This is a genomic window from Myxococcales bacterium, from assembly GCA_016717005.1.
Classification (GTDB): Bacteria; Myxococcota_A; Polyangia; order Haliangiales; family Haliangiaceae; genus UBA2376.
Window position 1 is genome coordinate 980,416 of record JADJUF010000001.1, and the last position, 115,343, is coordinate 1,095,758.

At 75.1% G+C, this 115,343-nt stretch carries 94 protein-coding genes and 1 pseudogene (2 of these 95 only partly in view); 55 read left to right on the forward strand and 40 right to left on the reverse strand.

The window, feature by feature from the left end:
• On the forward strand, positions 1–878 hold the 3' portion of the coding sequence (locus IPL61_04145; protein MBK9030522.1) for a hypothetical protein. The gene continues 4 nt to the left of window position 1, outside the view; only the last 878 of its 882 coding nucleotides appear in the window; its start codon lies off the left edge, out of view; it ends in the stop codon at positions 876–878.
• Positions 875–2,398, forward strand: coding sequence for a hypothetical protein (locus tag IPL61_04150; GenBank protein MBK9030523.1), 1,524 nt, complete (start codon positions 875–877; stop codon positions 2,396–2,398). Before IPL61_04145 ends, IPL61_04150 begins: the two co-directional genes overlap by 4 nt.
• On the opposite strand, the gene IPL61_04155 is transcribed toward IPL61_04150, so the two are convergent.
• Positions 2,280–4,400: a sulfatase-like hydrolase/transferase gene (locus IPL61_04155; GenBank protein MBK9030524.1), complete on the reverse strand. Its 2,121-nt coding sequence runs from the start codon at positions 4,398–4,400 to the stop codon at positions 2,280–2,282. The two genes, IPL61_04150 and IPL61_04155, sit on opposite strands and share 119 nt — an antisense overlap.
• A gap of 65 nt (positions 4,401–4,465) precedes the next feature.
• On the opposite strand from IPL61_04155, the gene IPL61_04160 reads away from it, so the two are divergent.
• The gene (locus IPL61_04160) at positions 4,466–5,218 is read left to right on the forward strand and encodes a hypothetical protein (GenBank protein MBK9030525.1); all 753 of its coding nucleotides are present in this window, start codon (positions 4,466–4,468) and stop codon (positions 5,216–5,218) included.
• A gap of 33 nt (positions 5,219–5,251) precedes the next feature.
• Here the strand turns inward: IPL61_04160 and IPL61_04165 are convergent.
• Together IPL61_04165 and IPL61_04170 are read right to left on the reverse strand one after the other, a co-directional pair.
• A pseudogene (locus IPL61_04165) lies at positions 5,252–5,796 on the reverse strand (response regulator transcription factor).
• A gap of 9 nt (positions 5,797–5,805) precedes the next feature.
• Positions 5,806–7,116: a HAMP domain-containing histidine kinase gene (locus IPL61_04170; protein MBK9030526.1), complete on the reverse strand. Its 1,311-nt coding sequence runs from the start codon at positions 7,114–7,116 to the stop codon at positions 5,806–5,808.
• 94 nt (positions 7,117–7,210) lie between these two features.
• Here IPL61_04170 and IPL61_04175 point away from each other — a divergent pair, with 94 nt between their 5' ends.
• Positions 7,211–8,386, forward strand: a complete 1,176-nt coding sequence (locus tag IPL61_04175) for a hypothetical protein (protein ID MBK9030527.1) — start codon at positions 7,211–7,213, stop codon at positions 8,384–8,386.
• Between the two features lie 35 nt (positions 8,387–8,421).
• On the opposite strand, the gene IPL61_04180 is transcribed toward IPL61_04175, so the two are convergent.
• Entirely contained in the window at positions 8,422–8,769 is a 348-nt protein-coding gene (locus IPL61_04180) for a hypothetical protein (protein MBK9030528.1), read from the reverse strand.
• Positions 8,770–9,014: 245 nt separating this feature from the next.
• Between IPL61_04180 and IPL61_04185 the strand changes: the two genes are divergently transcribed.
• Positions 9,015–10,532: a GGDEF domain-containing protein gene (locus tag IPL61_04185; GenBank protein ID MBK9030529.1), complete on the forward strand. Its 1,518-nt coding sequence runs from the start codon at positions 9,015–9,017 to the stop codon at positions 10,530–10,532.
• 167 nt (positions 10,533–10,699) lie between these two features.
• Here IPL61_04185 and IPL61_04190 read toward each other — a convergent pair whose 3' ends face one another.
• Complete coding sequence (locus IPL61_04190) at positions 10,700–12,190, reverse strand: carboxypeptidase M32 (GenBank protein MBK9030530.1); 1,491 nt, start codon at positions 12,188–12,190, stop codon at positions 10,700–10,702.
• Positions 12,191–12,283: 93 nt separating this feature from the next.
• Between IPL61_04190 and IPL61_04195 the strand changes: the two genes are divergently transcribed.
• The 8 genes from IPL61_04195 to IPL61_04230 all read left to right on the forward strand — a co-directional run bounded on the left by IPL61_04195 (position 12,284) and on the right by IPL61_04230 (position 18,699).
• Positions 12,284–13,132 (forward strand): YihY/virulence factor BrkB family protein, encoded by an 849-nt coding sequence (locus tag IPL61_04195; GenBank protein MBK9030531.1) that lies wholly within the window; start codon positions 12,284–12,286, stop codon positions 13,130–13,132.
• A gap of 64 nt (positions 13,133–13,196) precedes the next feature.
• Entirely contained in the window at positions 13,197–13,778 is a 582-nt protein-coding gene (locus IPL61_04200) for a hypothetical protein (GenBank protein MBK9030532.1), read from the forward strand.
• Between the two features lie 150 nt (positions 13,779–13,928).
• Positions 13,929–14,240 (forward strand): co-chaperone GroES, encoded by a 312-nt coding sequence (locus tag IPL61_04205; GenBank protein MBK9030533.1) that lies wholly within the window; start codon positions 13,929–13,931, stop codon positions 14,238–14,240.
• Between the two features lie 535 nt (positions 14,241–14,775).
• Positions 14,776–15,552, forward strand: a complete 777-nt coding sequence (locus IPL61_04210; GenBank protein ID MBK9030534.1) for a CDP-alcohol phosphatidyltransferase family protein — start codon at positions 14,776–14,778, stop codon at positions 15,550–15,552.
• On the forward strand, positions 15,549–16,355 hold the full coding sequence (locus tag IPL61_04215) for a phosphocholine cytidylyltransferase family protein (protein MBK9030535.1): 807 nt from the start codon (positions 15,549–15,551) through the stop codon (positions 16,353–16,355). Before IPL61_04210 ends, IPL61_04215 begins: the two co-directional genes overlap by 4 nt.
• Entirely contained in the window at positions 16,352–16,978 is a 627-nt protein-coding gene (locus tag IPL61_04220) for a hypothetical protein (GenBank protein MBK9030536.1), read from the forward strand. The genes IPL61_04215 and IPL61_04220 overlap by 4 nt, the downstream gene beginning before the upstream one ends.
• Positions 16,975–17,895 carry a hypothetical protein gene (locus tag IPL61_04225; GenBank protein ID MBK9030537.1) on the forward strand — a complete coding sequence of 307 codons (921 nt, stop codon included), beginning with the start codon at positions 16,975–16,977 and terminating at the stop codon, positions 17,893–17,895. Before IPL61_04220 ends, IPL61_04225 begins: the two co-directional genes overlap by 4 nt.
• 54 nt (positions 17,896–17,949) lie before the next feature.
• On the forward strand, positions 17,950–18,699 hold the full coding sequence (locus tag IPL61_04230; GenBank protein ID MBK9030538.1) for a response regulator: 750 nt from the start codon (positions 17,950–17,952) through the stop codon (positions 18,697–18,699).
• Between the two features lie 16 nt (positions 18,700–18,715).
• Here IPL61_04230 and IPL61_04235 read toward each other — a convergent pair whose 3' ends face one another.
• A complete protein-coding gene (locus IPL61_04235) occupies positions 18,716–20,164 on the reverse strand; it encodes a sigma 54-dependent Fis family transcriptional regulator (protein MBK9030539.1) in 1,449 nt (482 codons plus the stop codon).
• 68 nt (positions 20,165–20,232) lie between these two features.
• Here IPL61_04235 and IPL61_04240 point away from each other — a divergent pair, with 68 nt between their 5' ends.
• The 3 genes from IPL61_04240 to IPL61_04250 all read left to right on the forward strand — a co-directional run bounded on the left by IPL61_04240 (position 20,233) and on the right by IPL61_04250 (position 24,699).
• Positions 20,233–23,127, forward strand: a complete 2,895-nt coding sequence (locus IPL61_04240) for a sigma 54-interacting transcriptional regulator (protein MBK9030540.1) — start codon at positions 20,233–20,235, stop codon at positions 23,125–23,127.
• 191 nt (positions 23,128–23,318) lie between these two features.
• Positions 23,319–24,278 carry an RluA family pseudouridine synthase gene (locus IPL61_04245; GenBank protein ID MBK9030541.1) on the forward strand — a complete coding sequence of 320 codons (960 nt, stop codon included), beginning with the start codon at positions 23,319–23,321 and terminating at the stop codon, positions 24,276–24,278.
• 46 nt (positions 24,279–24,324) lie between these two features.
• Positions 24,325–24,699 carry a hypothetical protein gene (locus tag IPL61_04250; GenBank protein MBK9030542.1) on the forward strand — a complete coding sequence of 125 codons (375 nt, stop codon included), beginning with the start codon at positions 24,325–24,327 and terminating at the stop codon, positions 24,697–24,699.
• Here IPL61_04250 and sppA read toward each other — a convergent pair.
• Complete coding sequence (sppA, locus tag IPL61_04255) at positions 24,673–27,219, reverse strand: signal peptide peptidase SppA (protein ID MBK9030543.1); 2,547 nt, start codon at positions 27,217–27,219, stop codon at positions 24,673–24,675. The genes IPL61_04250 and sppA overlap by 27 nt on opposite strands.
• Positions 27,220–27,255: 36 nt before the next feature.
• On the opposite strand from sppA, the gene IPL61_04260 reads away from it, so the two are divergent.
• From IPL61_04260 to IPL61_04280, 5 genes are all read left to right on the forward strand, one after another.
• A complete protein-coding gene (locus tag IPL61_04260) occupies positions 27,256–27,723 on the forward strand; it encodes a cyclic nucleotide-binding domain-containing protein (GenBank protein ID MBK9030544.1) in 468 nt (155 codons plus the stop codon).
• A gap of 66 nt (positions 27,724–27,789) precedes the next feature.
• Positions 27,790–28,524, forward strand: coding sequence for a methyltransferase domain-containing protein (locus IPL61_04265; protein ID MBK9030545.1), 735 nt, complete (start codon positions 27,790–27,792; stop codon positions 28,522–28,524).
• Positions 28,521–29,813 (forward strand): cation:proton antiporter, encoded by a 1,293-nt coding sequence (locus tag IPL61_04270; protein MBK9030546.1) that lies wholly within the window; start codon positions 28,521–28,523, stop codon positions 29,811–29,813. The genes IPL61_04265 and IPL61_04270 overlap by 4 nt, the downstream gene beginning before the upstream one ends.
• On the forward strand, positions 29,810–30,295 hold the full coding sequence (locus IPL61_04275) for a hypothetical protein (protein ID MBK9030547.1): 486 nt from the start codon (positions 29,810–29,812) through the stop codon (positions 30,293–30,295). Before IPL61_04270 ends, IPL61_04275 begins: the two co-directional genes overlap by 4 nt.
• A 71-nt stretch (positions 30,296–30,366) precedes the next feature.
• Positions 30,367–31,290 carry a hypothetical protein gene (locus tag IPL61_04280; GenBank protein MBK9030548.1) on the forward strand — a complete coding sequence of 308 codons (924 nt, stop codon included), beginning with the start codon at positions 30,367–30,369 and terminating at the stop codon, positions 31,288–31,290.
• Between the two features lie 491 nt (positions 31,291–31,781).
• Here IPL61_04280 and IPL61_04285 read toward each other — a convergent pair whose 3' ends face one another.
• On the reverse strand, positions 31,782–32,297 hold the full coding sequence (locus tag IPL61_04285; GenBank protein MBK9030549.1) for a DUF192 domain-containing protein: 516 nt from the start codon (positions 32,295–32,297) through the stop codon (positions 31,782–31,784).
• An 11-nt stretch (positions 32,298–32,308) separates the two neighbouring features.
• Complete coding sequence (locus tag IPL61_04290; protein MBK9030550.1) at positions 32,309–32,731, reverse strand: hypothetical protein; 423 nt, start codon at positions 32,729–32,731, stop codon at positions 32,309–32,311.
• Positions 32,732–32,859: 128 nt separating this feature from the next.
• Between IPL61_04290 and IPL61_04295 the strand changes: the two genes are divergently transcribed.
• Together IPL61_04295 and hemB are read left to right on the forward strand one after the other, a co-directional pair.
• Positions 32,860–33,597 (forward strand): uroporphyrinogen-III synthase, encoded by a 738-nt coding sequence (locus IPL61_04295; GenBank protein MBK9030551.1) that lies wholly within the window; start codon positions 32,860–32,862, stop codon positions 33,595–33,597.
• The gene (gene hemB, locus IPL61_04300; GenBank protein ID MBK9030552.1) at positions 33,584–34,561 is read left to right on the forward strand and encodes a porphobilinogen synthase; all 978 of its coding nucleotides are present in this window, start codon (positions 33,584–33,586) and stop codon (positions 34,559–34,561) included. The genes IPL61_04295 and hemB overlap by 14 nt, the downstream gene beginning before the upstream one ends.
• A 13-nt stretch (positions 34,562–34,574) precedes the next feature.
• On the opposite strand, the gene IPL61_04305 is transcribed toward hemB, so the two are convergent.
• The 4 genes from IPL61_04305 to IPL61_04320 all read right to left on the reverse strand — a co-directional run bounded on the left by IPL61_04305 (position 34,575) and on the right by IPL61_04320 (position 38,507).
• Positions 34,575–35,402, reverse strand: coding sequence for a phosphatase PAP2 family protein (locus IPL61_04305; protein ID MBK9030553.1), 828 nt, complete (start codon positions 35,400–35,402; stop codon positions 34,575–34,577).
• Between the two features lie 148 nt (positions 35,403–35,550).
• Positions 35,551–36,360, reverse strand: coding sequence for a phosphatase PAP2 family protein (locus IPL61_04310; protein MBK9030554.1), 810 nt, complete (start codon positions 36,358–36,360; stop codon positions 35,551–35,553).
• A 60-nt stretch (positions 36,361–36,420) separates the two neighbouring features.
• Entirely contained in the window at positions 36,421–37,821 is a 1,401-nt protein-coding gene (locus IPL61_04315) for a sigma-54-dependent Fis family transcriptional regulator (GenBank protein ID MBK9030555.1), read from the reverse strand.
• Entirely contained in the window at positions 37,818–38,507 is a 690-nt protein-coding gene (locus tag IPL61_04320) for a sensor histidine kinase (GenBank protein ID MBK9030556.1), read from the reverse strand. The genes IPL61_04315 and IPL61_04320 overlap by 4 nt, the downstream gene beginning before the upstream one ends.
• 869 nt (positions 38,508–39,376) lie before the next feature.
• On the opposite strand from IPL61_04320, the gene IPL61_04325 reads away from it, so the two are divergent.
• The 4 genes from IPL61_04325 (at position 39,377) to IPL61_04340 (ending at position 46,750) form a co-directional block, all read left to right on the forward strand.
• A complete protein-coding gene (locus tag IPL61_04325; protein MBK9030557.1) occupies positions 39,377–40,777 on the forward strand; it encodes a TolC family protein in 1,401 nt (466 codons plus the stop codon).
• A gap of 11 nt (positions 40,778–40,788) precedes the next feature.
• Positions 40,789–41,874: an efflux RND transporter periplasmic adaptor subunit gene (locus IPL61_04330; protein ID MBK9030558.1), complete on the forward strand. Its 1,086-nt coding sequence runs from the start codon at positions 40,789–40,791 to the stop codon at positions 41,872–41,874.
• Positions 41,875–41,895: 21 nt separating this feature from the next.
• Positions 41,896–45,081: an efflux RND transporter permease subunit gene (locus tag IPL61_04335; GenBank protein ID MBK9030559.1), complete on the forward strand. Its 3,186-nt coding sequence runs from the start codon at positions 41,896–41,898 to the stop codon at positions 45,079–45,081.
• Positions 45,082–45,190: 109 nt separating this feature from the next.
• Positions 45,191–46,750, forward strand: a complete 1,560-nt coding sequence (locus IPL61_04340; protein MBK9030560.1) for a serine/threonine protein kinase — start codon at positions 45,191–45,193, stop codon at positions 46,748–46,750.
• A 297-nt stretch (positions 46,751–47,047) separates the two neighbouring features.
• On the opposite strand, the gene IPL61_04345 is transcribed toward IPL61_04340, so the two are convergent.
• From IPL61_04345 to IPL61_04355, 3 genes are all read right to left on the reverse strand, one after another.
• Positions 47,048–48,094: a hypothetical protein gene (locus tag IPL61_04345; protein MBK9030561.1), complete on the reverse strand. Its 1,047-nt coding sequence runs from the start codon at positions 48,092–48,094 to the stop codon at positions 47,048–47,050.
• A gap of 35 nt (positions 48,095–48,129) precedes the next feature.
• A complete protein-coding gene (locus tag IPL61_04350) occupies positions 48,130–48,936 on the reverse strand; it encodes a hypothetical protein (GenBank protein MBK9030562.1) in 807 nt (268 codons plus the stop codon).
• A gap of 268 nt (positions 48,937–49,204) precedes the next feature.
• Complete coding sequence (locus IPL61_04355) at positions 49,205–49,753, reverse strand: NAD(P)H-dependent oxidoreductase (GenBank protein ID MBK9030563.1); 549 nt, start codon at positions 49,751–49,753, stop codon at positions 49,205–49,207.
• Between the two features lie 77 nt (positions 49,754–49,830).
• Here IPL61_04355 and msrA point away from each other — a divergent pair, with 77 nt between their 5' ends.
• The 3 genes from msrA to IPL61_04370 all read left to right on the forward strand — a co-directional run bounded on the left by msrA (position 49,831) and on the right by IPL61_04370 (position 52,727).
• Positions 49,831–50,484: a peptide-methionine (S)-S-oxide reductase MsrA gene (gene msrA, locus IPL61_04360; protein ID MBK9030564.1), complete on the forward strand. Its 654-nt coding sequence runs from the start codon at positions 49,831–49,833 to the stop codon at positions 50,482–50,484.
• Between the two features lie 49 nt (positions 50,485–50,533).
• Positions 50,534–52,246, forward strand: a complete 1,713-nt coding sequence (locus IPL61_04365; GenBank protein ID MBK9030565.1) for a hypothetical protein — start codon at positions 50,534–50,536, stop codon at positions 52,244–52,246.
• Between the two features lie 289 nt (positions 52,247–52,535).
• Positions 52,536–52,727: a DUF4177 domain-containing protein gene (locus IPL61_04370; protein ID MBK9030566.1), complete on the forward strand. Its 192-nt coding sequence runs from the start codon at positions 52,536–52,538 to the stop codon at positions 52,725–52,727.
• On the opposite strand, the gene IPL61_04375 is transcribed toward IPL61_04370, so the two are convergent.
• The 3 genes from IPL61_04375 to IPL61_04385 are packed head-to-tail and all read right to left on the reverse strand — an operon-like array spanning position 52,717 to position 54,283.
• A complete protein-coding gene (locus tag IPL61_04375) occupies positions 52,717–53,163 on the reverse strand; it encodes a hypothetical protein (protein MBK9030567.1) in 447 nt (148 codons plus the stop codon). The two genes, IPL61_04370 and IPL61_04375, sit on opposite strands and share 11 nt — an antisense overlap.
• Positions 53,160–53,729, reverse strand: a complete 570-nt coding sequence (locus IPL61_04380; GenBank protein MBK9030568.1) for a hypothetical protein — start codon at positions 53,727–53,729, stop codon at positions 53,160–53,162. Before IPL61_04380 ends, IPL61_04375 begins: the two co-directional genes overlap by 4 nt.
• Positions 53,726–54,283 (reverse strand): MotA/TolQ/ExbB proton channel family protein, encoded by a 558-nt coding sequence (locus tag IPL61_04385; GenBank protein MBK9030569.1) that lies wholly within the window; start codon positions 54,281–54,283, stop codon positions 53,726–53,728. The genes IPL61_04380 and IPL61_04385 overlap by 4 nt, the downstream gene beginning before the upstream one ends.
• A 106-nt stretch (positions 54,284–54,389) precedes the next feature.
• Here IPL61_04385 and IPL61_04390 point away from each other — a divergent pair, with 106 nt between their 5' ends.
• Positions 54,390–55,916, forward strand: coding sequence for an NAD(P)/FAD-dependent oxidoreductase (locus IPL61_04390; GenBank protein ID MBK9030570.1), 1,527 nt, complete (start codon positions 54,390–54,392; stop codon positions 55,914–55,916).
• A gap of 320 nt (positions 55,917–56,236) precedes the next feature.
• Here the strand turns inward: IPL61_04390 and IPL61_04395 are convergent, their stop codons facing one another.
• A complete protein-coding gene (locus tag IPL61_04395) occupies positions 56,237–59,008 on the reverse strand; it encodes a carboxypeptidase regulatory-like domain-containing protein (GenBank protein ID MBK9030571.1) in 2,772 nt (923 codons plus the stop codon).
• Positions 59,009–59,231: 223 nt separating this feature from the next.
• On the opposite strand from IPL61_04395, the gene IPL61_04400 reads away from it, so the two are divergent.
• From IPL61_04400 to IPL61_04420, 5 genes are read left to right on the forward strand one after another with little or no spacing between them, the layout of a single operon-like run.
• Entirely contained in the window at positions 59,232–59,696 is a 465-nt protein-coding gene (locus IPL61_04400) for a MarR family transcriptional regulator (GenBank protein ID MBK9030572.1), read from the forward strand.
• On the forward strand, positions 59,693–60,946 hold the full coding sequence (locus IPL61_04405) for a TolC family protein (GenBank protein ID MBK9030573.1): 1,254 nt from the start codon (positions 59,693–59,695) through the stop codon (positions 60,944–60,946). The genes IPL61_04400 and IPL61_04405 overlap by 4 nt, the downstream gene beginning before the upstream one ends.
• A complete protein-coding gene (locus tag IPL61_04410; protein ID MBK9030574.1) occupies positions 60,943–62,124 on the forward strand; it encodes an FtsX-like permease family protein in 1,182 nt (393 codons plus the stop codon). The genes IPL61_04405 and IPL61_04410 overlap by 4 nt, the downstream gene beginning before the upstream one ends.
• The gene (locus tag IPL61_04415) at positions 62,121–62,819 is read left to right on the forward strand and encodes an ABC transporter ATP-binding protein (protein MBK9030575.1); all 699 of its coding nucleotides are present in this window, start codon (positions 62,121–62,123) and stop codon (positions 62,817–62,819) included. Before IPL61_04410 ends, IPL61_04415 begins: the two co-directional genes overlap by 4 nt.
• On the forward strand, positions 62,816–63,913 hold the full coding sequence (locus IPL61_04420) for an efflux RND transporter periplasmic adaptor subunit (GenBank protein ID MBK9030576.1): 1,098 nt from the start codon (positions 62,816–62,818) through the stop codon (positions 63,911–63,913). Before IPL61_04415 ends, IPL61_04420 begins: the two co-directional genes overlap by 4 nt.
• Positions 63,914–63,937: 24 nt before the next feature.
• Here IPL61_04420 and pruA read toward each other — a convergent pair whose 3' ends face one another.
• Positions 63,938–65,563: an L-glutamate gamma-semialdehyde dehydrogenase gene (gene pruA / locus IPL61_04425; GenBank protein ID MBK9030577.1), complete on the reverse strand. Its 1,626-nt coding sequence runs from the start codon at positions 65,561–65,563 to the stop codon at positions 63,938–63,940.
• A gap of 39 nt (positions 65,564–65,602) precedes the next feature.
• Complete coding sequence (gene speA / locus IPL61_04430; GenBank protein MBK9030578.1) at positions 65,603–67,522, reverse strand: biosynthetic arginine decarboxylase; 1,920 nt, start codon at positions 67,520–67,522, stop codon at positions 65,603–65,605.
• A 179-nt stretch (positions 67,523–67,701) separates the two neighbouring features.
• Here speA and IPL61_04435 point away from each other — a divergent pair, with 179 nt between their 5' ends.
• Positions 67,702–68,292: a hypothetical protein gene (locus IPL61_04435; GenBank protein ID MBK9030579.1), complete on the forward strand. Its 591-nt coding sequence runs from the start codon at positions 67,702–67,704 to the stop codon at positions 68,290–68,292.
• A 297-nt stretch (positions 68,293–68,589) separates the two neighbouring features.
• Positions 68,590–70,062, forward strand: coding sequence for a DUF21 domain-containing protein (locus IPL61_04440; GenBank protein MBK9030580.1), 1,473 nt, complete (start codon positions 68,590–68,592; stop codon positions 70,060–70,062).
• Between the two features lie 57 nt (positions 70,063–70,119).
• Here IPL61_04440 and IPL61_04445 read toward each other — a convergent pair whose 3' ends face one another.
• From IPL61_04445 to IPL61_04465, 5 genes are all read right to left on the reverse strand, one after another.
• Positions 70,120–72,495, reverse strand: a complete 2,376-nt coding sequence (locus IPL61_04445) for an ATP-binding domain-containing protein (protein ID MBK9030581.1) — start codon at positions 72,493–72,495, stop codon at positions 70,120–70,122.
• A 272-nt stretch (positions 72,496–72,767) separates the two neighbouring features.
• Positions 72,768–74,408, reverse strand: coding sequence for a hypothetical protein (locus IPL61_04450; protein MBK9030582.1), 1,641 nt, complete (start codon positions 74,406–74,408; stop codon positions 72,768–72,770).
• A 171-nt stretch (positions 74,409–74,579) separates the two neighbouring features.
• Positions 74,580–75,731 carry a homogentisate 1,2-dioxygenase gene (locus tag IPL61_04455; protein MBK9030583.1) on the reverse strand — a complete coding sequence of 384 codons (1,152 nt, stop codon included), beginning with the start codon at positions 75,729–75,731 and terminating at the stop codon, positions 74,580–74,582.
• Positions 75,732–76,271: 540 nt separating this feature from the next.
• Positions 76,272–77,357 carry an ArsA family ATPase gene (locus IPL61_04460; GenBank protein ID MBK9030584.1) on the reverse strand — a complete coding sequence of 362 codons (1,086 nt, stop codon included), beginning with the start codon at positions 77,355–77,357 and terminating at the stop codon, positions 76,272–76,274.
• Positions 77,358–77,468: 111 nt separating this feature from the next.
• Positions 77,469–78,386: a P-loop NTPase gene (locus IPL61_04465; GenBank protein ID MBK9030585.1), complete on the reverse strand. Its 918-nt coding sequence runs from the start codon at positions 78,384–78,386 to the stop codon at positions 77,469–77,471.
• A gap of 74 nt (positions 78,387–78,460) precedes the next feature.
• Between IPL61_04465 and IPL61_04470 the strand changes: the two genes are divergently transcribed.
• From IPL61_04470 to IPL61_04485, 4 genes are read left to right on the forward strand one after another with little or no spacing between them, the layout of a single operon-like run.
• Positions 78,461–80,026, forward strand: coding sequence for an NAD(P)/FAD-dependent oxidoreductase (locus IPL61_04470; GenBank protein MBK9030586.1), 1,566 nt, complete (start codon positions 78,461–78,463; stop codon positions 80,024–80,026).
• Complete coding sequence (locus IPL61_04475; GenBank protein ID MBK9030587.1) at positions 80,023–80,691, forward strand: hypothetical protein; 669 nt, start codon at positions 80,023–80,025, stop codon at positions 80,689–80,691. The genes IPL61_04470 and IPL61_04475 overlap by 4 nt, the downstream gene beginning before the upstream one ends.
• 10 nt (positions 80,692–80,701) lie before the next feature.
• Entirely contained in the window at positions 80,702–81,679 is a 978-nt protein-coding gene (locus IPL61_04480; protein ID MBK9030588.1) for a prenyltransferase, read from the forward strand.
• A 14-nt stretch (positions 81,680–81,693) separates the two neighbouring features.
• Positions 81,694–82,170, forward strand: a complete 477-nt coding sequence (locus IPL61_04485) for a pyridoxamine 5'-phosphate oxidase family protein (GenBank protein MBK9030589.1) — start codon at positions 81,694–81,696, stop codon at positions 82,168–82,170.
• Between the two features lie 21 nt (positions 82,171–82,191).
• On the opposite strand, the gene IPL61_04490 is transcribed toward IPL61_04485, so the two are convergent.
• Both IPL61_04490 and IPL61_04495 read right to left on the reverse strand, forming a co-directional pair.
• Positions 82,192–82,821 carry a hypothetical protein gene (locus IPL61_04490; GenBank protein ID MBK9030590.1) on the reverse strand — a complete coding sequence of 210 codons (630 nt, stop codon included), beginning with the start codon at positions 82,819–82,821 and terminating at the stop codon, positions 82,192–82,194.
• Positions 82,822–82,904: 83 nt separating this feature from the next.
• The gene (locus tag IPL61_04495; GenBank protein MBK9030591.1) at positions 82,905–84,659 is read right to left on the reverse strand and encodes an amidohydrolase family protein; all 1,755 of its coding nucleotides are present in this window, start codon (positions 84,657–84,659) and stop codon (positions 82,905–82,907) included.
• Between the two features lie 146 nt (positions 84,660–84,805).
• On the opposite strand from IPL61_04495, the gene IPL61_04500 reads away from it, so the two are divergent.
• Positions 84,806–86,995 (forward strand): phosphatidylserine/phosphatidylglycerophosphate/cardiolipin synthase family protein, encoded by a 2,190-nt coding sequence (locus IPL61_04500; protein MBK9030592.1) that lies wholly within the window; start codon positions 84,806–84,808, stop codon positions 86,993–86,995.
• 138 nt (positions 86,996–87,133) lie between these two features.
• Here the strand turns inward: IPL61_04500 and IPL61_04505 are convergent, their stop codons facing one another.
• From IPL61_04505 to IPL61_04525, 5 genes are all read right to left on the reverse strand, one after another.
• Positions 87,134–87,559 carry a hypothetical protein gene (locus IPL61_04505; protein ID MBK9030593.1) on the reverse strand — a complete coding sequence of 142 codons (426 nt, stop codon included), beginning with the start codon at positions 87,557–87,559 and terminating at the stop codon, positions 87,134–87,136.
• 446 nt (positions 87,560–88,005) lie between these two features.
• Positions 88,006–88,548 carry an erythromycin esterase family protein gene (locus IPL61_04510; GenBank protein ID MBK9030594.1) on the reverse strand — a complete coding sequence of 181 codons (543 nt, stop codon included), beginning with the start codon at positions 88,546–88,548 and terminating at the stop codon, positions 88,006–88,008.
• Positions 88,549–88,652: 104 nt separating this feature from the next.
• Positions 88,653–90,347 carry an erythromycin esterase family protein gene (locus tag IPL61_04515; protein ID MBK9030595.1) on the reverse strand — a complete coding sequence of 565 codons (1,695 nt, stop codon included), beginning with the start codon at positions 90,345–90,347 and terminating at the stop codon, positions 88,653–88,655.
• Between the two features lie 119 nt (positions 90,348–90,466).
• Positions 90,467–91,363 carry a GGDEF domain-containing protein gene (locus IPL61_04520; protein MBK9030596.1) on the reverse strand — a complete coding sequence of 299 codons (897 nt, stop codon included), beginning with the start codon at positions 91,361–91,363 and terminating at the stop codon, positions 90,467–90,469.
• 63 nt (positions 91,364–91,426) lie between these two features.
• Complete coding sequence (locus IPL61_04525; GenBank protein ID MBK9030597.1) at positions 91,427–92,842, reverse strand: VOC family protein; 1,416 nt, start codon at positions 92,840–92,842, stop codon at positions 91,427–91,429.
• A gap of 145 nt (positions 92,843–92,987) precedes the next feature.
• Between IPL61_04525 and IPL61_04530 the strand changes: the two genes are divergently transcribed.
• Together IPL61_04530 and IPL61_04535 are read left to right on the forward strand one after the other, a co-directional pair.
• On the forward strand, positions 92,988–93,506 hold the full coding sequence (locus IPL61_04530) for a PCRF domain-containing protein (GenBank protein ID MBK9030598.1): 519 nt from the start codon (positions 92,988–92,990) through the stop codon (positions 93,504–93,506).
• Positions 93,507–93,534: 28 nt separating this feature from the next.
• Positions 93,535–94,167: a metallophosphoesterase family protein gene (locus tag IPL61_04535; protein ID MBK9030599.1), complete on the forward strand. Its 633-nt coding sequence runs from the start codon at positions 93,535–93,537 to the stop codon at positions 94,165–94,167.
• 4 nt (positions 94,168–94,171) lie between these two features.
• Here the strand turns inward: IPL61_04535 and IPL61_04540 are convergent, their stop codons facing one another.
• Positions 94,172–95,452, reverse strand: coding sequence for an FAD-binding protein (locus tag IPL61_04540; protein MBK9030600.1), 1,281 nt, complete (start codon positions 95,450–95,452; stop codon positions 94,172–94,174).
• Positions 95,453–95,593: 141 nt separating this feature from the next.
• On the opposite strand from IPL61_04540, the gene IPL61_04545 reads away from it, so the two are divergent.
• On the forward strand, positions 95,594–96,373 hold the full coding sequence (locus IPL61_04545; GenBank protein MBK9030601.1) for a hypothetical protein: 780 nt from the start codon (positions 95,594–95,596) through the stop codon (positions 96,371–96,373).
• Between the two features lie 97 nt (positions 96,374–96,470).
• Positions 96,471–97,358 carry a peptidoglycan DD-metalloendopeptidase family protein gene (locus IPL61_04550; GenBank protein MBK9030602.1) on the forward strand — a complete coding sequence of 296 codons (888 nt, stop codon included), beginning with the start codon at positions 96,471–96,473 and terminating at the stop codon, positions 97,356–97,358.
• Between the two features lie 12 nt (positions 97,359–97,370).
• On the opposite strand, the gene IPL61_04555 is transcribed toward IPL61_04550, so the two are convergent.
• Together IPL61_04555 and IPL61_04560 are read right to left on the reverse strand one after the other, a co-directional pair.
• Positions 97,371–98,069, reverse strand: a complete 699-nt coding sequence (locus tag IPL61_04555) for a hypothetical protein (GenBank protein MBK9030603.1) — start codon at positions 98,067–98,069, stop codon at positions 97,371–97,373.
• Entirely contained in the window at positions 98,066–99,259 is a 1,194-nt protein-coding gene (locus tag IPL61_04560; protein MBK9030604.1) for a PEGA domain-containing protein, read from the reverse strand. The genes IPL61_04555 and IPL61_04560 overlap by 4 nt, the downstream gene beginning before the upstream one ends.
• Before the next feature lie 898 nt (positions 99,260–100,157).
• Between IPL61_04560 and IPL61_04565 the strand changes: the two genes are divergently transcribed.
• On the forward strand, positions 100,158–101,468 hold the full coding sequence (locus tag IPL61_04565) for a sigma 54-interacting transcriptional regulator (protein ID MBK9030605.1): 1,311 nt from the start codon (positions 100,158–100,160) through the stop codon (positions 101,466–101,468).
• A 313-nt stretch (positions 101,469–101,781) separates the two neighbouring features.
• Here the strand turns inward: IPL61_04565 and maiA are convergent, their stop codons facing one another.
• Positions 101,782–102,444 (reverse strand): maleylacetoacetate isomerase, encoded by a 663-nt coding sequence (maiA, locus tag IPL61_04570; protein MBK9030606.1) that lies wholly within the window; start codon positions 102,442–102,444, stop codon positions 101,782–101,784.
• Positions 102,441–103,430 (reverse strand): fumarylacetoacetate hydrolase family protein, encoded by a 990-nt coding sequence (locus IPL61_04575; GenBank protein ID MBK9030607.1) that lies wholly within the window; start codon positions 103,428–103,430, stop codon positions 102,441–102,443. Before IPL61_04575 ends, maiA begins: the two co-directional genes overlap by 4 nt.
• Positions 103,431–103,556: 126 nt before the next feature.
• Here IPL61_04575 and IPL61_04580 point away from each other — a divergent pair, with 126 nt between their 5' ends.
• Entirely contained in the window at positions 103,557–104,420 is an 864-nt protein-coding gene (locus IPL61_04580) for a hypothetical protein (protein MBK9030608.1), read from the forward strand.
• A 13-nt stretch (positions 104,421–104,433) separates the two neighbouring features.
• On the opposite strand, the gene IPL61_04585 is transcribed toward IPL61_04580, so the two are convergent.
• Positions 104,434–104,841, reverse strand: a complete 408-nt coding sequence (locus IPL61_04585) for a CBS domain-containing protein (GenBank protein MBK9030609.1) — start codon at positions 104,839–104,841, stop codon at positions 104,434–104,436.
• A gap of 153 nt (positions 104,842–104,994) precedes the next feature.
• On the opposite strand from IPL61_04585, the gene amrB reads away from it, so the two are divergent.
• From amrB to IPL61_04615, 6 genes are all read left to right on the forward strand, one after another.
• Entirely contained in the window at positions 104,995–105,789 is a 795-nt protein-coding gene (gene amrB / locus IPL61_04590) for an AmmeMemoRadiSam system protein B (GenBank protein ID MBK9030610.1), read from the forward strand.
• A complete protein-coding gene (gene amrA / locus IPL61_04595) occupies positions 105,786–106,355 on the forward strand; it encodes an AmmeMemoRadiSam system protein A (GenBank protein MBK9030611.1) in 570 nt (189 codons plus the stop codon). Before amrB ends, amrA begins: the two co-directional genes overlap by 4 nt.
• Positions 106,352–107,419, forward strand: coding sequence for an AmmeMemoRadiSam system radical SAM enzyme (gene amrS, locus IPL61_04600; protein ID MBK9030612.1), 1,068 nt, complete (start codon positions 106,352–106,354; stop codon positions 107,417–107,419). The genes amrA and amrS overlap by 4 nt, the downstream gene beginning before the upstream one ends.
• 73 nt (positions 107,420–107,492) lie before the next feature.
• On the forward strand, positions 107,493–110,303 hold the full coding sequence (locus IPL61_04605) for a hypothetical protein (protein MBK9030613.1): 2,811 nt from the start codon (positions 107,493–107,495) through the stop codon (positions 110,301–110,303).
• Positions 110,300–112,450 carry a HEAT repeat domain-containing protein gene (locus tag IPL61_04610; GenBank protein ID MBK9030614.1) on the forward strand — a complete coding sequence of 717 codons (2,151 nt, stop codon included), beginning with the start codon at positions 110,300–110,302 and terminating at the stop codon, positions 112,448–112,450. Before IPL61_04605 ends, IPL61_04610 begins: the two co-directional genes overlap by 4 nt.
• An 80-nt stretch (positions 112,451–112,530) precedes the next feature.
• Positions 112,531–115,343, forward strand: the 5' portion of a protein-coding gene (locus IPL61_04615) for a HEAT repeat domain-containing protein (protein MBK9030615.1). It continues 1,591 nt past the right edge of the window; 2,813 of the gene's 4,404 nt are visible here — the first part of the coding sequence; it begins with the start codon at positions 112,531–112,533; its stop codon lies off the right edge, out of view.

The following is a 115,343-nucleotide window of genomic DNA, read 5'->3' on the forward strand; positions in this document are numbered from 1 at the left end:
CCCGACGCGCCGCCGTCGCCGTGACCGTGGTCGCCGCGTTCGGCCTGGGCGTGGCGCTGGCGGTCTCGGGCGACGATGACGCCGGCGTGACGGTCGCGGCGCCGCCCCTGGCCGCTGCGGCCGCGGCCGGCCAGGCCTGGACGCTGACCACCCCGGCCGGGCCGGTGCACGTGTGGGCGCCGGCCGGCTACCACGCCGACGGCGCCGCGGTGATCCTGTACGTCCACGGCTACGGCACCGACGTCGACGGCGCGTGGCGCGACCACCGGCTGCCCGAGCAGTTCGCGCTGTCGGCCGCGAACGCGGTGTTCATCGCGCCCGAGGCGCCGGCCGGCGCGAGGCAGGCGGTGCGCTGGCCCGCGCTCGACGAGCTGCTGGTCGAGGTGTTCGCGGCGATCGAGCTGCCGCGGCCGACCGGCGAGGTCATCGCGATCGGCCACAGCGGCGCCTACCGGACGCTGCTGGCCTGGACCGAGTACCCGCCGCTCGACTGGATCGTCTCGCTCGACGCCACCTACGGCGAGGTCGACGCCTGGCGCGCCTGGATGGCCGCGTCGCCGCGCCACCACCTGCTGTTCGTCGGCGACGACACCGTGCGCTGGACCGAGGGCCTCGCGGCCGCGCTGGCGGCGGACCTGCCCGGCGAGGTCGTCACGCTCGACCGCGAGGACGATCTCGCTGACGAGCCGGCGCCGCCGTGGCGCGCCGCCCGGGCGATCTACCTGCGCTCGCGAGCCGGGCACATGCCGCTGGTGACCGCGGGCGTGGCGATCCCGACGCTGGTCCGCCTGGCGCCGGTCGAGCTCCTGGCCGACGGGCCGTGGCGCGCGCCGCTGGGCCTGCCGCCGCTCGCGCCCGACGGCGGGGCCGCGCCGTGACCGCGCCGGGGGCGACCTGGCGCGATCGCCTGCGCCGGCTCGACTGGCGCGATCGTGGGCTGCGCGCGATCGTCGGCCTGGCGTGCGTGCTGGCGCTGACGCCGCTGGCGACCTTGCGGTTCGACGCGGTCAAGGCGATCACCACGCACGACGCCGCCCCGGGCGCGGCGCCGCGCCTGCCGCGGGCCGCGGGCGTCGGGGTGACGCCGACGCCGCAGCTGCGCGTGGTCCTGATCGACGGCGCCGGGGCCAGCACCGCGCGCACGATGCCGGCCTGGGACGCGCTGTGCGCCCGCGGCCTCGATCTCCAGATCGACGTCGGGTTCCCGACGGTGTCGCTGCCGGTCGAGCTGGCGCTATGGACCGGCCGCACCCAGCAGCAGACCGGCGTCCTGTACCACGCGACCGGCACGCCGGTGCCACCGCCGGCCGACGGCATCCCGGCCGCGGTGCCTGGCTCGATCGCGATCGCCGAGAGCCACCCGTACATCGTCCACTCGCTCGGGTTCGCGCGCACGCTGCCGCCGACGCCGAGCAAGGAGCTGCCGCCGGGGTGGGCCACGCAGTGGGTGACCGAGGCCCGGGCCGCGGTCGCGGGCCCGGCCCGGCTGGTGTTCGTGCACGTGCTGCGGGTCGACACCACCGGCCACAAGCGCGGCAAGGTCTCGGCGGCGTGGCGCGAGGCCGCGGCCGGCGCCGACGCGATCCTGGGCGAGCTGATCGCCGCGGCCCCCGCGGCGCGCTGGCTGGTCCTGGCCGATCACGATCACATCGCGACCGGCGGCCACGGCGGCGAGGACCGGGCGATCCGGATCGTGCGCGGGTGCCTGGCCGGGCCCGACATCGCGGTCGGCCGCGGCGGACCGATCAGCGTCGTCGACGTGGCCCGGGCGATCGCCGACTCGGTCGGCGTGGCGCTGCCCGCGGACTCCGCGGCGCGCCCGCTGCACGCGGCGCTGGCGGCGCCGGTCTCCGACGCCGACGTCCTGCCGCCGCTGCCGCGGGGACGCGTGGCGCTCGCGCTCGTGGTCGTGCTGCTCGGGATCGCCGCCACCGCCTGGGGCGCCCGCGGGCGACTCCTGGCCGCGCCGTGGTGGTGGCCGGCCGCGCTGATCGCGCTGATGGTCCTGGCGACGACGCCGTCGCTGTCGACGCCGATGATCTACAAGCGCGAGGGCCTGATCATGCGCGACGCCTTCGCGCCCGCGCTGATCGTGCTGGTCCTGTTGATGGCGGTCGAGGTCCACCGCGACTGGCGGCGCGCGCTGGTCGCGCAGCTGGCGCTGCCGGTCGCCGCGGCGCTGGCCCTGTGGATCGTCACCGGCGCGACCGGGCTGTGGTTCGGCGAGCCGGTCTGCCCGGTGGTGCCGCGCTGGACCGGGTGGCTGCCGCCGGTGACGCTCATCGCGGCGACGGGGCTGGCGGTGGCCGGGCTTGTCGTTCTCGCCAGCGCCGTCCTGCCTGGGTCCGGTCCATCGGCACGGTCGGGAACCAGCCGTAGCGACCGCGCAGGTCCGTGACCCGATCGGGCTCGCGCGCCGCGAGGTCGGTGCGCTCGCCGGGATCGGCGGCCAGGTCGTACAGCTCGGTCAGGTTGTCGCGCGGGCGCACCAGCAGCTTCCACGGCCACGCGACCACGGCCCACTGATCCTGCTCGTTCATCACCAGCGTGCGGGTGCGCGCGACCAGCGCCGCCGGCGCGCCGAGGATGTCGTCGGTGAGGTCGACGCCGTCGGGCGCGGGCAGGCCCCCGGCGCCGAGCAGCCCCAGCACCGTGGCCGGCAGATCGACCAGCGACACCGGCGCCGCCAGCGTCGCCGGCGCGACGCCGGGCGCGCGCACCAGCACCGGCACGTGCGTGAGCGCGTGGTAGACGACCAGGCCGTGGCGATCGGGCAGGCGCGGATCGTCGCCCAGGCTCTCGCCGTGATCGGCGAAGACCACGACGATCGTGTCGTCGGCGTGGCCGCGCCGGGCCAGCTCGTCGAGCAGCCGGCCGACCTCGGCGTCGATGTTGCCGAGCAGCGCCCGGTAGCGACGGTCGGTCGGCGTCGTGGCGCCCTGGACCTGCGCCAGCAGCGCCTCGGGGATCGTGATCTGCGCGTGCTCGTGGATGTCGAAGTAGTGCGCCCACAGCGCGAACCGGTGCGGGCCGACCCCGTCGAGGAACGCCAGCGCGCGATCGGTGGTGGCGCCGGCGGTGATGCGGTCGCCGACGTCGCGGTGGCTGCCGTCGGTCACGACCCGGTCGACCGAGGCCCAGCCCCGGGTCAGCAGGGTCTCGCCGGCGTAGCGCAGCACCTCGCGCGGCAGGATCGCGTGGGTGGTGCGGCCGCTCGCGATCAGCGCCTCGCCCAGCGTGGTCGCGATGGCCTGGAACGGGTTCCAGCGGCCGGTCGCGACCGTGGCCATCGACACGTCGGTGCCGGCGGCGGGCGCCAGCGCGTTGGCGAACGCCACCGACTCGGCCCGCAGGCGATCGAGCCGGGGCACGGTCGGATCGCCGGGCGTCAGGTGATCGGCGCGCAGCGCGTCGATCGACACGATCAGCAGGTTGGCGTCGCGCAGCCGCGCCCGCGCGGCCACCACCTCGGGCCGCGCGCGCCAGGCGTCGAGCGACGCGTCGCGGGCGACGTCGACCACCGGCGCCGGCGGCGGCACCGCGTCGACGCCGTCGCAGTCCTCGTCGCGGCCGTTGCCGGGGAGGTCGGCGGCGCCGACGTGGCGGGTCGGATCGCGGTCGTCGCAGTCGCCGCCGCCGAGGATCGCCGACGAGCCGTCGCCGTCGAGATCGATCAGCGCCCGGGCGCCGCGCGCCAGGTGCCGGAGCTGATCGCCCCGGGTCGCGACCCGGGCCCGATCCGTGGCGCTGCGCAGGCCGCCCCACCCGACCGCGACCGCGGCGATCGCGACCGCGGCCAGGGTCACCAGCCGCGCGCGCAGGCGCCACGGCGGCTGACCGCCGGCCAGGCGCACCGCGGTCGCCAGGCACGCGATCGCCGCGAACACCAGCGCGAGGTGCAGCGTCGGATAGCCCGATCGGAACAGCGCGCGGTTGCCGCCCTCGATGACGACCGCGCCGAGCGCGAGGGCCCCGACCACCAGCGCGCGCCCGCCGCGGCCCCGGGCGAGCAGCCGGCGGGCCACGACGATCGCGACCGTCAGCGCGGCCCAGCCGAGGATCGGCAGCGCGATCGGCGCCCACCGCGCGCCCGGCAGCGTCGCCGCGAACGCGCCCTGGAACAGCGAGTCGCCGACCGGGATCGTGATCGCCAGGCTCGGCGCCGCCTCGACCGCGGCGCGGGCCAGCCCGACCGCGCGGGTCCGCTCGGCCACGCTCGCCGCCGCCGCGCTGGCGGCGCCGGTGATCGCGCCGGCCACGATCGCCAGCACCAGCGCGGCCGCCGCCAGCGCCGGCCGGGTCACCGCGCCCAGGCCCACGACCTCGAGCACGGCCAGCGCGGCGCCTGCGACCATGCCGGCCGCGATCGGGTCAGCCAACCACGAGCGCGCGCGCGACATCGGCCGAATCATGCCACCGGCGCCGACGGCTTGCGCCGGTGGCGGGGGTCATTGCACCCTGCGGCGTGCGCCGCGTGCTCGCCTTGTGCGCCGGGGTTGGCCTCGCCCGGATCGACGGCGCGGCCGCGGACGACGTGGTCCGCGCCGCCGGCGGGCGCGGCGAGTACACGCACACCACCACCCTCGACGGCGGCGCCGCGCTGGCGTGGTGGCGCGAGCCGCTGGGCGCGGCGCTGGCGATCGACGGCGCGCTCGGGGTGGTGATCGCGACCACCGCCGACGGCACCGCGGCCTCGCTCGCCAACCCGCGCGCGCGCGCCAGCTACCAGCTCAGCACGACGACCGCGCTCGATCTCGAGCTGACCCTGCCCGCCGCCAGCCGACGCGGCGCCGGCGGCGCGGTGGCGCAGGCGATGGCCGAGGCCCACCGGATCGATCCGACGCCGTGGCTGGCCGGCGCGACCACCCTCGCGGCCGGGCTGCACCGGCGCTGGCGCCGCCCGCTGGGCGAGGTCAGCCTCGACGCGCACCTGGCGTGGACCACCCGCGGCGACGACCCCGACCTGCCGCTGATCCACGTCGACGCCGCCGGCGCGGTCGCGCTGGCCGAGCGGATCGGCCTGACCGCGGCGTTCCGCACGACCGGCTACGGCCTCGTCGACGACCGCGTCGAGGACTTCGTGCACACGCTGGCGCTCGGCGCGCGCTACCGCGACTGCCGGATCGAGGTCGACCTGGCGGTGGTGGTGCCGGTCGACGCGGCCGATCGCGCGATCGACGCGCTCATGGCGACCGCCGCGGTCGCCTGGCGGCTGTGACCGCCGGCGCGCCGACGTCCAACCCGCTGGACCTCAGCGGTTCGGCGGGTACTTCTGGAGCTTGCGCTGGAGCGACCGGCGGTGGATGCCGAGCCGGCGCGCCGCCTCGGAGATGTTGCCGCCGCAGTCCGACAGCACCCGGTTGATGTGCTCCCACTCGGCGCGGGCCAGGCTGGGCGCGCGGTAGTCGAGTCGGGCGGCTCGAGCGGCGGCGCCTGGCCGCGGGCGAACGCGGCCAGGATCTCGTCGGCGTCGGCCGGCTTGGCCAGGTAGTAGGTGGCGCCCAGCCGGACCGCGTCGATCGCCGTCGCGATGCTGCCGTAGCCGGTCAGGACCACGATCTTGGTCTGCGGGTCGATCTCGAGCAGCGCCTTGACGAGCTCGAGGCCGCTGTGACCAGGCATCTTGAGATCGACCACGGCGAGCTCGGGCGACTCACCGCGCGCGACCGCGACCGCGCTGTCGAAGTCGTGGGCGGTGGTGACCTCGAAGCCACGCTCGATGAACGCGCGGGCGGTGCGGGTGCGAAAGACCTCGTCGTCGTCGCACAGGAGCATGGAGGGCTTGGTGTCCGACATCAGGGATCGTTAGATACCACCTGCCGGGGGGGTCGTGGCTACCGAGCTGGGCCGGCGGCTGCGGGCCCGGGCCGCCGCGTCGACCGGCATGGTCACGGTGATCCGGGTGCCGGCGCCCACGTGCGAGTCGATGACCAGGGCGCCGCCGATGCTCTCGAACACCGCCCGGGCCAGGAACAGCCCCAGGCCCATGCCCCGCCCGGGCTGCTTGGTGGTGAAGAACGGCTCGCCGATCCGGGCCAGGACCTCGGCGCTCATCCCGCGGCCGCGATCGATGACGTCGAACGCGAGGACGCCGGCGCGGCAGGTCGTGGTCACGACGACCTCACCGTCGGGGGGCGACGCGTCCTGGGCGTTGGTCACCAGCGATCGCAGGGCCTGGGTGACCGCCCGCGCCGGCAGGTTGACGAGCGTCGCGGCGACCTCGGCCGGCATCGCGTGGCGGACCGACGGCTCGGCGCGGGCGCCGGTCAGGGCCTCCGCGAGCACCGCGTCGACCCGGATCGAGGTCAGGCCCTCGCCGGCGGCCCCGGCGCCGCCGGCCATCTGATCGAGGATGGCGCGGCACCGCCCGACCTGCTCGCGGATGAGGCGCGCGTCGTCGGCCAGGGCGGTGTTCTCGTGGCCGGCCAGGTGGCGCTCGAGCTCCTTGGCCACGAGCGCGACCGTCCCGAGCGGCGTCGCCAGCTCGTGGGCGGCGCCGGCGGCCATGGTCGCGAGCGCCGCCAGCCGCTCCTGGCGCGCGGTCAGGTTGCGGGCCTCGGCCAGCTCGCGATCGCGCGCGGCCAGCGCGTCGGTCACCCGCAAGAGGAAGTGGACGATGAACGCCGAGGCCACGCCCAGCGCGACCCAGACGCCGATCGCGCGGGTGCGATCGGTCGCCGCCAGCGGCCGGTGATCGACCAGCAACAGCCCGAAGCCGACGAACGACAGCGCCACCAGCGCCCAGGTCCAGGCGGCCTCGAGGATCACCGTCGCCAGCGCGATCTGCACCAGGTAGAGGAAGCCGAACGGGTTGTCGGCGCCGCCGGTCAGGTGTAGCAGGCCGGTGAGCACGGCGACGTCGAGCGCCATCACCGCCGCCAGCACCCGATCGTCGGCGCGGCCGAGGCGCCGGACCGACGCCGACAGCGCCAGGTTCGAGACCAGGCCGATCGCGACCAGGCCCCACAGGAGCGTCAAGGGCAGATCGACGCCGAGCGCGACGTCGGCGAAGCCCACCGTCGCCGCCTGCCCGACGATCTGGGCCCACCGCAGCGAGATGAGCCAGGTCGCGTTGACCGCGCTGGCCTCGGGGATCGAGTTCGTGCGACGGGCCACGGCGCGACCATACCTCCAGGGCGGGCCTGAGTGATCGCGCGCACGCGGTCAGCGCCCGGGCCGACCGGCCGGCGCCCGGTGGTATCTTCGTCGGATGCTGCGGTTGTCCGGCCTGGCCTTGATCCTCGCGCTGACCGCGCCGGCGGCGGTCGCCGACGTGCTGGTCGGGGACGTCGTCGCCACGCGCGCGGCCTGGTCCGCCGACGATCGCGCGATCGTCACGACCGCGACCGTCCGCACCGCCGCGGGCGACGTCGAGGTCGAGCAGCTCGGCGGCCACGCCGACGGCTACACGATGGTGGTGTTCGACGGCGAGCCGGCGCTGGCGGTCGGCATGCGCGCGGAGATCACCGCCCGCGCGATCGCGACCACGACCGCGCCGCGCTACGTCGCCGATCGCGTCGTCGACCGCGACGCCCGCGGGCGCGCGCCGTTCGTGCGGACCACGACCAACAAGAGCGGCAAGCCGCTGCGCTGGGCCAAGGGCTGCGTCGAGGTCGCCTACGGCGTCGAGGGCACGACCGCGATCCCCGGCGACGGTGAGCGCGCGGTCATCGAGGCGACGCTGGCCACCTGGAACCAGGGCGTCGCGGGCTGCTCGTACCAGCACCTGGTCAGCCTGGGGCCGGTCGAGCGCGAGGTCTCGGGCCGCGACTTCGTCTCGGTCGTGAAGTTCCGCGACACCGAGTGGTGCCGCCCCGCCGTCGACGGCAAGCCGCGCAAGTGCCACAGCAACCGCGCCGCCGGGATCACCACCGCGGTGTTCGTCGACGATCCCGGCGACGCCCGCGACGGCGAGCTGGTCGACGCCGACATCGAGCTCAACGGCGTCGACTTCGCGCTCGCGGTCGACGGCCAGAGCCTCGGCGCCGCCGACTGCCAGGCCGACCTCGCCAACACCCTGACCCACGAGCTCGGCCACCTGCTCGGCCTCGAGCACACCTGCCTGACCGCGGCCGACGCGCCCCACGTCGACGGCGCCGGCCAGCCCGTGCCGCTGTGCACCGGGACCCTGACGCCAGCGATCGTCGACGCGACGATGTACCCGTTCCAGGACTGCGGCGAGACGTCGAAGGCGACGCTGTCGCCCGACGAGCTCACCGCCGTGTGCACGATCTACCCGACCGCCGAGGATCCCGGCGTGTGCGCGGCGCCGGATCCGCTGGCCACCGGGTGCTGCTCGACCGGGGCGCCGACCGGCCCGAGCCTGGCCCTGGGCGTCGCGGTCGCGGCGCTCCTCCGCCGCCGCCGATCAGCGCTGCGACGCTAGCTCGGCCGCCGACCGGCGCGGCGCCGCTCCGCCGATCAACGCTTCGACGCGAGCTCGGCCGCCAACCGGCGGGCCTCGTCGTCGGTGCCCGCCAGGCGGATCGCGCCCGGCAGCACCAGCGTGACCGCGCCGCCGCGCCGCTCGATGACGATCGACAGGCCGCCGAACTGGACCACCGTCGGGATCACCGCCGCCGCCGGCGGCGCCAGATCATCGAGGTCATCGGGCTCGGCCCGCGCGTCGAGGAACGGCGGGTGCAGCGCCGGCGCGCTGCCCTGGGCCATGCGCGGGGGCGGCGTCGACGGGGCCGGACCGCCGCCGACGACATCGACGATCCGTTCACGTTCGCCGCGGCGGAAACGGTAGCGAGGACCATCAGACATCGAGACCAGCGTACGGTCATCCGCGCGCCAAGACCATCCCCCGCAAACGGCTAAGAGAGTCCCCCACGAGCGCACCCGCACGCCGCGCGGCGGTTCGTGATCCAGGTCGCAGGGCGCCGCCGCCGCCGCGTCGCAATGCGGCGTCACCGCGCGCGCCAGGTTCGCTGGGTCGCACACCTGCGCACCTCGAGGTCCGCTGGTCGCTGCCCCGCGGGAGGCGTACGATCGGCCCAGGAGTCGGGGCGATGGCGAACCCACAGGACCGAACAAGCGGGCTGGACGAAGCCGAGCTTCGCGGGCCCGGGGGGTGCGCCGAGCTCGACCAGATCGCGCAGGCGACGGCCGACGCGCTCGCGGTCCCGATCGCGCTGGTCAGCGTCCTCGACGATGACCACGAGATCTGGAAGGGCGCCCACGGCCTGCCGCCCGCCCTCGCCGACCGGCGCGTGGCCGCGGCGATCAGCTCGACGACGCGCGAGGTGCTGACGACCGGCAAGCCGATGCTGCTGCAGGACGCGCGCCGGCGCCATCGCGTCGATCACGCCGAGCTGGCGATCGTGGCCTACGCCGGCGTCCCCGTGGTCACGGCCGAGGGCGAGTGCGTCGCGGTCCTGGCCGCGATCGATCACCGCCCGCGCGCGTGGCACGATCGCGACGTCCGGGTCCTGCGCGGGCTCGCGCACGCCGCCGCCGCGGTGGCCGAGCAGCGCCGCTTGACCCGCCAGTGCGACGCCCTGCGCGCCGAGCTGGCGCGCCGCAAGCTCGCGACCGACCTCCTGCTCGGGATCGCGGCCGCGGCCACGACCCAGCCCAGCGCGGACGCGCTCGAGGACACGCCGGCGACCCTGGGCCGCCACGTCGGCTGGCCGTGCGTCGAGCTGCTCACGCTCGAGGACGAGGAGCTGCGGTCGGTCGGCTGGTACGCCGCCGACGACCGCTACCACCCGCTGCGGCAGGCGCCGCGCCGCCGCCTCGGCGACGACGGGCTCGCGATCGCGGCGCTGCGATCGCGCCTGCCGGTCACCGACCACGACCTCGATCGGCTGGGCAACACCGCGCACGGTCGGCGCGCGGCCGAGCTCGGGCTGCGCACGGCGTTCGCGACGCCGGTCCTGCTCCAGCACGCGCCGATCGGCGTGCTCGAGCTGTTCACGCCCGAGCCGCGGCCGGTCATGACCGACCTGCTCGATCTGCTGCCCCGGGCCGCGCTCCTGATCGGCCAGCTCATGGACCGGCGGCTGGCGGCGCGGGCCCACGATCGACGCACCGCCGAGCTCGAGACGATCGCGATGCACGACGATCTGACCGGCCTGCTGAACCGGCGCGGCTACTACGCGCTGGCCGAGAGCGCGCTGGCCATCGCCCGGCGGCGGCGCGAGCCCGCGACCGTCTTGTTCCTCGACGTCGACGGGCTCAAGCGCATCAACGACCGCGACGGCCACGCCGCGGGCGACGAGCTGCTCCGCCAGGTGGCGGCCGTCCTGCGCGCCGCGTTCGAGAGCGAGGTGATCGCGCGGATCGGCGGCGACGAGTTCGTGGTGTTCTCGAACGAGGCCGACGCCGACGCGCTGACCGCCCGCCTGGACGTCGCGCTGGCCGCGGCCAACGCCGCGCGCGGCGCCGGCCCGCCGCTGGCCTGGAGCCTCGGCACCGCCACGTTCAACCCCGAGCAGCCGCGCTCGCTCGACGGGCTCATGACCGACGCCGACGCGCGCATGTACGCGGTCAAGGCGCGCCACCGGCGGGCCGAGGCGCGGCGCTGAGTTTCCAGGGAGGCCTGTCGCCAGGTCGCCAGGCCTCCCCTCGTCGGGGGCGAGCCCCGACGAGCCTCCCCTCCAAGACGACCCACGACGCGAGACGCCCGGCGCGCGAACCGGTGCGCGACCAAGAGCCTGACAAGCGCTGAGCCGCCCCGACGCCGCCCGCCCGATCAGGACAGGTACCGCGCCGCCAGGTGGCGCTCGAAGATCGCGGGATCGAGCGGCGCGCCGGTCGCGCGGATGAGCAGCTCGCGCGCGCTCAGGCTCGAGGCGTGGCCGTGGACGTTCGCGCGCAGCCAGCCCAGGAGCGGGGCGAAGTCGCCGCGTCCGATCGCGCCGGCCAGGTCCGGCAGCGCCCGACCGGCCGCCTCGAACAGCTGGGCCGCGGTGAGCGCGCCGAGCGTGTAGGTCGGGAAGTACCCCCACGCGCCGTCGAACCAGTGGATGTCCTGCAGGCAGCCGTCGCGATCCGACGGCGGCACCACGCCCACGAGCGCGCGCATCCCGTCGTTCCAGGCGCCCGGGAGATCGGCCAGCGCGAGGTCACCGCCGATCAGCGCGCGCTCGAGGCGGAACCGCAGGATGACGTGCAGCGGGTAGGTCACCTCGTCGGCGTCGACCCGGATCAGCCCGGGCCGGACCTCGGTGTACAGGCGGTAGAGGTTGGCGCTGTCCCAGGCCGGCCCGCTGCCGCCGAGGTGCGCGCGCGCCAGCGGCGCGAGGTGATCGATGAACGCGCGCGAGCGCCCGGCCTGCATCTCGAACAGCAGCGACTGGCTCTCGTCGACGCCCATGCTGCGCGACTGGCCGACCGGCTGGTAGTGCCACCGCGCCGGCAGGCCGCGCGCGTACTGGGCGTGGCCGGTCTCGTGGACGACGCCCATCAGCGCCTTGACGAAGTCAGCCTCGTCGTACCGGGTCGTGATGCGGACGTCGTCGGGCACGCCACCGCAGAACGGGTGCAGGCTGGTGTCGAGGCGGCCGTGCGCGAAGTCGAAGCCCAGCGCGGTCATGACCGCCAGGCCCAGCGCGCGCTGGCGCTCGATCGGGAACGGCCCGCTCGGTCGCTCCGGCGGCGGCTGCGCGGCCTGGCGCGCGACCACGCGCGCGCACAGCGGCGGCAGCACCCGCGCCAGGTGATCGAACACCGGCGCGATCTCGTCGGCGCGGCCGCCGGGCTCGTACTCGTCGAGCAGCGCGTCGTACGGCGTGCACCCGAGCCGCGCCGCCTTGGCCGCGCCGGCCTCGCGCACCAGCGCCAGCACCTCGGCCAGCGCCGGCCGCACCCGCGCGAAGTCCCCGGCGGGCCGGGCCTCGCGCCAGCGCAGCTCGCAGGTCGAGCATGCCCGCGACAGGGCCTCGACCAGGCGGGCGTCGAGCGCGGTCGCGTGGATCCACGCGCGGCGCATCTCGACCAGGTTGGCCCGCTGCCACGCGTCGAGCGCCGCCCGGTCCTGGTCGGCGCGATCGAGCAGGTCGGCGACCGCGGGATCGGCGAGGACCTCGTGGCCGGCCAGCTTGACCGCGGCGAGCTGCTCGGCCCGGGCGGCGGCGCCGCCGCTCGGCATCATCGCCGCCCAGTCCCACCTGAGCACCTCGAGCGCGCTATGCAGCGCGTGCCACCGGTGGAAGCGAGCCTCGAGGTCGGCGTAGGCGGCCATGGTCCGCGACCGTACCGCATCCGCATCCGCGTCGGCGATCGAGGGCGCGGCGGCGATTGCGCTGGCGCGCGCCCGACGGCTACGCTCCCGACGGTGTCGTGGCGCCTGACCTGGCTCGACGTGGCGGCGTGGCTCCCGGTGCGGGTGATCCGGCACACCCGCCGCGACGACGCCACCGTGCTGGCCGCGGGCGTGGCCATGTACCTGCTGCTCGGGCTCCTGCCGACGCTGGCCGCGGTGGTGTCGATCTACGCGCTGATCGCCGACCCGAGCCAGATCGAGGCGCACCTGGCCGGCCTCGACCGCGTGGTGCCGGCCGAGGTCTATCGCCTGCTGGTCGACCAGCTCCAGCGCGCCGGCCAGCGCTCGCCGGACGAGCTGCGCCTGACGGTGCTCGGCGGCGTGCTCCTGGCGCTGTGGTCGAGCCGGGCCTCGGCCAACGCGCTCCTGGTCGGGATCGAGCACGTCGACGGCACCCGCAGCCGGTGGCGCGGCTGGCGGCGGCTGGCGCTGACGTTCGTGCTGGCGCTGGGCGCGCTGGTGTCGGCGGTGACCCTGCTGGCGCTGGTCGTGGCGATGCCGGCGACGAGCGCGACCCTGGCCCCGTCGGTGCGCGGCTGGCTGGTCGCGCTGCGCTGGCCGACGCTGGTGCTGACCGGCGTCTCGGGGCTGAGCGTGCTCTACGCGCTGGGCGGGCCGCGCCGAGGCTGGCGCCACATCGTGCCGGGCGCGCTGGTCGCCACCGCGCTCGGCCTGCTGGCGTCGCTCGGCGTGTCGTACTACGTCACCGATCTCGCGAGCTACCAGGCGCTGTACGGGACGTTCGGCAGCGCGATGGTGGTCGTGCTGTGGTTCTACGCCTGCTCGCTGGCGGTGCTGATCGGCGCGGTCGTCAACACCGAGCTGCGCGTGCCGAGCGACCCCGGCGCGTCGCGCGTGTGATCGCCCGCCGTCGCCGCCGGTCGTTCGACTGGACCCCTCGGGCCCCGGCGATCTAACGTACGGCGTGCCCACTTCACCGTGTCCTGGGTGCGGCGTCGCCGTCGCGGCCGGCTACCCGCGCTGCCCCAAGTGCCACGCGCCGATGCCGGGCGTGGCGGGCGGACGGACCCGACGCGACACCAACCAGGGCGGCGGCACCACGGTCACCGCGCGGTCGTCGCGCGCGACCGGCGTGGCGCTGGTGGTCGCGGGCGCGGCCGTGCTCGCCGCCGTGGTCGCGCTGGTGATGACCAGCGGCTCGGCCCACCGCAAGGTCGCCACGGATCCGCGGGTCACCGCCGTGACGCCGATGACGTCCTCGGCGCGCCGGATCGATGACACCGCGATCGAGGCGCCGCCGCCACCCCCGGCGCCGCCGGAGCCGTGGCCGGTGCTCGACCGGCTCGAGCGCGCGCTGGCGGCCGAGCGCCTGTACGGCAAGGTCACGATCCGCGGCGGCGCGGTCGAGGTGCGCTCGAGCTTCTGCGAGGAGGCCCGCGTCCAGGCGCTGGTCGACGGCGCGCTCGCCGACCTGCGCGCGGTCGGCGCGGCGACGGTCGCCTGCGTCGCGCCCCACGGCGCGGTGGTGTTCCGTCGGACGTTGTGACTGACGGCGCGGTGGGTCTCCGCCGGACGTCGTGACCCACGACGCGGTGGGGTTCCGCCGGACGTTGTGATCGCGGCGATCGACGTGGCACAGTCGCGCGCCGTGTCCGATCCCAGCGACTCCGCGCCCCGTCGTCCCCACCGCCTGATCATGCCGCTCGGCATGCGCGTGCTGGTGCGCATCCTCAAGGACCAGGATCGGACCGACAGCGGCCTGTACCTGCCGGCCGGCGCCAAGGAGGCCCAGGACGAGGCGCTCTACGGCGAGGTCGTCGAGGTCGCGCGCGATCGGCCGACCTCCGACGATCTGGCGGAGAACGTGTCGGGCGTGCCCAACGGCGCGCGCGTGCTGTTTCGGAAGAGCGCCGGGGTGCGGGTGCCGTGGGAGGACGCGCTGCGCGTGCTCGACGTCAAGGACGTGCTGGCGACGGTCGAGGAGATCGGCGACGACGAGGCGCACTGAGCTGGCCGGGTAGCCCCGAGGGCACCGCCGACGCCGGTTCCGGTTCCGGTTCCGGTTCCGACGCCGACGACGGTTCCGACGCCGACGACGGTTCCGACTCCGACGACGGCTCCGGCTCCGGTTCCGACGCCGGTTCCGGTTCCGACCTCCGACGCCGGTTCCGACTCCGACGACGGCTCCGGATCCGGTTCCGACCTCCGACGCCGGTTCCGACTCCGACGACGGCTCCGACTCCGACGACGGCTCCGGCTCCGGTTCCGGTTCCGACGCCGGTTCCGGTTCCGGCCGCCGGTTCCGGTTCCGGTCCGACTCCGACTCCGGCTCCGGTTCCGGTTCCGGTTCCGGTTCCGACTCCGGTTCCGGTTCCGACGCCGGTTCCGGTTCCGACGCCGGCTCCGACGACGGCTCCGGTTCCGACGACGGCTCCGGTTCCGGTTCCGGTTCCGACTCCGGTTCCGGTTCCGACGCCGGCTCCGGCTCCGGCTCCGGTTCCGACTCCGACGCCGGGCTTTCGCGCCGCGGCGAGGATTCTGCTATGACCCGACGCCCTGGCATGTGGACCGATCTCGTCGCCATCTATCGCTCGTCCAAGAAGAAGCAGGACATCAACTGGTTCACCGAGCACATCGCCCGGCGCGCCGGGGCCCCGTTCGTGCTGGCGCTGCGCGGCACCCGGATCACCCCGAACCAGGTGACGATGTTCGCGGTGATCGTGTGCGCCGGGGCCGGCGCGCTGTGGGTGAGCTGGCTGTCGTGGCTGGGCCTGGTGCTCGGCGCGCTGGTGTTCGAGCTGTCGTTCGTCCTCGACTGCGTCGACGGCATGCTGGCGCGGGTGCGCAAGGTCGCGTCGCCGCTCGGGCACCTGCTCGACTTCCTGATGGACGAGCTCAAGGCGATGCTGCTGTACGGGTGCGTGACCGTGCGGCTGTGGCGCCAGACCGGCGATGAGCGCCTGCTGATCGTCGGCCTGGCCGGGCTGTTCTGCCTGGCGTCGGGGATCGCGCTGACCTCGTTCATGCGCCGGCCCGAGTACGGCGCCAAGCCCCCGACCGAGGACGGCCAGCCGGCCGAGGTCGGCGGTCGCCGCGGCCTGGTCGGCCGCGCGATCTCGGGCGTCGAGTGGGCCGCGCGGGTCGTGGTCCACTACCCGCAGTACATCTGGATCTGCGCGCTGGCCGATCGGATCGACGTCTACTTCTGGGCGTACGGCGCGGTCAACCTGCTCTACCTGGGGCTGTCGATGCTGAAGATCGCGTTCCGCCTCGGTCGGTTCGCGCCGCGCGCCGTGCCCGCGGCCGAGGCCACCCCGTGAAGGCCATCGTCATCGCGGCCGGGCGCGGCAAGCGCCTGGGCGCGCACACCGACGAGCTGCCCAAGACCCTCGTGCCGGTCGGCGCCCGCTCGATCCTCGGCTGGCAGATGCGCGCGTTCGCCGCCGCCGGCGTCGACGAGCTGGTGCTGATCCGCGGGTACCGCGGCGACGTGCTCGAGGCCGGGGCCCGGGCCGCGGCGCCGGCCGGGATGCGGCTGCGCTTCGTCGACAACCCCGAGTGGGAGACCAACAACATCCTGCTGTCGCTGGCGTGCGCCCGGGCCGAGCTCGACGGGCCGACCCTGATCACCTACAGCGACATCATCTTCACGCCGGCCGTGGTGCGGGCGCTGGTCGCGGGGACGGGACCGATCGATCTGGTCATCGACGCGGACTTCCGGTCGATCTACGACGGCCGCACCGAGCACCCGCTCGACGAGGGCGAGGTCGCCGATCTCGACGGCGCCGGCCGCGTCCGCCGGGTCGGCAAGCGGGCGCTGCCCCCGGCCGAGGCCCACGGCGAGTTCATCGGCCTGGCCCGGCTCGACGCGGCCGGCGCCGCGGTCGTCGCCGGCGCGCTCGACGATCTGACGGCGCGCTACCGCGGGCGCGACCACGAGCCGTACCAGCGGGCGGCGCGGATGCGCACCGCCTACCTGACCGACCTGCTGCAGGAGCTCATCGACGGTGGGACGCCGATCCACCCGGTGACCATCCACGGCCAGTGGCGCGAGATCGACACCGGTCAGGATCTCGCGCGGGCGGTGGCGCTGGTAGAGTCGGCATCCGAGGAATGGTCATGAAGCTCCGTGCGCTCGTGTTCGTGTCGGTGGGCCTCGCGCTCACGCTGGTCGCCGGCTGTGAGAAGCCGTCGGAGACCGATTGCAAGAAGGCGATCGCCAACATCCGTCAGCAGATGGGGACGGCGAAGATGAGCGCCGAGGGGGCGACCGACGCCGCCTGGGTGCGCTCGTGCCGCGGCACCGCCAAGAAGAAGTCGGTGCAGTGCGCGATCAACGCGCGCTCGCTCGAGGAGCTCAAGGCGTGCGGGCTGCTCAAGGCCAAAGAGATCGACGAGATGGAGGCGCTCGAGAAGGAGCTGGATGGCATGCGCGGCCCGGCGCCGGTCGACGCCGGGGTCGCGGTCGACGCGGCCGCGATCGACGACGGCGACGCCGGCGCGGCAGCCGACGGTGACGCCGGCGCGGCCGCGGCTGCGGGCTCGGCCGCCCCGGCCGCTGGCTCCGCGCCGCCCCCCGGCGCGGCCGCCCCTGCGCCGGCCGCCGGCTCGGGCGCACCCGCTCCGACCACGGGCGCCGCGGCGCCCGCCCCGGCCGCTGGCGCGGCGGCGCCCCCGCCCGCGGGCCCCGCCGCCCCGGCCCCGGCCGCTGGCTCGGCCGCACCCAAGGCGCCGACCACGCCGTGATCGTCCGGTCGATCGCGGCGATCGGGTGCGCGCTCGCGCTCGCCCGCGCGGCGGCGGCCGAGCCCCTGGCGGCGGTCGCGGTCGCGCCCGACCCGCTCGCGTCGGTGCTGGTCGGCCCGTCGGGCCAGGTGTGGGACCCCGACGGCCACGGCGGGTGGAGCCGCACGCGTGAGGGCGGCGTCGCCGCCGACGTGGGCGGCGCGATGCTCACGTCGACCCTGGTCGTCATCGGCCGGGCGACGCCCCCGTACCGCCTCGCCGGCGACCACTGGCAGGCGGTGCGCCTGGGCGAGCGCGGCAAGACCCTCGCCGGCACCGGCCCGCGCCCGGCCATGACCATCGGCCGCCAGGTGTTCGTCTGGAAGACCAGCGCGTGGGTCCGGATCGGCACGGCCCCGGCGGCGGTCGTGGCGGTGTGGGCCGCGAGCGACGCCAAGGTGTACATCGCCGGCGCCGGCCGGATCTGGCGGCTCGCCGGCAAGCGCCTGGTCGAGCACGCCACCGCGAGCGTGGTCGCGTTCGCGAGCGGGCCGACGCCGCTGGCGCTCACCGCCGACGGCAAGCTCTACGACCTCACCAGCCGCACCGCCACGCCGATCGCGATCGGCGCCGACGCGGTCACGCCGACCCTCGCGACCACCGCCCCCGACGGCACCGCCTGGGTCGCCGGCCAGCGGGCGGGCGGGTTCGTCCTGGCGCGCCGGGTGCGCGGGGCGTGGCAGGAGGTCGCGGCGCCGGCGGTCGCCGCTGACGATCGGCCGGTCGCGCTGGCGATCGGCGCCGACGGCGCGGCCCTGCTGGCCCTGGCGAGCGGCGCCGTGTGGGTGCAGCCCGCCGGCGGCGCCTGGACCGCGGCCCCGCTGACCGACGCCCGGACGCCGCGCGGCCCGGGCCCGGGCCCGGCGCGGATGCCCTGACACTACCCGTCCGACGATTTGACCCGCGCGGCCTCCCCCAACTATCCTCCTACCGTGCCCCCGGTTGTCCTCGTCGCCGACGACGATGCATGGATCTTGCGGATGGTCGCGACCGTGCTCGAGAAGCGCGGCTACGAGGTCATGACGGCGACCGACGGTGAGGAGGCGCTGTCGCGCGCGCTGGCGACGCCGCCCGACCTGCTGATCACCGACGTGATGATGCCGAAGATGGACGGCTGGGCCCTGGTCAAGGCGCTGCGCGCGCGGCCCGAGCTGGCGACGCTGCCGGTGATCTTCCTGACGGCGCTGTCGTCCGACGAGGATCGCATCCGCGGCTTCCGGCTCGGCGCCGACGACTACGTGCCCAAGCCGTTCCGGTTCGAGGAGCTCGATCTGCGCGTGGCCAAGACCATGCGCCGCACCCAGGCGATGGCCCAGGAGGCGCGCGAGACCCTCCTGGGACCGTCGCTGCGCGGCGACCTGGCGCAGATCGGCCTGGCCGCGCTGCTGACGATGGTCGAGATGGAGCGCAAGACCGGCGTGCTGACGCTGCGCAACGGCGCCGGCAGCTCGGCCCAGATCCTGGTGCGCACCGGCCGGGTCGTCCACGCGCGCCTCGACGATCGCCCGAGCCCGGTCGACGCCGAGTGCGTCTACTACCTGCTGGCCTGGTCGACCGGCGCGTTCGAGCTGGCGACGTGCGACGTCGAGGGCGTCGACCGGGTCCAGACGTCGACCATGAACCTGCTGCTCGAGGGCGCCCGCCGCCTCGACGAGTCGACCCAGCACGACCTGACGGTGTGAGCGCGCGGCCCCCGCGTCACTCGTCGTCGACGTCGTCGGGGCTGACCGCGCCCATCGCCTCGATCTCGTACTTCTTCATCAGCTTGCGGAAGTACTTGCGATCGATGTCGGCGTCGCGGGCGGCGTGGGAGATGTTGCCGCCGTGGCGCTTGAGCAGCGACACGATGTAGTCGCGCTCGAAGCTCGACACCCACCGCTCCTTGGCGTCCTTGAAGGTCACGCCGTCGAGCAGCTCGTCGGGCGGCCGCGGCGCCGCGGCGGTCCGGGGCTCGGCGGTCAGCGCGCGGGCGCCCGGGCTCGGCCGCGCCTGCTCGCGCAGGTTGTCGGGCAGGTCGTCGACGTCGATCACCTCGCCGTCGGCGAACGACACCGCCCGCTCGACCACGTTGACCAGCTCGCGCACGTTGCCGGGCCAGGCGTAGGCCGCGAGCACCGCCAGCGCCTCGCGCGACACCGCGCGCGCCCGGGGCCGGCCGTCGGCGCCGAGGTTGTAGGCGGCGGTGTCGAGGAAGTGCTGCACCAGCGGCGCGATGTCGTCGGGGCGATCGCGCAGCGACGGCAGCCGCAGGCGCACGACGGAGAGCCGGTAGAACAGGTCCTGCCGGAACCGCCCGGCCCGGACCTCGTCCTCGAGGTTGCGGTTGGTGGCGGCGATGATCCGCACGTCGACCTTGGCGGTCTTGGCGCCGCCGACCCGCCGCACCTCGCGCTGCTCGAGCGCGCGCAGCAGCTTGGGCTGGAGATCGAGCGGCAGCTCGCCGAGCTCGTCGAGGAACAGCGTGCCGCCGTCGGCCAGCTCGAACAGGCCCACGCGGGTCATGACCGCGCCGGTGAAGCTGCCCTTCTCGTGACCGAACAGCTCGCTCTCGATCAGGTTGGGCGGCACCGCGCCGCAGTCGAAGACCACCAGCTCGCGGCCGGCGCGCGGCGACAGGTTGTGGATCGTCTGGGCCACGACCTCCTTGCCCGTGCCGGTCTCGCCCTCGATGACCACGGTCGTGCTGGTCGGGGCGATGCGCTCGAGGATCGAGTACATCTCGCGCATCTTGGCGTTGCCGCCGATCAGCCCGCCCAGCCGATCGGCCCGCGACGGCACGATCGACACCTCCTCCTCGCGCGCGTGGAAGCGCAGCGGGGTCTGGCCGACCCCGACGGCGCAGCCGGGCTTGAGGAACGCCTCGCGGATCCGGACCTTGTTGACGAAGGTGCCGTTGGTCGAGCGCAGATCGACCAGCACGTAGCCGGTGTCCTCCTGGACGATCTTGCAGTGGTAGCGCGAGACCGTGTCGTCGCGCAGGACCACGTCGTTGTCGTCCATCGAGCCGATCCGGATCTCGTCCTTCTCGAAGGTCCAGGTCTCGTCGGTGTCGACCGCGCTCAGGATGCACTGGCGCAGGTGCAGCGTCGGCCCGCGCTCGAGGAACGCGACCTTGGTCGGCGGCACGAAGTCCGGGAACTTCTTCATCGGGCCCGTCCACGATGGTAGCCCAAGCGCGCCCGCGACCGTGCCGGTGCGCTACCGTATCGCCGACCGTGGACGCGCCGCCCGACCTGACCGCCCTCACCGCACGCCTGGCGGCCGCGGCCGACGACGACGCCCGCGCCGTCGCCGAGTGGGCCCTGGGCGAGCGCCACCGCGAGCGCGGCGAGCCCGAGGCGGCGCTGCGGTTCCTGTCGGAGGCGCGCCGGCGCCTGGCCGGGCTCGAGCGCCACGGCGACGCCGCCCGGGTCGAGGTGGCGCTGGCCGAGGTGTGCGCGGCGCGGGGCGACGGGGATCGCGCGCTGGCGTTCCTCGACCGCGCGCTCGATCACGCCGAGGCCGAGGGCGACGACGCGCTCCGGGCCCAGGTCCAGCTGGCGCTGGGCGAGGCGGCGGCGGCGCGCGGCGACGACGCCACCGCGACCGATCTGGTGACCGCGGCCGAGGCCGCGACCGTGGCGCTGCGCGATCGCGACGGCCACGCCCGCGCCGCCGCCGCGCTGGCGCGCCTGCTCGCGCGCGGCGATCAGCGCCCGGCCGCGCGCGCGCTGATCGAGGCCGCCCGCGCCGACGCCCGCGCCGCCGGCCGCCCGAGCACGCTGGTCGTGGTGGCGATGGCCGCGGCCGAGCTGCACGATCGGGACGACGACCTGCCGGCGGCGGTGGCCAGCTGGCGCGAGGCCATCGCGATCGCCGCCGACGCCGACCTGCGCCGCCTCGAGGCCGACGCGTCGCTGGCGCTGGGCCTGCTCGTGGGCGCGGCCGCGGCCCGCGGCGCCACCACCGAGTCGGCGGCCGCCTACCTGGCGCGCGCACACGAGCTGTACCGGGACGGCGGCGGCCTGCGCGATCTCGAGCGGGTCCGCGACGCGTTCCGCCGGTTCGGCCGCCGCGCCACCGATCGCGTGGCCTCGATCGAGCTGGCGCCGCTGCTCGACGACCTGCGCGGTCAGCGCCAGGCCGTGGCCGAGGCCGCGCTCGCGGTCGGCCACGCCGCCGCGCCGGAGCTGCGGGCCGCGCTCGACGCCCGGCTCCACGCGCTGGCCAGCGCCGGCGAGCGCCTGGCGACCGCCGCGAACGCGGTCGTGGTCGATCGCGAGAACATCCGCGGCCTGCTCGAGCTGATCCGCGCGCTGGCCCAGATCACCGACTTCGCCGCGCTGCCCGACGCGGTCGCGCGGCTGGCCAGCCAGCTGGTCGGCGGCGATCGCGCGGTGGTCGAGCTGGGCGACGATCACCGCGGCGCGGTCGGCGTGGTCGCCACCGACGACGGCCCCTGGCGCGCCGCGCTCGTCAGCGCCCGGGGCCCGACGGCTCGCCCGACGCTGGCGGCGGCCGCCGCGGCGGCCGCGGTCGGGCGCACCGACGGCGGCGCGCCCAGCCAGCCGCTCGGGCAGGCGATGGTGGCGCCGCTCCGCGCCGGCGCCACCGTCGTGGGCGCGATCTGGGTCGACAAGACCCCGTCGGGCGGCGTGTTCACCGAGCGCGATCTCGATCTGCTGGCGGTGTTCGCGGTCCAGGCCGCGGCCATCGTCGATCGGGCCCGCGCCGCCGACGAGCTGCGGCTGGCGGCGCGCACGACCGCGACGACGCTCGCGGCGATCGGCGACGGCGTGATCGCGGTCGATCGGGCCGGGCGCCTGACCGCGATCAACCCGGCGGCGGTGCGGCAGCTCGGCCTGCCGCCCGGCGCCGTCGACGCGCCCGCCGCGGTCGCGCTGGCCGCGCGCGCTGAGACCCGGGCGCTGGCCGCGGTCCTGAAGGACGCGATCGCCCGCGGCGACGAGCTCGACGGCCGCCCGCTGACGATCGGCGCCACCGAGCACCTGATCTCGACCCGCCTGGTCACCGACGATCGCGGCGCGGTCGCCGGGCTGGTGGCGACCCTGACCGAGCTGCGCCGGGCCTCGAGCCTCGCGTACCGGATCGTCGGCACCACCGCCCGCTACACGCTCGACGATCTGATCGGCGACAGCCCGGCGGTGCGGCACGTGCGGGCGCTGGCCGAGGCCGCGGCCAGCAGCGAGGCCAGCCTGCTGCTGACCGGCGAGAGCGGCACCGGCAAGGAGGTGCTGGCCCAGGCGGTCCACAACGCGTCGCCGCGCGCGGCCGGCCCCTTCGTCGCCGTCAACTGCGCCGCGATCCCGCGCGATCTGCTCGAGAGCGAGCTGTTCGGCTACGAGGCCGGCGCGTTCACCGGCGCGCGCAAGGGCGGCCGGCCCGGCAAGTTCGAGATCGCCGAGGGCGGCACGCTCCTGCTCGACGAGATCGGCGACATGCCGCTCGAGATGCAGGTCAAGCTCCTGCGCGTGCTGCAGGAGAAGACCGTGTCGCGCCTCGCCGGCGCCCGCGAGCTCCCGGTCACCTGCCGGATCATCGCGACGACCAACCGCGAGCTCGACGACGACGTCGCGCGCGGCCTGTTCCGCCGCGACCTGTTCTACCGGCTGCGGGTCATCCACATCGTCGTGCCGCCGCTGCGGGAGCGCCCGGGCGACGTCACCGCGCTGACCGAGCACTTCCTGCGTCGCCACGCGACCGCGTCGGGCAAGCGCCTGGCCCGGATCGCGCCCGACGTGGCCGCCGCGCTCGTGGCGCACTCGTGGCCCGGCAACGTGCGCGAGCTCGAGCACGTCATCGAGAGCGCGGTGGCGCTGGCGCCGCCCGACGCGACGATCGTCGGCGCGCTGCCGGTGCCGCTAGGCCAGCGGACCACGCCGGCGTCGACGCCGCCCCCGCTCGGGGCGCCGGCGCCCGCGCCGGGCCCGCCCGCGACGCCGCTGCCGACCGCGGCCTCGGCCGAGCGCGACCTGCTGATCGCGGCGCTCGATCGCTACCACGGGCGGATCCCGGCGGTGGCGCGCGCGCTCGGTCTGTCGCGGGCGACGATCTACAACCGCATGCGCCGCCTCGGCCTCGACCTGGCCTCCTTCCGCGGGCCGCCGTGATCGACGAGGACGACGACGAGCTCGCCGCGGCCGACCTGGCCGGGCCCGACGACGACGGCGCCGGGGACGACGGCGCGCCGGCCGACGCCGCGCCCGACGCGTTCGCCGACCTCGGGCCGTGGTGGGCGCCGCGCCCGGGCGTCGACCTCGGCGCCCGCGCCCACCTCGACGCCAGCGGCGCGCCCCAGGTCATCGAGCGCCGGCTGGTCGTGACCGAGGAGCTGGCCGGGCTGCGGCTCGATCACTACCTGGTGCGGATCATCCCGCGGCTGTCGCGCACGCGCATCCAGGCGGTCATCGCCACCCAGCTCACCCGGGCCGACGGCCGCCGGCCGCGCTCGAGCATGACCGTGGCCGCCGGCGACGAGCTGGTGCTGCGGCGCGCGGCCAAGGCCGAGCCGCCGTGCCCGCGCACCTTCGACGTGCTCTACCAGGACGGCGACGTGATGATCGTCGACAAGCCCGCCGGCCTGCCGGTGCACGCGTCGGCGAAGTTCTACTGGAACACGCTGCACCGGGTCGTGGCCGAACGCTTCCCCGACACGCCCTGGCAGCTCGGCCACCGGCTCGATCGCGAGACCTCGGGCGCGCTGGCGCTGGCGGCGCACAAGGAGGCGGCGGCCGCGCTCAAGGGCGCGTTCGAGCACAAGCGCGCCGCCAAGACCTACCTGGCGATCTGCCACGGCCAGCCGAGCTGGCCCGACGCCGACGGCGCCGTCGCGCCGGTCGTGCTCGACGCGCCGCTGGCGCTGTCGACCCGCGCTGACGGCACCCGCCTGCCGGGCGTGCGGATGGTGGTCCGGGCCGACGGCCTGCCCGCGATCACCAAGGTCAGCGTGCTCGAGCGCGCGGGCGCGTACGCGCTGGTGCGCTGCGACCTGGTGACCGGCCGCCAGCACCAGATCCGCGCCCACCTGGCCCACGCCGGGTTCCCGATCGTCGGCGACAAGCTGTACGCCCACGGCGACGCCGCGTTCATCGCGTTCTGCGACCACGGCATGACCCGAGCCCTCGCCACGCAGTTCCAGCTGCCGCGCCACGCCCTGCACGCCCACCGGCTGCGCGTCCCGCACCCGCGCACCGGCGCGCCGCTCGAGGCGGTCGCGCCGCTGGCGTGGGACCTGGCCGCGTTCCTCGCGGCCCAGCGCTGACGCGGCCGCGGCGCACGGTCGCACCCTCGCTCGGGGTCGCGCGACCGTGCTACCAGATCGGGCTCTGAAGGACCGCGCCAAGCCGTTCGATCGCAAGCACCGTCGCTACTGGCTGACGACCGCCGGCGGCATGGTCTTGATCATGTCGATCAACCTCGGCCTCGGGTTCGGCGTGATGCGGTGCAAGACCGATCCACCGCCGCCCGCCGACTACTGGCCGATCCCGCCGATGATCGATCCGCCCGACGCCGCGGTCGATGGCAGCGCCGACGCCGGCGACGACGACGACGACGCCCCCGCGCGCGATCCGGCCGACGCCCGCGACGCCGGGGTCACCGACGCCGCCGGCCCGACGCGCGATCCGGCCGACGCCCGCGACGCCGGCGCCGCGCCGTCACTCCCAGACGACGTCGAACGGTAGCCGCGCCTGGGCCCCGCCCGGCGTGATCAGCACCGCCGGCGGGACCGCGGTCAGCGCGGCCCGGACGATCGGCAGGTCGAGCACCGACGGCTCGGTCGCCGCCGACACGCCCAGCAGGCCGGCCACCGCGCCGAGCAGCCCCGGCGACGACCGCGGCAGCTCGATGATCCGGACCCGGGCGTCGGCGCCGAGCCCGGCCCGGACCTTGGCCAGCTCGATCGCGTCGGTGATGCCGCCGATCTGATCGACCAGGCCGATCGCCCGGGCCTGGCGCCCGGTCCAGACGTGGCCGCGGCCGAGCTCGTCGACCCGGGCCACGGTCAGCCCGCGCCCGCGGCTGACCGCGTCGGTGAAGCGCCCGTAGAAGTAGCGCAGCCGATCGAGGAGCACCGCGCGCTCCTCCTCGGTGTACGGCCGGAAGTAGCTCTCCATGTCGGCGCGGGCGCCGCGGCGGAAGGTCTCGGTCGTGACGCCGAGCTTGGCCATCAGGCCCGACAGATCGAACTTGCCGTAGAAGATGCCGATCGAGCCGGTGATCGTGGTCTCCGACGCCAGGATCTGATCGCAGCCGGCGGCCAGGAAGTAGCCGCCCGAGGCCGCGACGTCGCCCATCGAGCAGATGATCGGCTTGACCTTGCGGGTCGCGAAGACCTCGCGCGCCATCAGCTCCGACGCCAGCGCGCTGCCGCCGGGCGAGTCGATCCGCAGCACGATCGCCGCCACCGCCGGGCTGGCCCGGGCCGCCGCGATCAGGCCGGCCAGGGTCTCGCCCCCGACCAGCTTGCGCCCGAGCACCGGGATCGTGCGCGACGGGCCGTCGATGATGTCGCCGTCGGCGTAGATGATCGCGACGCCGGGGCGCTGCCAGCGATCGTCCCGGACCCGCGGCGCCACCCCCAGCGGCGCCAGGCCGCCCAGCTCGTGGGCGATCAGCTCGACCACGCGCTCGGGGTCGCCGACCGCGTCGATCAGGCGGTGATCGTCGGCCAGCTGGCCGGCGCTGTAGGGGCCGCCGTCGACCAGCTCGCGCACGACGTCGGGCGACAGCCCCCGGCTGGCGGCGATGCCGTCGACGAACGTCGCCCACATGCCGTCGTAGAGCGCGTCGCGCATGCGCGCCGCCGCCTCGGTGGCCCCGACCTCGGTGTACTGCTCGGGCGCGCTCTTGTACTCGGCGATCTTCTCGAACTGCGCGCGCACGCCGAGGTGATCGAACAGGCCCTTCAGGTACAGCGTCGTGCCGGCGAACCCGATCAGGCGCACGCCGCCGCCGGGGTCGAGGTAGATCTTGTCGGCGGCGCACGCCAGCCAGTAGTCGCGCGCGGTCGCGCCGACCAGGTACGCGAACACCTTCTTGCCGCGGGCGCGGACCCGCGCCACCTCGCGGCGCAGCTCCTCGAGCGAGGCCCAGCCGGCGCCGACGCCGTCGATCGCCAGGATCACGCCGCGCACGTCGGGGTCGCGGGCGATCGCCCGGAGCCGCAGCGCGGTCGCGACGATCGCGCGCGCCGACTGCGCGCCCGACAGCTCGATCCGCTCGAGCCGCGCGCCGGCGCCGAGCACGCTCGGGCCCGGCCGCTCCGACCAGCGCGCGACCAGCGCCCCGCCGGGCGCGACCACGCCGTCGCCGACCCGGGCGCTGCCGTAGGCGGCCACGCCGACCTGGCCGAACGTCACCGACAGCCCGGCGGTCAGGCGCACGTCGCGCTCGGCCTCGGCCCGGACCTCGCCGGTGCCGGTCGTGACGAGCCGGGTCAGCGCCCGGCTCTCGCCGGTGGCCTCGACGAACACGCCCGGCACGACCTTGGCCGACAGCCGCAGCCAGCCCCCGGCGTCGACGTCGCGCCGGCCGGCCGGCTCGGCCACGACGCCGCCGAGCCCGATCTCGAGCCGATCGCTGCCGAGCGGCCGCACGCCCAGCTCGGCCTCGAACCGTCGGTGGATCGCGGCGCCGGCGACCCGCGGCGCGTTGAGATCGCGCGCCACCGCGCCGAACGCCAGGTGGTTGCCCCAGCGGTTGGCGACGCCGACGTCGACCGTCGATGTGCCCGCGGCGACGCTGTCGCCGAAGAAGCGGTGCCACGCCAGCCCGACGCCCCAGCCGGCCCAGGGCGCGTAGGCCGCGGCCACGGTCGCGCGCACCGGCGTGCCAGGGTCCGGCGCCACCGCCGCGCGCGCCGGCAGCCCGACCTCGAGCCCGGCCGCGACCGCGAACCGCGGCAGGAACCGACCGCCCAGCGGCGTGGCCGCGAACGCGCCGAGGCCCGGGCCGAGCGCGACGGCATTTTCGGCGCCGGCGCCGCTGATCACGCCGACCACGCTCTGACCGTCGAGGAAGTACAGCCCGCCCGGGTTGACGACGGTGGCGCGCGCGTCCTGATCGCCGGCCAGCGGCGTGGCCGGTAGCTCGACGCCGCGGGTCGAGTCATCGGCGTAGCGGCCCGGGGCGACCTGGGCCCACGCGGGCGCGGCGCCCACCATCACGGCCCAGGTGATCGTCACGACGGCGCGGCGTTTCATCGCGCGCGAGCCTACCATCCGCGTATAGTCGCGATCGTGTCGACGACGGCGCGGCTGCTTGAGCACCATCCCTTGCTGGCGCGGGTCGGGCCCGATCACCTCAACCGGATCAGCCGGGCCGGCGAGCTCGAGACGTTCAACCCGGGCGAGGTCGTGGTCACCGAGGGCAGCCTCGGCGACGCGCTGTACCTGGTGCTGACCGGCGAGGTCGAGGTGTCCAAGGCCGGCCACCCGCTCGCGCGCCTGGCGGCCGGCAGCTTCTTCGGCGAGATGGCGCTGGTCGAGCCGGCGCCGCGCTCGGCCACGGTCACCGCGGCCGCGTCGACGTTCCTGTTCCGCCTGCCCTACCTCGAGCTGCAGCAGCTGCTCCGCCACGATCCCCGGGCCGGCAGCGCGCTCCTGGTCGAGGTCGTCAAGACCTTGTCCGAGCGGCTGCGCGAGGCCAACCGGATGGTGTCGTCGGTCGGCGAGCTGGCCGACTGGCTCGCCGGCTCGCTGGTGTGAGCCCGCGCGGACGGATTCGCTTCCCCGGGTGACGGCGCCGGCGCGGTCTCGCGGTAGCTTCGGGCCGTGACCGCTCGCCTCCTGTTGTTCGCCCTGGGCACGGCGGCCGCCGCCGCGTGCGGGGGCGCCGCGCACCCGGCGCCACCACCGCCGCCGCCCGATCACGCGGCCGCGCACCACGCCGGCCACGACCACCACGCCGGCCACGTCGACCACGACTTCGCCGACGCCACGGCCTGGGCCAAGGTGTTCGACGATCCCGCGCGCGACGCGTGGCAGAAGCCCGCCGAGGTGGTCGCGCTGCTCGATCCCGGGCCCGGCCACACCGTCGCCGACATCGGCGCCGGCACCGGCTACTTCGAGCGCTATCTGACCCGCGCGGTCGGCGGCGCCGGCCAGATCCTCGCGCTCGACACCGAGCCGACGATGGTCGCGTACATCACCGAGCGCGCCCAGCGCGAGCTGTGGAGCAACGTCGTCGCGCGCGTGGTGACGCCCGACGACCCGGCCCTGCCGCTGGCCGCCGTCGATCGGATCCTGATCGTCGACACCTGGCACCACCTGCCGGATCGCGCCGCGTACGCCGCCAAGCTGGCCGCCGCGCTGCGCCCCGGCAGCACGCTGGCGGTGGTCGACTTCGATCTGGCCGCGCCGATGGGCCCGCCGGTGGCGGCGCGGCTGGCGCCGGGGATCGTCGTGGCCGAGCTGACCGCGGCCGGGCTGGTCGCGCACGTCGCCGAGGAGTCGCTGCCGCACCAGTACGTCGTGATCGCGACCAAGCCGACCGGGCCCGGGCGATGAAGCGCGCGGCGGTCGCGCTCACGGCGGTGGTCCTGCTCGGCGGCTCGACCGGGGGCTTCGAGCCCAAGCTGCTCCTCGTCATCGCCGGGTTCCTGGTGTTCGCCAAGCTCGGCGGCGACCTGCTGACCCGGATCGGCATGCCGGCGGTGCTCGGCGAGCTCGCGGCCGGCATCATCATCGGCAACCTCGGCCTCGTCGGCTGGCACGATCTCGAGTTCGCGCTGGCCGACGGCAACCTGGCGTTCCTGGCCGAGCTCGGGGTCATCCTGTTGCTGTTCCAGGTCGGGCTCGAGTCGAACATGAGCCAGATGGCCAAGGTCGGCGCCGCCGCGTTCGCGGTCGCGTGCGTCGGCGTGATCCTGCCGATGGCGATGGGCTACGGCCTGCACGCGGCGCTCGCGCCCGACCGCACCTGGCACACGCACCTGTTCATCGGCGCGATCCTCACCGCGACCTCGGTCGGCATCACCGCGCGGGTGTTCAAGGACCTCGGCCAGATCGACTCGCCGACCGGGCGGGTCGTGCTCGGCGCCGCGGTGATCGACGACGTGCTCGGGCTGATCGTGCTGGCGGTGGTGTCGGGCGTCGTCACCAGCGCCGACGGCGGCCGCGCGCTCGACGCGGCGGCGATCCTGACGATCGTCGGCAAGGCGGTCGGGTTCCTGGCGGTGGCGATCGTGCTGGGCCACCCGGTGTCGAAGCGCCTGTACCGCGCGGCCAGCGTGCTCAAGGTCCACGGCGTGCTGATCGCGACCTCGTTCGCGTTCTGCCTCGCGGTCGCGTACGCCGCCCACGAGGTCGGGCTGGCGCCGATCGTCGGCGCGTTCGCGGCCGGGCTGGTCCTCGACGAGGTCGTCTTCCACGACCACCTGGTCAAGGGCGACCGCCCGCTCGAGACCCAGCTCGAGCCGGTCGGCCAGGTCCTGACGCCGCTGTTCTTCGTCCTGACCGGCGCCCGGGTCGATCTGAAGGCGTTCGCCAACACCGAGGCGCTGGCGCTGGCCGGCGCGCTGACCGTGGCCGCGATCGTCGGCAAGCAGGCGTGCGCGCTGGTCGCGTTCGGCGACGGCGTCCACAAGCGCTCGGTCGGCCTCGGCATGATCCCGCGCGGCGAGGTCGGGCTGATCTTCGCGGCCACCGGCGCCAACCTGACCCTGGGCGGGCAGCCGGTGATCGGCCCGACGACCTACGCCGCCGTGGTCCTGGTCGTGATGATCACCACGATCGTGACCCCGCCGCTGCTGGCGTGGTCGCTCAAGGCCGCGCCCGCGCGGGCGTCGACGCCGTGAGGCCCGCGGCCGTCGCGGCGCTCGCGCTGGCGCTGGCTGGCTGCGGCGGCGCACCGGCGCCGGCCCGCCCGCTCGGCCCGCCGCTCGACGCGCGCCTGGCCGCCCTCGACGGCGGCGAGCTCGGCCTGGCCGAGCTGCGCGGCCAGATCGTGGTCATCCACGTGTTCACGACCTGGTCCCTCGCCGCCGATCTCGAGCGCGACGCGCTGGCCGCCGCCGACGCCCGGCCCGACGTCACCGTGATCGGCCTGGCGCTCGATCCCGAGGGCTACCCGCTGGTGGCGCCGTGGCGCGCCGCGACCGCGGTGCCGTACCTGATCGCCCTGGGCGACGACGCCACCCGCGCCGGCGGCGGACCGCTCGGGCGCATCACGCAGGTCCCCATGACGATCGTGCTCGACCGCGCCGGGCGGGTCACGGATCGGCTCGACCATCAGCTGTCGCCCGCCGAGCTCGACGCCGCGATCGCCCGCGCCCAATGACGAGGTGACCGCGCGCGCCCAGCGACGCCGCGAGCGCGCGCGCCCAGCGACGCCGTGTTAGTGTGCCCGCGATGCGGCCCCGCGGATGCGCGCTCGTCTTCGCGATCGGAGGCGCCATCGCGGCCAGCGCGGGCACCGCCGTCGCGGCGCCGCCGCTGGCCGGGGTCGCGGTCGACGGGGCGCCGTCGCCCGAGGCCGCCGGCGCGATCACCGATGGGATCGCCGCCGCGCTCGGTCACGACGGCCCGGCGCCGGGCACGTGCGCGACGCCCGCGTGCGCGTCGACCGTGCTCACCGCCTCGGGCGCGCCCCGCGGCGTCGTGGTCACCGTCGCGATCACCGGCGACTTCCACGACCGCTTCGCGATGACCGCCGCGATCGTCGACGATCGCGGCCGCGCGCTGCGCCGCCGGCGCGAGGACTGCGAGACCTGTACGATGGGCGAGGCGGTCGGCCGGGCCCGGGCCCTGGTGACCGAGCTGGTCGACGCCGCCGACGACGATCCGGTCGCGGTCGCGCTGGTCACGACGCCGATCGACGCCGCCTTCACGATCGACGGCACCACGCGCGGCACGTCGCCGTGGTCGGGCTCGCTCACCGCGGGGCCGCACACCGTCGTGATCGGCACCGCGACCCGCGAGATCTTCGTCGAGGCCGCGGCCGAGACCGTCACGCTCACGCTCGAGGCGCCGGTCGCCCGCCGGCCGCGCAGCAACCTGCGGTTCGTGCCCTACGGCGTCGCCAGCGTCGGCGTCGTGGCGCTGATCGCGGGCGCGTACCTGGTGTCGGTCGACGGCGACCCGACCTGCCCGGTCCCGACCTGCCCCGAGGTGCGCGACACCGGCACCGGCGGCTGGCTGCTGGTCGGCGCCGGCGTCGCGTCGCTCGGCACCGCCGGGTACCTGTACTGGCGCGATCGCCAGCGCGCGCGCCCGACGCTCGCGATCGTGCCGACCTCGGGCGGCGCCGCCGCCGTCGCCGTCGGCCGGTTCTGAGTTACTGGGAGGAGCTTTCGCAAAGCTCCTCCCCCCAGCATGCGCTGGGGCCCCCCTCCTGAAACGGCCCGGATCGTTCTGCGTGCGCGCGCGATCGTCCCCGAGCGCGTGGCCCGCCCGACCTCGGAGGAGCTTTCGCAAAGCTCCTCCCCCCAGCATGCGCTGGGGCCCCAGGCAGGTGCAGGGGCGCTCCGAGGTCCGAGGTCGGCGCCGGGCTGCGGCGGCACGTCGAGAAGCGGCTCCACGACATGGCCCTGCGCGCCCTGCGCGCGCGCCGCGTGCGCTCGGCCATCGGCCAGGTCGCGCCGCTTGCGCTCGGCCATCGTCGAGCTCGCGCCGCTTGCGCTCGGCCATCGTCGAGCTCGCGCCGCTTGCGCTCGGCCATCGGCCACGTCGCGCCGCCGCGCCCGGCGCGCGGCGAGCTCGCCCCGCGTGCGCTCGGGCATCGGCCAGGTCGCGCCGCCGCGCCCGGCGCGCGGCCAGGACGGGCGCTACAGCGCGGCGGCGTCGACGCCGTCGAAGGTGACCTGCGTGCCGGCGGCGACGCCGTGGGCCTTGGCCCAGCCGCCGTTGACCTCGAGCACGTACAGCGACGGCGCGCCGACGCCGCGCGAGCGCTCGTCGAGGGGCTGCATGTTCTCGAGGATGCCGACCACCTTCAGGTCCTCGCCGATGAACATGATGTCGAGCGCGATCAGCGTGTTGTGCATCCAGAAGTGGTGATCGTCGACGTCGCCCATCAGGAACAGCATCCCGGCGTCGTCGGCGAGGAACTTGCGGTACATCAGGCCCTTCTGGACCCGGCCCGGCGACTTCACGACCTCGGCGTGGACCACCGTGGTCCCGGCGGTGCCGGCCAGCGTGATCGCCGCGGTCGGCACGGTCGGCGGCGGCTGCGCCGGTCCCGTGGGCGGCGCGGTCGACGGGCCATCCTGACCGTGGGTCCGGGCCGGCGCGCGCGAGCACGCGGCCGCGGCGAGCGAGGCGAGCAAGATCGGTCGACGCATCGCGCCGGAAGCTACCAGGAACCGGCCGCGGCTGCAGGCGCGAGGTCGACCGCGGCGGCCGCGGGCACGAGGTCGAGGCGCGCGATCACCTCGCCGCCGCGCAGGAGCTCGACCCGCTGCACGCACGCGCCGACGACCGCGTCGAGATCGGGCTCGACCGCGACCAGCACCGGCCCGTCAGCGCCGGGCGCGAGCGACAGGGACGTCGGGCCGCCGGCCCGCGCCGTCAGCGACGTCCAGCGATCGGCCCCAGCCACCGACACGACGACCGACGCGCCCGGCGCGCCCGGCGCGGTCACGACCCGGACCGCGTCGTAGCCGCCAGCGACCTGCAGCTCGGCCCGCGCGGCGTCGGCGCAGTCGGTCCCCGCGGCCATCGGCGGCGCGGTCGGAGTCGCGAGGGCGATCCAGGGCAGGACGAACAGCGGCAGCACGCGTTCGACCAAAGCAAGCGCCGCGCCAGCGCCCGGCGCGCTGATCACCGGCGTTGACCGCTCCTGGCGTGGCTAGTCGAGCGGCCATGGCTCCCCGTGGGGTCAGCCGTCCTGGTACGGTCGTCCCCGTGCGGGTAGTGGCGACCCGGAACCCCGACGAGCTCGACGCCTACGCCGCCGCGCTGGGACCGCGGGTCGAGCTGATCGCGCTGCCGCTGGTGCACGAGCGCCCGCCCACGCCGGACGAGGTGGTGGCGCTGCTGGAGGCGATCGCGACCCCTGGGCTCACCGGCCTGTGGCTGGCCAGCGCCCGCGCGGTGGCGCCCGCGGTCGCCGCCTTGCTGACCGCGGGCATCGCGCCGCCGCGCGCCTTCACCGTCGGCGCCCGCACCGCGGCCGCGGCCCGCGCCGCCGGCCTGACCGCCGAGTCACTCGGGGACGACGGCGCCTCCGCCGCCCACGCGCTCGCGGCCCGGGGCCTGGGGGGCGCAACGCTCCTGGCCCCGCGCGCCGCCGGCGGCCGCGATGACGCCCTGGCCATCCTGACCGCGGCCGGCGCGACCGTGCTGCCGGTCGTGGCCTACCGGCTCGAGCCGCGCCCGGCCGACGATCCGGCCCTGGCGCCGGGGCTGGCCGCGCTGGCCGGCGCCGCCGCGTGCCTGGTGTTCGCCCCGTCGCAGGTGCAGGCGCTCGCCGCGCTGGTCGACCTGCGGCGCTTGCCCCCGCTGGTGGCGATCGGCCCGACGACCGCCGCGGCGCTGATCGAGCGCGGGGTCGCGACCGCTGCGGTCGCCGCCACCCCGGACCCGGCCGGCATGGCGGCGGCGCTGGCCTCGGTGTATCCAGACGGCCATGAACTTCCCTGACTACCGCGCGCGCCGCGTCCGCCGGACCGAGGGCCTCCGTCGCATGGTCCGCGAGACCCGGCTGTCGGTCGACAACCTGTGCTACCCGCTGTTCTGCGCGCCGGGCCAGGGCGTGGCCAAGCCGATCACCTCGATGCCGGGCCAGCACGTGTGGTCGGTCGACAAGGCCGTCGACGCCGCCGCCGCCGCGTACGACGCCGGCATCCCGTCGGTGATCCTGTTCGGCATCCCCGAGAAGAAGGACGCGGTCGGATCCGAGGCGTGGTCGGCCAACGGCGTGGTCCAGCGCGCGATCAAGGCCATCAAGAAGCGCGTGCCCGAGCTGGTCGTGGCCGCCGACGCGTGCTTCTGCGAGTACACCGATCACGGCCACTGCGGCGTGGTCCACGAGCGCGCGCTCGACAACGACGCGTCGCTCGAGAACCTGGCCCGGACGGTCGTGTCCTACGCCCGCGCCGGCGTCGACATCGTCGCGCCGTCGGGGATGCTCGACGGCTTCGTCGGCGCCTGCCGCGAGTCGCTCGACGAGGACGGCTTCACGAACACCTCGATCATGGCGTACTCGGCCAAGTACGCGTCGGCCTACTACGGCCCGTTCCGCGACGCGGTCGACAGCACGCCGCAGTACGGCGACCGCCGCGGCTACCAGATGGATCCGGCCAACGCGGCCGAGGCCGTGCGCGAGGTGACGATGGACGTCAGCGAGGGCGCCGACATCGTCATGGTCAAGCCGGCGCTGGCCTACCTCGACGTGATCCGCGTCGTCGCCGACGAGGTCAACCTGCCGATCGCCTGCTACAACGTCAGCGGCGAGTACGCGATGATCGAGGCCGCGGCCGCCAACGGCTGGATCGATCGCGATCGCACGGTGCTCGAGACCCTGACCGGCATGCGCCGCGCCGGCGCCGACATCTTGATCACCTACCACGCGATGCTGGCCGCCCAGCTGCTCGCGAAGGCGTAGCCGGGCGCCCCGGCTACCAGGCCAGGGCCACGCCGACCGTGGTCGCGCCGCCGCCGCGCGCGACCACCGGCATCGGCGTCGACGGGCCGCACTCGGTGTGGAGCAGGTACGGCACCGCGACCCCGAAGCCGGCGCCCAGGGCCCAGCCGGTGAGCACGTCCGAGGCCCAGTGCTTGTCGGCGCCGATGCGCAGGTAGCCGGTCGCCAGCGCCATCGGCACGGTCGTCGCCCAGACCAGCCAGGCCCGGCGGTAGCCGCGCAGCGTCGCGGTCGTGCCGGCCCCGACCGCCAGGCTCATCGCCAGGGTCGAGTGGCCCGAGTAGAACGACAGGTTGTTGTCGGCCGGATCCGCGGTGCCGGCCTTGTCGCCCGGCGCCAGCGCGTGCACGAACGGGCGCTCGCGCCCGACCAGCGCCTTGACGACGTAGTTGACGGTGGCCGCGAGCACGCCGGTCTCGGCCAGGATCACGCCGTTGTGGAACCAGTCGCCGCCGCGGCCGTCGAGCCCGCCGACCAGATCGGTCATGGCCGCGGCGACGATCGGCGTCACCCCGAACCCGACGATGTTCGACAGCGTGTGCGCGGTGCCGGTCGAGCTCCAGCGCAGCTTGTCGCGGACGGCGGTGTCGAAGCCGTTGCTCGCGCACCAGCGGCACGCGCTCGGCGACAGCGAGTCCTTGGCCGCGACCTCGCCGACCGTGTAGAGGATCGCGCCGATCGCGATGATCGGCACGTCGCGGCGGTGGTGGGCCTTGAGCCGGCGCTCGGCCGCGGCCGGCGCGGCCGCCAGGCCCCAGACCAGCGCCGCGGCGACGACGAACGCGAGCGGAGTCCGACCCATCCCGCGACTATCGGCGTCGACGCGGCCGGCGTCCACCCGCGCGGCCGCGGGTTTCGCGCCCGACCTACCAGGCCAGCGCCACGCCGCGGGCGCGGGCGATCTACCGGCCAGCGCCACGCCGACGGTGCTGGCGCCGCGGGCGCACGACCTACCAGGCCAGCGCCACGCCGACGGTGGTGGCGCCGCGGGCGCGGCCGATCACCGGCGTCGGCACGTCGACGCGGTGCAAGAGCCACGGCACGCCGGCACCGATGGCCGCGCCCGTCGCCCAGCCGATGACGACGTCGGACGCCCAGTGCTTGTCGGCGGCGATGCGCAGGTAGCCCGTGGCCACCGCCACCGGCACGCCGACCGCCCACACCAGGCGGGCGTGGCGGTAGCCGCGCATCGTCGCGACCGTGCCGGCGGCCACCACCAGCGACGTCGCCAGGGTCGAGTGGCCCGAGTAGAACGAGCGGTTGTTCGCGCTCGCGTCGGGCTTGTCGGCTGGCGCCAGCGCGTGGACGTCGGGGCGCTCGCGCCCGACCAGCGACTTGACCGTGTAGCTGGTCGCCATGGCCAGGAGCGCCGCCTCGGCGACGACGAGGCCGTCGTCGAGCGCCTGGCCGGCGCCGCCGTCGGCGAGCGCCAGGTACGTCAGGCCGAGCGCCACCGCCGGCGCCGCCACGTAGGCGGTGACGTCGGACGCGGTGTCGGCGGTCGCCGGCGACGACCACCGCAGGCCGTCGCGCACCCCGACGTCGAGCGGGTTGGCCGCGCACCAGCGGCAGCGCGCCGGCGTCAGCGCGTCGGTGGCGAGGCCGCTGACCAGCCCGTAGGTCAGGCCGCCGACCAGCACGATCGGGACCTCGCGCGCGCGCTTGACCCGCAGCCGCGGCTCGGCCGTGGCCGTCGGCGCGAGGGCGAGCGCCGCGGCGATCACCAGCGCTCCAGCCCAGCGCGACCGTCGCGGCATCATCGTGGCGAGGATCGCAGGCTTGGGGCGCGCGGTCCACCGCCGGCGCGCCGCCCGCCGCGATCAGCGCCCGGCCAGGCCGTACTTCTTGATCTTGTCGATCAGCGTCACGCGGCTGGTGCCGAGCCGGCGCGCGGCCTCGCTCTGGTTGCCGCCGGTCGCCGCCAGGGCCCGCGCGATCACGCCGCGCTCGAACGCCTCGACCTGCTCGCGCAGCGACGGCCCGTCGGCCGCCACCTCGCCGTCCACCGGCGCGCGGACCGCCGCGGCCGACGAGGCGTCGTCGTGCGGCGCCGGGGGCGTCGGGTGCGCGTGGTGCTCGTGGAAGTCGGCGGCGGTGAGGGTCGCGTCGTGGGCCAAGGCCGCCAGCCGCGCGATCGTGTTCTCGAGCTGCCGCACGTTGCCGGGCCACGGCGCCGCCACCAGCGCGTCGACCAGCGCCGGCTCGACGGCCAGCGGGCCGGTCCCGAACTTGTCGCCGTAGCGGCGCGCGAACTCGGCGGCCAGCGCCGGGACGTCGTCGAGGCGATCGCGCAGCGGCGGCACCACCAGCTCGACCACGGCCAGCCGGTAGTAGAGGTCCTCGCGGAAGTTGCCGGCCTTGGCCTCGGCCACGAGATCGCGGTTGGTCGCGGCCACGACCCGGACGTCGACCCGCTCGACCCGGCCCGAGCCGACCGGCTGGATCTCGCCCTCCTGCAGCGCCCGCAGCAGCTTGGCCTGCACCGCCAGCGGCAGCTCGCCGACCTCGTCGAGCACCAGCGTGCCGTGGTGGGCCTCGGCGAAGAAGCCGCGCCGGGTCGCGGTCGCGCCGGTGAACGCGCCGCGCACGTGCCCGAACAGCTCGGCCTCGGCCAGCTCGGCCGGGATCGCGGCGCAGTTGAAGCGCACCAGCGGCCCGGCGGCGCGCGGCGACTGCGCGTGCAGGAGCTGCGCGACGAACTCCTTGCCGGTGCCGGTCTCGCCGCGCACCAGCACGGTCACGTCGCGGCTGGCGACCCGGGCGGTCGCGTCGAGCAGGCGCCGCATCGGCCGCGAGTCGCCGACGATCCGGCGCCCCAGCGCCCGCTCGGCCGCCAGCGTCTTGTTGGCGACGCGCAGCGCCCGGGCCTCGAGCGCGCGCTCGATCACGACCGCGACCTCGTCGATGTCGAACGGCTTGGTCAGGTAGTCGTAGGCGCCGGCCTTGACCGCCGCGACCGCCACCTTCTCGGACCCGTGCGCGGTCAAGAGGATCACCGGCAGGGTCGGATCGCGGGCGGTGATCGCGGCGATCAGATCGAGGCCGGTCATGCCCGGCATCTGCAGATCGGTCACGACCACCGCGGCGTCGTCGAGCTGCGGCAGCGCCGCCGCGCCCGAGCTCGCGGTCAGCACCCGGTGGCCGCGCTCGGTCAGGACCTCGCGCAGCGTGTAGAGCACGCCGGGCTCGTCGTCGACCAGGAGCACCGCCGGCGCGATCATGCCGCGCGGCCGCCGGTCTGCGCGGCCGGCGCCGCGCCCGGCGTCGCGGGCAGCCGCACGATCACGGAGGTCCCCTGCCCGACCGTGCTGTCGTAGTGGATCGTGCCGCCGTGCTGGGCCACGACCGACGACGCCAGCACGACGCCGAGGCCGGTGCCGCCCTCGCGGGTGGTGAAGAACGACGTGCCGAGCCGCGCCAGGTCATCCGGCTTGATGCCGCGGCCGCTGTCGACCACCTCGATCACGCCGCCGCCGTCGGCGGCCGGGCGCGTGCGCACGGTGATCGTGCCGCCGGCCGGGGTCGCCTCGATGGCGTTGGCGAGCAGGTTGAGCAGCGCCTCCTTGAGCCGGCGCGGATCGGCGGTCAGCGCCACCGGCGCGGCGTCGACCGTCAGCGCCAGGCGCGCGTGCTCGGCCCGGCCCGACACCACCGCGGCCGCGTCGGTGACGATCGCGTCGAGCGCGATCGCCTGCGGCCGCAGGTCCTCGAGCGGCCGCGCGAACGACAGGTACTCGACCAGGATCGCCTCCATGCGCGCGATCTCGCTCTGCATGACGTCGAGCCGCTCGCGGGCCTTGCCCTCGGCCGGCGCCCGCGCCAGCAGCTGGACGAGGCCCTTCACCGAGGCCAGCGGGTTCTTCAGCTCGTGCGCGACCTTGGCGCCGACCGACTGCAGCCGGCACATCTGCTCGGCCGCGACCGCGACCCGCTCTTCCGACAGCGCGTCGACCGTCGACGCCGCCAGCAGCGACGCGTTGTGGATCCGGCGCACGAACGACGTCACGATCAGCGAGGTCCAGACGAACCCGACCACGGCGACCGTCGCGTATTGCTCGTGCGGCAGGCCCGGCCCCAGGTAGCGCCGCGGCACCGCCGCCATCCCGACGAACAGCAGCACGCTCGACACCGACAGCCAGCGCGAGGTCGCGCCCAGGCCGAACACGATCGCCGGCAGCGCGGTCGACACGCCCAGCACCGGCATGATCGGGCTGTAGAGCCCGCCGGTCACGGTCGTGACCCCGAACAGGTACGCCTGCGAGACCGCGTGCAGGATCACGAACGCGCGATCGTCGTCGCGGTGGCGCGCCCACCGGAGGACGAACGTGTGCGAGGTGACCATGCCCGCGAACAACACCACCGGCACGACGATCCGCCAGGCTGGGTAGTGCGCGCGCCACAGAAAGAACGCGATCAGCGCCGACGCGATCGAGCCGACCGCGGCGGTGAACGCCACGTGGCCTGGTCCCGTCGCGAGGATCAGCTGATTGCGCGTGCCGCGCCACACGGCCCCAGTCCTTGCGAGGGCCGGGCCAAGGCGGGGTGATCCACCGCGGGCAGGCGACACCTCGATCATGCGGCCGAGCCTAGCAGTCCGCCTGCGACCCTGGCGGCCTGCCGACCTGTCGCGTCGGTGAACCGTCGATCTGTAAAGGATCCCGACAGGGCCAGCGCCGACAGCCACGCAAATACCGGCCTGTGTGGCTGACCCAGGGCGCCAGCGGGCCCCTGCAGATCATGCGCAACGTGGCATGGCCGATGCTTCATCACAGCCCCATGTTCCGAGCCTGCCTCGCCGCCGCGATCCTGGCGGCGGCGATCTCTCCCGCCCTCGCCCAGCCGGCGCCCGCCGGCGCGCCCCCTGTCCCCGATGACCCGATGGCCGCGTTCGACGCCGAGCTGGGCGCGCTCCTGGGGCAACCCGGGGGCCTGACCGCGGCCGACGCCGCCGCCCGCGCCGCCCGCACCAGCCCCGCGGCCGCCCGGAAGCGCGCCGAGACCGACGCCGCACGCACGACGGTCGGCACGATCAAGATCGCGCTGCTCCCGATCTCCAAGGTGTCGGCGTCGTACACGCGCCTGTCCGACGTCCCCGATCTGCGGTTCGCGGCGCCGCCGGCGCCGGCCATCGAGGCGCAGCTCAACGCCTTCCACCTCGGCTACGACCTGGCGATCCCGCTGACCGACCTGATCATGCGGCTGCCGCCCGCGAAGAAGGCCGCCGAGGATCAAGTGCGCGCCACCGAGCTGAGCAGCCAGGCGGCCGCGCTCGACGCCGGCGCCCAGGCCGAGCAGCTCTACTACGAGTGGGTGCGGGTGTCGCTGGCGACCGTCGTGGCCGAGCGGCAGGTGACCCAGGTCGAGGCGACCCGCGCCCAGCTCGCGGTGCTGGTCGAGGTGCAGCGAGCGTCGCGCGCCGATCTGCTGCAGCTCGAGGCCGGCAAGGCCCAGGCCGAGCTGGCGCTGGTGCAGCTCAAGCAGGCGTCGGCGGTGCTCGCCGACCAGCTGCGCATCATGATCGGCGCCGGCCCCGACGAGCGCCTGACGATCGGCGACGACATCCGGCCGATCGACGAGCTGCCGGCGCTGGCCGATGACGCGACGATGGTCCAGGCCGCGATGACCCGGCGCTACGAGGCCCGGGCGCTGTCGGCCGCGACCGACGTGCTCGCCCACCACCGCCGCGACACCAAGGTGCAGCGGCTGCCCAAGCTCAACGTGTTCGGCCAGCTCAACTACGACCAGCCCAACCAGCGCTACTTCACGTCGCCCGACGAGTTCCACCTGAGCTGGGCCGCCGGCGTGTCGCTGACCTGGTCGCCCAACGACTTCCTCTACACCGATCCCGACCTGGCCGCGATCGACGCGCAGGCGCGGGCCATCGCGGCCGATCGCCGCGGGCTGGAGATGTCGATCGAGGGCCAGATCGCGTCGGCCCGGTCGTCGCTGACCCTGGCCGACGCGGCCTACACCGCCAGCCAGCGCGGCCTGGCCGCCGCGGCCGAGAGCTACCGCGTGCGCCAGGATCTGCTCGCCAACGAGCGCGCCACCGCCACCGAGCTGATCGTCGCCGAGGGCGCGCTCACCCAGGCGCGGCTGGCCGCCATCAACGCCTTGATCGACCGACGGATCGCGTGGGCCAAGCTGCGCCACGCCGCCGGGCTGGACGTGCCATGACAGGAGCTCCGATGTCCCGTTTCTCGCTCATCCTCGCGCTCGCCGCCGTCGCTGGCGGGTGCTCGCAGAAGTCGTCGGCCGAGGCCAAGGCCAAGGCCGTGGAGGCCCCGGTCAAGCTCGCGCTGGTCACGGTCGAGGAGGGGCCCGCGCCCGTGCGCCTGACCCTGACCGGCATGGTCGCGGCCGAGGAGTCGTCGGACGTCGCGTCGAGCGTGCCCGGCCGCGTGGTCGCGGTGCTGGTCGAGCGCGGCGCCGAGGTCAAGTTCGGCGATCCGCTGGTGCGGCTCGACGCCTCGAGCGCGTCGCTGTCGGCGCAGTCGGTCCGGGCCCAGCTGGCCGCGGCCCAGGCCCAGGAGCGGCTGGCCGCCGACGAGTGCAAGCGGGCCCAGGCGCTGCTCGACAAGGGCGCCATCACCCGATCCCAGTACGACCGCGAGATCACCAACTGCACCGCCGCGGCCCAGACCGTCGCGGCGACCAAGGCCCAGCTCGGGCTGGTGTCGAAGTCGATCTCCGACGGCGTGGTCCGCGCGCCGTTCGCCGGGCGGGTCGACGGCCGCTGGGTGTCCCCGGGCGAGTTCGTCGCGCCCGGCATGCGCCTGGTGACCCTGGTCGACGACGATCCGCTGAAGGTCGAGATGTCCGTGCCCGAGGCCTACGTGCCGAAGGTCGAGCTCAAGCAGGCGATCGAGGTGCGGGCGCTGGCGTTCCCCGACGCCAGCTTCCCGGGCACCGTGACCCGCATCGGCGCCGAGATCGGCCGCATGACCCGATCGTTGACGGTCGAGGCGGTGCTGGCGCCAGGCTCGTCGCTCACGCCCGGCATGTTCGCGGAGGTGACGATCACGGTCGACCACGCGCCGATGGCGATCGTGCCGGCCGCGGCGCTGGTCAAGCGCGGCACCACCTGGCGCCTGTTCGCGGTCGTCAACGGACGCCTCGAGGAGCGCGTCGTCCAGCGCGGCCCCGAGCTGCCCGGCGACAAGGTCGCGTTGATCCGCGGCGCCGTCGCCGGCGAGCAGGTCGCCAGCCCCATCGTCGACGCCCAGGGCGCCATCCTCGACCGCGTCGTCGACGGCGTCGCGGTCACGCAGTAGCGGCCGCCGAGGACCCCCGCCATGGACTTCCTCTCCCGCATCTCGGTCCGCCGCCCGGTGTTCGCCACCGTGCTGATGCTGACCATCGTCGTGGTCGGCGCCGTCGGCTATCGCAGCCTCGGCGTCGACAAGTTCCCGCGCATCGACTTCCCGATGGTGGTGATCACCACCGTCTACCCGGGCGCGTCGCCGGCCTCGGTCGAGACCGACGTCACCGACAAGATCGAGGCCGCGGTCAACACCGTGTCCGGCGTCGAGACCCTGTCGTCGATCTCGTCCGAGGGCGCGTCGGTGGTGATCACGCAGTTCGCCCTCGAGAAGGATCCCGACGTCGCGGCTCAGGAGATCCGCGATCGGATCGCGACCATCCGCGACCTGCCGACGTCGATCCGGGCGCCCCAGATCCAGAAGGCCGACCCCGACGCGTCGCCGGTGCTGATGCTGTCGATCAAGGGCGACCTGCCGGTCGCCGCGCTGACCCGCATCGCCGAGGACAAGGTCAAGGCCCGGCTCGAGCGGGTCGGCGGCGTCGGCATGGTCCGCGTCGTCGGCGGCCAGAAGCGCCGCATCGAGGTCGCGCTCGACCCGATCCGGCTGGCCGGGACCAAGGTCACCGCGCTCGAGGTGGTCCGGGCGCTGTCGGTGTGCCTCCCGAGCCTGCCGGCCGGCCGGTTCGAGCGCGGCCCCGACAACGCGACGATGCGCATCGAGTGCCGCGGCGCCGGCGCCAGCGCGATCGGCGACCTGGTCGTCCGCCAGGTGGGCGCCAACCCGATCCGGGTGCGCGACGTCGCCGACGTCAACGACACGATCGCCGAGCTCGAGAGCGCCGCGGTCCGCGACGGCGCCCCCGCCATCCTGCTGGCGGTCCGCAAGCAGTCGGGCTCGAACACGGTCGCGGTGGTCGACGCCGCCAAGGCCGCGGTGGCCGAGATCGCCGACGCGCTGCCGGCCGGGGTCACGCTCGAGGTCGTGCGCGACAACTCCGAGGTCATCCGGACCTCGGCCGACCAGGTCACCGAGCACCTGATCCTCGGCGCGATCCTGGCCGCGGTGGTCGTGCTGGTGTTCCTGGGCAGCCTGCGGTCGACGATCATCGCCGCGGTCTCGATCCCGATCTCGATCATCGGCACGTTCGCGCTGATGAACCTGGCCGGGTTCACGCTCAACCTGATGACGCTCCTGGCGCTGGCGCTGGCGGTCGGCATCGTCATCGACGACGCGATCGTCGTGCTCGAGAACATCTACCGCCACATCGACGAGCACGGCGAGAAGCCGTTCCCGGCGGCGGTCAAGGCCACCAAGGAGATCAGCCTGGCCGTGCTCGCGACGACGCTGTCGCTGATGGCGGTGTTCCTGCCGGTGGCGTTCATGGACGGCATCGTCGGCCGGTTCCTCAAGAGTTTCGGCCTGACGATGGCGTTCGCGATCGCGGTGTCGATGCTGGTGTCCTTCACGATCACGCCGATGATGGCCGCGCGCATGCTGCCGTTGCCGCCGCCGCCCGGCGCGCAGCGCACGCGCTCGGTCCTCGAGCGGGTCATCGACGGCGGCTACAAGCCGATCGAGCGCGGCTACACCCGCATCCTGACGTTCGTCCTGGGCCACTGGTGGATGAAGCTGGCGATCGTGCTCCTGTCGGTCGGCGCGATCATGGCCTCCGGCCCGCTCGGCAAGAAGGCCGGGTTCGGGTTCCTGCCCGAGAACGACGAGGCCCACTTCGAGATCTACGTCAAGACCCGCGAGGGCTCGGGCGTCGACGCCACGACCGTGGTCGCCGAGCGCCTGGCCCGGGCCGCGCGCGCGATCCCCGAGGTCACGCACACGCTCACGACCGTGGCCGACAACGACCAGAAGATCTCGAACGTCGCCAGCGTCTACGTGCGCCTGACCGACCCGGTCGCGCGGTCCCGCAGCCAGAGCCTGATCATGGAGCAGGTGCGCAAGGAGGTGCTGCCGCTGGCCCCGGCCGACGCCAAGGTCTCGGTCGAGCTGGTCAACGACTTCTCGCTCGGCGGCCAGCGCAACTCGATGATCCAGTACCTGATCACCGGGCCGGACCTCGATCGGCTGCAGGTCTACGCCGAGCGCATCCTGACCAAGATGCACAAGGTGCCGGGCGTGGTCGACCTGGACTCGAGCATGCCGGCGCCGCTGCCCGAGACCACGCTCCAGCCCCACCTCGACCACGCCGCCGCGCTCGGCGTCGATCCCGGTGACCTGACGTCGACCCTCGGGATCCTGATGGGCGGCGTCGAGGCGCCCGGCGACGAGGAGCTGGGCAGCCGCTACGTCGTCATGGTGCGCGCCAACGAGCGCTTCCGGACCGACCCGTCGCTGCTCGGGCTGATCACGGTGCCGTCGGGCACGCTCGGGCTGGTGCCGCTGACCGACGTCGTCACCCAGTCCGACGGCACCGGCCCGTCGCAGATCACCCGGACCGCCCGCGCCAAGAGCATCACGATCATCTCCAACGTCGCGCCCGGCTACTCCGAGGGCGCGGTCGTCGCCGCCCTCGACGAGGCCATCAAGGACCTGAACCTGCCGCCCGGCTACTCGGCCGGCCCGTTCGGGCGCTCGAAGGAGATGGCCAAGACCGGCAAGGCGTTCATGTTCGCCTTCCTCCTGTCGTTCGTCTTCATGTACCTGGTGCTCGCGGCCCAGTTCGAGTCGTGGCTGCACCCGCTGACGATCATGCTGGCGCTGCCGCTGACGATGCCGTTCGCGTTCCTGTCGGTCGTGCTGTTCAAGGGCCAGCTCAACATCTTCTCGATGCTGGGCCTCCTGGTCCTGTTCGGCGTGGTCAAGAAGAACTCGATCTTGCAGATCGACCACGCGATCCAGCTCCGCGCCAAGGGCCTGGGCCGCGACGCGGCGATCATCGCCGCGGCCCGCGATCGGTTGCGCCCGATCCTGATGACCACGTTCGCGTTCGTCGCCGGCATGATGCCGCTGGTCGTGTCCAAGGGCATCGGCGCCGGCTTCTCGAAGGCCATCGCCGGCATCGTGGTCGGCGGCCAGACCTTCTCGCTGGTGCTGACGCTGATCGCGATCCCGGTGTTCTACGCGCTGTTCGACAGCCTCGCGGTCTACGGCGGGCGCGCCCGCCGCTGGGTGACCCACAGCGTGCTGCGGTTCCCGCCCCCGGCCGACCGCGGCCGAGCCGAGATCGAGCCGCCGGGCGATGCCCCCACCGCCCATGGGTGAGCCCTGGCCCGAGCGCCGATCTTGACACCCGGGGGCGCGGGGTGAAACGCTCCCGGTGATGTTGGGGCCTGCCATGGCACCCGCCGGCCATCGTCTCGGCCGTTACGAGGTGATCCGCCACCTCGCCAGCGGCGGCATGGCCGAGATCTACCTGGCGCGCGACGGCGCCGACACCGTGGTCGTGAAGGTGATCTCGCGCGATCGCGGGCACGACAAGAAGTTCATCCAGATGTTCCTGGACGAGGCCCGGGTCGCGGCCACGCTCCACCACCCCAACATCGCCGGGATGCTCGAGGTCGGACGCCAGGACGACACCTACTTCCTGGCGATGGAGTTCGTCGACGGCGACACCGCTCGGGCGCTGCTCGAGCGCGCGGTCGCGGCGCGGTTCCGGATCCCCCTGCCGGTGTGCCTGCACATCGTGACGGCGGTCGCGGCCGGGCTGCACCACGCCCACGAGCGCAAGACCGCGACCGGCGACGCGCTGCAGATCGTCCACCGCGACGTGACCCCCTCCAACATCATGGTCGCGTGGAACGGCGAGGTGAAGCTGCTCGACTTCGGCATCGCCCAGGCCAACAACCGCGCGGCCGAGACCCAGTCCGGAACGATCAAGGGCAAGTTCGCCTACATGTCTCCGGAGCAGTGCCGGGGCAAGGGCATCGATCGCCGCACCGACGTGTTCGCGCTCGGCATCGTCCTGTACGAGCTGACCACGCAGCGGCGCGCGTTCCGCACCGACAGCGACTTCGCCACGATGGATCGCATCGTCAACGGCCGGATCGACCGTCCGACCTCGTTCGACCCGACGTATCCGCGCGAGCTCGAGGACATCCTGATGACCGCGCTGGCGACCGAGATCGCGGACCGCTACCCCACCGCCGAGGCGCTGCGCGCCGCGCTCGTGGCCTACGCCCAGCGCACCGGCGCGGTGGCGACCCTGGCCGAGGTCGCGGCCTGCATGGCCCAGGTGTTCCACGGCGCCGCCAGCCCGCCGCACGAGGTCGAGAGCACGGCGTCGGACATCGACGTCGAGATCCGGGTCGGCGGCGCGGGCGCGGACGACCGCGATCTCGACGCGACCGATCACGACGACGCCGCCAGCACGCTGCCACGCCTGACCGCGGCGGAGCTGGCGGCGTCGGCTTCGAGCGCGCAGCTGGCCCCGTCCATGACCGGGCCGATGCCGGTGATGCCGCCGGTGCGCCCGTCGGGGTCGGTCGACGTGCCGGCGCTCGATCCGATCCTGAGCACCGGCTCGACGCCGCGCCCGGCGCCGGTCCACGCCACCGGCCCGCAGCCCCAGGTCGCCCGTGCCCACGTGACCGGCCCGACGCCGCGCATCCCGGTCGACGAGTGGAACGCGCCGATGAAGACGATCCTCGGCACCGGCCCGACGAGCGTCAACCGCAGCGCGGCCCAGCCCGCGCTGACCGACTCGGGCCGACGGCCGCGGCCGGTCCTGCCCGAGCCCGTGGCGCTGCCCCTCGAGACCATCACGCCGCCGGCCGAGCCGACCCACATCCGCCGGCGGCAGCGCCGCGGCTTGACCCTGGCGCTGATCGCCGTGGTCGTGGTCGCCGCGGTCGCGACCGCGGTGGTGCTCCTCGGCGCCGGCCGCACCGCGACCAGCGTCGCGCCCGCCGCCGCCCCGACCGCGCCCCGCTGAGCCGGGAACCGGGCTCCGGAACCGGAACGAAACCGGAGCCGGAGCCGGAGCCGGAGCCGAAGCCGGAGCCGGAGCCGGAACCGGAGCCGAAACCGGAGCCGGAACCGGAGCCGGACCCGGAGCCGGAGCCGGAGCCGGAGCCGGAGCCGGAGCCGGAGCCGGAACCGGACGACCGGAGCCGGAGGACCGGAGCCGGAACCGGAGCCGGAGCCGAAACCGGAGCCGAAACCGGAGCCGCCGGAGCCGAAACCGGAGCCGAAACCGGAGCCGAAACCGGAGCCGGCGGCGCTCAGACGCTCAGGGCGTCGGGGTCGGCGACGGCGCGGTCGGCGGTGGGACCGCCGTGGCCGGCGCCGGAGTCGCCGCGCCGGGCGTCGCCGCGCCGGGGGCCACCGCGCCAGGCGCCGCCGCGCCGGGGGCCACCGAGCCAGGCGCTGTCACACCCGGCGCGCCCAGGTTCTCGGGCGCGCCGGCCTTGCGCGCCTCCTGCATGTAGCGCGCCTCCATCTCGTCGAGCAGCTTGCGATCGTCGTCGCTGAGGATCTTGCGCTTGCCCTCGGTGAGCACCTGCGGCAGGCCGGTGCCCTCGGGCATGTTCGGCAGGACCAGGACCGTCTTGTTCGGCGAGGCGCCGAGCGTGCGGTAGACCTGCACCGCCTTCTGCTGCACGTACAGCGGATCGAGCGTCGAGCTGATGATCATCTGCTGCTTGGCGACGCGCAGCGCCTCGAGCACGCGGATGGCGGCCTCCTTCGAGGCCTTCGCCAGCACGTACTGCTGGCGCTCGAGCTCCTGCTTCTTGGCGATCTTCAGCGAGATCGCGACGGCGACCTCCTCGGGGAACTGGATCTGGCCGACGTCGACGCTCTCGATCATGATCGGCGTCGTGCCGAACTTGGCCGCGAGCTTCTCGGCGATCAGCTGCTTGACCTTGGGCGTCTCGAGCTGGATGTCGGTGGCCGAGAACCGCGTCACCTGCTCGCGCACGATCGTCCGCAGCGGCTCCTTGACGTTGCCCACGTACCACTCGGCGCCGCCCCACTGCTCGACGATCTCCTTGACCGAGTTGTCGCGCAGCTTGATGCGGGTGTTGACCTCGAACGACACGCTCAGGTTGTCGCTGGTCAGGAGCTGGAAGTCCTCCTTGTAGCTCTTGGCCCGCATGTCGACGTTCTCGGTGTACAGGCGCCACGACACGCCGGTCGAGGCCGGGCCGCGCAGGGCCCGCTGGTACTCCATCTTGCCGATCAGCAGCGGCCGCCGGTAGACGTAGCCCTCGTGGCCCTGCGGCACGTCGGGGTTGGTGCAGGCGCTGGCCGCGAGCGCGGCCCCGACGACGGCCACGCACCAGGCGCGGCACCAGGGACGGGTCGAGGTGATCACTTGCCCTCCGGGATCTGCAGGATCATCGGCGCCGAGCTGCCGTGCGGGTTCATCGGCATGATCACGAACGTCGTGTTCGGGGACGAGGCCAGCTCCTCGATCGCGCGCAGCGCCTCGAACTGGAGGAACATCGGGTCGAGCGTCGTGCGGATGATCCGCTGCGCGTCGGCGATGCCCTTGGCCTCGGCGATGCCGATCTCGATCTGGCGCTGCGCGATCTCGAGCTCGACGTCCTTGCGCTCGTTCTCCTCGTTGGTCACGAACTTGGCGATGACCGACTCGACGACGCCCTGGGGGTAGACGATGTCGCCGACGTCGACGCTCAGGAACTCGATGCCGCTGTCGCGGTAGCGCAGCTGCATGTCGGTCAGGACCTCGTCGCCGATCGCGCGCATCTCGTTCTTGACGTCGAACACGTCGAGGCGCTGGACCTTGTCGCGCACCGCCGACCGGTACTGATCGCGGACGTTGTTCTCGTACCACTTGGCGCCGCCGTAGGTCTCGACCACGTCGCGGACCTTGTTCGGATCGAGGCGGATGCGGGCGTGGGCGCGCAGCTCGACCTCGAGCCGGTTGCGGGTCGGGATCTTCATCACCTCGCTGTACGTGTTCGGCCGGACGTCGATGTTGACGACCTCGCGCCGCCACACGAACCCGGTCGAGGTCGGCCCGGTGATCGTGCCGACGAAGGCGCCGGCGCCCAGGAACGGCCGCGACCGGACGTAGCCGACGTGGCCCGCGGGCGTGTGGTGGTTGCGACAGCCCGCGTAGACGACCGCCAGCGCGATCGCGAGGCCAGCCACGACGACACCGCCGAGGTTCTGGGGGCGCCAGAGCCCCGCCTGCCAACCTCGGTGCCTAGATCCGTTCGCCTCCATGTGGCTTCCTCCTCGTTGTCTGGGGCCGTCATAGCCCGGATCGGCGGCCGCGCCAAGCCGCCGGCCGGTTATCGCCCGCGGGGTCGCGCGCCGCCGACCGCGGCCGACGCGGCGCGAACTACTTGGTGCTCAAACGAGATGTCCGCGCGCGCTCGACGGCGCCTCGCCGCGGGTCACCGACGCCGGCGTCCGCTCACGCGGTGCGGCGGAACCGCTCGACCCACGCCACCAGCGCGGCGCCGTAGCTGCGCAGGTGGGCCTGGGTGGGCGCGTCGGTGAGCACGCCGTCGGTGAAGCGGTCCTGGGGCCGGGCCACGAACACCTCGGGCTGGAGCATCGCCGGTGAGTCCGTGTACACCAGGATCTGGCGCAGGTGGTACTGCGCGCGCATGCCGCCGCTCATGCCGGCGGCGGCGCTGACCAGACCGACGGGCTTGCCGCGCAAGGGCGAGGTCGGCGACGGGCGCGAGGCCCAGTCGATCGCGTTCTTGAGCACGCCGGGCACGCTGTAGTTGTACTCGGGCGTCGCGATCACCAGGCCGTCGGCCGCCGCGATCGCCGCCTTCCACGCCGTCACGGCCTCGGGGTCGGGGCCGTCGGGGTCGAAGGTCGGGAGCTCGGCCAGGCGCCCGAAGATGGTCAGCGTGGCGCCCTCGGGCAGGTGGGCGCCGACCGCGGCGAGGAGGGCGCGGTTGTGGGATCCGCGACGGATACTGCCAGCGATGCCGAGGAGCTTGGTCACCGCCGGACCTTACCTGACAAGCCGGCGCCGGTGACGCCGCGGTAACCGACCGGGCGATCTGGCCGTAGGCTTGCGACATGCGGTTCACCAACCCAGCCAAGCTGCGCTTGCCCGGTCCGGGCGAGGCCCTCCCCGGTCGCGCCCACGCCATCGCGGTCGCGCCCAGCCACGCCGTCCTCGGCAACCCGATGACGCCGCCCTTCCCCGCCGGCGTCGCGACCGCGATGTTCGGCCTCGGCTGCTTCTGGGGCGCCGAGCGCGTGTTCTGGCAGACCCCCGGCGTGTGGACGACCGCGGTCGGCTACGCCGGTGGCCCCACGCCCAACCCGACCTACGAAGAGGTGTGCTCGGGCCGGACCGGCCACAACGAGGTCGTGCTGGTCGGCTACGAGCCGGCGCGCGTCGACTACGCGCGGCTCGTGCAGCTGTTCTTCGACAGCCACGACCCGACCCAGGGCATGCGCCAGGGCAACGACGTCGGCACCCAGTACCGCTCGGGCATCTACGCCTTCGACGCCGCGCAGCGGGCCGCGGCCGAGGCCGCCCGGGCCGCGTTCGGGCCCCGGCTGGCGGCCGCGGGCTGGGACGCGATCACGACCGAGATCATCGACGCGCCGCCGTTCTACTTCGCCGAGGACTACCACCAGCAGTACCTGCACAAGAACCCGCGCGGCTACTGCGGGCTCGGCGGCACCGGCGTCGCGTGTCCGATCGGCACCGGCGTGGCCTGAGCCCGAATCCGATTTACTCGCCGTCGCGGCTGCGGTACGCCCGGACGCGATGAAGGCAACGCTCGCGATCTTGCTGGTGACGGTGGTGGGCCTGGGCGCCTGTGGCGACGACGGGGGCACGGGCGACCTCGACGCGGGCGTCGACGCCGCGATCGACGCCCGGCTCGAGGGCTTCGACTCGCCCGACGACAGCTGCCCCGGCGCGGCGCACTGCGCGACCGCCGGCGACGGCACGCTCGCGGTCGGCGCCGCCAAGCGGATCTTCACGCCGACGATCGTCGAGACCTGGACCGACGAGGACGGCGACGGCGAGTACGACAACGGCGAGCCCTACGTCGACGCCAACGGCAACGGCGTGTTCGACGCCTACTGGCTGTTCGGCGGCGGCCGCGCCGCCAACGGCGTCAAGAGCGACCTCGAGGCCCGCGCGGTGGTGTTCGCCCAGGGCGACACCAAGGTCGCGCTGGTCTACTGCGACGCGATCGGCCTGTTGCTCGGCGACATCGAGTCGATCCGCACCGATCCGCGCATCGCCGCCGCCGGCGTCGATCACGTCATCGTCGGCTCGATCCACGCCCACGACGCGGTCGACACGATCGGCCTGTGGGGCCCGCAGGCGCTGGTGAGCGGCTACAACCCGACCTACAACGCCGCGCTGGTCGACGCCACGGTCGCCGCGGTCGTGGCCGCGGCCGGCGCCACCGCGCCCGCGCACCTGGTCATCGCCAAGACGCTCTTGCTCAACGTCCCCGGCGACCCGACCAGCCGCACCGATCAGTGGAACAAGGACATCCGCGATCCGATCATCTTCGATCCGACGATCACGGTCGCGCGGTTCGTGCGCGCCGACGACCCCGACGCCACGATCGCCACGGTCGTCAACTGGGCCGACCACCCGGAGATGTCGGCGTTCGGCCTCGACAACCTGCTGATCTCGTCCCACTACGTCCACTACCTGCGCGACGGGATCGAGCAGGGCGTCGCGCCGCCGTGGCGCGACCCGATCGCCGGCATCGGCGGCGTGACCGTGTTCGTGCAAGGCGCGCTCGGCGGGCAGATCGGCTCGATCCGCGACGCGCCGGTGCCGGGCCCCGACGGCACGCCGATCACCGAGTCGGGCCACCCCAAGGAGGAGGCGCTGGGCACCAACCTCGCGCGCCGCAGCCTCGAGATCCTGCGCGACGAGGGCGAGACGGTCTCCGACCTGCCGCTGTCGTACCGCACCGCCAGGTTCCACGCGCAGATCAACAACACCGGCTTCCAGGTGGCGTTCATCATCGGCCTGCTGGCCCCGCACCCGCTGGCCGGCTACGACCCCGAGCAGCCGATCGGCCCCGGCAACGAGCCGTGGATCCCGATGCGCGCGACCTACCTGCAGGTGGGCCCGCTGGCGATCATCACCGCGCCCGGCGAGCTGCACCCCGAGCTGTGGGTCGGCGGCTACGACGGCTCGTGGTCGTGGGGCTGGCCGATCCTCGACACGACCAAGCCCAACGCGCCCGATCTGTCGACCGCGCCGATGCCGCCGTACCTGCGCGACGTCGTGCTCGCGAACCCGGGCGTGCGCTACCCGGTGCTGGCCGGCCTGGCGATGGACTACTGCGGCTACATCGTCCCGGCCTACAACTACGTGCTCAACAGCAACTCGCCGTACATCGACGAGGCCGACGGCGATCACTACGAGGAGACCTACTCGCTCGGCCCCAACGTCGAGCGCCACGTCGTCTACCCGCTGCTGGAGCTCGCCGGCTGGCGGCCGTGAGGCGCTGAGCTGCGGCGCTGGTCACGGCTCCGGCTCCGGCTCCGGCTCCCGCTCCGGATCCGGTACCGGCTCCGACTCCGGTTCCGGTTCCGGTTCCGGTTCCGGTTCCGGTTCCCGCTCCGACTCCGGTTCCCGCTCCGACTCCGACTCCGACTCCGACTCCGACTCCGACTCCGGCTCCGGCTCCGGCTCCGGCTCCGACTCCGGCTCCGGCTCCGGCTCCGGCTCCGGCTCCGGCTCCGGTTCCGGCTCCGGTTCCGGCTCCGGCTCCGGTTACGCTCTCGGCCCCATGACGCCCCCGCTCACCTACAAGTTCGTCGAGGTGGCCCCGGTCACCGCCGAGACCCTCGAGCACGCCGTCAACACCACGGTCGCCGAGGGCTGGGTCCTCGACGGCGTCCGCTTCGTCATGACCGAGGCGTCGAAGCGCCCGGCGATGGCGTTCGTGAGCTTCGTGCGGCCGACCGACGCTACGGGCTGACCGCCGCGCCGGCGTCGTCGCCGATCGGCGCTCCGGCGCCCCGGACGTGGGTCGCGATCGCGGCCGCGGCCAGCGCGGCCTCGAGCTCGGTCCAGGTGCCCTGCCGCGCATCGCCGGCGACGGTGACCTCGGCGCCGCCGGCGGCGCGGCAGGCGGTGACCGCCGTCGCGATCGTGGCGGGCTGACCGTCGACCGTGATCCCGGCCGCGTCGACCCGGAGCGCGCACCTCGGCGCGGGGGTGGGCGCTGGCTTCGCCACGGTGCCGCGGCCCGCGCCACCGCCGAGCCCGCGGCCGCCGCCCCCGCCCACGCCGAAGCCGCCCCGGCAGCGGATCAGCAGCACCGCGATCACCAGCGCCGCGGCGACGCCGATCCAGAACAGCGCGCGCCGGATGCGGCCGCGCCGGGTCAGGCGCGCCTGGGCCGTCGACGTCATGGGATCACCTCCGGGGTCGTGGGCTCGACGATCACCGCCAGGGCCTGCTGCCCGCGCTGGCACCGCGCGATGTCGCGCTGCAGCCCGGCGACCAGGGCCACCGGCAGCTCGGCCAGCGCCGCCGCAGGGGCGATCACGATGACGTGCTCGGGCAGCGCCGTCGCGCCCAGCGCGCGCGCGACCACGGCGCACACCTGCGCCGCCGGCGCGCGATCGCCCAGGTAGGCCAGGCCGACGTCGCGGTCGGCGACAGCCTCGAGCAGCGGCGCGCCGACCGGGCGCACGCCGTCGGCCGCCTCGAGCTCGATCAGCGTGCCGTCGGCGGCGATCCGCACCGCGACCAGCGGCGCACCCTCGAGCTGGCGCGCGACCGTCGCCACGGCGGCGCGGCGCAGCGCCGCCAGGGTCGGTGAGGTCGCCGGCGGCGCGACCACCTCGGGCGCAGGCGGCGGCGCCGGCTTGGCCGCGCCGCGGGCGCTCGCGGACACCAGCGACGCGAACACCAGGATGAACAGCACGTCGAGCAGCGACGTCAGCGCTCCCGGCGCAGGCGCGCGCCGCCTCACGCGGGCGCTCCACCGGCGCGGCGCCGCGCGTCCCAGGCCTCGACGTTGCGATCGCACGCGTCGACCCAGGCGTGCAGCTTCACGCCGAAGATCGACGACAGCACGATCGAGTAGGCCAGGCCGGCGACCGTGGTCCACACCGCCAGCGCCAGCGGGCCGAGCAGCGCGGTCACGTCGTCGCCGGTCACCGCCAGCGACAGGCCCAGGCCCAGGACCGTGCCGAGCAGGCCGAGCTGCCGCAGCAGATCGACCCAGAACGCCAGCGCCGGCTCGACCCGGAACGCCCGGAGCTGCCACGCGCGCACCTGCCGCGCCGCCCACGCCGGCTCGGTCGCGACCACGACCGCGTGGATCTCGTCGCGCAGCGCCTCGAGCTCGAGGCCGGTGCCGCGCCCGGCCGACGGTGAGTCGACCAGCTCGAGCCCGAGCTGCTCGGTGACCGCGCGCACCCACCGGAGCTCGCCGCGCAGGTGCAGGGCCGATCCCACGAAGACGATCGTGATGATCACCAGCATCAGGGCCGTGAGCCCCCAGCCCTGGACGAACGCGGACATCGCGCCTGCATGATAGTGCATCCGCGCGGGCGCCGCGCCCGGGTCGCCGCCGCGATCGTGGCCGCGGCCGGCCACGGCGGCGCCGCGGCCGTGCGATGACGTCGCCATGACCGTCGCCGATCCCGCCACGACCCACTTCGACGAGCTGATCATCGGCGCGGGCATGGCCGGGCTGACGGTCGCGAGCCTGCTGGCCGCCGACGGTCGCAAGGTGCTGGTGGTCGAGGCCCACGACACGCCCGGCGGCTACGCGCACACCTTCGCGATGGGCGCGTACCGGTTCTGCGCCCAGGTCCACTACATCTGGAACTGCGGCGAGGGCGAGCCGGTGCACGAGCTGCTGCGCCGGCTCGGCCTGGCCGAGACGGTCCGGTTCCACCGCCTCGACCCCGAGGGCTTCGACCACGTCGTCGTCGCCGGCGATCGCTACCGCATCCCCAACGGCCTCGAGAAGTACCGCGACCGCCTGCTGCGGCGGCACCCCGAGGCGGTCACGCCGCTGCGCCGCTACTTCGAGATCATCATGGGCCTCGGCCGCGAGCTCGATCGGCTGCCGCCCAAGATCGGCTGGCGCGAGCTGGTCACCGCGCCGGTGCGGTTCCCGTACCTGCTGCGGCACCAGCGGTGGACGCTGCAGCGCCTCTACGATCACCTGGCGATGCCGCCGCGGCTGCAGGCGGTGCTGGCCGGCCAGGCCGGCGACTACCTGTTGCCGCCGGCCGAGGTGTCGCTCGTGCTGCACGTCGCGCTGGTGCGCAGCTACGACCGCGGCGCGTACTACCCCGAGCATCACTTCCAGCACCTGATCGGCAGCATCGCCGACTCGATCAGCGCGCGGCCCGGCTGTCACGTCGAGCTCGAGACGCCGATCACCCGCATCGAGGTCGCGGGCGGCAAGGTCACCGGCGTGATCGCCGCCGACGGCCGCCGCTTCACCGCCGACCGCTACGTCTCCAACGTCGATCCGCAGCGGACCGTCGCGATGATCGGCCCCCACCACCTGCCGACCGACTACGTGCGCCGCCTGACCTACGCCTACTCGTCGGGCACGTTCACGCTGTACCTGGGCGTACGCGGCCTCGACCTGCGCGACCACGGTTTCGGCTCGTGGAACGTGTGGCACTACCCCGACGACGATCTCAACGCCCAGTACCGCCGGCAGCTGGTCGACGGCAACTGCGACGATCCGTGGCTGTTCATGTCGACGCCGACGCTCCACACCGACGCGCCCGGCCTGTGCCCGCCCGGCGACCAGATCCTCGAGGTGGCGACCAGCGCGCCCTATGCGCGCTGGGCCGAGCTGCGCGCGCGCGACCGCCGGCGCTACAACGCCGAGAAGAAGCGCATCCGCGATCACCTGCTGGCGCTGGTCGAGGAGCGCTACGTCCCCGGCCTGCGCGAGCACCTGGTCATGCGGGTCATGGGCACGCCCGCCACCAACGCCCGGTTCTGCGGCGCGCCCGAGGGCAACGCCTACGGCGCCGCGCTGACCCCGCGCCAGGTCGTGCAGGCTCGCGTGCCGACCGAGACCCCGCTGGCCAACCTGTGGCTCGCCAACGCCACCGCGGGCTTCCCCAGCGTCGCCGGGACCGTCAAGGTCGGGATGGATCTGCACCGCCGCCTGGCGCGGTGACGCCGGAGCCGGAACCGGAACCGGAACCGGAGCCGGCGTCGGAACCGGAACCGGTGCCGGAGCCGGTGCCGGAGCCGGTGTCGGAGCCGGACCGGAGCCGGAGCCGGTGTCGGAACCGGAACCCGAGCCCGAGCCGGAGCGGAACCGGAACCGGAGCCGGTGTCGGAACCGGAACCGGAGCCGGTGTCGGAACCGGAACCCGAGCCCGAGCCGGAGCCGGAACCGGAGCCGGAACCGGAGCCGGAACCGGAGCCGGTGTCGGAACCCGAGCCGGTGCCGGAGCCCGAGCCGGAGCCGGAGCCGGTGTGGACTCTGGGGCCCTACGGCGCCGGCACGCCGGCGTCGGGCTCGGCGTCGGGCGCGGGCAGCGGCGTCATCGACGGCAGGCTCAGGGTGTAGCGCTGGGCCTTGGGGTTGGCCGGCAACGTGACGCCCTTGCAGACCGCGGCGAGCTTGTCGAGGTTGGCCTGGACGCGATCCATGAGCTGGCGGTCCATCAGGCTGCCGGTGATCGGGATCGCGCACACGCTGTAGCTGCCGGGCATGAGCTCGTCGAAGGTCGGGAACGTCGCCGTGCCCAGCCAGATCTCCATGCCGGCGGCGCCGCCGGTCGCGGCGCCGTTGGAGGCCAGGAACGCGTCCATCAACTGCTTGCCGTTGGTGGCCGCGAACGCGCCGCGCATCAGCAGCAGCCACGCGGCGTTGACGGTGGCGCCGGGCTCGGCCTCGACCTTGACGGTCAGCGCGACGTCGCCGGCCGGGATGTCGATCGACGCGTCGGTCGGCCGGCCCTCGATCACCGTCACGGTGCGCGACGCGCTGACCGCCGACATCATCGACGTCTGCATCGCCTGGACCGAGGTCGGGCCCTCGGGCACCTTGTCGAGCACGAACTTGCCGTCGGCGCCGCTCTGCACGAACACCGCCTGACCGCTCGAGCCGATCGGCGCGGCGTTGACCGTGGCGCCGCTGACCGGCTGGCCCTTGCGGGTGACGGTGCCGACCAGCGAGCCGTAGCCGCGCACGGTCAGCTTCAGGTCGGTGACGTCGACGGCGCCGCGCGGGACCTCCATCGACAGGCTGCGGCCGCGGCTGGCGTGCTCGGCGATGATCAGACCGCCGTCCTTGGAGATGCCGCGCACGGCGAAGGCGCCGTCGGCGTCGGTGGTCGCGCTGCGGATGCCGGCCTGGCCCGAGGCGTCGGGATCGGCGGCGATGGTCTTGCCGTCGCCGAAGAGCATCTTGCCGACCAGCACCCGCGCGCCCTCGACCGGGGCGCCCTTGCCGTCGACCACGCGGCCGGTGACCTTGCGCCCGGCGGTGACGGTGATCGCGCCGACGTCGGTGATCTCGCCGTCGGTCACCACCAGGTCGCCCTTCACGAGCTCGGCGAAGTCGGGGCCGGTGACGCGCAGATCGAACCGGCCCGGGTTCATGCCGCCGAGCTCGAAGCGCCCGTCGCGGGTGGTCACGCGGTGCTCCCAGCCCGCGGCGACGATCGCCAGGCTCGGCGCCTTGCCGGTGTCGAGGACGATCGTGCCGCGCAGGCCGCCCGGGGTCGGCAGCACCAGGCGCACGTCGGTGGCGCCGGCGCGGACCGAGGTCGAGCCGGAGCCCCAGGCCGCGCGCTCGCCGTGGCCCTCGCGCGACGCCGCCAGCCGGTAGCTGCCGTCCTCGAGCCCGCGCAGCACGAACCGGCCGCCGCCGTCGGTGGTGGTCGCGGTCGACGACGCGAGGATCAGGTCGCTGCGGCTGCGGTCGTCGGCCAGGAAGTCCGGCACCGCCGACACCGAGGCCTCGGGCACCGGCGCGCCGGCGCGGTCGACGACGATCCCGGCGATGCGACCGGCCTGATCGAGCACCAGCCGGAGGTCCTTGCGGTCGGGCGTGGCCGCGAGGTCGACGTCGGAGATCTTCGAGGCGGCGACCTCGGACTCGGCGCGGATCCGCACCGGCGCCCGCGGCAGCCCCTCGACGACGAACTGGCCGCGGTCGTCGGCCGCGGCCTGGCGGTTGACCATGTCGTTGGACCACTCGGTGCCGCTGACCCGCACGGTCGCGTACGGCGCCGGCGCGCCGTCGCCGTCGACCACGGTGCCGGCGAGGCGCCCGGCCGCGGCCAGCACGATCCGCACGCCGGTCGTCGGGCGATCGTCGGCGACGGTGACCAGCGGGCTGGTGCCGGGCGCGTGGGCCTCGTCCTTGGCGGCGAGCCGGTACGAGCCCGGCGCTACGGTCGCGATCGCGAACTCGCCCTTGGCGTCGGTCGTCACCGCGGTCCGCTCGCCCGAGGTGAACTCCCAGCTCGACGCGTCGCGCGGCCAGACCTTGGCCCCGGCGACCGGCGCCCCGCCCTGGTCGACGACCGTGCCGCTGACCGCGACGCCGCGCCGGAGCGCCAGGACGATCTCGACCTGGCGCTGGGTCTTGCCGATGACCGCGGTCCCGGTCGCCGGCGCGTAGCCGGGCGCGGTCGCCGACGCCACCGTCCAGCCGTCGTCGACGCCGGTGAACGTGGCCACGCCGGCGGCGTCGGTGGTGGCGGTCGGCTCGGTGATCGACGCCAGCGTGACCACCGCGCCGGCGACCGGCCGGGCGTCGGCGCCGTCGCCGTGGACCGTGACCTTGACGGTGGCGCCGAGGCGCAGCCGGATGATCACCGGCTCGGCGTCGGCCGCGACCCGGGTCGAGACCGGCCCGCCGACGAGGTCGCCGCGACGCGCGCCGACCGCGTAGGTGCGACCGAGCAGCTTGTCGAACGCGAACGAGCCGTCGGCCTCGGTCGTGACCTTGCGCAGCGGCGCGGACGAGACCCACACCTCAGCGCCAGCCACCGGGTGATCGAGATCGTCGAGCACCTGGCCCTCGAGCAAGAGCGGCCCCGCGGGATCGGCGTCGCGCGCCAGGATCGGCGCCGGGCCCGACGGCGCCTCGGGCTGGGCCTGGGACGGCGTCCGCGGCGCCGCGGTCGGCGCGGCGGTCGGGGCCGGCGGCGGGGGCGGCGCATGGCCGCGGCGTCCGAAGGCGAACCACACCACCACCGCCACCCCCGCGAGCGCCAGGCCGATGAGCGCGAGCGTCTTCTTGGTCATCGCGCCCCGAGCTAAGCACGATCAGGACCACGGCGAACCAGCCGAAAGAGCAGGCTCGCCCACATCGCCGCCGGCCTGCGACCGCCCTGGGACGGTCGCACCCGCGGTCGCATGCGACCGGCGTAACCCCGGCCGCGGCCGCGGCGTCCAAGCCTGCACGAATAAATTTCTCATTCAATATATTGCTGCATGTCGAACTATGCTTAGTGTCGAACCTACGACCATGGCCCCACGCGCGCCCCACAGCCCCGGCGCCGCGCTCCACGACCTGATGGTCCTGGTCAGCGCGGGCGACCACGGCCCCGACGGCAACCCGCTGGCCCTGATGCACGAGGCCGGCCTCAGCCTGCCCGAGGTGGTCGCGCTCAGCCGGCTGCGCCACGGCGACGCCTGCTCGATCGGCGAGCTGGCGGCGCTCCTGGGCCTGTCGATGTCCGCGACCAGCGCGCTGGTCCAGCGGCTGGTCACCGCCGAGCTGGCCCACCGCCGCGAGGACCCCAGCGACCGCCGCGCCAAGCAGGTGACGCTCAGCGCCCGCGGCCTGGCGGTGATCGGGCGCATCGCGGCGGCCCGGGCCGAGTCGATGACCCGCGGGCTGGCGCGGCTGCCCCGGGCGCTGCGGGCCGAGCTGCTCGACGTCGTCGCGCGATCGACCGCGGCGCTGCGCGTCGACGCGGTGGGCGCGTGAGGGCCCTCGCCGCGCTGGCCCTCGTGGCCGCGACCGCCGGGCCGGCGCGGGCCGAGCGCCTGGCCGAGCTGCTGGCCGCGGGGCGGCGCCACGGGCGCGAGCTGGCCGAGGCCGAGGCGACGGCCGCGGTGGCCGACGCCGCGACCGAGCTGGCGCGGGCACCGCTGTGGCCGACGCTGACGGTCGGCCTCGGGTACACCCGCAACCAGCACGCCTCGATCGTGCCGCTGGGCGCCGAGCCGCTGACGATCGTGCCGCTCGACCAGCTCGACGCCACCGCGACCTTGACCGTGCCGCTGTTCGATCTGGCCGCGCGCCGCCGCGCGACCGCGGCGGCGGCCGACCACGCCGCGGCGGTGGCCGCGATCGCGGTGACCGCGCGCGACGGCGATCGCGCGATCGTCCGCGCGTACTTCGCGTGGGTCGGCGGCGCGGCGTCGGCCGCCGCCGCGGTGTCGGCGCGCGCCGCCGCGGTCGACAACCTCGCCCTGGTCGAGCGCCGCGCCGAGGCCCAGCTGGCGTCGCCGCTCGACGTGGCCCGGGCCCGGGCCGCGATCGCCGACGCCGACGCGACGATCGCCGCGGCCGAGCTGGTGGTCGCGCTGGCGCAGCGCGAGCTCGCCACCGCCACCGGCGTCACCGTCGACGCGGCCGCCCCGCCGCTGCCGGCCGCGGACGCGCCCGAGCGGCCGCTAGCGACCTGGCTCGGCGACGCGCCCACCCAGCCCGAGGTCCACGCGGCGGTCGCGCGCCACCGGGCCGCGCAGGCCCGCGTCGACGTGAGCCGCGCCGCGACCCTGCCGACCGTCGCGGCGACCGCCAGCGAGCGCTGGACCAACGCCGCCGGCTTCGGCGAGGCGCTGTCCGGCGCCGTCGGCGTCAGCCTGACCTGGCGCTACGGCCTGGCCACCCCGCGCCAGGTCGCGGTCGACCGCGCGGCGGTGCGGGTCGAGGCCGTGCGCGCGGCCCGGGCCGATCAGGCGGCGCGCGATCGCATCACCGACGCCTGGCACCAGGTGGCGGCGCGGCGCGCGACCGTGGTCGCCGCCGAGGCCGGCGTGGCGGCCGCGCGCCTCGGCGCCGCGACCGCGCGCGAGCGCTTCGCCGCCGGCACCTCGACCCAGCTCGACGTGACGCTGGCCCAGCGCGACGCCCTGGCCGCGGAGCTGGCGGTGGTGTCGGCGCGGGCCGAGCTCGCGGCCGATCGCGCGCTCCTGCGCCTGGCCGCCGGCCGCGAGGTCGGGCCGTGACCGTCGACGTCGCCGCGCGCGTGCGCGTCGCCCGGGGCGGGCGCCTGCGCCGGGCCCAGGCCACGATCGTCGTCGCGCTGCGCATGATGCTGCACGACAAGGCCAAGCTCATCGGCACGACCCTGGGCGTGGTGTTCGCGGTGGTGCTCGCCGCCCAGCAGCTGGGCGTGCTGTTCGGCCTGCTGCAGAAGAACACGATGTTCGTCGACAACGCCGGGGCCGACCTCTGGATCGTGCCGCCCAACACCACCCAGGCCGCGCCGGGGCAGCGGCTCTCGACCGCGCTGCTCGACCAGGCCCGCGCCACGCCCGGGGTCGCGATCGCCGCGCCGCTGGTGATGGTCGGCACCTCGATCACCAAGCCCGGCGGCGGCAGCGAGGCCACGACCCTGGTCGGGTACGACCTCGACGCCGGCCTCGGCGGCCCCTGGAACATCGTCGCCGGCGACGTCGCGGCGCTGCGCGGCCCCGACGCGCTGTTCTTCGAGGACGCCCAGCGCGAGAAGTTCGGCGGCCTCAACCTCGGCAGCGTGCGCGAGGTCGGCGGCCACAAGGTCCGCGCGGTCGGCTTCACCTGGGGGCTGCAGCCGTTCGGGCCGCCGTTCTCGTTCGCCGACATCGACCTGGTCCGCGATCTCGGCGACGTGCCCAGCGATCGCCTGTCGTTCGTGCTGGTGACGGTCGCGCCCGGCGCCGACCCGGCCGCGGTCGCCGCCGACCTGGCCGCGCGCTGCCCCGGCGCCGAGGTGATCGCCGCCGACGCGTTCCACCAGCGGATCGTCTCGACGCTGCTGCGCCAGCAGCTCGGCATCACGTTCGGCACGTCGACCGCGTTCGGCCTGGTGATCGGCTTCATCATCGTCGCGCTGTCGATGTTCTCGGCGGTGATCGACAACCTGCGCGAGTACGGCACGCTCAAGGCCATCGGCCTGACGTCGTGGGATCTGACCCGCATGCTGATCGTCCAGTCGATCGTCTACGCGCTGGTCGGCTCGCTGATCGGCCTGGGCCTGGTGGCGGCGATGTCGGCCGGCATCCGCTCGGCCAACCTCGTGGTCATCATCCCGCGCACGCTGGTGCTGGCCACGCCGATCATCATGACCGTGCTGTGCATGCTGGCGTCGGTGCTGGCGCTGCGCCGGGTCCGCAAGCTCGAGCCCGGGATGGTGTTCCGGTGAGCCTCGCCGTCGACGCCCGCGCGATCGGCAAGGTCTTCGGCGAGGGCGCGCTGGCGTTCCGCGCGCTCGATCAGGTCGACTTCCAGGTCTCGACCGGCGAGCTGGTCATGCTGGTCGGCCCGTCGGGCTCGGGCAAGACCACGCTCCTGTCGATCCTCGGGTGCGTGCTGTCGGCCAGCGAGGGCGAGCTGGCGCTGTTCGGCGAGCGCATCAGCGGACGCAAGGAGCGCGAGCTGCCGGTGCTGCGGCGGGCGCTGATCGGCTTCGTCTTCCAGGGCCACAACCTGATCGCCGCGCTGTCGGCGCTCGACAACGTCCGGCTGGTGCTCGAGACCCGCGGCGCCGCGGCCCGCGCCGCCCGCGACGAGGCCGTGCACCTGCTGACCGCGGTCGGCCTCGCCGACAAGCTCGCGCGCCGGCCGGCCGAGCTGTCGGGCGGCCAGCGCCAGCGGGTCGCGATCGCCCGGGCCCTGGCCGGCGGTCCGCCGCTGGTCCTGGCCGACGAGCCGACCGCGGCGCTCGACGCGCACGCCGGGCTCGAGGTCACCGAGCTGCTGCTGACGCTGTGCCGCGAGCGCGGCGCCACCGTCGTCGTCGTCACCCACGACAACCGCATCTTCCACCTCGCCGATCGCATCGTCCACATCGAGGACGGCCGGATCGTCGACGGTCGCCTCCCGGGAGCCGCCTCATGAGCCGCCTGCGCCGACGCTGGTACCTGCCGCTGGTCGCGGCGTTCTTCGGCCTGATGACGTGGAACGTCGGCAAGCTGCTCGGCCAGCCGCCGCCGACCCAGCCCAACGCCGCCGATCGCGCCAACGCCGCGCGGGTCGCGGCGCCGCCGCCCGGCCAGGTCGACGAGCGCGAGGCCCCGGGCCCGTCGGGCACCGTCGCCGGCAACGGCGTGGTCGAGCCGGCCCAGCCCGAGACCCGGGTCGGCGCGCCGATGCCCGGCCGGGTCACGCGGATCGCCGTCGCCGAGGGCGCCCAGGTCGAGGCCGGCGCGGCGCTGGTCGAGTTCGATCAGGCGGTCGAGCAGGCGGCGCTGGCCGCGGCTCAGGCCGAGGTCGACGGCGCCAGCGCCCAGCTCGCGCGCACCGTCCGCGGCAGCCGCGGCGAGGACGTCAAGGCCGCGCTGGCCGACGCCGACAGCGCCCGGGCCCGGGCCGAGCTGTCGCGCGGCGTGGCCGAGCGCCTGGCCCAGGCCGGCGCCGGCGGCGCCGCGACCGGCGACGAGGTCGACCGCGCCCGCCGCCAGGCCGAGATCGACGCCGCGTCGGCCCGCGCCGCCGAGGCCCGCCGCCTGGCGGTCGTCGCCGGCTCGCGACGCGAGGACGTGCAGGTCGCGCGCGCGCAGCTGGCCGCGGCCGAGGCCCGTCGCGCCCAGGCCGAGGCGACGCTCGCGCGCCTGACCGTGCGCGCGCCGATCGCCGGCGAGGTGTTGCAGGTCAAGTACCGCGCCGGCGAGTACTACCAGCCCGGCGCCGAGCCGCTGCTGGTCCTGGGCGACACCCGGTCCCTGCGCGTCCGCATGGACGTCGACGAGCGCGATCTGGCCAAGGTCGCCGTCGGCGACCAGGCCACGTTCCGGGTCATCGCCCTGCCCGGCCGCGACTTCACCGGCACCGTCGTCAAGCTCGGGCATCGGATGGGCCGCAAGAACGTGCGCACCGACGATCCGGCCGAGCGCAACGACACCAAGATCCTCGAGGTCGTGATCACCGTCGACGCCCCCGCCGGCCTCGTCGTCGGCCAGCGCGTGGTCTGCTACGTCGCCGGCGGCCGCTGACCCGCCGGCGCGCGCCCGCGGCGCTCAGCCCAGGAACGGGTAGCGGTAGTCGGTCGGCGGCGCGAACGTCTCCTTGATCGTCCGCGCGGCCACGAACCGCTGCAGGTTCATCGCCGAGCCGGCCTTGTCGTCGGTGCCCGAGGCGCGGGCGCCGCCGAACGGCTGCTGCCCGACCACCGCGCCGGTCGGCTTGTCGTTGAGGTAGAAGTTGCCGGCGGCGTTGCGCAGCCGCGCGGTGGCCTCGACCAGCGCCGTGCGCTCGCGCGCGAACACCGCGCCGGTCAGCGCGTACGGCGACGTCCGATCGACCAGGGTCAGGACCTCGTCCCAGGCGTGATCCGGGTAGACGTGCACGGTCACGATCGGCCCGAAGAACTCGTCCTGCATGTGCCGCACCATCGGGTCGTCGGTGGTGAGGATCGTCGGCCGCACGAACCAGCCGTCGCGATCGTCGCACTGGCCGCCGGCGACGACGCGCATGCCGGGCGTGCCGCGCGCCTCCTCGATCGCCGCGCGGTGGCGGTCGAACGCGGCCCGCTTGATCACCGCGCCCATGAAGTTGCCGAAGTCGCGCACGTCGCCCTGGGTCACGCCCTCGGTGTCGGCCACGAGCTGGTCGACCAGCGCCGCCCAGACGCTGGCGGGCACGTACGCGCGCGACGCCGCCGAGCACTTCTGGCCCTGGTACTCGAAGCCGCCGCGGATGATCGCGGTCGCGACCGCGGCCGGGTCGGCCGACGGGTGCGCGAGGATGAAGTCCTTGCCGCCGGTCTCGCCGACCAGGCGCGGGTAGCTCTTGTAGCGGTCGAGGTTGCCGGCGACCTGCTTCCACAGCGACCGGAAGATCTCGGTCGAGCCGGTGAAGTGGATCGCGCCGAGGTCCCGGTGCCCGACCGCGGCCGGGGCCAGCTCGTGGCCGAACCCCGGCACCAGGTTGATCACGCCCGGAGGCAGGCCGGCCTCCTCGAGCAGGAGCAGCGTGTGCCAGGCCGCGAGCATCTGGCTCTCGGACGGCTTCCACACCACGGTGTTGCCCATCAGCGCCGGCGCGCACGGCAGGTTGCCGGCGATCGCGGTGAAGTTGAACGGCGTCAGCGCGAAGGTGAAGCCCTCGAGCGGGCGCAGCTCGGTCTGGTTCCAGACCCCGGGCGACGACACCGGCTGCTCGGCGTAGAGCTTGCTCGCGAAGTGGACGTTCCAGCGCAGGAAGTCGATCAGCTCGCACGCCGCGTCGATCTCGGCCTGGTGGCAGGTCTTGCTCTGGCCGAGCATGGTCGCGGCGTTGATGCGCATGCGCCACGGCCCGGCCAGGAGCTCGGCCGCGCGCAGGAACACCGCGGCCCGGGCCTCCCACCGCATCGTCGCCCACTCGCGCCGGGCGTCGGCCGCCGCCGCGATCGCGCGCTCGACGTGGTCGCCGTCGCACGCGTGGAAGCGCGCGACCACGTGGCGGTGGGCGTGGGGCATGACCACGTCGACCAGGCGACCGGTGGTGACGCGCTCGCCGCCGATCACCGCTGGCACCTCCGGGCACTCGCCGGCGAGCTGGTCGAGCGCCGCGGTCAGGCGCGTCCGCTCGGGGCTGCCCGGCGCGTAGCCGAGCACGGGTTCGTTGCCGGGGTGCGGGACCGTGACCGTGCCGTCGTGCATGCCGTGGGCTTACCACAGCCGCGCCGGCGTCGGCCGCCGCTACTCCTTGTCGAGGTAGGTGTAGCCGATCATCCCCTGGCGGAACCGGTTGATCAGCAGGCGCGACTCCTCGATCGTCAGGAGCTTCTTGCGCAGCGCGACCTCGACGTTGGCGCGCAGCCGGCCCAGCAGGTCGCTGGCCGAGTAGTCGACGAAGCCCAGCACCTCGCTGACCGTGTCGCCGGCGACGACGTCCTTGACGTCGTAGTCGCCGTCGGGCAGCAGCTGGACGTGGACGGTGTTGGTGTCGCCGAACAGGTTGTGCAGGTCGCCGAGGATCTCCTGGTAGGCGCCGACCAGGAACATGCCCAGGTAGTAGTCCTGGCCGTCGTCCTTGGGGTGCAGCTCGAGCACGTGCTTGACGTCGCGCAGGTCGATGAACGAGTCGATCTTGCCGTCGGAGTCACACGTGATGTCGGCCAGGGTCGCGCGCCGGGTCGGCTCCTCGGCCAGCCGGTGGATCGGGCAGATCGGGAACAGCTGATCGACCGCCCACGCGTCGGGCAGCGACTGGAACATCGAGAAGTTGCAGAAGTACGTGTCCGACAGCGCCTTCTCGAGCCCCTCGAGCTCCTCGGGGATGTGGGGCTGGCCGCGGACCAGGCTGAGCACCTTCTCGCAGATCGCCCAGAACAAGTTCTCGCACGTCACCCGGTGCTCGAGCGACAGGTGGCCGAGGTTGAACAGCTGCAGCACCTGGTCCTTGTACTCGAGCGCGTCGTGGTAGCTCTCGAGCAGGTTCTTCTGCGACACCAGCTGGTAGGTGTCCCACAGGTTCTTGACCAGCGGCGCCGTCGGCTGCTTGATGTCCTTGGGCACGTCGGTGTCGAACTCGGTGACGCCGAGGACGTTGACCACCAGCACCGAGTGGTGGGCGGTGACCGCGCGGCCCGACTCCGAGACGACGTGCGGGTGCGGCACGTTGTCGGCGTCGCAGATCTCCTTGAGCGTGTAGACGATGTCGTTGGCGTACTCCTGCAGGGAGTAGTTCATCGACGACGCGAAGTTGGTCTGCGAGCCGTCGTAGTCGACGCCGAGGCCGCCGCCGACGTCGCAGTACGACAGGCCGGTGGCGCCGAGCTTGTACAGCTCGACGAACAGCCGGCCGGCCTCGCGCAGCGCGTTCTTGATGCTCTTGATCGCCGAGATCTGCGACCCCAGGTGGAAGTGCATCAGCTTGAGCGTGTCGATCTGGCCCCAGGCCTTGAGCTTGGCGACCGCGGTCACCATCTCGGACGCGGTCAGGCCGAACTTCGAGAAGTCGCCGCCCGACTGCTCCCAGCGGCCGGCCCCGCGCGACGACAGGCGCGCGCGCATGCCCAGGGTCGGCCGGATGCCGACCCGCTCGGACACCCGGTGGATCTGATCGATCTCCGACGGCTTCTCGATCACCAGCACGACCGTCCGGCCCAGCTTCGACGCCAGGAGCGCGGTCTCGATGTACTCCTCGTCCTTGTAGCCGTTGCAGATGATCAGCGCCTCGTCGTCCTGGTGGATCGCCATGACGGTCAGGAGCTCGGGCTTGCTGCCGGCCTCGAGGCCGTAGTGGAACGGCCGGCCGTACTCGATGATCTCCTCGACCACGGTCCGGTTCTGGTTGACCTTGATCGGGTAGACCCCGCGGTACTGGCCCTGGTAGCCGTACTCCTTGATCGCGCCGTTGAAGGCGCCACAGATCAGCTCGATCCGCGCCCGCAAGATGTCGGAGAAGCGCAGCAGGATCGGCAGCTGGATGCCGCGCCCGGTGAGCTCGTCGATGAGCTCGCGCATGTCCATCGTGCCGCCGGTGGGCCCGCGCGGCGTCACGATCAGGTTGCCCTGCTCGCTGATGTCGAAGTAGCCGCAGCCCCAGCGCTGGATGCCGTAGGTCTCCAGCGCCTCCGCGCGGTTCCAGCGGCGGAGAGGATCCTGAGCGAGCATCGCCTTGACGCGGGCCATGGGTCCATCTGTTACGGCCTTCCGCCCCCCTGCGCAATGGCGATGTGCAGGCGATCTCGGTGGCGTTCCGGTGACATCGGCCCGTGCGCCAGGGCCCGGTGGGCGCGCGGATGGTCGCGCGCGTGCGCCCGCCGGGCCGGTCGCGGGTAAGCTCGACGGGCATGACGATGAAGCGGTGGGCCGTGAAGCCCGGCGAGCTGCGGGCGCTGGCGCGGACGAGCCGGCTGGTCTGGGCCGCGCGCTGCGCGATGCGCACCGAGGAGTGGCGGCCGCCCGGCGTCGACGCGCTGTGGGACGACGGCCTGCGGCTGCTGGTCGAGGCCGCCGCCGCCGCGCCGGGGGCGATCGAGGTCGCGACGGTCGCGCGCGCGCTCGGCGACCGCGGCGCGCTCGCGTCCAATCGCCGGGACGGCACCGACGCCGAGGCCCTGGGACGGTGCATGAACTACGCGACCCTGACCGTGCGCTGCGCCCTCGAGGCGACCGCCCTGCCCGACGGGCCGGCCCTGGCCAAGGCGGTCATCGACGTCGCCAAGTACGCCGCGTCGATCCCGGCCCTGCTCGCCCACGCCGGCCTGACCCGGGCGCCGCCGGGCGCCGCCGCCGTCGACGTCGCCGCGGTCGCGGTCTGGGGCGCGATCCGCGCGGATCTGGCCCCGTGCGCGGCGACCGCGCCGGGCGTGTCGCTCGCCGACGTCCGCGCGCTGGCGCCGCTGTGGCCACCGGGCGCGCGCGCCTGGATCGCGCCCTGACCGGCCTCGACGAGGGGCGGGCTGCGGCCAGGCGACCGACTCCCCGCTACCGCGGCGGCGACCGCTCGACCGGCTCGGGGCCGACCTGCCCGAGGAGTCCGTGCGGCGGTCGACCTCGCGCCGAAGCGGCGTGTGATCCCGGCCGACCGGACCTCGCTCAGCGCGTGCCCGAGCGCGCCGACCGCCGCGATCCACAGGATCCCGGAACACGCGAGGCTCATCGGGCCGCCATCACCCGATCGCGCGCCCCGGCGCTTCGGCGGCGCCGAACCGCCGCCCAGCCTGCATAGTCGAGGCATGTCCCACTCGGCGGCGCTCGGCGTCTCCCTGGTCCTGCTGGTGGCGAACGCCTGGTTCGTCCTGTTCGAGTTCGCGCTCGTGCGCATGCGGGCCACGCGGCTCGAGGAGCTCGCCGAGCAGGGCGTCCGCAACGCGACCCACGCGCGGCGCATGCACGACCGGATGAACGACTACCTGGGCGCGTGCCAGGTCGGCATCACCACCGCGTCGCTGGCGATCGGCTGGCTGGCCGAGCCGGCGGTGTCGGCGCTGCTCGAGCCCGCGCTCGGCGCGAGCGCCCACGGCGTCGCGGTGGCGATCGCGTTCTTCCTCATCACCACCATCCACATCGTCGTCGGCGAGCAGGTCCCGAAGGCCGCCGCGATCCAGGTGCCCGAGCGCGCGCTCTTGTGGTCGGTGACGCCGATGCGCGTGTTCTTCGTCGTGTTCTTCTTGCCGCTCAAGGCGCTCAACGCGATCGTCAACCTGACCCTGCGGCTGATCGGCCTGTCGGTGCGACCGCACACGGAGCCGTCGATGTCGGTCGAGGAGATCCGGATCGTCGTCAACGACGCCTACCGTCACGGCGCGGTGTCGCTCGATCGCAGCCTCTTGCTCGAGAACGGCCTCGACTTCAGCGGCCTGGTCGCGGGCGAGGCCATGATCCCGCTCGCGCGGGCCGCCACGCTCGACCTCCAGCAGCCGATCCCGGAGCGGACGCGGGTGATCGCGAGCCGGCGCCTGTCGCGCTACCTGGTCACCGACGGCGGCCCCGACAACATCATCGGCTACGTCCACGTCAAGGACCTGTACGCGTCGAACGAGGTCGCCCTGACGCAGGTCCAGCGCCGGCTCTTGCGCCTGCGCGCGACCACGCCGCTCGACGCGGTGCTGCGCCACATGCAGCGCGACCGCACCCACATCGCGCTGGTCACCGGCGACGACGACCGGCCGATCGGGCTGATCACGCTCGAGGACGTGCTCGAGGAGCTGGTCGGCGAGATCCACGACGAGTTCGAGGAGATCCGGGTCTGGAACCTGGCCGACCACGTCGCGCCCCGCGCGGTCGACGTCGCGCTCGCGGTCGACAGCCGCGACGGCGCGATCCGGGCGCTGGTCGAGACGATCAGCCGCGCCGATCCGACGGTCCGCGTCGACGCGGCGGTCCAGGCCGTGCAGCGCCGCGAGGCCCAGGCCGCGACCTCGGTCGGCCAGGCCGTGGCGGTGCCGCACGCCCGGCTGCCTGGGCTCGCGCGCACCTACGTCGCGATCGCGCGCCTGCCCGAGCCGATCCCGTGGAGCCGCGCCGACGATCTGATCCGGTTCGTGTTCCTGATCCTGACACCGGCCGAGACGCCGCTCGAGCAGAACCGCGCGCTGATGCGCGTCGCGCAGCTGGTGCGCGACGAGCTCCTGTTCGCGCGGCTCGACGAGGCGCCGTCGCCCGAGGCCCTGCTCGAGGTGGTCCGGGCCGCCGACGTCGTGGCGTGAGCGCGCGCGGGCCTCGGCGACGCCGCCAGGACGTCAGCGGGTCGAGCTCGGTCCCGCTCAGCCGACGGTCATGCGGCCGCCGTCGCGCAGGGCCTGGGGCACCAGCGACGACGGCTCGGTGGTCGACACCAGCCACAGCTGGTGGGCGGCGCGGGTCACGCCGATGTGCAGCAGGTGCCGCGCCCAGTGGACGTCGGGGTAGCTCTGCGCGTTGACCTCGACCATGATGACGTAGTCGAACTCGAGGCCCTTGACCTGGGTGACGTCGGTGATGTCGACGCCGGGCTGGAAGCTGAACTCGTCGCGCTTGACCCGGCGCAGCGCCGGGATCTCGGCGCGGGCCAGGCCGGCGTGGTAGGCGTCGGCCTGCTCGGGGTGACGCGAGATCACGCAGCAGCTCGCGGTCGGCTCGCGCGCCATCAGGTTGCGCAGCGCGTCCGACAGGAACGCGACCGCCTCGCCGATGTCGCCGAACTCGTGCAGCTCGACCGGCTCGCCCGGGCGGGCCGCGAGCGGCTCGTCGGGCGCCAGCTCGGGCCCGAGCACCTCGCGCGCCAGCAGCATGACCTCGGCGGTCGACCGGTACGACAGCTTGAGCGGCCGCACGATCGCCGGCTGCCCGGTCTGGAGCAGCAGGTCGGCCCAGCCGCTGAAGTTGTTGTCGAACACCAGCCGCTGGGCGGTGTCGCCGGCGATCGTGACCGAGCGGTGGTCGGCGCGGCCGTCGGGCGCGTGGACCGCCTCGACCAGCACCTTGATCTCGATCGCGCTGCGGTCCTGGGCCTCGTCGACCGCGACGTGGCTGTACGACAGCTCGTCGCCGTCGGGCGTGAACAGGCCGCCGCGCTTGAGCTGGATCAGGCGCAGGAACAGCGGATCGTCCTCGTCGTCGACCCGGCCGGCCGGATCGTCGTCGTCGACGCCCAGGGTCGAGCCGTCGGCCGCGACCACCGCGACGCCGTCGTCGTCGACCACCGGCTTGGCCGGGGCCGCGATCTGGCGCTTGACCCAGGCCACGACCCGGTCGAGATCGCGCTGGCTGACGTCGGGGACGCCGGCGAACCCGGCGGCGAGCGCGACCGGATCGGTCAGGAGCTCGGCCCAGTCGGTGACGACGTCGTCGGCGCGCTTGCGCCAGCGCTTGAGCATGCCCTCGAGCGCGATCCGCACCGACGGGTCGAGGTGATCGGACTTGCGGACCCAGGTCAGCATCCCCCACAGCCGCGGCACCAGCGCCCGCTTGCCCAGGCGCGCCCACTCCGACAGCACGACGTCGGTGACGCCCGCGACCGCGGCGATGTCGACGGTGATCGTCGCGGTCTGCTGCGCCACCAGGTCGGCCAGCACGCTCAGGAACCGCGGGTGCTTCTTGACCCGCGACACGGTCTCGGGCGGATCGTCGTTGTACTTGATGGGCGTGTCGGGCAAGAGCTTCATGCGCGTCGTGCGCGCCCAGCCGGTGTAGGTCACGACCGGCACGTTGCCGACGCCGAGCGCCGGCAGGACGCCGGCGACGTAGCGGACCAGCGCCGATGACGGCACCACGAACAGCATCGCGTTGGCGCGGAACCGCCGGCTGTCGGCGAAGTTCAGGTACGCGACCCGGTGGAGCGCCACGGTGGTCTTGCCCGACCCGGCGCCGCCCTGGATGACGACGATGCCGCTCTCGGGGTGCGAGATCAGCTCGAACTGCTCCTTGTCGATGAGCGCCGCGATCTCGGGCAGGCCCTTGTCGGCGCGGATCTGCTGGCCGTGGTGGACGCCGAGCTTGCCCTTCTGGCCGCCGGTGGCGACCACCGGCCGCGCGGCCTTGCCCATGCCGCCGTGCAGCACCGGCTGCATCGTGCCGACCGCCTGCTGCCAGGTGCCCCGGGCGTCCTTGATGTACGTGCCCTGGGGCGCGCCGATCCGGCGCAGCGCGCCCTTGTTGATCGACACGTTGCGCCGGGCCTCGACCACGCCGTCGAGGGACCTGCCCGCGAACTCCTCCTCGTAGTCGTCGCCCTCCTCGTACCGGTAGTAGATGCGGCTGACCGGCGCGTTGCGCCAGTCGACGATCTGCACGTTCGAGGTGCGGTCGATGAAGCCGCGCTTGCCGATCATGACGTCGCGGTGCTTGCCGTGCTCGCGCAGGCGGATGTGCGCGAAGTACGGCGACTGCAGGTCGATCGGCAGGGTCCGCGACCCGCCCAGGCGCCCGCGCAGGGCCGCGAGCCGGGTCATCTGCTCGATCAGCGGCGGCAGATCCTCGGACCGGGCCTCGGAGATCTGGTCGCGGAGGGACACGAGGTCGGCGTCGACGTCGTCGGTCGTGGCGCGAGGACCTTCGTCATCGTCCCCGAGCGCAGCGCGGGCCTGGACCTGACCGAGGAGGTGTTCCTCCTCGGCGACGATGGCAGCGGCCGGGCTGCCGGGGGTGACGGCATTCGACATGGGGACCGGGACTCATATCAGAACCCCACGCACGCGCAAGACCGGAAGACCGCGGTCGTGTCCGCGGGGGCCCGGGCCGAGGCGGGGCTCCGCGAGGTCGCCGTCGACGACGACGCGGCTCCGCGAGGTCGCCGGTGACGACGACGCGGCTCCGCGAGGTCGCCGTTGACGACGACCGGGCCGAGCGGGGCTGCTCGAGGTCCGGTGACGACGACCGGGCCGAGCGCGGGGCTGCTCGAGGTCCGGTGACGACGACCGGGCCGAGCGCGGGGCTACTCGAGGTCGCCGTTGACGACGACGTAGCTGGTGGCGGTGCCGACGTTGAGGCTCGACACGCGCAGACCGCCCGGCAGCGCCGGCAGCGGCACCGCCGCCAGCAGCGGGGTGAACGTGCCCATCATGTGCTCGATCATCGCCGGCATCAGGCGCTCGAGGGCCTGGCCCGGGATGCCCGAGACGTCGGCGAGGACGTCGGCGTGGATCGTCGGCGGCGCGATCGTCAAGGTCGCGACGTTGGTGGCGCCGCTGGCGTGCGGCGCGACCTTGACCTCCATGTCGACGTTCATCGCCAGGGTCGTGATCTCGTTGCCCTGGTCGGTCAGGTGGACGATCAGGTCGGGCATCGTGATCCGCAGCGCGCCCTCGGCGCCGGCGGTCAACGTCGGCGGCAAGAGCGCCTCGAGCCGGACCGCGTCGTAGTTGCCGAGGTCCTGAGCCAGGGTCAGGTCGAGGCCGCCCGCGCTCCAGAACGCCGCGAGCAGCTCGTTGAGCGCGTCGTCGGCGACCGCGAGCTGGAACCCGGCGGCGCCGCGCTGGGGCGGCGCCTGGTCGTCGGTGTACAGGAACCCGTGGCTGGCGCCGGCGACGGTGAACGTGCTGTCGAGCACCATCTCGGCGCCGGCGCTGTCGAAGGCGATGCCAGCGGCGGCGACCTCGACGGTCACGCGCTCGCCGAGCACCGGCAGGGTCTGCGGCCCGACCTCGATGCCGGCCACGGTCTGCTCGACCATCGGGCCGATGAACTTCTCCATCGAGCTGGCCAGGACCTTGCCGATCTCGTTGTTGAGGTCGAGCAAGGACAGCACCGCGCCGGGGACGCCCGAGGCCGACAGGTCGAAGCCGGTGAAGGTGACCGTCGACGACGGCAGCGTGACCGCGAACCGGCCGGCGGCGACGTCGACCGCGATCGTGCCGCGGATGCGGGCGGTGGTCGCCCGGATCGTGATGTCGGTGTCGGCGTCGATGCAGGCGGCGGCGTAGCGGGCGTGCAGCGGGATGTAGAGCTGGTGCAGGGTCACGTCGAGCGCCAGGCCGGCGTCGCTGGGGACCAGCGCGATGTCGGCGTGGTCGAGGTCGAGGCCGGGGCGGACCGAGACCTTGCCGTACAGGCAGTCCTCCTGGCCGTTGGTCAGGCCCTTGGCGACGACCGGGTTGTACGGCATCACGAGCGCGCCGAGGTCGGTCGTCGCGACCAGCGCCTCGGCGGTGTCGCCGAGCACGGTGAAGGCCTCGCGCGACAGCTGCATCGCGATGGCGTTGTCGACCTGCGCGCCGGCGGGGCGGAACGCGCCGGTCAGGACGCCGCGGACGTCGTCGGCGTGGCCGCCGTCGGCCGAGGTCGCGGACGTCGCGATCAGGTTGGCGCCGGGGTGGACCGCGACCGTGGCGGTGAACGAGCCGTCGGCGCTGATCTCGGCCGGCGTGCCGTTGACGGTCACCTCGGTGACGTCGGCGCCGGTGACGCTGGGCCCGACGGTGCCGAGCACCACGACCGAGGTGAGGCCGTCGCGCATCGTGCCGCGGGCCGGCGACGTCACCGTCAAGGCCGGAGGCTCGGGGCGGGATCCGACCTCGGTGCCCGTGCAGGCCATGGCGGGGACGAGCGACGCGAGGACGACCAGGCGGCTGCGCATGGGTCCCCTTCACAGCAAGAAGGGCGCCACCTGCCTACATGCTCCCCGCCCTCGCAACCGCCCAGGATTCCGTCTACCGCGGCGCGTCAGAGGTGGTGACTCGGGTGGTCCCTGGGGGTCTGGTCGACGGCAACCCTGCTGGCCACGCGCCGCGTCACGGGATCGGTCGGCTCACAGGAACGACTTCATGTAGTCGGGGTCCTCGACCGCCCGGGCGGCGGCGGTCGCGGCCAGGGGCTTGAACGTGTCGACCATGACCGCGAGCTCATCGGTGCGGGTGGCGCCGATCGACCTCTCGTAGCTGCCCGGGTGGGGCCCGTGGGGGATCCCGGCCGGGTGGTGCGAGATGCTGCCGGGGCCGACCCCGCGGCGCGAGGTGAAGTTGCCGTCGCAGTAGAAGATCAGCTCATCGCACGACGGCGAGCTGTGCGGGTACGGGCACGGGATCGCGTCGGGGTGGAAGTCGACCAGCCGCGGCACGAACGAGCACACGAGCGCGCCCTTGGCGCCGAAGGTGCCGTGCCAGGTCGGCGGCAGGTGCACCGACGACACCCGCGGCTGGAACGCGCGGATCGGGAACACCCACGGGTAGACCGAGCCGTCCCAGCCGACGACGTCGAGCGGCGACGCGTCGACCTCGAAGCCGTGCCAGCGCCCGCCGCGCTTGACCACGAGCTGCCGGATGCCCTCGTCGCGCGGGCCCGCGAACACCGGCCGCTGGAAGTCGCGGTGACAGTAGGGCGCGTCCATGCGCAGCTGGCCGACGCCGTTGCGCCACTGCTTGAGCAGGTGCAGATCGTCGAGCTCGAACCACAGCCAGTGCTGGGGCGCGGCCGTCGGCACCAGCCGGTGCTGGAGCGCGCGCGGGACGCAGACGTAGTCGCCCGCGGTGAACGTGAGATCGCCGAGCGCGGTGACCAGGGTCCCGCCGCCGGCGTGGACGTAGATCAGCGTGTCGCCGTCGGCGTTGGCGACGTAGACCGGGTCGGGCGCGTCGGGGAACGCGACCCCGCACACCAGGTCGGGGTTGTGCAGCACCGGCACGAACGCGTCGATCGGCGCGCCGCCGACCCGGGCGACGCCACCGCTGCGGTAGTGGTGCTTGGCCAGGGCCCGGCCGTCGTCGAGGGTCGGCGCGGTCCAGCCGTGGCTGACCACCGCCGGCTGCTGCAGGTGCGGCCGCCGCAGGTGGTAGAGGATGGTGAACGGCCCGTCGAAGCCGTCGCGGGTGAAGCACTCCTCGTAGCGGAGCGCGCCGTCGGCGCCGCGCAGCGCGATGTGGTGCTTGGCCGGGACCTCGCCGGCGACGATGCGGTCGAGCATGGCGCGCACGATGGCACGTCCGCGGGCACGCCGAAAAGCGAGAAGGCGGGGTATCAGCCCGCCATCTCTCCGACGCTTCGCATTTTCGTTCGCAGTGACTTCGCAGTTACCGTAGTGACTTCGCAGTTACCGTAGTGACTTCGCAGTTACCGTTCGACCGAGTGCGTGCGTGACTTGCCAGGGGGCACTTCCGACTCTCGGTGTTGCCACCGATCGACGCGTGCTGGGACACGACCCAGTTACGTGGTCCCGACCGAGGTCTTGGGACGCTTGGGCTTCACGCCTGGAAACCGAGCCTGGCGCGTGTGTAACGAGTTGGCTTCGTCGCAGAACCTCCGGGTAAGGGTGGCGTCTCTGCTGATGCTCCGTGCCTCGTCTCTGGATCAGAGGATAAGCCCGTCGATCGTCGCTGGCAACTGGAAACTTTGTCGCATGCGCGCGGTGACCGTCGACGCGGTCGGTCATCTCCCGACGACGACGCGGTGCGCCGCGCCGCGCGCATCAATGATCGCGCGCGCATCGCGTCTGTCATCGGCGGAATCACGCGGCGCCATCGACGAGCCGATCGGCGATCGCCGCGAGATCGATCAGCGCGTGCACGTCGTGGTCGCCCTCCGGGATCACCACGGTCGGGACGCCCGCCGGCATCGCGGCGGCCAGGCGCGCTGCGGCCGCGTCCTCGGCGGCGACCGCGGCCAGCGCGTCACGCCAGGCCTCGCCCAACCAGGCCCGCGCCGAGGCGGGGGTCGAGGCCAGCGCGTCGCCGATGTCGACGGCCGGCGGCCGCGGCTGGACCCGGTTGAGGACGACCGCCGCCAGCGGCGCGCCCAGCGCGCTCATCCGCGCGGCCAGCAGGTTGGTCTCGGCCAGGACCTGATCGCGCGGGCCGGCGACCAGCACGAACGCGGCGCCGGGATCGTGCAGCAGCGCTTGCGCCTGGGCCGCGCGCGCGGCCGCGGCGTCGACGAGCGCGTCGAGGGCCACGAAGAACGCGGTCGCGTCGTGCAGCGTGCGCGCGCCGGTCGCGCCCTCGAGCCGCCGGGCCACGAACCGCGCCAGCGCGCCCGCGGCGCTGACCGGCCGCGCCAGCGCGGCGACCACCCCGCGCTCGAACAGCGGCGCCAGCCGATCGGGCGCGCCGAGGAAGTCGAGCGCGTGCGCCGCGGGCGGCGTGTCGAGCACGACCAGATCGTAGCGCCCCGACTCGGTCAGCCGACACATCTCCTCGATCGCCATGTACTCGGTCGAGCCGGCGAACGAGGTCGACAGCGCCTGGTACAGCGGGTTGGCCAGGAGCGCCGTCGCCACCGCCGCGGTCGGCGCGTGCCGGCGCACGAACGCGTCCCAGGCCTGCCGCTGATCGAGCATGCCGGCGTCGAGCGTCCCGCTGAGGGTCAGGCCGGCCTCGTCGAGCGCGGCGGTCGGGACCGGCTCGCCGCCGGCGGCGAGCGTGGCCAGCCCGAGCGCGCGGGCCAGGGCCTGCGCGGGATCGATCGTCAGCACCATGACGCGGCGACCGCGGCGGGCCGCGGCCAGACCGACCGCCGCGGCGATCGTGGTCTTGCCGACGCCGCCGGTCCCGACCGTGACGATCAGCCGCCGTCGATCGATCACCTCGGCGATCACGACGCCGCCTCCGCCGCCGGCGCGATCAGCCGCCGATCGATCACCCCGGCGATCATGGCGCCGCCTCCGCCGCCGGCGCGATCAGCCGCCGTCGCTCGATCACCTCGGCGATCACGACGCCGCCTCCGCCACCAGCGGCGCCAGCGCCTGGGCCAGCGCCGCGCCCTCGGCGAACCACCGCTGCGGCAGCCGGGTCACGTCGACGCCCGCGGTCGTGACCAGCGCGGCGACGCCGCGCTCCTGCACCGCCGCCCACGACCGCGCGCGCCGACCGACCCGCGCCAGCGCCTGGGCGCCGTCGTCGGGGCGCGCCGCGAGCGCCGCGAGCGCCGCGTCGACGTCGGGCGGCGGCGGCGGGCGACACTGGTTCACGAGCACGGCGCCGAGCGGCAGCCCCAGCGCGCGCAGCCGCGCGATCACCTGGGCGGCCTCGGCCAGCGGCAGCGCCTCGGGCGTCGCGACGACGTGGACCGCGGTGCGCGGGTCCCGCAGCAGCGCCGCGTTGACCTCGGCCTCGCGGTGGACCCGGCCGCCGGCGAACGCGCGCTCGGCCGCGGCCGGCATGCGCAGGTGCTCGAGCGCGTGGCCCGACGCGCCGGCGTCGACGACGACGGCGTCCCAGCGCGGCCCGTCGCCGAGCCGCTGCAGCACCAGCTCGTCGCGGATCTTGCCCATCGCGAGCAGCTCGCGCACGCCCGGCGCGGCCGCGACGAACGCGCGGTACAGCGGGTGCGCCAGCACCGCGCGCCCGAGCCGGCCCAGGTGCATGCGCCGGGTCAGATACTCGGCCAGCGCCGCGGCGCCGTCGATGTACGTCACCGCCAGGCCCGGCGTGGCCAGCACCGGCGCGATCGCGCCGGGCGCCATCGGCCGGGTCGCGAGCACGCGGCACAGCCCGCCGGCCTCGCCCAGCTCGATCGCCAGCACGCGCCGCCCGCGCGCGGCCAGGCCCATCGCCAGCGCCGCCGCGATGGTCGACTTGCCCACCCCGCCCTTGCCGGTGACGAAGTGGAGGCTGCGGGTGATCATCGCGTCGGCACCGTAGTCACTGGCACGGGCGGTGCAAATCGACGTGGCGTCATGTCACAGCGCGCGATCCGAGCGTGGCGATGCGCAGCGCCCGCGGCAGCGGTGCGCACGCGCGCAAGCGGTTCGTGTGCGGAGGCGCGCACGTGAGCGCCCCGGTGCCGGTCCCGACCCTGCGGGCGCGCGGTCGTCGCGGGGACTACGACGCCATCGTGGTCGGCAGCGGCGTCGGCGGCTCGGTCACCGCCGGGCTCCTGGCCCACGGCGGCGCCCGCGTGCTGGTGCTCGAGAAGAACCCGGTGCTGGGCGGCATCCTGGCGTCGTACCGGCGCGCCGGCTGGAAGATCGACACCGGCAGCCACCTGATCTCGCGCGGCGACCGCGGCGCGCTGGCGCGGGCGCTGCGGCAGGCCGGGCTCGATCGGCCGCGCTTCCTGACCCACCCGATCCCGGTGCGGTCGCGCGGCATGTTCGAGATCACCGCCCCAGCGCACCGCCGCGGCCTGCTCGGCGTCGCGCTCGAGGCCGCGCGCGCGCTGCGGCTGCCGTGGCGCGATCGCGCGCGCCTGGCGCGGATGCTCGGCCAGGTGTTCACGCTCACCGAGTTCGAGCTGCGGCGCTGGGATCGCCGCACGCTCGATGAGTTCGTGCGCTCGCACACCGAGCACCCGGCGGCATACTTCCTGTTCAGCTTCCTCGCCAGCATCTTCTTCGTGCTGCCGCCGTGGCAGGTGTCCGCGGGCGAGGCCATCCGGTGCCTGCGCTGGGTGCTGGCCGCGTACCGGCTGTCCTACGTCGAGGGCGGCATGGACAGCCTCAGCCACGCGCTGCTCGGTCGGGTCGAGCCGGCCGGCGGCGACGTCGTCGTCGACGCCGAGGTCACGGCGATCCGACGCGCGGGCGCTCGCCTGACGGTCGCGACCGCCGACGGCGCCGAGTACACCGCGCCGGCGGTGGCGTGCAACCTGGCCCCGGCCGACGCGCTGGCGCTGGTCGAGGACGCCGAGGTGCCGCCGGCGTACCGCGCCCGCGTCGACGCGCTGGTGCCGTCGGGCAACGCCCACCAGCTCAAGCTCGGCCTGCGGCGGCCGCTGGTCACCGAGGGTTGCCTGATCGGCGGCGTCTCGCTCGACGGCCTGACGCTGGGCGACCTCACGATCGACCTGATGCGCCGCACCGTCGACTGCATCGACGCCGGCCGGGTGTCGGATCCGCTGGCGATCTACGCGCCGGTGCCGACCAACTACGATCCGTCGCTGGCGCCCGACGGCGGCCAGCTGATCGTCGCGAGCATCTACGGCCCGGTGCGCGCCGACCCGGCCGATCCGCCCGAGCGCTGGCGGGCGCGGGCGATGGCGGCGATGGCGCAGATCATCCCGGGCCTCGAGGACGAGCTGGTGTTCGCCGAGTGGACGCCGATCCCTGCGGTGGCGGCGTGGATGGGCAAGGCCAACCGCGGCGCGATCTGCACCGGCCAGGTGCCGGGTCAGGTCGGGCGCGATCGCCTGCCGGTGACCACGCCGGTGCCGGGGCTGTACCTGTGCGGCGACGGCGCCGGCGGGCGCGGCGTCGGCACCGAGCTGGCGGCGGCGTCCGCGATGGAGACGGTGGCGGCGATCGGCCGCGCGCGGGGGGCCGCGTGAGCGACCTCACCGGCCTCGGCGTGTGGCTCGCCGTGCTGGCGATCGGCGTGGGCGCGCTCGTGGCCGCGCGCGCGCTCGGCCTGGCCGCGACCCACGCGCGCGATCTGCTGCACGTCGGCGCCGGCGCGTGGGCGCTGGGCTGGCCGGCGTGGCACGGCGCGGCGACGCCGATCGCGCTGGCGCTGACCGTGACGCTGGCGCTGGCGCTGGTGCCGACCGTGGCGCGGGCCTGGACGCCCGCGGCGCGGCTCGAGCGCACGGTCACCGGCGGCGACGAGCGCTGGACCGGCCTGGTGCACTACGCGCTCGCGGCGACGGTGCTGACCGTGGTCGCCTGCGCCGGCCACGGCTTCGCGGCCGCGGTCGGGCTGTGGGCGCTCGCGCTCGGCGACGGCCCTGGCGGCGCGATCGGCCGACGCTTTGGCCGGCACCGCTTCCAGCTGCCCTGGGGCAAGCGCAAGTCGCTCGAGGGCGCGGCCGTGGTCGCGCTGGGCGCCGCGGTCGCGACCGTCGCCGCCGGCGCGTGGTTCGATCATCCGGTGCCGCTCGCGCTGCCGCTCGCGGTCGGCGCGATCGCCGCGGCGGTCGAGGCCGCCGCGCCGCGCGGCACCGACAACCTGCTGGTCCCGGCCGCGGCCTGGCTCGCGGCGGAGCTCTGCACCTGACGGAGGCACCATGACCACCACCACCCTGCCCGCTCCTCGCACGCTGCCCGACGCGCCCCGGGCCGCGCCGGCGTCGCGCTCGATCGCCGCCGGCGTGTGGCGCGTCGCCGATCCCAAGATCACGCTGGCGTCGGTGGCGGCGATGATCGTCGGCGCGACCGCGGCCGCGCACGCCGGGCCCCTGGCCTGGGGCTGGCTCGCGCTGACCGTGCTCGGCGTCTTCGCGGTCGAGGCGGCCAAGAACGCCTCGGGCGAGATCTTCGACTGGGACTCGGGCGCCGACGCCGGCGTCGCCGACGACGAGCGCTCGCCGTTCTCGGGCGGCAAGCGGGTCCTGGTCGACGGGCTCATGACCCGGGCCCAGACCGCGGTCGTCGCCGGCGGGTTCTACGCGGTCGCGGTCGTCGCCGGCCTGGCGATCGCCCTGTGGCGCGAGCCCGCGGTGCTGTGGCTCGGCATGCTCGGCGTCGCGCTGGCGTTCTTCTATCACGCGCCGCCGCTGCGGCTGGCGTACCGCGGCCTCGGCGAGCTGGCGGTCGCCATCAGCTACGGGCCGGTGATCGCCGCGGGCACGTACCTTGTTCAGCGCCACGCGATCGGCGCCGAGGTGCTGTGGGCGTCGGTGCCGCTGGGCCTCGCGGTCGGGGCGTTCCTGTGGATCAACGAGTTCCCCGACGCGCGCGCCGACGCCGCGGCCGGCAAGCGCACGCTGGTGGTGCGGCTCGGGCGGCCGCGGGCCGCGCGCGCGTTCGCCGCGCTGATCGCGGGCGCGTACGTCGCGGTCGCGCTCTTGCCGCTGGTCGGCCTGCCGTGGCCGGTGCTCGGCGGGCTCATCGGGCTGCCGCTGGCGGTGCGCGCGGCGCGCCGGCTCGCGCGCTTTCCCGAGACCCCCGCCGAGCAGATCCCGGCGCAGGCCGCGACGCTCGGCTCGTTCGTGCTCATGGCGGTCGGCCTCGGGGCCGGCTTCGTCGTCGCCACGCTCCTGTGACGCTGGAGGTACCCATGTCTGCCACCCTGACCGATCGCGTCGCCGTCTACCTCGACGGCCACACCACGCTCAACCTCGCCACCGCCGGCCCCGCCGGCCTGTGGGCGGCCGCGGTGCTGTACGTCCACGACGGCCCGCGCCTGTACTTCACGTCGGTCGCGGCCACGCGCCACGGCCAGAACCTGGTCGCCACCGGCGCCGCCGCCGGGACGATCAACGACGACTGCACGTCGTGGCTGGCGATGAAGGGCATCCAGCTCGAGGGCACGGTCGAGCCGGTCGAAGACGTCGACGAGCGCGCCCGGGTCGCCGCCGCGTACCTGAAGCGGTTCCCGTTCGCCGCGGCGCTGTGGCACGGCGAGACCGACCCCGCGCGCATCGCCGCCGACCCCGGCACCCACGGCTTCTTCGCCCTGACGCCCACGCGCATGTACTTCATGGACAACGAGCACCACCCCGAGGGCCGCGAGGAGCTGCTGATGGCGCGGTGAGCGGGCGCCGCGCCGCAGAGCTCAGCCGCCGAGCCGGCTGCGCACCGCCGCTGTCAGGGCGGCCCCCGCGGCGTCATCGAGCGCTCCGGCCCCGCGCCAGACCACGAGGCCGGTGCCGTCGACCAGGAGCGCGTACACCTGATCCTCGCTGGGCAGCGCCAGCGCCTGGTTGAAGCTGTCCTTGTCGAGGTAGAGCGTCAAGGTCCGCGCCCGGGCCTGGGGATCGGGGATGCCGCGGCGCATGCCGCCGTCGATGAAGCTGGCCGCGGCGCCCCACGCGGCCGACAGGGTCGGCAGCTCGTAGACCCGGAAGCCCGGGTGCGCGCGCTCGAGCGGCAGCGCCAGGGTCAGCCACGGATCGAGATCCGCCTGCTGCTCGCGCTGGTAGGCGATCAAGAACAGCTTGAGCTCGCCCGGCAGGCCGTGGGGCAAGCGCTGGGTCGCGCCGTTCAGATCGCGCGTGACCAGCTCCGGGAACGTCACGCGCGCGGCCGTCGGGACCGGGGCCACCGGCGGCGCCGCCGCGGCGACGTCCTCGGACGCCGGCGCCGGGCGCGCGGACGCGGCCTCGGTGGCGGGGCCGGCGGCGCAGCCGCCCAGGCACACCATGATCGCACCGAGCCAGGCCCACGAGGTCGAAGATGGACGCATCGGAGCCTGAGACGCCCGGCGCCCCCGCGGGGTTATCGTGAAACGACCGCGCCCCCGGTCGCGCGGGCCGGCACGCCCGCGCGTCAGCCGATCGCCGCGGTCGGCCGGGCCACGCGCCCGGGCCGGGCCGCGGTCACGACGCCGTCGCTGGCGATGACCTCGCCGCGCACCAAGGTCGTGCGGAAGCCGGTCGCGCGCTGCAGGAAGCGGCGCCCACCGGCCGGCAGATCGTGGAGCAACTCGGGCCGGTGCAGGGTCAGCGCCGCGAGGTCGATGACGTTGACGTCGGCGCGGCGGCCGGGCGCGAGCACGCCGCGGTCGCCGAGCCCGAGCCACGCCGCCGGCTCGCCGCTGAGCTTGTGGATCGCGTGCTCGATCGTCAGCGCGCCCTTGGTCCGGACCCAGTGGGTCAGCAGGAACGTCGAGAAGCTGACGTCGCAGATCGTGCCGACGTGGGCGCCGCCGTCGCCGAGCCCGAGGATCGCGTGCGGGTGGCGCAGCATCTCGCCGACCTCCGCCAACGTGCCCGAGGCGTAGTTGTAGATCGGGAAGTACAGGAGCTGGTGGCCGTCGTCCTCGAGCAGCGCGTCGTAGGCGACCTCGAGCGAGGTCTTCTTGGCGCGCATGGCCTCGCCGAACAGCGACGACGCCCGGGCCGGCTCGTAGTCGGGCGCGGCCTCGAGCCGGAACAGGCTCATCGCCACCATGTCGAAGGCCTCGAGCAGCTTGTCGACCAGCGGCGGCACCGCGCTGCCGTCGCCCGCGACCTTGTCGGACTTCTCGGCGAGGATGCGGGCCCGCACCTCGGGCTTGCGCAGCTCGGCGACGCGCTCGGCCAGCGGCAGGTGCGCGACGGCCTTGTACGACGGGAACCCGATGAACGGGTGGAACGTGGCCTCGAGCCCGAGGATCACGCCGATGCCGCGGGTCGCGACCTGGGCGCGGATCGACGTGCCGGCGGCGTTGGCGCGCTCGATGCGCTTGAGGATCTGGCGCCACTGCTCGGTCCCGCCGACCCGCTGGAGCAGCGAGATCGACAGCGGCCGGCCCGACACCTTGGCCATGTCCTCGAGCAGATCGAACTCGGGATCGAAGCGCTCCGGCGAGACGAACATGTCGAAGTCGCTGACCGCCTGGAGCACGCCCCGATCGAGCCCGACCAGGCCGCGGGCGATGACCTCGAGCTCGCGGGCGCTGGCGTCGGCGCCCGGGGTCGGGCGGCCGTCCTTGCCGCGGTGGTTGTCGGTGCGGCCGGTCGAGAAGCCGATCGCGCCGGCGCCGATGGCCTCGCGCACGATCGTCGCCATCCGCGCCATCTCCTCGTCGGTCGCGATCTCACCGGCCAGGCCGCGCTCGCCCATCGCGAACACCCGCACCGCGTCGTGCGGGACGTGGAACGCCAGGTCGATCGTGTGGCGCCGACGATCGAGCACGTCCATGTACTCGGGGAAGGTCTCCCAGCCCCAGGTCAGGCCCTCGGCCAGCGCGGTGCCGGGGATGTCCTCGACGCCCTCCATCAGCGCGATCAGCCGATCGCGATCGGCGGTGCGGCACGGCGCGAAGCCGACGCCGCAGCTGCCCATCGCCACGGTCGTGGCGCCGTGGATCGACGACGGCGTCATCTCCTCGTCCCAGCTGGCCTGGCCGTCGTAGTGCGAGTGGACGTCGACGAACCCGGGCGTGACCAGCGCGCCGTCGGCGTCGAGCGTGGCGCGGGCCGCGCCCAGGTCGGCGCCGATCGCCACCACCAGGCCTCCTGAGATGGCGACGTCGGCGGTGCGGCCGGGCGCGCCCGAGCCATCGATCACGGTGCCGCCGCGGATGATCAGATCGTGCATCGGGCCATCCTACCGAATCCGGGGGCCGGCCACGACCGGCGCGGCGCCGGGACGCGCCCCGGCGGCGGACGCGCGCGCCCAGCCCGCTGAACCCGCGCCAGCAGGTTGCGCGCGCCCTGTCATCGCGCCGACCATGGCCTCCCGCGATGGCCCCGACCGATCCGCCGGAGCGCTCGCTCACCGACCGCATCCTCGACGTGGTCGCGGAGCTGCTGCCGACCCGCGCCGGCGGCGCGCCCGACGACGGCGACGAGGACAGCGCCCTGTCCGAGCTCACCAGCCGGGCCGAGCGGGCGCTCCTGGGCTGGGCGGCCGAGCGGCTGCGCGGCCGGGCCGGGCTCGAGCGCGGCCTCGACCGGCTCGCGGCGGCGGGCCGGCCGCTCGAGCTGTCGGCCCAGATCGATCCCGGCACGCCGGTGGGGCTCGAGGTCGCGTTCTTCATCGACGGCGCCCACGTCGGCTCGGGCCGCACCAGCGAGCTGGGCGCGGCGGTGTGCGCGGTCACCGCGCCGGCGATCGGCCTGCACGTGATCGCGTCGGAGCTGCGGGCCGACGACGGCACGGTGCTGGTCCCGGCCCAGCCGATCGCGCACCTGCAAGTGGTCGGCGACGGCCCGGTGGTCGTGGCCGACGCCCGGCTGCTCGACGACGACGTCGCGACGGTCGCGGCGGTGGTGCGCGCGCTCGCGACCTACGGCGTGACCGTGTGCTGGGCCGAGCTGGCCGACGTCGCCGGCGTGGCCGCGCGCCATGCCCAGCTGGCCGACGCCGGCCTGCCGGCCGCGGCGGTGCTGGCGCTGGGCGCGCGCGAGCGCGACTTCGCGACCCTCGGCGTCGACTTCGGCCTGGTCAACGCGCAGCTGCTGGTGCGCCGGCTCCGCGCCGCCGGCGTGCCGCTGGTCGCGGCCCTGACCACGACCACGACCGTCGACGCGCCGGCCGCGGTCGGGCTCCTGGCGTTGACCGTGCCCGACCTGGTCGCGCGGCTCGCGACCGGCGCCGGCCTGCCCGAGCTGTGGGCGGCGGCGGTGGCGTTCGTCGACGCCCGCGACGACGTGACCGGCCCGGCGGCGCTGACCCGGCGCCTCGATCTCATGACCGCGACCCGCGCGGTCGCGGGCCACGCGATCGAGATCGAGCTCGACAACCGCGCGGCCCGGGCGGCGCTGTTCGCCGACCTCGAGCGGGCCACGCGCTCGATCCACCTGCAGTTCTACATCCTCAAGCCCGGCCGGTTCGCGACCGAGCTGGTCGAGCGGCTGCGGGCGCGCGGCCGCGCCGGGGTCGCGGTGCGGCTGGTCGTCGACGCGCTCTACGCCGGTCACGACCTGCTCGGCCGCACCAACCCGGTCGTCGCCGAGCTGCTCGATCAGCCCGGGATCGAGATCGTCGCCAGCGATCCGATCACGCTGGGCGGCCTCGATCGCGTCGCGCTCAAGCAGCGCGACCACCGCAAGCTGGCGATCATCGACGGCGAGGTCGCCTACGTCACCGGCCGCAACGGCGCCGACGAGTACTACCTGGGGTTCGACGAGGTCGAGATCGACGACGCCACGCCCCACGACGCGATCCCGTGGCTCGACGCCCACGCCCGGGTGCGCGGCCCGCTGGTCGCCGAGCTGCAGCGCGTGTTCGTCGCCAACTGGCGGCGCAACGGCGGCCCGACGCTGGCCCGCGCCGACCTCGGCGCGCCGGCGCCGGTCGCCGGCGACGTCCTCGCCCGGGTCATCACCCACGACGGCATCGACGACGCCCGCGCGCTGGCCAGCTACGACGCGCTGTTCGCCGGCGCGCGCGCGCGCATCGTCGTCGTCAACGACTTCCCGGTCATCGCCGACCTGGCGATGCGGCTCATCGCCGCGGCCCAGCGCGGCGTCCAGGTCGACGTGCTGACCGGCAACGGCCTGGCCCGGCGCGGCGACGGCACGTTCTTCGCGGGCCCGCGCCACCGCGAGCTGTTCGAGTACATGGTCAAGCACCGCTACGAGCCGCTGCTGGCCGCGGGCGTGCGGGTCGCCGAGTACGCGGCCCCGGCCTGGCCCACGATCACCGCCACCGGCGGCCGGATCCGCCCCTACGTCCACGCCAAGGTGGTCGTCGTCGACGGCTGCGTCGCCAGCGTCGGCACCGCCAACCTCGACGCCACCGCCAGCCACTGGGAGCGCGAGGTCAACCTGGTGATCGAGTCACCGACGATCGCGGCGGCGCTGACGGCGCAGCTCGACGAGCTGCTGGCCCAGGCCCACACGATCGATCCGACCTCGGCGGCGTGGCGGCGCGAGGCCCCGCACCGCGCGGTCGCCAGCCGGCTGTGGCCCGATCGCCTGTACTCGTGACGGCGCGGCGCCTGGCGGCGCGCGTGACGTGCGTCCGGCGCGCACCCATCCGGGGCCCGGGCGTTGGCGGGTCAGGTGGTCTCGGGCGGGCCCTGTGGCGTGCCGCGCTCGAGTACGGGTCGATCCAGCCAGCGGCGCTCAGCGCGCGGCCCGGCACATCTCGGTGCGGAGCGCGCAGCGCAGGTCGAGCGTGCCCGACACGGTCGCGCCGTCGCCGCGGGTCGTGAACGAGAACGTCGCGACCAGGCCGTGGGCGTCGAACCGCGTGACCTCGAACGTGCCGCCGGGCGCCGGGGTGAGCAGCGCCTGGTCGGCCGTGCCCATCACGGCGATCTGGCCCTTGTCGCCGCCGATCGCGTAGGCCTTCGGGCCGAACGGCAGGTCGGCGTAGGTGGTGCCGGGCGCGGCGGTGAAGTTCAGCCGGACCCCGTCGGCGACACAGTTGACCATGAGCGGGTACAGCCGCGGGTCCTTGCGCATCGCCCCGTCGACGTCGGCCGGCGACTTGACCATGTAGCTCAGGGCCTGCCGCAGCTCGGCGTCGTTCATGAAGTAGTCGGACATCAGCGCGGCCTCGCCGCCCGGCGCCGTCCACGAACGCGGCGCCGGCCGATCGATCGTGATCTGGCACGAGCCGGCGTCGACTGCGGCGGTGGCCGTCGGAGCCGTCGGAGTCGTCGGCGCGGGCGCGGGCGCGGTCGGGCCCGCGGGGCCGGCCGCAGGCTTAGCCTCATCCTTCTTGCCGCAACCGAGCGCGGCGACCACGAGCACGCAGGGAAAGACACCAGCAGGGGTGATGCGCATCGCCCCGAGAACCTAGCCACGCGGCGTCGCGCCCCCAGGTGGTCAGATGCCGCAGCGTCCACGGCGCCCCGGCCGTTGTGCCGCCGACACCGTGGCGGCGGTCAGCTCGCTGACAGCCTGTGACGCCCAGGCGTCCAGCCGGTGAACACCCGCCCACCCTCGGCGGCGAACGCGGGGTCGTCAGCAGCGTCGGCCGCGCGCGCCGCTCACCGCGGCAGCGACCGGGCCCGGGTCGTGCGCGCGACGAAGATCAGCGCGTCGAAGCGACCGGCCAGCGCCGGCGGCGGGCCGACCGCGGCGGCGCCGAAGTACATCGAGCCGACCTCGCGCATCCGGTGCGGCGCGGCCAGCCAGTCGGCGACGACGCCCGACGGCGCGGTCCGCAGATCGACGGCGAGCAGCGGGTGGCCGGTCGCGGCGAACGGCGCGGCCACGTCGGTGTCGGGCGCGGGCCCGACGGTGAACGCCCTGAGGTCCATCCCGGTGGCGCCGTCGGTGCGATCGATCGCCTGGAACTCGCCTCGATCGAACACGAGGCCCAGCGCCAGGTAGTCGGCCCCGAGCGCGCGGCGCAGGTGGGCGCCCATCGGCACCATGCCGAACGTGCCGGAGGTCTCGACGTGGCCGTTGTGGGCCCAGACGACCATCCGCGCGCCGCGCGGCGCCTGGGCCAGCAGCCAGCCGATGTTCTCCGCCATCGCCTGGTCGCGGACGTCCGCGCTCGCGCGCCCGTCGCGGGCCGTGCGCATCGCGTCGGCCTGAGCGAGGATCCGCAGGTCGTGCTGGGCGTCGGCGAACGCCGCGGCGCCGCCGGCCCGCCGCCAGGCCTTGGCCCGCGCGGTGAAGCGCGCCGTCAGCGCCGCGAGCCCGGCCGCCCGCGTGCCGGATCGCCCAGCGGCGCCAGCAGCGCGTCGGCCTCGGCGGGCGCGACCTGACGCACGAACGCCGCGACCGCGGCCTCGGCGACCCGCGGCACCTGCATGTCGAAGCCGACGAACTGCACCTTGCGCCGGTGGGCCGGATCGGCGTTCCACGCCCGCATCCACTCGATCATCGCCAGGACCTCCTCGGTGTCCCAGGTCCAGAAGTAGATGCCGGCCAGGGCCGCGCGCGCGTCGCCGGTGCCGTGCAGCACGTAGGCGTTGATCGCGCGGCACTCGGGCTGGTTGGCCTCGATCGCGAACACGGTGAAGCCGTGCTCGGCCACGAGGTACTCGAGCAGGCGGTGCTTGAGCTGGAAGAACTCGCGGGATCCGTGCGTGGCCTCGCCGAGCCCGACCACGCGCGCGGTCCCGACCATGCGCCCGATCGGCGCGAGGTCGGCGAAGCCGTGACCGGCCTCGACCGTGGTCAGCGGCGCCCCGGCGCGCCCGAGCCACGCCGCCACCTCGGGCGGCGCGGGCGCCAGCACGGTCACCGGCACCTCGAGCGTGACCGCGTCGCCGACGCGCGCCGCCGAGCCCGTCCCCTGGACGCGCTCGCCCAGGACCAGCGCGCCGTATTGATCGCCCCGCGGCAGCACCGCGGCGAAGGTGCCGTCGGCGGCCGCGGGCAGCGCGAACATGTCGCCCGAGTGCTCGGACACCGGCCAGACCAGCACCGGCTCGCCCGCCGGCACCGGCGCGGACGCGACCAGCCGCCCGCGCACCTCGACGCCGCCGCCGTCGGGCAGGATCACCCGCAGGTCGCGGCGATCGCCGTCGTAGCGGGCCTCCTCGATGAACCCGCCGACCCGCCCCGGCGCCAGCGCCGACACCGACAGCGTCCCCGAGGTGACGGTGGCGTGGAACCGCCCCGCGCGATCGCCCGCGACCAGCGCCACCAGCTGGTTGGCCTGGATCACCGCGACCTGGGCCCCGGGCACGACCGCGCCGTGGCCGTCGACCACGACGCCGCCGACCTCGATCGGATGGGGCGGCGCCGCCTCGACCACCTCGACCACCTCGAGCGCGAGGTCGTCGAACCACGCGGTCCCGGCGCCGACCAGCAGCGGCCCGAACACCAGCCGCTCGGCGCCCGCCGGCACCTCGAGCGAGGCGATCGCCTCGCGCCAGTCTGACGTCCCCACCAGGCCGCGATCAGACATGTTGTCCAGACCACCGGCCCCGCCGTCGACACGAAGCCAGAGCCCGGCCCAGCCTGGCGGGCCCACCCCGTCGGTGCGAACCCAGCCGTGCAGGCGCACGCGCTTGCCGCGCAGCGCGGTCGCATCGAGCGACGCCCCCGCCATCGCGGCGCCGTCACCGGTCCCGATCACCCGCAGGCTGTGATCGCCGCTGTGCGCGACCGTGTCGGCGCCGCCGCGCGGTGTGGCGTCAGCCGCGCCGCCGGGCCCTGCGGCGCGAGGCGTCCAGCCCCGCGGCAGATCGCCGTCGAGCTCCTCGAAGCCGAGGTTGAGCTCGGCGCCCAGGGCGGGGACCGGCGACCGGGCCGGCGCGACCGCGGTCGGGGACGCGGGCGCGGGCGGGGCCTCGACGGGTGTCGGGGCCCGCGTCGCCCCACCACAGCCCACCGCCGCGAGCACCATCATCCAGCCTGGCGGACGCATCGCCGAGACGACACACCCAGCGCGCCGCGGTAGCGGCGGCACCGCGCGGGGGACCGAAACCGAGCCAGCGACCGGCATCATCATGCGGCCGCACCATTCACGGCGCGTGCCAGCGCCGGTCAGCCGACGACGCGGTTGCGCCCCGAGCGCTTGGCCTCGTACAGGTTGGCGTCGGCGCGCGCCACCAGATCCTCGGGCCGGCCTGGGTTGGCGTGATCGAGCGTGGCCGCGCCGAGGCTGACGGTCGCGGGGATCTCCAGGCTCTCGTGCATGAGCGGCGCGCTCGCCACCAGCGCGCGCAGCACCTCGGCGAACGCCATGGCGCCGGCGAGGTCGGTCGACGGCAGCACCGCGGCGAACTCCTCGCCGCCGTAGCGCGCCAGCAGATCGCTCGCGCGCACCCGCGGCTTGAGCCGGCGGCACAGCTCCTTGAGCGCGGCGTCGCCGGCGAGGTGGCCGTGGGTGTCGTTGATCTTCTTGAAGTGGTCGATGTCGATCATCACCAGCGACAGCGGCGTGGCGTGGCGCACGGCCGCGGCCAGCTCGCGCTCGAGGAACTCGAGGAAGTGGCGCTTGTTGTGGACCCCGGTGAGCCCGTCGATGATCGTCATCCGGTAGATCTCTTCGTGGTACTGCGCCTCGACGTTGTCGCCCGCCAGGAACTTGCAGATCGACACGCCGAAGCGGACCAGGTCGCCGTCGCGCAGCGCCTGCCGCTGCACCTTGACGTCGTTGACGTAGACCCCGTTGGTCGACCCCAGATCCTCGACCTGCCAGCCGCCGTCGTCGCGGAAGACCCGCGCGTGCTTGCGCGACAGGCCCTCACCCTCCAGCGGTATGTCGAGGTCCGGCAGGCGCCCGACCACGTGCTCGGGCCTGGTCAGGCCGAACCGGCGGCCCATGCCGGCGCCGGTCGGGTAGATGACGAGCAGCACCGCGTCCCCGGTCGGCGTGTCCGACTTGGGGATCGGAGGCGCCATCTGCAGGAACAGCGTCTTCTCTTTCTCACCGGACATTGCGCACCTCCGAGAATACGCGATCTGTGCCGAACGCGCGCAGCATCGGTGGGGTAGCGAGCGTCAGGGCGCCTTCTGCTGCTCGCGCTCGATGCTCTCGAACAGCGCCCGGAAGTTGCCAGCGCCGAAGCCGCGATCGCCCTTGCGCTGGATGATCTCGTAGAAGAACGGCCCGGCCGCGGGGTCGCCGTAGAGCCCGGCCGACTCCTTCAAGAAGATCTGGAGCATGTAGGCGTGGTGGTGGTCGCCATCGACCAGGATCCCGAGGTCGCGCAAGATCGCGTGGTCCTCGTCGATCTGGCCGATGCCGGTCTTGTCGAGGCGCGCCGGCAGCATGTCGTAGTAGCTGCCCGGGGTCGGCATGAAGGTCACGCCGCTGGCGCGCAGGCCGCGCACACCGGACACGATGTCGGCGATCGTGAGGGCGGCGTGCTGGACGCCGTCGCCGCGCAGCTCCTCGTTGAAGATGTTGATCTGCGAGGCCTTGAAGTACGGCCGGGCCGGCTCGTTGTTGGCGAACTTGACCTGGCTGGCCGGGTCCCACATGACGATCGACTTGAGGCCCGAGCCGGTCTGGCGGTGCGGGTCGACGTCGCTGGTGTGGAACTCGACCTGCCAGAGCTGCTCGAGCCCGAGCACGTGCTCCATCCACAGGAGCGCCGGCTTCATGGTCTGGAAGTTCGACGTCACGTGATCGACGTGGCCGAAGCCGTACCGGTTGTGGGGCCCGGCCGCGACCGCCTCCGCGCCCGGGTACAGCGCCTGGTAGCCGCGCCGCTGCCGGAACCGGAACGTGGTGTCGCCGAACGGCGTCGTGATCGAGAACTGGCGCAGGGTGCCGGCGTCGCTGGTGAAGGTCTCGATGTCGGAGATCGGCGTGCCGCCGCGGCCCTCGAGCAGCGCGAACGTGCGCTCGAGGTCCTCGACCTCGAACGACAGCGTGCCGACGCCGTCGGGGTGCTTGGCCAGGAACCGGGCCGCGCGCGACGGCGGGCCGGCCGCGCCGGCGATCGGCGCGCTGACGACCACGGCGACGTCGCCAGCGGTGAACCCGATCGAGCGCTGGCGGCCCTGGGCGTCGAGGTCCGGCGTCGAGCGCCAGGTCTCGGCGAAGTCGAGCCGGTCGACGTAGAACCGGCGGCTGCGCTCGAGGTCGTGGACGTAGTAGTGGAGGCCCTCGAGGCGGATGATTCCGAGCGAGTCGGGCTTGGTCACGGCGGCTCCTGCGGCGAGTGTGCCGTCGCAGATACCACGGGCCGGCAGGGCCACGCGACCGCGCGGGTCGTCGTTGCCGACGCCGCCGGTGCGTGCTAGACGATCGGGGTCGTGCGCATCGCGTCCTCGCCGCTCCGGAAGACCTGACGACGGTTCCCTCGAACCGCCTCGTCCAGTTCTGCACGTCTTTCGTTCGAGCCGCGCGCCGTCGCCGTCGCTGCCCTGTGGGCCGGCGCCGCCGCGCTGGAGGAAGTCATGAGCCATCCGGTCGTCATCGTCGAGATCCGCGCCGCCGAAGGGGGCGCCGACGCCAAGCTCCTGGTCGCGGAGCAGTTCGCCATCTACCTGCGGCTCGCCGCCCGGAGGCGACTTTGACCTCGAGCTGTGCGCCGACCGCCCCGGGCTGATCGTGTTCCGCGCCAGCGGCCTCGACGCGCCGCTGTTCGCGGGCGAGGCCGGCGGTCACCGCTGGCAGCGCATCCCGCCCAACGAGAAGCGCGGGCGCGTCCACTCGAGCACGATCACCGTCGCGGTCCTGCCGGAGCCGGCCACGGCCGAGCTGGTGATCCCGCCCGGCGACCTCGAGTGGTCGACGTGCCGGGCCACCGGCTCGGGCGGTCAGCACCTGCAGAAGACCGACAGCGCGGTCCAGCTCCGGCACGTGCCGACCGGCCTGATCGTCAAGAGCCAGAGCCAGCGCTCGCAGCACCAGAACCGGGCGGTGGCCCTGGCGACCCTGCGCGGCCGGCTGTCCGCGGCGGCCGCGGCGGACCGGGCGCGCGACCGCGGCGACGCGCGCCGGCGCCAGGTCGGCAGCGGCATGCGCGGCGACAAGCGCCGGACCGTGCGGGCCCAGGACGGCACCGTCGTCGATCACCTGACCGGGCGGACCTGGCGCCTGCGCGACTACGAGCGCGGCGAGTGGTAGTCGGCGCCGGCCGTGGCACCCTGGCCGCGTGCTGCGCCACCTGCTGTTGATCGGCGACGTCCACGCCGAGACCACCCGGCTGGGTCACTTGCTGGCCCGGGCCCGGGCCACCGCGCCCGACGCGATCCTGTGCGTGGGCGACATCGTCGACGGCGCCGAGGACGCGGCCGCGTGCGTGGCCCAGCTGGCCGAGCACGGCGTGGTGACCGTGCGCGGCAACCACGAGCGCTGGTACCTGGACGATCGCGCGCTGGCCACGCCGCCGCTGCCGGCGGCCGAGCACGCGTGGCTGGCGGCGCTGCCGGCGACCCGCCACCTCGACACCGTCGCCGGGCCGCTGCTCTTGTGCCACGGCGTCGGCGCCGACGACATGCAGCGGCTGCGCCCCGACGACGAGGGCTACGCCCTGGCCTCGAACTTCGCCCTCGAGGAGCTGGTCGCCGACGGCGTCTACCGCTGGTTCGTCGGCGGCCACACCCACGAGCCGATGGTGCGCCGGTTCGGCGCGCTGACCGTGCTCAACCCCGGCACGCTGTGCCGCGACAACGCGCCCGGCGCGCTCGAGGTCGACCTCGGCCGCGGCCGCGGCATTTGGCTACGGGTCGAGCTCGACGGCGTCACCGCCCTGCGCAGCTTCGAGCTGGCCCTGGGCAGCCCGTAGCCCGTCACCCGTCGAGGATCGCGTCGAGCCAGGGGTTGCGGAACTTGCGCTCGGGATCGAACCGGGCCGCCAGCGCCGCGAAGGCGTCGAGGCGCGGGTACTGCTGGCGCAGGTAGGCGCGATCGAACGTCGCCTCCTTGCCCCAGTGCGGGCGCCCGCCGTGGGCGCGCGCGAACGCCTCGAACCGCTCGAGCTGCGCCGCCCAGTTGCGCCGATCGATGTTGTAGAGGGACAGCCACACGGTGTCGCGCTGGTACCCCGGCGACAGCCACAGGTCGTCGGCCGCGCTCCAGCGGATCTCCTGGATGAAGTTGTAGGTGTGCCCGACGGCGGTGAGCTCGGCGCGGTAGGCCGGCAACAGCGCCGCCGCGGTGCGCGCGTCGAACGCCCACTCGGCCTCGCGGTGGACCGGCGGCACCGGCGTCAGGAACCCGATCGCGCTCGGCACGACCCGGTCGAGCGGGCGCCCGGCCTCGCGGGTCAGGAACCGGTTGATGCCGGGGATCCAGCGCCGGCCGCTGAGCTGCCCGACCGCGACCAGCGTCCGGTAGACGCCGACCGACACCACCCGGTCCTTGATGAACCGGCGCAGCGGCGAGTCGTCGGCGGGGCGATCGGTCCGGCGCCGGTCGTAGACGATCACCTCGTCGCCGGGCGGCAGCCACCACAGCTTGTAGTGATCGCTGGCCGCGACCGCGGCGTCGAGCCCGGCCACCGCGTCGGCGAACGAGGCCCGGCCGGTGACGTCGTGGAGCTGGAACGCCGGCACCACGTCGAACGTGACCGCGGTGACGACGCCGAGCGCGCCGAGGCCGACCACCGCGCCGGCGAAGTCAGCGTCGCCCCGGGCCAGCGTGACCACGTCGCCGCGGCCGTCGACCAGCTCGAGCCGCGCGACCCCGGCGCTGATGCACGGGAACCGCGCGCCGCTGCCGTGGGTGCCGGTGGCGATCACCCCAGCCACGCCCTGCTGATCGATCGAGCCCAGGCTGGCCAGCGCCAGGCCGTGATCGGCCAGGTGCGCGTTGAGCTCGAACAGGCGCATCCCGCCCTGCACCGTCACCTGCATGCGCGCGCGGTCGAGCGCGATCGGCGCGCGCATCCGCTCGAGCGACACCAGCGTGCCGTCGGTGACGATCGCCGGCGACCACGAGTGGGCCGCGCCGACCGCCCGCAGCCGCCGCGCCGCGCGGACGAGCGCGCGCACCTCGTCGCGATCGCGGGGCCGCGCGATCGCCGCCGGCGTGAACCGCAGGTTGCGGCCGAAGTTGCGGACGGTAGCCATCGTGCGAGTCTACCCGCGGCGCCGCGCCGAGCCGGTGTCGCTGGTGCGGTCAGGTGTAACACCCGACGCGACAGGCGCGGGGCGCGGGCCGCGCGAGTCCGCGCCCTTGCCCGCGGCACGGGCCTTGCGATGGCCGCCGCCATGTCCAAGCACCTGTCGCTCGCTTGCTGCGCCCTGCTCGTCTCGACCGCCTGCGCCTCGCCCGAGGTCGAGGACGATCCGATCGACCAGCCCGAGCTGACCGCCGCCGAGGTCGCGGCGGCGTGGCGCATCACCCAGACCATCGGCAACGCGCCGGCCTCGGCGGGCTACCACGCCGCCGACGGCACCGTGAACGGCCGCGCCTACTGCGCCGCCACCGATCTGTCGGTGCGCGGCCTGACCGCGACCCAGATCCACAACCTGCTCGAGCGCCTGGCCCGGGCCGGGTTCGCCGCGTGGTACCGCAAGGACGGCGTCGACGGCTGGCGCGGCGCCGACCACATCCACGCGGTCTACGCCAACAGCAAGATGAAGACCCAGCTCCGCGCCCAGGTGCGCTCGTTCCTGGTCGGGCGCAACGGCCTGGTCAGCAACACGCGCTACCGCTGGCACAGCTTCACCGCGGCGGCGCTGCGGGTCGTCACCGCCAAGTTCGCGGCCAGCGCCAGCGGGACCAGCAACGGCGGCGCCGGCGTGCCCGCGCGGATCAACACCTCGGGCGCGCCGCTGACCGTGCGCGCCGGCGCCAGCACCTCGACCGCCGCGGTCGGCTCGGTCGCCGACGGCGCGTTCGTGACCATCCGCTGCCAGCGCGTCGGCCAGGCGGTGACCGGCACCTACGGCCGCTCGACCCTGTGGGATCGCATCGACGGCGGCTACGTCGCCGACGCCTACGTCGCGACCGGCGCCGACGGCCAGGTGGCGCCGACCTGCCCGTGACGGGTTGCACCTGTAACAGCCGGCGCTACAGCCCGCGCGGCGGCGCCTGGGATCCCGCGCGGTTGGCGGTGGCGCGGGGCTTGCTGAAGGACCAGCCATGACCCACTCGCGCACGTTCGTGTTCCTCGCCGCCGCGCTCGCGTGCGGCGCCTGCACCACCCTGGTCGCCGACGACGTCACCGGCCCCGACGACCCCGCCGGCGATCTCGGCGACGAGCTCTGGGACGACGACGGCCCGCTGCCTGGCGACGAGGCGTCAGACGCGGCCGAGGCCGTGCCGGATCTGTACGCGGTCGCGCCGCGGTTCCAGGTGCCGTTCCCGTGCGGCCAGACCTGGGCTGGCCAGACCCGCACCAACCACAGCCCCCAGAGCTCGGTCGACTTCAACCGCGCCAACGACGACGGCGATCCGGTCGCCGCGGCGGCCGCGGGCACGGTCACGCGCGTCGCCAACGCCGGCTCGGTCAGCTACGGCCGGTGGATCGAGATCAGCCACGGCAACGGCTACACCACCCGCTACGCCCACCTGTCGGCGCAGCGCGTCTCGGTCGGCCAGACCGTGCGCCAGGGCCAGGTCATCGGCAACGTCGGCACGACCGGCGGCTCGACCGGGCCGCACCTGCACTACGAGCAGCGCCACAACGGCGTCGCGGTCCGCGCCGCCTTCGACGGCGCCGGCGCGCTGTACTTCGGGACCCGCAACTACAAGAGCGTCAACGCGTGCAGCGGCAGCGCCGGCGTCGCCGGGCGCGTGAACACCGCGGGCGCGCCGCTGACCGTCCGCGCCGGCGCCAGCACGTCGACCGCCGCCCTCGGCTCGGTCGCCGACGGCACCCACGTCACGATCCGGTGCCAGCAGCGCGGCCAGTCGATCACCGGGACCTACGGCACGTCGACCCTGTGGGACAACATCGGCAGCGGCTACATCGCCGACGCGTACGTCGCGACCGGCTCCGACGGCCAGGTCGCGCCGACCTGCCCGTGAGCCGCCCGTGCGTCAGCGGCAGTGATCGTCGCGGCCGGTCTCGACCACGCAGCCGGCGACGCAGACCTCGGTGCGCACGCCGACGCCGGCCTCGCACCGGTACAGCGCCTGGGGGTCGCCGTCGACCTCGTCGCCGCCGCAGTAGAAGCCGCCGGTGGTGCACGGCCCGGGCTGCCCGTCGTCGGCGGCGCGGCAGGTGTCGTCGGTGGTCGGCGCCACGACGCAGCCGGCGCGGCAGCGCCCGCGGGCCTTGGGCACGCCGTCGCGATCGCACTGGTACAGCGTCGCCGGATCGCCGGCGAGCTTGTCGCCGCCGCAGTACAGCCCGCCATCGACGCACGCGCCGATCGGCGACAGCTCGATCGTCAGCCCCGCGCGCTGCCCCGGCGCCAGCGTCGTGCTGGCGGCGCCGGTGCCGAGCACCATCGCGCCGAGCTTGCCCGCGGCGACGACGCCGACCTCGATCGGCAGGTCGCCGTCGATCGCGATCGCCAGCGCGGTGACCACCGGCAGCTCGACCGCGCCGCCGCCGCCGGGCGCGGTCGCGGCGTAGGCGTGGAGCTCGCCGTGGAGCACGTCGAGCTCGAGCTGATCGATCGCGCCGACGGTCGCCGACTCGATCCGCACCGCCACGCACGCGCCGGCGACGTCCGCGCACGGATCGGGCCCGGCGCAGCCGGCGACGGCCGCGACCAGCAGCGCGCGGCTCACGGCCGGCACCCGAGCGCGTCGCAGCGGATCGGCGGCAACACGGCCGGGTCGTCGGGCTGGCTCGCCAGGACGATCGCGGTCGCGGTCAGCGCCGCGGCGCCGGCCACGGTCGGCCAGAACCACCAGCGCCGGTGCAGCGGGCGCGCCGGCCGGCCCAGGCGCAGCTCGACCGCCAGCGCGCCGCCGGCCGGCACCAGCACCGTGCGCGTGACCGAGGCCCGCCCCGGATGATCGGCGACGACGGTGTGCGCGCCCGCGGTCACGGCCAGCGCGTGGTACGGCGCGGGCCCGACCACGGCGCCGTCGAGGTGGATCACCGCGCCGGCCGGCGCGGTCGTGACGTGCAGCGCGCCGGTGCGCAGGCACAGGTCGCGCAGCCGCTCGAGCTCGGCCGCCCGCGGGTCGCCGGCCGGGACCCGCGCGAGGAAGTCGTCGGCGCTCGCGCGCGCGGCCTGACAGTCGCCGAGCTGGACCGCGGTCAGCGCCAGCCAGCGGGACGGGTTGGCGCGGTCGGGCACCAGCTCGTGCGCGATCGTGAACTCGCGGCGCGCGGCCAGGTAGTCGCCGGCGCGGAACGCGGCGACGCCGCGATCGAGGTGGAACAGCGCCGTGGTCTCGGTCGCGTCCGCGCGCGCGCCGCCGACGCTGGCGACCGCGGCGGCGACGAGGATCGAGGCCACCGCGCGGCGCATCCGTGCCATAGTAGGTCGCGACCCTCGATGTCGCAACTCGTCGTCGGAGACTACGCGCTGGGCGCGCTGCTCGGCCGCGGCGGCGCCAGCGCGGTGTACGCCGCGCACGACCGGCGCACCGGCGCCGCGGTCGCGGTGAAGCTCCTGCGCGACGACGACGACGCGCCCGCCGCCGCGCTCGCCGCCGCGCTGGCCGAGGCCGCCGGGCCCCGGGCGATCGATCACCCCGCGGTCGTGCGCGTGCTCGACGTCGGCTGCGACCCCGCGACCGGCCGCTGCTACCTGGTCATGGAGCAGATCGACGGCGAGACCCTGGCCGCGCGGCTGCGCCGGGTCGGCCGCCTCGACGAGGCCGCCGCGCGCCGACTGGGCGCGGTCATCGCCGACGGCATGCAGGCCGCCCACGATCGCGGCGTCGTCCACCGCGACCTCAAGCCCGCTAACGTCATGCTCGCCGGGGACGCGCCGCGGATCGTCGACTTCGGCATCGCCAAGCACCTGGGCGACCGCGCGGCCACCACCACGGCGCGGCGGATCGGCACGGTCGCGTACATGGCGCCCGAGCAGCTCGCCGGCGGGCTGATCGCGCCGGCCGTCGACGTCTGGGCCCTGGGCGTGATCCTGTTCGAGGTCGCGACCGGCGCGCTGCCGTTCGACGGCTTCGACGACGGCCGCTGCCCGCAGCTGGTCGACGCGCCCCGTCGCTGCGGCCCCGCGGTGTCGGCGGCCTACGACCAGCTGGTGCAGCGCTGCCTCGCGCGCGCGCCCGGCCAGCGCCCGCGCTCGATGGCCGAGGTGGCCGCGGCGCTCCGGGCCGACGCCGACGTCGAGCGGGTCACCGAGGACGCCGGCCCTGTGGTCGCGCTGGGGCCCGCCGTGATGATGGCGCCGCCGTCGCGGCGGGCGCGGCGGTGGCCGTGGATCGTCGGCGCCGTCGCGGTGGCGATCGTGCTCGCGGGCGCCGCCGCGGCGATCGCGACGCGGGGTCGCTCGGATCGGTCGGCGGCGGCGATCGGCAGCGAAAGCGGAGCTGGAGCCGGAGTCGAAACCGGAGCCGGAACCGGAGCCGGAGCCGGAGCCGGAACCGGAGCCGGAGCCGGAGCCGGAACCGGAACCGGAACCGGGAGCCGGAGCCGGAGCCGGAGCCGGAGCCGGAACCGGAGCCGGAGCCGGCCGGAGCCGGAGCCGGAGCCGGAGCCGGAGCCGGAACCGGAGTCGGAGCCGAAACCGGAGCCGGAACCGGAGTCGGAGCCGGAACCGGAGCCGGAGCCGGAGCCGGAGTCGGAGCCGGAACCGGAGCCGGAGCCGGAGCCGGGACCGCCGCGGTGCACCGCCCGCCCTCGCGCCCCAAGCGCCCCGTCCGCACGCCGCCGCCGCCGCGCGAGGGCCTCGACTGATGGCCGCCGAGCCGCCACGCGCCACCGAGCCGCTGGCCGCCGCGTCCGCCGTGCGCGCGCACGTCCGCGAGTGTCGCCTGACCAACCTCACCACCGGCGTCACCACCACCTTCGGCCGCGCCCGCACGACCATCGGCGCCGACCCCCGCGCCGACGTCGTCGTCGACGACACGTCGATGTCGCGCCTGCACTGCGAGGTCCGGATCGTCGACGGCGCCGCGTTCGTGCGCGACCTCGGCAGCCGCAACGGCACGACCGTCGACCGCGTGCCGGTGCTCGACGCGCCGCTGCGCGACGGCGCGATCTTGACCTTGGGCCGCACCGAGCTGCGCTTCGATCTGGGCGCGCGCCAGGTCGAGATCCCGCTGGCCGCGCGCGATCACTTCGGCCGGCTGCGCGGCGCGTCGGTGCCGATGCGCGCGGTCTACGCCCAGCTCGAGGCGGCCGCGGCCAGCACCGTCACGGTGCTGCTCCAGGGCGAGAGCGGCACCGGCAAGGATCTGGCAGCCGAGTCGCTGCACCTCGAGAGCCCGCGCCGCGACGGCCCGCTGGTCGTGGTCGACTGCGGCGCCGTGCCGGCCAACCTGCTCGAGGACGAGCTGTTCGGCCACGAGGCCGGGGCCTTCACCGGCGCCACCAACCAGCGGATCGGCGCGTTCGAGGCCGCCGACGGCGGCACCGTCTTCCTCGACGAGATCGGCGAGCTGGCGCTCGAGCTGCAACCCAAGCTCCTGCGGGTGATCGAGCGCCACGAGATCCAGCGGGTCGGCGGCGTCGCGCGCATCCCGGTCGACGTGCGCGTGGTCGCCGCGACCAACCGCGACCTCAAGGCCGAGGTCAACGCCCGGCGCTTCCGCACCGATCTGTACTTCCGGCTGGCGGTGCTGGTGATCACCCTGCCGCCGCTGCGCGAGCGCACCGACGACATCCCGCCGCTGGTCGAGGCGATCCTCGACGGCCTCGGCGATCGCGCGTCGCCGATGGCGCGGGCCCTGGCCGGCGGCGAGCTCCTGCCCGAGCTCCTGCGCCACGCCTGGCCCGGCAACGTCCGCGAGCTGCGCAACTACGTCGAGGCCTGCGTCGTGCGCCAGGAGCGCGCGCTGGCCGCGACCGCGCCGTCGACCGAGCCGACGATCGACGTCAGCCAGCCGCTGCGGGCGGTGCGCGACCGCTGGCTCCGCCACGTCGAGCGGCGCTACCTCGAGGCGCTCCTGCGCGCCCACGGCAACAACGTCAGCGCCGCCGCGCGCGCCGCCGGCGTCGACCGCGTCCACCTGCACCGCCTGCTCAAGACCAGCGGGCTGCGCTGACGCCGGCCCGGCGCCGCGCGGCGCCGCCCGATCACGCGACCGACTCGCCCCGCGCCACCTTCTGCTTGGAGCTCCACGAGACCTCCTTCGCGACATCGATCCATAGCCATCGCATCCATCGCGTCCCCGAGATGATGGCTGGAGGTGACAGCGCCCCCTGCGCCGCGGCGCCACCGCCGAGGATCACGGCGCCCCGCGACGTCGATGAGGCTGCCGCCACGGCGCCAGCCGACCGCGCGCAGCCAGGAGCGCGCCCGCACCTCGACGACGCCAGATGAGGCCGCCGCGATGCCGCCGACGCCCCCGGCGCGCACTACACCACCGCGTCGGGCTGGCGATCGGGGTGCGCGGCCGCGAACCCGGGCAGCGCGTTGCACGCGGCCTCGATCGCCAAGAGCCGCGGGAAGCGTTCGACGTCGACGCCGAACCGCCGCGCCGAGTACAGCTGCGGCACCAGGAAGCAGTCGGCGATCGTGGGCGCGTCGCCGATCGAGAACGGGTGACCGTCGCCGGCCGCGGCCTCGTAGGCGGCGAGGCCGGTCGAGATGAAGCCGCCGACCCAGGCGCGGTCGTCGCCGCCGAGCTCCTTGACCTTGCGCGTGGTCGACAGGTTCTGGAGCGGCTGGATCCCGGTGTTGACCAGCTCGGCCAGGGCCCGGGCCCGAGCCCGGGTCACCATCGCAGCGTGGGTCGCGCCGCCTGGCAAGAGCGGCGCGTGCGGCCAGCGCTCGTCGAGGTACTCGAGGATCGGCAGCGACTGGGTCAGGAAGATCGCGACGCCGTCGTCGTCGACCACCTCGAGGGTCGGCACCTGCGCCATCGGGTTCTTGGCCCGGTAGTCGGCGCCGTGCTGGGCGCCGCCGTCCTTGATGATGTTGACGACGCGGTACGCGTAGGCGAGGCCCTTGAGGCCCAGGCCGATGCGCACGCGGTAGCTGGCCGACGAGCGCCAGTAGTTGTGCAGGACCAGGTTCACGCGCCACCGCCCGCGGCCACGACGGTCTGATCGATCCGCCCGAACGGGCTCGAGCCGTCGGGCAGGACCGCCTCGATCTCGATCCGATCGCCGACCTTCATGAACGGCGTCACGGGCGCGCCGGTGTCGATCGTCTCGATCATCCGGATCTCGGCCAGGCACGAGATGCCGCGCGCGCGCTCGGCGTTCGAGACCGTGCCGCTGCCGACGATCGTGCCGGCGGTGTAGCGGCGGGTCTTGCACAGGTGCGCGATCAGATCGTGAAACGAGAAGTGCATCTCGGGGCCGCTGTCGCAGTCGCCGATGACCGCGCCGTTGTAGGTCGAGCGCACCCGCGCCTGCAGGCGGCCGTCGGCCCAGGCCGCGCCGAGCTCGTCGGGCGTGACCGCGAACGGCGAGAACGCGGTGGCCGGCTTGCTCTGGAAGAAGCCGAAGCCCTTGGCCAGCTCGTCGGGGATCAGGTTGCGCAGCGTGACGTCGTTGGCCAGCATCACCAGGCGCACGTACGGCGCGGCCTCGGCCGCGGTGGTGCCGCGCGGCGTGTCGCCGAGGATCACCACCACCTCGGACTCGTAGTCGAGGCCCCAGGCCGGATCGATCAGCTCGACCGGATCGCGCGGGCCCAGGAGATCGCCGGAGCCGCCCTGGTAGACCAGCGGATCGGTGGTGAGCGTCGCCGGCGGCTCGGCCTTGCGGGCCTTGCGGACCAGGATGACGTGGTTGAGGTAGGCCGAGCCGTCGACCCACTCGTAGGCGCGCGGCAGCGGCGCGGCCAGGCGCGCGGGATCGATCGGCACGCCGTCGAGGTGGCCGCCGTCGAGCGCCGCGGCGGTGGCGCGCAGCGCCGGCTCGGCCGCGTCCCAGTCGTCGAGCGCGCGCTGCATCGAGGTCCACGGCGCGGGCGCCGGCGCGCCGACCTCACCGTCGGCGCGGACCACCAGGAGACGACCGTCGCGGGTGCCATCGCGGAGTGTGGCGAGCTTCATCGCCGCGGACCTTACGCCGGCGTCGCCGACGTGTCACCGGCGTAAGCCGAGCCCGGGCCCGGCGTTAAGAGGGCACTTCCCCGGCGGCGCGCTCGCGTCGCCCCCCTTCCCTCCCAGGAGCCCCCCATGTCTCTCGGATCTGGTGGCCGCGCGGCCGCCCTGCTCGTGCTCTGTCTCGCGGCGTCGGCGTGCGGCGCGCGGCCGCAGTACGCCTCGGCCCGCATGGCCGACGCCCCGGCGATGGCCGACGCGCCGCCGCCGCCGCCGCTCGAGCGGTCGCTGTTCGCGCGCGATCCACAAGGCGCGCTCACCGAGGACGCGCTCCAGCAGATCCTCGCGGCGCCGATCGAGCTCGATCTGCCGGCCCGGGTCGGCGTCGTGCCGGTCGTGACCGCGACCGACTGGCGCGGCCCCAACCCCGACTACCTGCGGGTGCCGGCCGGGGTCGCGCCGTTCGTGCAGCGCCTGCGCGGCAGTGAGCCGTTCACGCTCGTGACCGAGGTGATGCCGATCCCGTCGGGCTCGCTGGGCATGGAGGCCCTGCGCGAGGTCGCGGCGCGCTACCGGCTGCGCTACGTGATGCTGTACCGCGAGGTGATCGCGACCCGGAGCACGGTCGGGCCGATCGCCTGGGGCTACGCGACCGTCGTCGGCGCGGCGTTCTTGCCCGGCCAGGATCACGCCGCGTACGGCTACGTCGAGGCCAGCCTGTTCGACGTCAAGACCGGCCTGCTCCTGTTCACGACCCGGCGCTCGGTGCTCGGGCGGCGCCGCTCGAACCTGTGGCACCAGGACGACAAGCTGGCGGCGCTGGCCTCGACCCTCGCCGTGCGCTCGGCGCCGGCGCTGGCCGACGACGTCAAGAGCGACCTCTACCGCTTCGCCGACGCCGCCCGGGTCGAGAACGAGCACCGCGCGCAGGTCGCGGGCGGCGCGCCGGTGCTGGTGCCGATGCCCCCGACCACCGCGGTCGCGAGCGACGACCGCTAGCCGCCGGTCGCCGTCAGCGCTCCAACGGCAGGCCCAGCAGGGCCTTGCGCGCCAGGTCCAGGAAGTCGGTCTGCGTGACGATGCCGACCAGGGCGTCGTCCTCGTCGACCACCGCCACCGATCCGATCTTGTACTCGAGCATCAGCGCCGCCGCCTCGTGGGCCGGCGCGTCGGGGCCGACCTTGACCACCTCGCGGCTCATGATCTCGGAGATGCGCGGCGTGCGCTTGGCCGCGGCGGTGCGCAGCAGATCGCGGTCCGAGAGCACGCCGACCAGGCGCCCGCGATCGTCGACGACCGGCAGGTGCCGGATATCACCGGACTCCATCTCGGCGTGGGCCTCGGTCACCAGCTCGTTCGCGCGCACGGTGATGAGCGCCGTGGACATCAGATAGCGGACCTTCAGGTGATAGGGCTTCACGGCCACAGCATGCCGCCATCCGGAGGCGATCGGTAGGCCACGACAGGGTCTGATCGCGATCTCCAGCGCCGCGCGCCGCGCGCCAAGGGGGCCAAGGGGGGCGCGACGCCCCCGCCCCCTTGCGGTCGCTGTACGCGGCCCCACATTTACGTCATGCACGTGGTCACCCGCGCGCCGGCGGTCGCCGGCACCTTCTATCCAGCGGCGCCGAACGCCCTGGCGGCGCTGGTCGACGACCTCCTCGCGGCCGCGCGCCCGACCTCGCTGGAGCCGTGCCCGAAGGCGCTGATCGTGCCCCACGCCGGCTACGTGTACTCGGGGCCGATCGCCGCGGCTGGGTTCGCGCGCCTGGCGCCCTACGCCGACCGGATCGAGCGGGTGATCTTGATCGGGCCGACCCATCGCGTGTTCGTCACCGGCCTGGCGTGGCCCGACGCCGAGCGCCTGCGCACACCGCTGGGCGAGGTCGAGGTCGACACCGCCGCGCTGGCCGCGGTGCCCCAGGTCGCGGCCAGCGAGGTCGCGCACGCCCGCGAGCACGCCCTCGAGGTCGAGCTGCCGTTCCTCCAGCGGGTCGCGCCGCACGCGCGGATCGTGCCGCTGGCCGGCTCGCGCGCGAGCGCCGCCGAGGTCGGCGCGGTCCTCGAGGCGCTGTGGGGCGGCCCCGAGACCGTGATCGTGGTCAGCTCGGATCTGTCGCACTACCTGCCGTACCGCGCCGGGCGCGCCCGGGACGAGCGCACCGCCGACCGCATCCTCGACGCCGCCACCGATCTCGACGGCGACGACGCGTGCGGCGCGATGGCGGTCAACGGCCTGGCGTGGGTGGCGCGCCGCCGGCGCCTGCGGATCGAGCTGCTCGATCTGCGCAGCTCGGGCGACACCGCCGGCGGTCGCGACGAGGTCGTCGGCTACGGCGCGTTCGCCTTGTACGAGGTGGCGTCGTGACCGCGCTGACCAGCCACGGTCCGGCCCTGGCGCGGTGGGCGCGCGCGCGCCTGCGCGAGGAGCTGGGCGGACCGCACGCGTCGCCGCCGGTCGGCGCCTGGGCCGAGCAGCCGGCCGCGACCTTCGTCAGCCTGCACTGGCCCGACGGCGATCTGCAGGGCTGCATCGGGTCGCTGACGCCGCGGCGGCCGATCGTCGTCGACGTCGCCGCCAACGCCGTGGCCGCCGGCATCGACGATCCGCGCGGGCGCCGGCTGGGCCTGGCCGACGTCGACGCGCTCGAGCTCGAGCTGTCGATCCTGTCGCCGCTCGAGCGGATCGCCGTGACCACCGAGGCCGAGGCGGTGCGCGCGATCCGCCCCGGCGTCGATGGGCTGGTGCTCGGCTACCACGGCCAGCGCGGCACGCTCCTGCCGGCGGTCTGGGACGACCTGCCCGAGCCGGCGGCGTTCCTGGCGATGCTGCGGCGCAAGGCCGGGCTGGCGCCGGACTTCTGGAGCCCCGAGGTCGAGCTGTGGCGCTACACCGCCGCGCGCTTCGTCGATCCACCGCGGGCGGCGTCATGAGCGAGCTCGCGTACCCCGCGCGCTGGTGGCACGCCACCGACGATGGCCGCCTGCAGTGCGACCTGTGCCCGCGCGACTGCCGGCTCGGCGACGGCCAGCGCGGCCTCTGCTTCGTGCGCCAGCGCGACGGCGATCGCCTGGTGCTGACCACCTACGGCCGCTCGAGCGGGTTCGCGCTCGATCCGATCGAGAAGAAGCCGCTCAACCACTTCTATCCGGGCACGAGCGTGCTGTCGTTCGGCACCGCTGGCTGCAACCTGGCGTGCAAGTTCTGCCAGAACTGGGACATCTCGAAGTCGCGCGACATGGATCGCCTGGCCGATCGCGCCAGCCCCGAGGCGATCGCCGCGGCCGCGGTCGACGCCGGCGCCGCCAGCGTCGCGTTCACCTACAACGATCCGACGATCTTCGCCGAGTACGCGATCGACACCGCGATCGCGTGCCGCGCGCGCGGGATCAAGACGGTCGCGGTGACCGCCGGCTACATCCACGCCGAGCCGCGCGCCGAGCTGTACGCGCACCTCGACGCCGCGAACGTCGATCTCAAGGCGTTCACCGACGAGTTCTACCACCGCCAGTGCGCGGCCCGCCTCGGGCCGGTCAAGGACACGCTGCGCTACCTCGTCAAGGAGACCGCGGTCTGGACCGAGATCACGACCCTGATCATCCCGGGCCTCAACGACGGCGACCGCGAGCTCGACGAGCTTGCCGGCTGGGTCGCGACCGAGCTCGGCCCCGACGTGCCGCTGCACTTCTCGGCGTTCCACCCCGACTACAAGCTCACCGACGTGCCCGCGACCCCGCTCGCGACCTTGCAGCGGGCCCGGGCGATCGCGCGGCGGGCCGGCCTGCGCTACGTCTACACCGGCAACGTCCACGATCCGGCCGGGGATGCGACGATGTGTCCCGCGTGCGGCGCCGCGGTGATCGAGCGCGACTGGTACCAGCTGCTGGCGTGGCGCCTCACCGACGGCGCGTGCGGCGCGTGCGGCGCCGCGATCGCCGGGCGGTTCGCGGCCCAACCGGGCGACTTCGGCCGCCGCCGGCTCCGCGTCGCGATCTGATCTCGGCGCGGTCGCACCGACGCCCGCGCGGATCGTGTTAGCGTCAGCCGCGAGGGATGACCGACGCGCGCACATGGGTGATGTTCGCGGATCTCGAGCGTGCGGTGCGCGATCGCGACCCCAGCTCGGCGAGCTCCTCGTCCGCTACCTCGAGCAGGTCGATCCGCCGCCGGGCTGCGACGACGGCGCCGGCGATGACGATGACGACGATGACGCGGTCGCGCGGCCGCGGCCGCCGAACGGCGCGCTGACGATCTTCAGACTGCGCCAGCAGATCAGCAACCAGGCGCTGCGCGGCAAGACCGCGACCGAGCGCCGGCTGGCGCGGCGCGAGGCCTGGCAGGCCGCGGCCGCGTCGCCGTGGCTGCCGCCGCGGCTGCGCCTGGGCCAGCTGCTGCTCGCGCTCGACGACGCCGGCGACGACGCGGCCCGCGCCGCGCTCGTGACCGTGTTCACCCGCGGCCGGCTGCGCTGGGGCGTGTGGCAGGCGGCCAAGCTGATCTACAAGCGGGCCGAGGCCCGCCACGACGCCCTCCTGTTCGGCGCGCTCGCGTACCGCTTCGACATGCTCGGCCCGGATCCGCGCGGGTACGACAAGGACGAGCTGGCGCCCGGCACGATCCTCTACATGAAGAAGCGCGCGTGGCGCTGGCTGCGCCACCTGGGCCAGGCGGTGCCCGAGGCGTACCCGGCGTTCGCGATCGAGGTGCTGCGCCACTACCGCGACGACGCGCCGGTGCGCTCGTCGTGGGTGGCCGCGCACATCTGGGGCCGCAAGCGCCTGCGCGGCACCAAGCGACCGGTCGGCTTCCGGCCGCCCGCGCTGACCGAGCGCGCGTTCCCCGACGCGTGGAAGCTGACACCGGCGCCGCTGGTGCGGCTCCTGCTCGAGGCCGGGCACCGCGAGGTCGCGGGCTGGGCGATCGCCGCGCTCGAGGCCGATCATCCGACGGCGCTGCACGCGCTGACCCCGGCCCAGCTCGCGGCGCTGGGTCGACGCGGCGCCGACGGCCCGGTGGCGGCGTTCGTCGTCAAGCTCCTGCGCGCGCGCCCCGACCTGCACGCGTCGCAGTACCGCGCGCTCGGGCTGCACGAGGTCGTCCTCGACTTCCTGCGCAGCCGCGACGCCGGCGTCGCCGGGTTCGCGATCGCGTACGCGCGCACCCACGCGGCCGACCTCGAGGTCGAGCGGCTGGTGGCGCTGGCGATCGACGGCCACGCCGACGTGGTCGCGTTCGCGCTCGATCGGCTGGGCGCGCTGCCGACGACGACGATCGGCCTGCCGGGGCTGGTGCGGCTGATCCGCGTGCCGGCCGCCCGGGCGCTGGCGATCGCCAAGCTGCGCGAGGGCGCGCGCCCGGCCGATCTCGCGGTCGAGCTGTTCGTCGCGCTCGCCACCGGCGGGTACGACCAGCTGCAGTTCGTCATCGGCTGGTACAGCGACGCCGGCGTGACCATCCCGGCCGGCCACTGGATCGCCACGCTCGCCGACCCGGCCTGCGACCGGGCGGTGCGGAAGCGCGCGCTCGAGGAGCTGGGCCGACGCCCGGGCGCCGAGCTGACCGCGCGCTGGCTGCAGCAGGCGCTCGAGGATCGCGCGCTCACCGACGCCGTGGCCGGGTGGCTCGAGGCCGGCAAGCTGGCCGGCGACGCGCTCGACGTCGACTGGGTCAAGGGCCTGGTGGCGCGGCCGCGGCTGCGCCCGCTCGCGCTGCGCCTGCTCGGCAACCGCGCGCTGGTCGCGCCCGGCCGGATCGGCCTGGGCTGGCTGCTCGAGCTGGCGCGGTCGACCGAGCCCGATCTGCACGGCTTCGCGCACCGCCTCCTGCTCGAGCACTTCACGCCCGAGGACTTCGCGCCGGCCGGCGGCGGACGGACCGCAGGCCTGGCGCGGCTGTGGGAGCTGGCCGCGGGCGCCGGCAGCGCCGAGCCGGTGCGGGAGTTCGCGTCGACGTACCTGCGCGCGCACCACCCGGTGCTGGGCCGCGAGCTGGCCGAGGCCAAAGCGGTCGGGCTGACCCCGCGGCTCACCCACGACGACTACCCCGCGGCGCGGATCGTGCCGCTCACGCGCGACGCCCGCGCCGACGTGCGCAAGCTCGGCTGCGCGATCGCGGCCGAGGAGATCGTCCGCTGGGGCGATCGCGCGCTGCCCTACCAGCTCGCGACCAGCGATCACCGCGAGCCGCGCGCGCTGGGCAACGAGCTCCTGCTGGGCGCGATCGCCGCCGGCGACGGCCAGCTCCCGGGCGACTGGCTCGACGGCGGGCGCGTGTTCGCGCTGGCCGAGTGCCCGCACAAGGGCACGCGCGAGGCGGCGCTGACGATCATCCGGCGCGCGTACGACCGCGTCGGCGGGCGCGCGCGCCTGGCCTGGCTGATGGAGAGCGCCGAGCGCGACGTGCGGCTGTTCGCGGTGCGGCTGTTCTGGGATCGCCACCGGCCGCGGACCACCCCGGCCGAGTGGACCCCGGCCCGGGGGCCGTCGGCCGCCGCGGTCGCGGTGGCGGAGCCGCTGGCCGACGGCGAGGCCGAGATCGCGGCGCTGCGGCAGTTCGTGCGGACGGTGCTGTTCGGGCTGCCGCCGGGGCGGCTCGAGAAGCGCGAGCCGCTGGCCGGCGTGAAGCCCGAGCGGCCGCTGCCGGCGTCGGTGGCCAAGCGCCGGCTGATCGAGGCCGTGCGCGACCTCGCGGTGCGCGAGGTCGGGTTCGCGGCGCTGGTGGCGCCGGTGCTCGGCGAGGTCGCCGCGTCGGTCGCGCGCGGCGAGTGGCAGGCGGCGGTCGCCGCGCTGGCCGCGATCCGCCAGGCCCACCCCGGCCTCGGCACGCTCGGGCTGCCGGCGCCGCGGCTGCGTCCGGCTCACCCGGCGCGGAGGCCGGCGTGACGTTCGGCCCCCAGCTGGAGCGCCTGCTGGCGATCGCCGCGTCGACGCGCGCGATCGCGATCGGCGGACGCCGCGACGCCGCGCCCGAGCCGGCGGCCAGCGTCCACCTGCTGCCGCGCGGCAAGGCCAAGGCCCGGACGATGGCGGTCGGCGCCGCGGTCCACGCGCTGGCGTTCGTCGACGACGACCTGCTCCTGGCCGGGTGCGGCGACGGCCGCGTGCGCGGCTGGGTGGTCGGCGACGGCGAGCCGACCCTGCGCGTCGATCTCGACCTCGGCGCCGCGGTGCGGGCGCTGCTGGTCGTCGACGGGGCCAGCGTGCTCGCGGCCACGGCCGACGGCGCGCTGCACCGGCTGGCGCTGGCGGTGGTCGACGCGCGGCCGACGCTGACGGTGACGGCGCGGGTCGCGGTGGCCGAGCGCGCGCTCGACGCGGTCGCGGTCGAGAGCGGCGTGGTCGTGGTCGGCGGCGTCGACGGCGCCTGGGTCGTCGACGGCGCCCGGGCCCGGCCCCTCGCGGTCGGCGGCGACGGCGGCGTGCGCGCGCTGGTCGGCCTCGGCGACGGGCGCGTGATCGCGGGCACCGGCGACGGCGCGATCCGCACCGCGTACGTGGCCGGCGACGCCGAGGCCAGCGACCGCGCCGGCGCCCACGCCCACGCCGGCGCGGTCCGCGCGCTCGCGCTGGGGCCGCTCCTGATCGACCCGGCCGGGCGCGAGCAGCCGCGCCGGCTGTGGTCGCTCGGCGACGACGGCGCGCTCAAGAGCTGGCCGCTCGACTCCAACCGCAAGCCGCGCACGCTCGAGCTGGGCGCCGGCGCCGGCGCCGCGCTGGCGATCGCGCCGGGCGCGGTCAAGGGCGTCGACGGCTCGACCGCGCAGGTGCTGGCCGCGACCGCGGCCCGCAAGGTCGTGGCGCAGACGCTCGGCGCCGACGGCGAGCCGGTCGGCGCGCCCGCGATCACCACCAGCGAGCTCGATCGCCTGGCCGCCGAGCTCGACGATCACAAGCCCAAGAGCCAGAGCGTGCGCGCGGCGGCGGTGGCGACCCTGGCGGCGCTGCCCGAGGACGACGCCCGGGTGCTGCTCGAGCGCGCGCTCGCCCGCGAGCCGATGTTCGAGATCAAGGCCGCGGCCGCCACCGCGCTGGCCACCGGCGGCCGCCGGCGCGCGCGCCCGGCCCTGCGCACCGCGCTCGCGGACGGTCACGCGCGGGTGCGGGCGGCCGCGTTCGCCGCGCTGTGCGCGCTCGATCCCGCCGAGCCGCTGGCGCCGATCCGCGCCGGCCTGGCGGCGCGCGCCGACGACGTCCGGCTGCTGGCGCTCGACGCGCTCGCGGCGCAGCCGGCCGGGTCGTTGACCGCGGCGCTCGCGGCCGAGGCGTTCACCGATCCGGTGCCGGCGGTGCGCGAGCGCGGCTTCGCGGTCGCGCGCGCGCTGGGCGCGGCCGATCCGCGCTGGGCGGTGCGGACCGCGCTGGCCCGGGGCCCGGCCGATCTGCGGGCCCGCGCGCTGTTCACCCTGGGCCTGGTCGATCGCGCCGCCGACGCCGCCGCGCGCGGGCTGATCGCGGCCGCGCTCGACGACGACAGCCCCGAGGTCCGCTGGGCCGCGTACGCGGTGGCGCTGTGCGGCCGCCCGCGCACCGCCGGCCGCCTGCGCGCGCTCGACAGCACGCTGGCCACCAACCTGGTCGACGCCGCCGCGCGGGTCGGCGTGGCCGAGGCCGCGCTGCCGCCGCCGACGACCGAGCCGGTGACGCTCGACGACGACGAGCGCGGGCCGCTGTTCCAGGCGATGGCCTGCCGTCAGCCCGAGACCGCGCTGCGCGGCGCCCGCGGCCTGATCTACCTCGGCGACGCGCGCGCGCTCGGCGCGGTGCTGGGGCTGTCGCGCGACCCCGACGCCGGCGTGCGCCGGGCCGCGGTCGACGCCCTGGCCGTGGCCGCGCGGCTGGTGGCCGACGACGATCGCGCGCTGGCGCGGCTGGGCTGGCTGCTCGACGACGACGACGCGCAGGTGCGCGGCGCGGCGATGGCGGCGCTGATCGACCGCACCGGCGGCGCCGCCGAGGCCGAGCTCGACCTGGCCGAGCTGGCGTTGCGCGCCAGCCAGGCCGACGTCCGCACCGCGCGCTGGCGCTGCTGATCAAGCACGGCCCCACCGGCCCGGTCGCGGCCCGGGCCGACGCGCTCCTCGGCGACGCCCTCGACGACGAGGATCCGGCGGTGCGCGCCGAGGCCTACAAGACCGTCTGGGCCTGGCACGCGGCGACGCCGATGGTGCCGCTGACCCGCGGCGCGCGCAGCCGCCACGCCGACGTCCGCGGCCAGGTCGTGGCCGAGCTGGCGCGCCGGCGCGAGGCCCGACCCGGCGCCCCGGCGGTCGCCGCCGCCGTCGACGCCGCGCTGCTCGGGCTGGTGCGCGATCCGGTAGCCGAGGTCGGCCACGCCGCGTACGCCGCGCTCACCCACGAGGATCCCGACCAGCCGCGGCCGGGCCAGGACCGCGCCCGCGCCGACGTGCACCTGGCGGCGATGGCGTCGCCGCGCGCGTCGGTCCGGGCCGCCGGCGCCGCCGGCGCGCGCCACGCTCCGGCGGCGGCGGTGCGGGCGCGCCTGATCGAGCTGGTCCGGGACGACCAGCCGGCCGTGCACACCGCGGCGATCGAGGCGCTCGATCACGTCGCGCCCACCGACGCCGAGGGCTTCGCGGCGGCGTTCGCGTCGATCTTCTACGCGCTGCAGGTGCGGGCCGGCGAGCTGTGCGGCACCCGGCGCGATCGGCGCGCGGTCGCGCCGATGCAGCGGCTCCTGTCGATCCCGCGGACCGACGTCGATCGCCCCAGCGACGAGCTGCGCCGGCGCGCGGCCCGCGCGCTCGCCGACGTCGGCGATCCCGGCGCGGTGCCGTTCCAGAGCGGCCTGCTCGACGACGACGATCCGATCGTGCGCGAGATGGCGGCGCGGGGCCTGGCGACCGCGTGCGGCCCGGCCGAGCAGCCGGCGCTGCTCGACGCGCTCGGCCACGCCGACCTGCCGGTGCGGTCGTGGGCGGCCGAGGGCCTGGCCCGGCTCGGCGATCTGCGCGCGCTGCCGGTCCTGGCCGGCACCCAGCGCCACGATCACCGGCCGCTGCGCCTGGGCGCGATCGTCGGGCTGACCGCGCTCGGCGCCGACGGCGCCCGCGGCCTGCGCCAGGCGCTCGAGGATCCCGAGCGCGACGTCGCCGATCTGGCGTTCGCGGTGATCGTCGCCCGCGACGTCGCGCTGGCCGCGGCCGGCGTCGGGCCCGATCTGCTGCTCGACGCGCTGGCCAGCCCCGCGCCCGAGCTCCGGTTCGCGGCCGCGCGGCTGATCGAGGCCCGCGCCGCCGGCGCGCCGCTGCTCGACGTGGCCACCGAGCTGGTCGGCCCGCGCCGCCCCGACAAGGCCGCCGACCTGCGCGACTGGCCGGCCGAGGCGCGGCGCGCGGCGCTCCTGCGCGTCGTCGTCGACAACCTCGCCAGCGACGTGTCCGAGCGGCGCTACGCCGCGGCCCAGGTGCTGGCGCTGCGGCCGCAGCCGCTGGCGTTCTGGCGCGAGGCCGCGCGCCTCGTCGGCCCGGCCCAGACCACCGTCCCCGCGACCAACTACGCGTCCGAGCACCGGACCGCCCGCGCCAGCGGCTGGATCCGCCGGCTCGTCGTCGGGCGCGCCGCGGCGGTCGCGAAGACCGAGCCGACGCCGACCGAGCTCGAGCGCCTCGCGATCATCCTGGCGTACGCCGGCGGCCCGGAGCCGCGGCCGGTGCCGCCGCGCCCGGCGGCGGCCGGGCTCGATCGCGCGGTGGCCGCGCGGCTGGTGTTCGGCGTCTACGCCGGCCTGGTCCGGCAGGGCCCGGCGCCCGGCGCCGCCGACGAGACCCAGCGCATCCGCCGCGACGCCGTCGAGCGCATCGCCGCGCTCGCCGCCGACGGCGCGGTCGGCCGCGACGCCGCGCTGCCCGCGCTCGAGCACGCGCTGGCCGACAGCCACAACCTCGTGCGCGCCGGCGCGATGGCCGCGGTGCGCGCGCAGTACCCGAAGGGCGCGCTGGCGCCGCTGGCCGCCGCGCTGCGCTCGGCCGCCGACATCGGCAAGGCCGCGATCGACGAGCTGGTCGGCCGGGCCGCCGCCGGCGACGCCGACGCGGCCGCGCTGGTCCACGCGGCGCTCGACGCCGACGACGCCGCGGTGCGCGCCCACGCGCTGCTGCGGCTGCCGCGCCTGTACCCCGCCGGGTCGGTCGCGCCGCTCCTGGCCGGCGCCCGCAGCCGCCACGCCGACGTCCGCGCCGCCGCGGTCGGTCAGCTGGTCGAGCGCGGCAGCGACGGCGCCGCCGCCGCCGACGCCGCGCCGGTCATCGAGGCGCTGGCGACCGCCCTCGGCAGCGACGACGCCGAGCTGCGGTTCGGCGCGGCCGACGGCCTGGCGCGCCGCGGCGACCTGCGCGCGATCGACGCGCTCGCGGCGTTCCTGCGCGACGGCGATCGTACCGACGAGGCGTGCACCGCGCTGATCGAGGCGGCCGGCCGCGCACCGACCGTGGCCGCCGCGGCCGCGACCGCGCTCGCGACCCGCCTGCTCGAGGATCCCGATCGCACCGCCGACGTCGACGCCCTGATCGCCGGGCTGGGCTCGATCGCCCACGAGGCCGGCGCGCCGGCGCTGCTCGATGATCTCGACGAGCGCGGCGCCGAGGACCAGCTCGAGCGCCTGCTGGCCGATCGCGACGTCGAGGTCCGCACGCGCGCGTGCGAGGCGCTGGCGCTGCGGGTCGCCGCGGTGCCGACCGCGACCCTGGGCCCGCTCGAGGCGGCGCTGCGCGGCGGCCGGCGCGAGCTGGTGCTGCCCGCCGGCGAGGGCCTGGCCCGGCGCGGCCGCCCCGAGGCGTTCTTCGCGCTCTTGCTGGTGCTCAAGGCCGGCGAGCCGCCCGAGCGCGAGCGCGCGGCCCTGGCGCTCGGCGAGCTGGGCGATCGGCGCGCGCTCGAGCACCTGCTGCCGATCCTCGACGCCGGCCC

What these genes read in the sequence shown, in the direction of transcription:
- IPL61_04155 (MBK9030524.1), bottom strand. Translation starts at nt 4,400, where the DNA reads ATGTCGCGCGCGCGCTCGTGGTTGGCTGACCCGATCGCGGCCGGCATG.
- IPL61_04175 (MBK9030527.1), top strand. Translation starts at nt 7,211, where the DNA reads ATGCTGCGGTTGTCCGGCCTGGCCTTGATCCTCGCGCTGACCGCGCCG.
- IPL61_04180 (MBK9030528.1), bottom strand. Translation starts at nt 8,769, where the DNA reads ATGTCTGATGGTCCTCGCTACCGTTTCCGCCGCGGCGAACGTGAACGG.
- IPL61_04185 (MBK9030529.1), top strand. Translation starts at nt 9,015, where the DNA reads ATGGCGAACCCACAGGACCGAACAAGCGGGCTGGACGAAGCCGAGCTT.
- IPL61_04190 (MBK9030530.1), bottom strand. Translation starts at nt 12,190, where the DNA reads ATGGCCGCCTACGCCGACCTCGAGGCTCGCTTCCACCGGTGGCACGCG.
- IPL61_04205 (MBK9030533.1), top strand. Translation starts at nt 13,929, where the DNA reads ATGCCGCTCGGCATGCGCGTGCTGGTGCGCATCCTCAAGGACCAGGAT.
- IPL61_04210 (MBK9030534.1), top strand. Translation starts at nt 14,776, where the DNA reads ATGACCCGACGCCCTGGCATGTGGACCGATCTCGTCGCCATCTATCGC.
- IPL61_04220 (MBK9030536.1), top strand. Translation starts at nt 16,352, where the DNA reads ATGAAGCTCCGTGCGCTCGTGTTCGTGTCGGTGGGCCTCGCGCTCACG.
- IPL61_04235 (MBK9030539.1), bottom strand. Translation starts at nt 20,164, where the DNA reads ATGAAGAAGTTCCCGGACTTCGTGCCGCCGACCAAGGTCGCGTTCCTC.
- sppA (MBK9030543.1), bottom strand. Translation starts at nt 27,219, where the DNA reads ATGAAACGCCGCGCCGTCGTGACGATCACCTGGGCCGTGATGGTGGGC.
- IPL61_04270 (MBK9030546.1), top strand. Translation starts at nt 28,521, where the DNA reads ATGAAGCGCGCGGCGGTCGCGCTCACGGCGGTGGTCCTGCTCGGCGGC.
- IPL61_04280 (MBK9030548.1), top strand. Translation starts at nt 30,367, where the DNA reads ATGCGGCCCCGCGGATGCGCGCTCGTCTTCGCGATCGGAGGCGCCATC.
- IPL61_04285 (MBK9030549.1), bottom strand. Translation starts at nt 32,297, where the DNA reads ATGCGTCGACCGATCTTGCTCGCCTCGCTCGCCGCGGCCGCGTGCTCG.
- hemB (MBK9030552.1), top strand. Translation starts at nt 33,584, where the DNA reads ATGAACTTCCCTGACTACCGCGCGCGCCGCGTCCGCCGGACCGAGGGC.
- IPL61_04305 (MBK9030553.1), bottom strand. Translation starts at nt 35,402, where the DNA reads ATGGGTCGGACTCCGCTCGCGTTCGTCGTCGCCGCGGCGCTGGTCTGG.
- IPL61_04310 (MBK9030554.1), bottom strand. Translation starts at nt 36,360, where the DNA reads ATGATGCCGCGACGGTCGCGCTGGGCTGGAGCGCTGGTGATCGCCGCG.
- IPL61_04315 (MBK9030555.1), bottom strand. Translation starts at nt 37,821, where the DNA reads ATGATCGCGCCGGCGGTGCTCCTGGTCGACGACGAGCCCGGCGTGCTC.
- IPL61_04320 (MBK9030556.1), bottom strand. Translation starts at nt 38,507, where the DNA reads ATGTGCCGGCTGCAGTCGGTCGGCGCCAAGGTCGCGCACGAGCTGAAG.
- IPL61_04325 (MBK9030557.1), top strand. Translation starts at nt 39,377, where the DNA reads ATGTTCCGAGCCTGCCTCGCCGCCGCGATCCTGGCGGCGGCGATCTCT.
- IPL61_04330 (MBK9030558.1), top strand. Translation starts at nt 40,789, where the DNA reads ATGTCCCGTTTCTCGCTCATCCTCGCGCTCGCCGCCGTCGCTGGCGGG.
- IPL61_04335 (MBK9030559.1), top strand. Translation starts at nt 41,896, where the DNA reads ATGGACTTCCTCTCCCGCATCTCGGTCCGCCGCCCGGTGTTCGCCACC.
- msrA (MBK9030564.1), top strand. Translation starts at nt 49,831, where the DNA reads ATGCGGTTCACCAACCCAGCCAAGCTGCGCTTGCCCGGTCCGGGCGAG.
- IPL61_04365 (MBK9030565.1), top strand. Translation starts at nt 50,534, where the DNA reads ATGAAGGCAACGCTCGCGATCTTGCTGGTGACGGTGGTGGGCCTGGGC.
- IPL61_04370 (MBK9030566.1), top strand. Translation starts at nt 52,536, where the DNA reads ATGACGCCCCCGCTCACCTACAAGTTCGTCGAGGTGGCCCCGGTCACC.
- IPL61_04375 (MBK9030567.1), bottom strand. Translation starts at nt 53,163, where the DNA reads ATGACGTCGACGGCCCAGGCGCGCCTGACCCGGCGCGGCCGCATCCGG.
- IPL61_04385 (MBK9030569.1), bottom strand. Translation starts at nt 54,283, where the DNA reads ATGTCCGCGTTCGTCCAGGGCTGGGGGCTCACGGCCCTGATGCTGGTG.
- IPL61_04390 (MBK9030570.1), top strand. Translation starts at nt 54,390, where the DNA reads ATGACCGTCGCCGATCCCGCCACGACCCACTTCGACGAGCTGATCATC.
- IPL61_04395 (MBK9030571.1), bottom strand. Translation starts at nt 59,008, where the DNA reads ATGACCAAGAAGACGCTCGCGCTCATCGGCCTGGCGCTCGCGGGGGTG.
- IPL61_04400 (MBK9030572.1), top strand. Translation starts at nt 59,232, where the DNA reads ATGGCCCCACGCGCGCCCCACAGCCCCGGCGCCGCGCTCCACGACCTG.
- IPL61_04420 (MBK9030576.1), top strand. Translation starts at nt 62,816, where the DNA reads ATGAGCCGCCTGCGCCGACGCTGGTACCTGCCGCTGGTCGCGGCGTTC.
- pruA (MBK9030577.1), bottom strand. Translation starts at nt 65,563, where the DNA reads ATGCACGACGGCACGGTCACGGTCCCGCACCCCGGCAACGAACCCGTG.
- speA (MBK9030578.1), bottom strand. Translation starts at nt 67,522, where the DNA reads ATGCTCGCTCAGGATCCTCTCCGCCGCTGGAACCGCGCGGAGGCGCTG.
- IPL61_04435 (MBK9030579.1), top strand. Translation starts at nt 67,702, where the DNA reads ATGACGATGAAGCGGTGGGCCGTGAAGCCCGGCGAGCTGCGGGCGCTG.
- IPL61_04440 (MBK9030580.1), top strand. Translation starts at nt 68,590, where the DNA reads ATGTCCCACTCGGCGGCGCTCGGCGTCTCCCTGGTCCTGCTGGTGGCG.
- IPL61_04445 (MBK9030581.1), bottom strand. Translation starts at nt 72,495, where the DNA reads ATGTCGAATGCCGTCACCCCCGGCAGCCCGGCCGCTGCCATCGTCGCC.
- IPL61_04450 (MBK9030582.1), bottom strand. Translation starts at nt 74,408, where the DNA reads ATGCGCAGCCGCCTGGTCGTCCTCGCGTCGCTCGTCCCCGCCATGGCC.
- IPL61_04455 (MBK9030583.1), bottom strand. Translation starts at nt 75,731, where the DNA reads ATGCTCGACCGCATCGTCGCCGGCGAGGTCCCGGCCAAGCACCACATC.
- IPL61_04465 (MBK9030585.1), bottom strand. Translation starts at nt 78,386, where the DNA reads ATGATCACCCGCAGCCTCCACTTCGTCACCGGCAAGGGCGGGGTGGGC.
- IPL61_04480 (MBK9030588.1), top strand. Translation starts at nt 80,702, where the DNA reads ATGACCACCACCACCCTGCCCGCTCCTCGCACGCTGCCCGACGCGCCC.
- IPL61_04485 (MBK9030589.1), top strand. Translation starts at nt 81,694, where the DNA reads ATGTCTGCCACCCTGACCGATCGCGTCGCCGTCTACCTCGACGGCCAC.
- IPL61_04490 (MBK9030590.1), bottom strand. Translation starts at nt 82,821, where the DNA reads ATGCGTCCATCTTCGACCTCGTGGGCCTGGCTCGGTGCGATCATGGTG.
- IPL61_04495 (MBK9030591.1), bottom strand. Translation starts at nt 84,659, where the DNA reads ATGCACGATCTGATCATCCGCGGCGGCACCGTGATCGATGGCTCGGGC.
- IPL61_04500 (MBK9030592.1), top strand. Translation starts at nt 84,806, where the DNA reads ATGGCCCCGACCGATCCGCCGGAGCGCTCGCTCACCGACCGCATCCTC.
- IPL61_04505 (MBK9030593.1), bottom strand. Translation starts at nt 87,559, where the DNA reads ATGTCCGACTACTTCATGAACGACGCCGAGCTGCGGCAGGCCCTGAGC.
- IPL61_04510 (MBK9030594.1), bottom strand. Translation starts at nt 88,548, where the DNA reads ATGCGCACGGCCCGCGACGGGCGCGCGAGCGCGGACGTCCGCGACCAG.
- IPL61_04515 (MBK9030595.1), bottom strand. Translation starts at nt 90,347, where the DNA reads ATGCGTCCGCCAGGCTGGATGATGGTGCTCGCGGCGGTGGGCTGTGGT.
- IPL61_04520 (MBK9030596.1), bottom strand. Translation starts at nt 91,363, where the DNA reads ATGTCCGGTGAGAAAGAGAAGACGCTGTTCCTGCAGATGGCGCCTCCG.
- IPL61_04525 (MBK9030597.1), bottom strand. Translation starts at nt 92,842, where the DNA reads ATGGCTCATGACTTCCTCCAGCGCGGCGGCGCCGGCCCACAGGGCAGC.
- IPL61_04540 (MBK9030600.1), bottom strand. Translation starts at nt 95,452, where the DNA reads ATGGCTACCGTCCGCAACTTCGGCCGCAACCTGCGGTTCACGCCGGCG.
- IPL61_04545 (MBK9030601.1), top strand. Translation starts at nt 95,594, where the DNA reads ATGTCCAAGCACCTGTCGCTCGCTTGCTGCGCCCTGCTCGTCTCGACC.
- IPL61_04550 (MBK9030602.1), top strand. Translation starts at nt 96,471, where the DNA reads ATGACCCACTCGCGCACGTTCGTGTTCCTCGCCGCCGCGCTCGCGTGC.
- IPL61_04565 (MBK9030605.1), top strand. Translation starts at nt 100,158, where the DNA reads ATGGCCGCCGAGCCGCCACGCGCCACCGAGCCGCTGGCCGCCGCGTCC.
- IPL61_04575 (MBK9030607.1), bottom strand. Translation starts at nt 103,430, where the DNA reads ATGAAGCTCGCCACACTCCGCGATGGCACCCGCGACGGTCGTCTCCTG.
- IPL61_04580 (MBK9030608.1), top strand. Translation starts at nt 103,557, where the DNA reads ATGTCTCTCGGATCTGGTGGCCGCGCGGCCGCCCTGCTCGTGCTCTGT.
- amrB (MBK9030610.1), top strand. Translation starts at nt 104,995, where the DNA reads ATGCACGTGGTCACCCGCGCGCCGGCGGTCGCCGGCACCTTCTATCCA.
- amrS (MBK9030612.1), top strand. Translation starts at nt 106,352, where the DNA reads ATGAGCGAGCTCGCGTACCCCGCGCGCTGGTGGCACGCCACCGACGAT.
- IPL61_04605 (MBK9030613.1), top strand. Translation starts at nt 107,493, where the DNA reads ATGGGTGATGTTCGCGGATCTCGAGCGTGCGGTGCGCGATCGCGACCC.